The sequence below is a fragment of the Geothermobacter hydrogeniphilus genome (genome assembly GCF_002093115.1).
Taxonomy (GTDB): Bacteria; Desulfobacterota; Desulfuromonadia; order Desulfuromonadales; family Geothermobacteraceae; genus Geothermobacter_A; species Geothermobacter_A hydrogeniphilus.
Genome location: NZ_NAAD01000011.1, coordinates 56,708 through 139,760, shown reverse-complemented (window position 1 = coordinate 139,760; position 83,053 = coordinate 56,708). Strand labels below are relative to the sequence as shown.

The following is an 83,053-nucleotide window of genomic DNA, read 5'->3' as shown; positions in this document are numbered from 1 at the left end:
GAACCTCGAACCTCGAACCTCGAACCTCGAACCTCGAACCTCGAACCTCGAACCTTTCTCACGAACTTCTCAGCCGGAAATGAACCGGCACCGTCACCTCCCCGGCAATGTTTGTCTCTCCCCTGCTGGCCGGGCGAAACCGCCATCGGCGGATCTGTTTTAACGCTGAGCGATCAAGAACCCGGTGTCCGGATGACCGTTCCAGCCGGGTTTTGACCACCCGGCCGGAAGGATCAACCGACACCCGGACCAGGACATCTCCCTGCCAGCCCCGTTGCCGGGCGAGGGGGGGGTAGCGTGGGCGTGGATTGTCGAGGTACGTCGGCGCGATGACGGCGGCCTGTGGTTGAGATGCCGTCGTAGAAGCGGTTTCCGGCGGGGATGCGGGAGACGGCCCCCGGCTTTCGCTTATCTTCACTTGTGCGGTCGATGGCCTTTCATCGCCGTGGTTGGATGGTGCCGGCCGGGTTGTTGCCTGCAGCCGGGGAACCTGTTGTTCGACCATCCTGGGGGGCTCAGACGGCTGCCGGGTGACGACCGGGTCCGGAGTCGTGTCAGCAGTTCTTTTTTCGACGGGCCCGTTTGTTTTGGCTGCACTTTTTTCTGTCGGGGACTTCCGGTCGTTCTCTTTGGCCGAAGGCTGCGTCGCCGCGACTTTGGTGCGGGGTTGAGGCGGGCGATGTGCGTTTTGAGCCGGTGTGCTGCGGCGACTGGTGGCGGGGCGCGGCAATATTTTCCGCAGGCCGACCCGGATAGTCTGCTCCTGTGGACGGGGGTTCGGCACCTTGACCCCGGGCAGGGAGAGAAACAGCAGATGCCCGGCAATGGAAAGCAGCAACGCTATGGCCAGTCGGCGGCCCTGGGTGCCGTTGTCGGTGTAAGAACTCATTTGCCGCATGTCCCGCCTTGACAGAGTCTCTACTGAATGCGTGGGTTGTTTATAGGGCAATTCCCTTTCCAGGGTCAAGTTTCTCACCATCCCGGGGAATTTGATAATGCTAACTGTCTGGAATGTGTGCAGAATTTTGCACACCTGTCGGATATGAGGATTTTAAGTTGCCTCTTCTGATGGCTGTCTGGTACATTTCGCATTTAATATTGAGTAGTTAGATTTCCTGTTGAATTTTCCGGATCTTTTTCCCGGTGTCTCCTGTTGGTTGTTGCGACATGGCGTTGTCCCTTTTTCGTAAATCCGGTTGGTGGTGGCTGGGCGGCCTTTTGCTGTTCGGGCTCTTCGGCTGTGGGGGAACCGGCAGCAGCAGTGATCAACCGGCGGCAACGGCGGTGCCGACTCAACTGGTGGCCGGGTTTGTCGAGGATGGGCCGATTGTTGATGCCCGCATTTATCTTGCCGACGCGGTTGATGGCAGCGTTGTTCCGTTCTGTGGTCCAAGTGGGCAGGGCCGATGTGAAACCCGCAGTGACGATGCCGGTCATTTCTCCCTGCTGCTTGCCCGAAGGGTCGATCCGGGGACGCTGCTGCTTGTCGCCAGAGGGGGCAGTGATGGTGGAACCGGATTCGACTTTTCCGCCATGGAGCAATGTTCCGCTCTTGATTTCTATGCTTCTTCCCTGGGGCGGGTTGTTGTCTCTCCGCTGACCACGCTGGTGACCCGCGGTTGGCAGTCTGGTCTCTCTCTCGCCGATTCCCTGCAGGTGGTAGCAGACAATCTGCAGTTGAGCGGCTCTCCCTCGAAACTGTTGTCACGCCCCGCTGAAGATGCCCAACTGTTGAACCGGACCCTGCTTCTGAGCAAGATCGCCGCAGAGCTGGTTCTGCAGGATCCCGCGCAGGAGCCGTTTGCCCGACTCGCCGCGCAGCTTGTCGCGCCACCGGCGAGCGTGTTCAGTAGCGGGTTTCCCGATTCCGGCCTGTTGAATGACCTCGGCTTCGTCGGCGATGCCCGGCAGCGGATCGAGGATATGCGGCTGGCCCTGGCCGGCAACGGGGATCAGCGGCAGTCTTTCATTGTCGAGGAACTTTTTCAGGGTATCCGCACCATCGTCGAGCGAAGCCTTGGCAGTGGTTTTGATCCCCTCGATCCGGCTTTCATCGCCAACGGACATACCCTGGCCATGCAGGTGGCACAGGCGGTTGCCCCGGCCCTGGTTCCTTTGAACCGCGTGGCTCCGCAGCGTCTGGCGCGTTACCTGCTGCATGCCTATGGACTGAATGACGCTGTCTCCCTGTCGTTGCCCGGCAACGAGTTCAATGTGAAGCTGCAGGGAGGCAGCAGCAGTGGTCTTTCTGCGGTGACCGTCAATCCCCTTTTGCGGGAATTGGCCTCCCTGACTTCCGCCTACAGTATCCAGGTGCCGTTGCTGGCTGACGAGATGCCGGGTGACGACAGTGCCCGGCGGGCCGCCTATTATTACCGTTCCGATCTCTCCCACCTGCATCAGGCGGAAAAACTGGTCGGCCTGGTTTCCGATGACGCGGTCAATGATCCGCTGATGGTCGAGATCGTTGACGGCAAGGCCGCCGCCGGTCTTTTTGCCGAGGCGGAAAAGATTGTTCAGACCCAGATTTACCAGTCGGCGGAGCAGGCCGATGCCTGGCTTGAGCTGGGGCGCTCCGAGGTTGACTTCGGACGCTATGCTGCCGCCCTGCCGCATCTCGATGCCGCCTATGCAGCCATTCGCCGGGTTGTCGACAGCAAGGGGGCTGCTTTGCTGTCGAGCCACGACAGCGCCGTCCTCGCATCAATTGCCGCTAATTATCGAAAAATCGGGGACCTGGATGATGCAGCCCGGGTGCTGGATTATCTCCAGCAACTGGCGACTGCGGTTGCGTCGACGTCGACCTACGGCAAGTTTTTCATCGGTGTGCGCAATATTGCCGAGGATGCTCTGGCCGCAGATGAAATTGCACAGGCGACTGCCATGGTGAACGACCTGCTGCCCCTGGCCCGACTGACTCCCGCAAATAAAAAGGTCAGGTCAGGAGTGACCTACATGTATTATCGCTCGCGCATATTCAATCTCAGCGAGGTTCTGCGTCTCAATGCCGATCTCGGCCGCAGTGCCGAGGTCTGGCAAATTTACCAGGAGATTGAGAGCCTGAGAGCCAATGACGGGCTGCAGAACCTGACCCTGAACGAGACCTGGTACTATGCTTCGCAGATCGTTGAGGATCTTTACCGCAGCGGTTTTGCCATTGAGGCTTTGAATCTGGCCAACAGCATTCCGGTGAGCTACAAAAACTATTACGGCGCGACCCGGTCCGGCGTTTATTATCAGAATGCCGCCTTCATGTCCGTGGCGACCTGGGAGGCCCTCAACAATGGTTATGCCAGTGGCTTGCAGGTTCTGAACGACCATTTCAGTGCCGCCAGTGACCTGATTGAAGGTCTGACCTACTACGCCCTGAACAGAAAGAACGAAAGAATCGGTCTGTCCCTGATCAATGTCGGCCGTCTCGGCGAAGCCGTGCAGGCGTTGGACGAGGCAGCCCGTCTGCTCGGTGGTCTGACGGAGACCAGCGACCGCAACATTTACCGCAACCTGATCGAACGTGGCTACGTCAAGGTGGCGGACCTCTATGCTGACGTCGGTGATTTTGCCACGGCGGCAACCTTGCTGGGGCGCGCCGAAGGAGCTCTGCAGCCCGTGGTTGGGGTCAGCTACCGGATTGACGGCCTGGTTTCCATTGCCCTCGGTTATCATCGCCTGGGCATGGTGACCGCTCGAGACGGACAGTTTTCTCAAGCCTACGACGAAATACGGGTTGCACAGTCGCTGGTCAGCCGGACCGAGGAGACGCAGCTGTACGAAACCCTTGCCGACGGGATCATCGAGAGTGGTCAGAGAGGTGGGGTGCTGCAGCAGGTCGCGGACGCCATGTCGGCAGCGGCAGCGGACATTCACGATCCGGTCAGGGATGCCGGTCTGTCCAATTATGACAGCCTGGCCAGGACCGAGATCAAGTACCTGCTGAAAACTGCCGGTTATTACAGCTTGATGAAAAATTCGGCCGATGCCTTGCTGACCCTGCAACTGGCTGAGCAGACAGCGGGAAGCATTCAGGTTGATACCACCAGGATGAAGCAACTGGTGGCCATCGCCGGAGCGCTGGCCGGCGCCGGTTTTTCGGATCAGGCCATCGCCCTTGCTGAGAGCCTGTCTTTTGTCAGCAGTCGCAACGACGCCTTGCAGGCCATCGCTGAGTCCTTTTCGCGACGTGACGATTTTCCTGGAACGAAAGTTGCCGCGATCGACACCGATGGTGACGGTCTGCCGAATTTCTGGTCACCGCTGGCCAGTGCCGCGGATATTGCCGCCAGTGGCCTAATGCTTGATCCCGACTGCGATAATGACGGCATTCCGGATATCTCCGACCATCGTCCACTGTACGTTGACCCCTGAACCGAAAGACTCTGCCGGGCATGTTTTTCCTTCGTTACCGATCCTGCGTCCCGGGCATTTTCAGTGCTGTGCTGTTGATGCTTGTTCCCGTTTTTTCGTGGGCAGCGGCCACGGCGGGATCCCCGGCCGCTGTCCCGGTCCTGGAACCGGTGACGATCATCGGCTCCCTCGATGTCAGGGCGAACGGCGTGTCGCGGCTGTCGCGGGAGATGATTGACCGATTGCCGCAGGGCAACGGTACTATCAATGAGCTGCTCGACGTCTTGCCCGATGTCCAGTTCAGTGAAACGTTCAAATCATCCCTGACAGCCGGAGAGATTCTGCCGCCCGATGTTTCCATCTCCGGCGGCAAGGTGTTTCAGAACCTGTTCCTGATCGACGGTCTTGACAACAACAGCCTGCTGGATCCGACCGCCCGCAATCCCAACGATTTTGCCGATGTCCCGGGGCATCCGCAGAAACTCTTCCTGGACAGCTCCCTGGCCGAAGAGGTGGTTCTTTACGACAGCAATATCCCGGTTCGTTACGGACAGTTCAGTGGCGGTGTCATCGATGTCGTTACCCGTCATCCGGCTGAGCGTTTCAGCGTCAACCTCGATTATCGGCACACGCGGGATGAATGGACCGAATTCCACCTCAATGAGGCTGACAGAGCCGGATTCACGCAGTCGGGCAGTGCTTCGGCCCAGCCGGAGTTTTCAAAACATCAGGGTGGGGTGAGTGTGGATCTTCCGGTCAGCGACCGGGTCGGCCTGCTGCTCGACTACCATCAGCTCTATTCCGATATTCCGCTGCTGCACCTGGGTGAGCGCAAAAGCCAGAATCGCCGCAATGAGAACTTTTTTCTCAAAGGCGTTTTCGATCAGGATGCTGATCACAGTTGGGATTTCACCCTGCTTTACGCTCCCTACAAGGCCGATTATTTTGTGCAGGATGCCGCTGACAGCGGTTTTGTGATCAACGGCGGCGGCCTGACGACGACACTGAATCACTATCGTTTTTTTGAACAGGGGAGCATCCAGTTCCAGGCCGCCTTCAGCGACAGCGAAAACAGTCGTGATGCACCGCAGAACTGGCGACTCTGGGCCGCGACAGACAGTCGTCCCTGGGGGCGCCTGGTGGGTTCGGATTACAGCCGCGAGGGTGGGTTCGGCAACCTGGACAAGGAGCAGCAGGATGTTCATGTCAATGTCGATGTCAATTGGGATCTGGAGCCGCGCGGCGACCTGGAGCAGCATCTCAATGGTGGTCTGCAGGCCTCGTGGACCCGTGGCCGTTACCAACGTTCGCAGCAGGCGGTTGCCTACAAGGAGTCGCGCCTGACACCGGATGTTATCTGCGGCGCCGACCTGTTCGCCTGTATCGACGGGGAACAGTTCCTGACCCGGCGCAACGTCTACCGGGCTTCGCGCACCGTTGAAGAAATCAACGCCATCGGGATCTATTTCGAGGATCAGCTGAGGTATCGTCAGCTCAGCGTGCGTCCCGGATTGCGGGCCGATTACGATGATTATCTGGAGAACCTCAACCTGGCACCGCGGCTGGCCCTTGAATATGACCTTTTCGGAGATGGTCGGACGGTTCTGACCGGCGGGGTCAATCGCTATTACGGGCGCAGCTTTCTAACCTTCAAACTGCGTGAAGGGAAGCTGCCGCCGAACGCCGAATACCGCAGCACGGTTCACAATCAGGTGATGGCCTGGCAACCCTATCCCGATACCCTGCAATCCGTTGCCCGCTTTTCACGGCTGGACACCCCGTACAACGATGAAGTGGTGCTCGGTTTTGACCAGGCGCTGCTGGGAGGACAACTCAGCGGCAAGTATGTCTATCGCCGCGGGCGCGACGAGTTTGCCCGTCAGTACGGCCCGGTCGAAGCTGATGGGCTGCGCTATTATACGGTCAACAACAATGGTTACAGTCGACATGAAAGCTACCGCGTTTCCTGGGAAAAGGCCTGGCGGAAACAGTATCTGCTGCTGACCTGGACCTGGCAGGAAAGCTCCTCAAGTAATGACAATTACGATACCGTCCTGGATGACGAAGAATTGCAGGATCGGGTCTGGTACCGGAACCGGATTGTCTACAAGGCCGAACTGCCGCGGCGCGATTACAACCGCCCCCACACTCTCGAAATGCTCTGGACCACGCAGCTTCCGGCCGGATTCAGTTTTACCAATTTCACCCGTTACCTGAGCAGCTATCACAGCCTTGAGAACACCTGGCAGGAAAAGGCGATTCCCGGTGCCGAGCAGCGTTTTGACTTCTTCAAGGGAGAACCGGTGGCCGAAAGCCTTTATGTCTACGATGATGTCAAACGGGGGGATGTGGTGCTTTTTGACTGGAAGCTGGCCTGGCAGGGGACCCTGCTGGGGGTGCCCGGGGTCGGTTTCAGATTCGATATCTTCAATGTCTTCAACCGCAAGGTCGAGTCGGGGTTGAGCCCGGGCGAATACCAACTCGGCCGTCAGGTCTGGGCGGGGCTGAATTTTAAATATTGACCGATGGCGTAGAAGACGTTCCAATAGCAGCCTGATTGCGGACCATGGGGGATGTCTCGCGTGAACTTCCACAATGCATCCATACGACAGAAACTGATTCTGGTGATCGTGCTGGTCAGTGTCGTGGTGATGTTGCTGGTCGCGGGCGCTCTGCTGGCGGTTGAGGTCGTTTCCTTTCGCCAGTCGCTGGTTGACAAAACCGCCGCGCTGGCCCAGGTGCTCGCCGTCAACAGCAGGCAGGGCCTGATGTTGAATCAGAAGTCCCAGGTGGAAGATGTTCTGGCGTCGCTTGCCTCCGAGCCTCATGTCCGCGCCGCTTTTGTTTTTCGTTCCGGAAAACCGTTCGCTTATTATCTCAATGCCAATGGGTCCTTTCAGGATCGTGTTACGGCCCTGTCCTACAGCCCCTGCAAGTTGCTTGACCAGGCTCCCCTGGCAACCCGGGTCAGTTACCATTTCAGCAGCTCACACCTCGCTTATCTTCTGCCGATTTTTCTTGATCAGCAGTTGCTCGGACAACTCTACATCCAGTTCGACCTGGGAGAGTTGAATACCCGCCTGGCCCAGTTCGGCAGTGCCCTGCTGGTTTTGCTGCTGCTGTCGGGGCTGCTGTCCGTCCTGCTTGCGTCGCGCCTGCAGCGGGTGGTGACCGAGCCCCTGATCGATCTTTCGGAGGTGATGGAGCGGGTTGCCGACCGGGGAGACTTCCGGTTGCGGGCCCGGCCGCGACATCCGGATGAGATCGGCATGCTGGTCCGACGTTTCAATACCATGCTGGAGCAACTGGAAGAGCGTGACCGGCAGCTGCAGGGGTATCACCAGAACCTTGAACAGCTGGTCAGACAGCGTACCCTGGAGTTGAGCGAGACCAACGACCGGTTGCAGCAGTCGGTGGCCGATCTGGCCGAGGCGCGTGACCGTGCCGAAGCGGCGAACCGGGCCAAGTCGCAGTTTCTGGCCAATATGAGCCATGAAATCCGAACCCCGATGATCGGCGTGCTGGGGATGACGGAGCTGCTCTTCAATACCGGCCTCAACGAAAAGCAGCAACAGTTGGCGCAGACGGTGTTCAACTCGGGAGAAGCCTTGCTTGAAATCCTCAACGACTTGCTTGATCTTTCCAAGATTGAAGCCGGTAAACTGGTTCTGACGGAAGAAGATTTCGATCTCGGCGAGAGCCTGGAAGAAGTTGTTGAGCTGTTCAGCGAAACGGCGGCGAGAAAAGGCCTGCACCTCGGCTGTGAACTCCCTCCCGAACTGCCGGTTCTGCTGCGTGGTGACGCCGGTCGGTTGCGGCAGATTCTGCTCAACCTGGTCGGGAATGCAGTCAAGTTCACCGAACGTGGTGACGTGCGTATCCGGGTTGCGGCCCTGGAGCAGGATTCTTCTTCCGTATACCTGCGTTTCGAGGTCGAGGATACCGGGATCGGGATCGACCCGCTCCTGCAGGGCAGGATTTTCGACAGTTTTGCCCAGGCCAGCGAAGCGATGAACCGGAAGTTTGTCGGGACCGGCCTCGGCCTGGCTATTGTTCGGCAACTGGTCGGTCTGATGGCCGGTGAGGTTGGGGTTGAGAGTACTCCCGGGGTTGGATCGTGCTTCTGGTTTGAAATTTCGTTGCGGCGACAACCGCGGCAGTCGGTGAAACCGAGCTTGATCACGGAACAACTGCGTGGTGGAAGGCTGTTGATCGTGGATGATGATCAGCATGCCGTCGACATTCTGACCGACAAACTGGCCGCCTGCGGCTTCGAAGTCGAGCATGCCGTCAACGGTCGTCAGGCCCTGGCGATGCTGGCTGAGGCTGCTGATCAGAATCCGTTTGTCGCCGCTTTTCTCGATGCCGACATGGCCGGACTGGGAGGTAAACGCCTGGCGGCGGCGATTTCCTCCCAGGCTCGGTTCCGGGAAACCCGGCTGGTGATGATGTGCGAACAGGGGAACCTGTCGCTGGCAGATGATGGCTGTGGTCCGAATATTCACTGGCTCTACAAACCGATCCGGTCGGTGCAGCTGGTCAAAACCCTGAACGAACTGTTGCAGATTCAGTCCCAGCCGCCGGAAACGGCGCTCTCCCCGGATTCACCCCAAATGCAGTTGCCGCCGGGATGGCGGGTGTTGCTGGTCGAAGACAATCCGACCACCCGTGATTTCGTGCAACGCATTCTTGCGGATGAAGAGGGGTGGCTGCTGATCGCCCACCAGGGCGAGGAAGCCTTGGAACTGCTGGAAGAACAGCGGGTCGACCTGGTGCTGATGGATTGTCAGATGCCGATTGTCGACGGTTATGAAGCCACGCGGCGGTTGCGGCAAAAAGGTCTTTCCATCCCGATCATCGCCCTGACCGCCAATGCCTTTCCTGAAGATATTGCCGCCTGTCATGACGCGGGGATGGATGACCATCTGTGCAAACCCTTTCGGCGTGAGGATCTGTTGCTGGTTCTTCAGCGCTGGCTCGGTGAAGCGGATGAAACATCAGCTGTCGAGGAGGGGGGATGAAGCTGCGGGTTGTGCTCCTGGTGGCCGGTTGCGCCCTGCTGTTGTCGTCCGGCCTCTGGTTCGCCAGGCCTCTTCCCGAGACGTCCCCCCTTTCGGTGCGGGCCCTGCTGTCGGTGGAAGATGCCCCGGATGGCCGGATCAGGGTTGCCCTGGCCGGGTCCGGGTTCGGTCGGCAGACCCACGTCAGCCTGTTGCCCGACATCGGTAATCAGCACATGGTGAGAGGAGAACTCCCTTTTTCCGGGATGATCAACGGGATGGCCCGCAAGGACAACCTGTTGTTGCTGGCGAATTCGCCTGACGGACTGATTCTCTGTGACATTTCACAGCCGTCCGCACCGTCGGTTCTTGCCAGTCTGCCGCTGCCGGGGACCGAATGGAATGTGGCGGTGGTCGGTTCACTGGCGCTGATCACCAGCGTTAAGAGTGGTTTACAGCTGGTGGACATAAGCGACCCTTCCTCACCGCAACTGCTCGGCACCCTGGCTTTTGACGGGCCGGTGCATGGTCTGGCCTGTCGTCGGGACAAAGCTTACGTTGCCGTTGGAGAACGGGATTTTCTGATCATCGATTTCTCAGATCCGAAATCCCCGGAGGTCCTGCGCAAAGTGTCGACACCCGATCGGGTCGTCGATCTGGCGATCAGTGGCGACCGGCTGCTGGTGGCCGATGACCATTACGGCCTGCTTATTTTTCCGATCAGACAGAATGGGGATGTCGGCTCGTTCAGCCACATCAAGGTGCCGGGTCAGACCAGGCAGGTTCGGGGCTGGAAGGGGGGGGCTCTGGCCATGACCCGAACCAACCTTTATTACGTTCCCGACGGTGGCGGAGAAACTCCCAGGGCGCTGTTCACGACGGAACACGACAAACTCATCAGCCTTGAAGTTGGAGACGATACGGTTTATCTCGGCACCAATCATGGTGTGTTGCTGGTACGTCCCGATTCCTCCTTCCGTTCTGGTCAGCAGGGTTTTATCGCCACCACTGGCAGTGTCCGCGCGGTTTCTGCTGCCGCCGGGATGTTGTACATCGGTGATGCCCGTACCGGTCTGAAGTATCTTCCCCTGCCGGATTTCGACAAGATCCCGGTTGTTGAAGGTTTTTCCTTGTTGGGGAGTCCCGCGTTTTTTACCGTGACCGGAAATCGTCTGCTGGTGGCGACACAACCCTATGGTCTGGTGAGCTATCGGCTTGATGGCCGTCGGGAACCGATACTGGACGGCCGGCTTTATCAGAACTGGTCGATTGTCTGTATCGGTCAAGGGGCCGGACGATTCTTTCTCGGCAGTAATGCCGGTGAGCTGATTGTTGTCGCTCGCGTCGGCCCGCGACTCGAGGTCCGGAATCGTCTGTCTTTGCCGGGACAGCCAAGGGCGATCGTCGTCCGGGACGGTATACTGCTGGTCGCCGATGACTTGGGCGGCATTCTCTGCTTCAGCCTGGCGGACCCGGATCATCCGCGTCCCCTCGGCGGTTTATCGACAACCGGTCGTCCCCACGGGATGGCCTTCAGTGGACGAACCCTGCTGGTCGCTGAGGGAGAAGCAGGGATCAGGACCGTCGAGATGTCTCCAGACGGCCAACTGCGATCCCTGCAGCTGCGGCCAATGGATCAGAGCGTCGTGGCGCTGGCGGTGAGTGAAGACCGCGTCCTTGCCCTGCTCAGGTCAGGACAGTTGGCCTTGTTTCGACTGCGGCCCGGGGGGCGGCTGATACTGCTCCGCGGCAATCTCGACCTGCCGCGTGTCACCGCCATAGCTGCCGGGGCCGGATGTTTTTATGTCCGTCTCGGCCGGTCAGGTCTTGGTGTTCTGCGTCCGACGTCACGGGGAAGAAAGGGAGTTGAACTGGTTTGGAACATTCCCCTGACCAACTCGGTGGGAGCTTTGCGGACCGTCGGCGGAACGCTGCTGGTGGCGGACGGTTTCTCCGGAGTTCGGTTTTTTTCCCTGGCTGTTCCGGCTCGACCGGAACAGGTTCAGGTTCTTTCTGCTCCGAAGGGAGCAGTGGATATGCTGCTCGACAACGAGTCGCTCCTGGTTCTTAATGACAAATATTATCTTTCTCTGCACTCGCTTGCCTGGCCGGAAAGAGCACCTGTTCTGCTCGGGGATGGCGGTCTGGGATTCGACCTGATCGGTGACCTGGTTGTTCTGTTGAGCGGGGACCGGTTGCAGGTGATTGATCTGAGTACCCCGGGATCGATGAGAGTCCTCGGGTCATTGCCTCTGCCGGCCCAGCCTGGAGGAATCAAGGTCCGCGGGAACCTTGCCTATGTCGCCTGCGGTCGAGCCGGCCTGGTGGTGGTAGATCTCGGCAACCCGCGCCTGCCGCTGATGGTTGGTCGGTTATCGCTCGCCGGGATGGCACGCAGTGTGGTTGTCGAGGGCTCCTATGCGCTGGTCGCTTCCGGCAGGGCGGGGCTTGCGGTGGTCAATATCAGTCGCCCGCGAGAACCGAAACTGGTGCGCCGCCTGCAATTGGCGGCGCCGTTGAAAGATATGAGTGATTTCTATGATGTCAGGACGGATGGCCGCTATGTCTATATTGCCGACCTGGAGAATGGACTGGTTGTTGCCGCGCTGCGAAAGGATGGTACAATCCGAACCGTTGGACATCTGCAGACTTACGGCCGTGCCCGGTCCCTGAGCCTGAGGGAAGGGCGGGTCTATATCGCCGACCTTTCCGGAGGCGTTCAGGCGATCGACGTCTCCCGGCCTTCCCATCCGCGGTTGATCGGACGTATCGTTGTGCCGGGGATGGCCAAACAGGTTCTGCCCGGGCCGGATTTTTTGTGGTTGCGGGCCGCCGGGAGCAGATTGTTCCAGCTTCCGGACGTCGTCGAAGCCGGTTCCGTCAGTCTGACCACGCGCGGGCGGCTTGAAGCAGTCCTGTCTCGGCCTGCGGCCGATGGTTATTATACCCTGCGTATCTCAGGTCCCAACGGTGAACAGGAAATTCCCGGCGCGATTCATGTCGGATCGTCGCCATCCCATCGTTCAGGGGCGGGAACCAGCGAGGAAAGGCCATGACTCAACAAGATTATCAATTGCTGCTGGTGGATGACAATCCGACCAACCTGACCCTGCTTCAGGAGCTGATACAGCAGAATTTGCCCGACTGTCGTCTGCAGATCGCCTCAAACGGCCTGGATGCTCTTGAATTGGCCTTTCAGAGTCCCCCGGATGGGGCCTTTATCGATATGCAGATGCCCGGGATGGACGGCATCGAAGTTTGTCGTCGGCTGAAGAGTGACCATCGCACCCATGACGTTTCGGTGGTGTTGATCACGGCCCATCAGTCGACCCCCGAATTGAGGGCGGAAGGGCTTGAGGCCGGTGCCCAGGATTTTATTTCGCAGCCGATCCGCAATGTTGAATTGCTGGCGCGGATTCGGGCCTTGCTGCGCATCAAGTCCCTGGAAAGAGAATTGCGCAGTGCTAATCAGGGATTACGCAAACAGGTGGTGCAGAAGACCGCCGCCCTGCGCTGGGTGACCGGTCTGATAAGTGCCGGAGAGGCGGTGGATACCCGGTCCGGGTCAGAAATCCTGCAGCAGCTCGCCACTCTGCTTCAGGACGATGGCGAACTGGATTTCAGCCGTTTTCGCGGTGAACTCTTTGCACGGTTCCCTGAAAACCTGCGTCATTCTCTGCTCAAGCTCGGGTTGCTCAACGTGATTCCGGGGGGACTGGCTGAAAAACTGGCGGATATCGAGGATATCCGGTCCGCCCTGGAATACCTGGTACGGCACAATTTTTTTGTCACCTGCCGGCGCGGGGAAGATCTGTACGTATTTCATGAACATTTTCTGGATTACCTTTCATCTCGTGCTCATCAGGAACTCGAACAGGCGGAAATAGAGCGGGTCTATCTCACCGCGGCTGATTGGCACCTCTCCCAGGAAGCCTTCGCCGAGGGGATCAACTACCTGTTGCTGGCTGGTGACAAAGACGCCGCGGAGCGGGTGACGGCGCAGATCGGTCCGATGCTTTACGGCCGGGGTGATGTCTGCAGTTTAATACCGCAGATCGATGTCCTCAAGAACCTCGATGGCGGGCGCTACCCATGGCTGAGCTGTCTGTTGGGCCTGGCTCTGCTGGAACACCAGCCACAGCAGGCCCGTCCTCATTTTGAAGTTGCCCTGAACAGTTTTCGACAGCGTGAAGACAATCTCGGCCAGCTTTATACAGCGGCGCAAATGGTTCATTACTGCTGTCTCGTCGATGGTGATTTCATTGCCGGCAGGTCATTTCTGGCTCTCGCTGACAGCCTGTTTTCAGCTCAGCAATCGGCAGCGGAGGATCATCTCCTGCTGCAGGTCTGTCTCTATCTGGCGTTTGGGCACCTGTTTTTCAACAGTGATTTCCAGGCCTCAGACCTTTACCTGGAGATTGCCGTTGCGAATCCCGTTCAGCAGAGCAGGCTTGAATACCAGGTGCTGATACGCATGGTAAGGGGATTTGAGCAACTCTGTCATGGTAATTGGCGCGCTACCATCCGCGAGTTTGAACTGACGTCAAGGCACCTGAACAATTCCGGCGAGGTCAATCCCTCGACGCGACTCGCTCTGCTCAAATTTCGCGCTCTGCTGCTGGAGAACATGGGAGATGTTCTCGGCAGCAGGCGACAGAAAAATCTTGCCCGACGGTTGGCGTCGCTGAGCGTGTTTGAACAATGCCTGGTTCAGTCGCAGCTGATGCTCCTCGATGCGCAGAGCGAACTGGCGCACGGGCATTACCAGCAGGCGGATGAACTGCTGGGGGTTGCCCTTTCCCTGCCGGGCGGGCAGACGCCTCACCTGAAGAGCCAGTTGCTGCAGTTTCGTTCCTGCCTGGCGGTTCTGCTCGGCAGGAGAGAGCAGGGGCTTGAATACGGACGGTTGGCTGAGGAATCCCGACGATTGCTGGGGGGACCTTTCTTTGTGGTCCGAACCGAGCTTTGCCTGGGGCTGATGCGGCTTGAAACGGACGATCTCTCTCGTGCCCTGGCGCATTTCGACCGTGCCGTCGCCCTGGCCGGGGACCTGGATGACCGTTTCCTGCTCTGTTCGGCTCTTGCCTACCGTGGCCTGGTTCATTATCAGCGGGATGCGGCGACAGCGGTCGAAGATTTAAGTCGCTGGGCCGAGATGATGGAACAGCAATCCTACAGCAACCTTTATGGGTGGTATCCCGATGTCGCGGTCCGTCTGGTGAAAGCGGCGATTGAACTGGACATCGGTGGTGAGATGCCCTTGTCTCTGGCCCGGCGGCGAACCTACGTCAGTTTTACCAGGGATGGTCGGCAGCTGCCGTTACTGCGGTTTCGGGTGTTGGGTGAATTTTCCCTTGCCGTCGGCGGTCGTACCCTGCAGTTGCGGCAGGAACTGAGTTCGGCGTTGCGGCAATTGCTCGGTATGCTGTTGACGGCGCCCAACCTGCAGTTGCGGCAGGAGGATATTCAACACCAGTTCTGGCCCGACAGTTCAGCGGACAAGGCTCGTTCCAAGTTTGATTCGTTGCTGTCACGCCTTCGCAAAGCTTTCGACGGGATTCTCGACGGGGGAACAGCAAGAGATTTTTTCTACCTGCAGAAGGGGACGTTGTGCCTTGATCACAGCTGGGTTGATGCCGCCGAGTTCGAAATTCTCGTCCGGCAGGGTATCCGCCATGCCAAGCGGCGGGAGACCTGGCAGGCTGACCAGGCTTTCCGTCGCGCTCATCGTCTCTGGCGGGGAGAGTTGAATCTGGCCCTGCCGCTGGATGAAAATCGCGAGTATTACCGACAGGACCTGTTGCTTCTTTTTCTTGAAAGTTCACAGGTCTGGATCGACCTGCTGCTGGATCAGAAGCTTTTCAGCGAAGCGGCCCAGGTCGGACACAAGGCCCTGCAGTTCGACCCGATCAATGACCTCCTGGTTCGCCAGCTTTATGAAACCTACACCAGTGAGGGGAAAACAGTTCCCGCCAACCAGGTTCTGGAAAACTATGTGGCGGCACTGCGGGCAGAAGGCTACGAAGGCCGCGAAATAGATGAGGCCGTCAGCGCGCTCATGCCCTGAGTCGTCAACGGTCAGCAACGGGCCGCTGCCGGCTTACCCCGGGTCGGAGAACTCAAGAAACGGCTCGAATTTTTTTCGTGCCTCGTTGATCGGCAGGGCCAGAGTTGTCCCCTTCTTGTCGGACTGCTGCTGTTTGCGGAAGGTGATGCCGATGACTCTTCCCTGATTGTTGACCAGTGGTCCCCCCGAATTTCCCGGTGGCACCAGGGTATCGATGTAGATCAGCGGCAGGCCGCGGTACTTTTTAAGTGCTGCGATCGTTGCCGGGGTGATGGACAGACCGACATCGAGCGGATAGCCGATGGCGATGACCTTGTCGCCGGGTACGCTCTTCAGGGAATCGCCCAGCGGGATGGCGCGAGCGGACTCTGCCCTGAAGGAGAGAATGGCCAGGTCGAGATCCGGGTGGCGCGCGACAACCCGGGCCGGTTGCTCCTTGCCGCTGTGGAAGCGGATGCGCAGTTTGCCGGCCTTGTCGACCACGTGCAGGCTGGTCACGCCGAAACCGCGGCTGGAGATGGCAAAACCGCTGCCGGTGCCGCGTTCGGTGATGACCTTGAAAATCGAAGGACTGACCTTGCGCAGGATCTGCTGCAGGTTGAGGGATGCCTGCGGGGCGGCGGACCCGGGTCTGTGCCCGGTCTCCGTTTCCGACAGCTTGATTCTGGTTCGGGCCAGGCGGGGGACGGGCGGCAGACCGGGACGGGCGGTTTCGCCGGCCGGCGGCCGGTTGAGGTCGTCGGCCGCTTTTCGCCATGAACGGGAGACCAGGTCGGTCGGGACCTCGGCGAGAATCTGGCGCTTGAGATCATCGATGGCGCGCCGGGTCAGCTCAGTGATCCACTCCAGTTCCTGCGACATGTTCATGGCATCGTAGAAGTCGCCCGACATCTGGCCTTCGGAGGTGAAGTGGTCCTGAACCAGTCGCAGCCGTTTTCCCGCCGGAGTGAAATAGAAGGCGGTGACATTGGCCTCGGTTTTTGATTCATAGGTGAACATATTAATCGGTGACAGCAGGAAACAGCTGATCCCGGAAAGGCAGGCCGCCGCCGGACTGCTTTTGGTCAGCCCGTAACGGGAGCGGATATCAACAGTGATCAGGAACGTGTCAGGGGATCCATTGGTGCGGAACTCCTCCTGCTCGTCGGCCTTGTAGCCGGGCAATACCCGCAATTGGCCGCGGAAGGCGGTTTTTTCCAGCCCTTCGGCCAGGGCTTCTCCGAGATCAGCGGCTTCGGCGGTGAAAAATTTATCGAGAGTGATTCGGTGCGAGGTTTCCCAGAGATTGGATTCATAGAGAATCGGATCGATGCTGATGGCAATATAACCGCTGCGGTTGATGCGGGAGCCGGCCAGGCCCGCCGTTGCCGTTGCCAGCAGTATCAGCAGGGCGCAAACCAGGCTCCTGAAGAACAGGTGTGGCATGTGAATCTCCATCCATGGCAGGTCCCCGGTCGCGGGCGGGGGATTGCACAGTCCGGGCAGCCGAACTCAGTCGGGCAGACGGGTCCGGCTGAGCAGTTGTGACAACCGGTCCCGTTCCTGTATAAGTCTGTCGGTATCGGCCTGGTCACGGGCTGCTGTTTCGATCGATTGCAGAATATCGTCAAGACTAGCAAACTTTTCCCGATAGTGCATCTTCATCTCCTCCAGCAGGGAAATCAACTGGGTAATTTCCTGAAACCGGCTTGGTGCCTGCGGGGGCTGGCTGAAATCCCCCTTAGCCATCTGGTTCAGGGTTGTGCCCATGCGTTGAAAATGAAGGTTGAGCCGATTGACGATGACCATCGAAATAAGAATGACCAGGCCGAGGATGGCGAGGATGCCGATAACATTGGTTTCCATCAGCAGGCCGAACATGAAATCACCGGTCCGTTCCACCCGGAGATGCGATGAGTAGATCTGCCATTCCAGCGCGTTACGTATCTTGGTCGATAGAATCCAGGTGATCAGTGCGGCAAGACCGATCAGGGTCAGACCGTAAATGAGAATGAATTTTCCCTGAAACTCTTTTTTGATGAAAAAATTGCGACGACGGAAAGGGTAGCGCATGTCAGCCTCCTATTTGATATGGCACTCGAGACAGAGGGCGCTGCGTCGATTGTTGAAAACCAGCATTTCCTCTTCGTGGGAGAACGGGTTGTGACAGGAAGCGCAGCCGACCTTGCCTTCGTAAAGGGAAATCATCGGCGAAAGGTCATCCACTGATCGCAGTTCGCGATTGCTGGAAGCCGCCTGCGCGTAGTCCATGCCGATCGGATGACTGAAGTTCGTGCCCCTGAAGGTCAGGTTTCTCTCGTTCGGCAATGAGAATTTGGCGGCCGGTCCCACGCTCCCCTCGTGGCAGGTGAGGCAGTCCAGGGAAACCTGGTCCAGAGCCTTGTCGAGCGTGTCCCGGGTCGGCGGTGTCCAGCTCTTGGTGTGAGCAATGCGGGACGCCGAAAGATGTTTCTTCGGGTTTTTGAACAGATCTTTATGGCAGGAAACACAGAACTGCTTGCCCCGCTTGGATGATCGCAACATGAAGGGATTGTCGGCGACATTGTCGGGGTGCGGATTATGACAGGTTGTGCAGGTGATTCGCCCCTGCCAGTCGACAGTAAAACCCTTGGGCAGTTTCATGCTCGGTGCAACTTTGGATGGGTGGGAATTGCTTTCAACGATCTGGTGGCAGGATTCGCAGAGAGAGTCGATATCCTGGACAAAAATCCCGGGCTGTCCCTTCTGCGGCGCCACCAGGTGGCATTGTTCGCACTTGCCGGTAAAATCATGAGGGCCGTTGTCACGGCCGAAGCCGATAAAAGCCGAACTGCCGATCCCAACCAGAATGCAGCTGAATATGAGCAGTTTTTTCATGATTCAGCCCCTCCGTTGTTCCTGGAATCAGCGGCGAGCTGCAGTCGCATTTGTCTGGCCGCAGCGGCCACCTTCTCGAAATCGGGCGAATCGTGTTTCAATTCTTCGTCAAGCAGTTCATGCAGATTGTGAACCTCGGTGAAGATGTCCCGCATGGAATCGATGAACCCATTGAGTGCATGGACCATTGATTTGAGCTGATCTCCCTGGCGGGTGCGCACATCGTAACGCAGGTCATCCTTGAGGATGCTGGTCAGGGCGAGTTCGTAACGGTAGACCGGGCCGGCTATCTTGTGTGAAACAAAGAGGTGGATGACGATGGTAATCAGGATGATCAGAACCAGCTGGACGCTGAAGGATATGATCAGGTAGGAGGGAACCGTCGCCTCGAGATTGCTCAGGGTGACCAGTGATTCAAAATAGCCGTTGCCCAGGCCCTGATCGAGATAGAAGAAGAGGACCAGGCTGGTGAGGATCGACCCGGCGACCATGGCCAGGCAGTATTTGAGTTGAAAGCGCAGGCTGAAAACAGGTTCGATCGGTTTTTCTTTGTGCATATCCGCCTCCTGAAGAGTCGCAGAGGCCGTCGGTCCGGAATGGTCCGGCCGTGCGGATTGTGAAGTCTTCGGCCCGAAGCCGTGAGAACACGAATTCGGGGTTAAATGTTCGCTATCTCCCTTATCGACCCATCGGGGTGAAAAGTTTATGAACAATCTGCCGTGAGGCATGGGAGATTGACAGTGGGGTGTTTTGCGCTAGATATTAAACACACTGATGAACGAGACTGGTTGTCGCTTTTGAGGCGGGAACCTGAAATTCACCTGCGATGGAGGTTTGAAGATGGGACGATTGACAGTATTGGCAGCTCTGGCGGCGATATTGCTGGTTGGTTGTACGGCGCAGCTTTCACCGTCTGACCGGGCTCTGCTCGAAAAGGCGACTGCGGCGGGTCAGCAGGCGGCCCAATATGCCCAGAAGGCGGATGATGCTGCCGGGCGGGCGACCGTTGCCGCTCAGCGGGCCGATGCCGCCGCGAACCGGGCGGAGAACGCCGCTCGTCGTGCCGAAGCTTCGGCGGGCGAGGCGGCGCAAAGTGCCGACGAGGCAAAAAAAGCATTCGAATTGAGTTTGAAAAAGTAACAGGATCAGTTCTCAGTTCTGGATTGAAAACCGCAACGGGATGCCGCGAGCAGCCAGAATCGCCCGGTGGATATCCATCCGGTCCATCGGAACTGTTGCCGGCAGCGGCTCCGGGTTGAGGGGGGGCGCGTGGCTTTCCAGGTAGAGGTTGGAAGCTCTGACTGAGATTTTCACCGGCTGGTTGAGGATGCGAAGCGGCATCCCCGGTTTGACCCGGGTGACGAGATCACGGATATCGCGCGGGTAGAGGCGCAGGCAGCCGTGGCTGACCCGGCGACCGACGCCGAACGGTTGATTGGTGCCGTGCAACCCGATTCCCGGGGCGCTGGTGCCGATCCAGAACTCTCCCAGGGGATTGTCCGGACCGGGCGGGATCACCGCCGGCAGGTCCGGTTTTTCTTTGCGCAGCGACGGCGGAGGTGTCCAGGATGGATGGCGCAGGATGCGGGTGACGCGGAAATCACCCGGCGGCGTTTCCCAGCCGTCCCTGCCGATGCCGAGCGGGTAGGCGCGTATCCGGCGTTGCCCATCCTCTGACCAGACCAGGTAGAGTCTCATCTCCGCCAGATTGATGGTGATCCCCGTAATCAGGTCGTCCGGGGGCAGAAACGCCAGGGGAAGGATCAGGCGGGAGCCGACCTGCGGATGCCAGGGGTCACTGTCCGGGTTGGCCCGGCACAGGTTGTCAAAGCCGACGCCGGTCTTGACGGCAATTTCCATCAGGGTCTCATTGGACCCGACCACATAATCCCGGTTGTGGCCGATGACGGCGGGACTGCCGTCCGTAAGCAACGATTCTGCATAGCGCACCGGGCTCCATGCCGAGGCGGTTGAGACCCCGGCGAGGATCAGGAACAGGGCGGGAAGAAGTCGACGCAGGCAACGTGAGGCTGCTTGACTTTTTCCCCGGGCAGTGCTAAAAGGTCGCGTCTTTTTACGCACGAGAACTCATCCTGAGGGAGGTTATAAAAGAACTATGGAACAGACGTTCGCAATTATCAAGCCCGATGCATTCGCCGCCGGTCATGCCGGGAAAATTCTCGCCCGCATCTATGCCGAGGGATTCAAGGTTGTCGGTCTGAAAAAACTCTACCTGAGCAAGGTTGAGGCCGAGGGTTTTTATTATGTCCATAAGGAACGTCCCTTTTTTGGTGAACTGACCGACTTCATGAGCAGCGGGCCCTGCGTGGTCATGGTGCTTGAAGCCGAGGGCGCGATTAAAAAATGGCGAGACCTGATGGGAGCCACCAATCCCGCCGAAGCTGCCGAAGGGACCCTGCGCAAGGAATTCGGCACCTCGATCGGTGAAAATGCCACTCATGGTTCCGACGCTCCTGAAACCGCGGCCTTTGAGATCGGTTACTTCTTTTCCGGGCTGGAACTGCTTTAAACGAGTTGAAAACTTGCATCTTGAAGGCCTTGCGGGTACCATCCGCAAGGCCTTTTTTGCGTAGGGCGTCGGCTTTTTCATCAACTCTGCGTTGCAGGCCCGCTTCGCTTGTGCGACGTAGCTGTCGCTACCCTGCATCGGTGAGTTCCTGTTGGGTGGAGAGTGCAAGTGCTTGACCTGAACGAGATTTTCAAAAATCTGAAGCGCACCCATAGGTTCGCTGGTGATTTTTGGGAAGCTCAGGCAGATCAATGACTTGTGCTATCCGCCGACATGGGGCTCACTGATTCAGGGCTACGCCTCCGCGCTCATCGGGCTGCGCCTTGATTTGATAAAAAATCCGATACCTTGACGCCTCGATGCATTGACGCTGTGGTGTGCTGTTGGCCGATGGTGTGTAACGACCCGATCCCCGGATATTTCTATGTCGCCAGTTGACCTGAAAAATTTAACTCCTGAACAGTTGACCGAATTTCTCCAGGGACTCGGCAAGGAAGCCTTTCGCGCCCGCCAGCTGCTGCGCTGGATCTACAAGCGCGGGGTCTGCGACCTGGCCGCCATGACCGACCTTTCCAAGGTCCTGCGCGAAGATCTCGCCGGGCGTGCAATGATCTCCAACTGGGAGCCGGAGACGGTGCAGGTCAGCCGTGACGGCACCCGCAAGTATCTGTTCCGCCTTGCTGACGGTGAAACCGTGGAGACGGTACGTATCCCCATGGAGGGGGGGCGTTCGACGCTCTGTATTTCCAGCCAGGTCGGTTGCGCCATGCAGTGTTCTTTCTGTCTTACCGGTTCTTTCGGCCTGACCCGCAACCTGACGATCGCAGAAATTGTCAACCAGGTCTGTGCCGCCCGCAAGGACGGTCCGGTCAACAATATCGTCCTGATGGGGATGGGGGAGCCGCTGCATAATCTGGATAATGTCATCGGCGCCCTGAAGATCCTCTATGCCCCCGAGGGTTTTGATTACAGCCCGCGCCGGGTGACCCTGTCGACCTCCGGGCTGGTGCCGCAGATGGAGGAGTTGGGGTGCCGCGTCCGGGTCGGACTGGCGGTTTCTCTGACTGCCGCCAACGATGCCCTGCGTGACCGGCTGATGCCGATCAATCGACGTTATCCCCTCGATCAGCTGATGACGGCGTGCCGCAATTATCCGCTGAAGCCGGGAGAGCGGATCACCTTCGAATATATCCTCCTGCGGGGAGTGAATGACGCGGTGGCCGATGCCAGGGAGCTGGTTCGGTTGCTGCACGGCGTGAAGGCCAAGGTCAACCTGATCGCCTTCAACGAATACGCGGGGTCTCCTTTTCAGACCCCGGATGACCGGACCATCCGTCGGTTCCAGACTTTCCTGCTGGACCATGGCCTGGTGGCGGTGCGTCGCGCGAGCAAGGGCAGGGATATCCTGGCCGCCTGCGGACAACTCAAGGGTGAACTGGAAAACTGTACCTGCCCCGGGCAGGAAAAAGAGGGAGATGTCTGATGAAGGAAATGACGATTGGAGTGATTGGAGGCAGTGGTCTTTACGCCATGGAAGGCCTCGAAGATGTCCGTGAGGAAAAGGTCGGCACCCCCTATGGCGATCCATCGGATCTGCTGGTCACCGGTCGACTCGGCGATGTCCGCATGGTCTTTCTGCCCCGTCATGGCCGCGGCCATCGGCTGCTGCCGTCCGAGGTGAATTTTCGCGCCAACATCTACGCCCTGAAAAAACTCGGTGTCGACCAGGTCATCTCGGTGTCGGCGGTCGGCAGCATGAAGGAAGAGATCGTTCCCGGCCATATTGTCATCCCCGACCAGTTCTTTGATCGGACGGTTGCCCGTAACAGTACCTTCTTCGGTGAAGGCATCGTCGGCCATGTCCAGTTTGCCGACCCGGTCTGCGGTCGTCTGGCCGCCATCCTTGCACAATCGGCACGTGAGGTGGGGGCGACGGTTCACGAAGGCGGGACTTACCTCTGCATGGAGGGGCCGCAGTTTTCGACCCGCGCCGAGTCGCGTATCTATCGCGGTTGGGGCGTTGACGTCATCGGCATGACCAACAGTACCGAGGCCAAGCTGGCCCGCGAGGCCGAGCTCTGTTACAGCACCATCGCCCTGGCGACCGATTACGACTGCTGGTATGAGGGGCATGAGGATGTTTCGGTCGAGGCGGTGGTCGCCCTGATTCAGCAGAATGTCGCCATGGCGAAAGATATTATCGCCGCGGCCGTGAAATGTCTGGCCGGCGAGCGGACCTGCAGCTGCGGGATGGCGCTGCAGTACGCCATCATGACCGACCGCGCGTTGATACCGGCGGCAACCAGGGAAAAACTGGCCGTGATCATGGGAAAATATCTCTCCTGAATGGAGCTTGCGGTCGTCAGATTAAAACGGTATATATGAACTTTGTAATCCGGTGACTGACCATCGGACGATTTTTCCGTTTCAGGAGCAGGTGATGAGTATTCTGGTGGTCGGTTCTGTGGCCTTCGATTCGGTACAGACCCCGTTCGGCAGGGTTGAGGAGGTCCTCGGCGGTTCGGGAACCTATTTTTCAACCTCAGCCAGTTTTTTTGCCGACATCAACCTGGTTGCGGTGGTCGGCGAGGATTTTCCGCAGCGACATCTCGATTTTCTGCGGGCCCGCAATGTGAATCTCGAAGGCGTCAAGGTTGTCCCCGGAGAAACTTTCCGCTGGAAGGGGGAGTACGGCTATGATCTGAATGAGGCCAAGACTCTCGACACCCGCCTGAATGTCTTCGAGAACTTCAAGCCGATTCTGCCGGAGTCCTATCGGGACGCCGATTTTGTTTTCCTCGGCAATATCGACCCCGAACTTCAGTCCCAGGTTCTGGACCAGGTGCGTCATCCGGAACTGGTGGTTTGTGACACCATGAATTTCTGGATTTCGGGCCGGCGCGAGGCGTTGTTGAAAACCCTGACCAGGGTCGATATCCTGATGATCAACGAGGCCGAAGCCAGGCAACTGGCTGAAGAGGCCAACCTGGTCAAGGCCGCTCAGTCCATTCTTTCCATGGGACCGAAAACGGTGGTCATCAAGCGGGGTGAGTATGGTGCGCTGATGTTCAGTGAGCATACGATTTTTGCCGCTCCCGCCTATCCGCTGGAAACGGTATTCGATCCGACCGGCGCCGGTGATACTTTTGCCGGAGGCTTTATGGGCTACCTGGCCGCCAACCGGAATTTTGGTGACGGGAGCATTCGCCAGGCCATTATTTTCGGCAGCGTCATGGCCTCCTTTGTTGTGGAAAATTTCAGTCTCGATCGGCTCCGGGATCTTGAGTACCGTGATATCGAAGAGCGTTTTCGGCGCTTCAAACTGCTCACCGAATTTGAAGGACTCTGACCAGGGTGATGTTTCAGTGGGATGAAAAACGACTGAGGTTGAATATTCCCGCCCGCCAGGTTCTCAGGCTGGAACGTTCCCTGAGCGATGTTCAGGTCAGCCTGCCGGGGCTTGAGCCTCAACTTGCGACCGCCTACATTTGTGTTTTTCAGGTTACCGGCGGGCTCCGGGTGGCGATTATTCTGCATCTGCATGAAGCCTGCCGGTTGGCGATTTACCTCAACCGGGAGGGCCCGCTCGGCAAGGACGAGGCCTGTCGTGTTCTCGGGGAGGCCAACCATTTTGCCGAGACGCTCGGGTTCATGCTCGGCAATCTTGATTTTGTCCGCATGCCGGAGCCGGATCGGGACCGGTTCTGGCAATCTCTCCCGCTCATGCGGGGAGTGCCGACTCCGACGGGGATGGCATCTGACGTCGATGGGAAAGCAGCTGATTCCGGGGGGGCTCCGGGTACGCCATTGCAAAAAGGTTGGACAGTTGCTGAAATGAAGATCAAACGTCGTAACTTCATCGAGAATCTCGGGCGCCTTCTGGGCATGCTCTAGGGGGTGATGCCATGGTGCTCCGTCTTCTGATTGTTCTGGCGCTGTTGCTGCCGGTGGCCTGTACCCCGGTTGCCGACGTGAAGAAAGATGCCAGTGTCCACGAAACCCTCGGGTTCTCTTACCTGCAGGAGGGGAACCCGACCAAGGCCCTGAAAGAATTCCTGCTGGCCGTCGAAGATGATCCCGAGAACCCGGACATCCGTTCCGGACTGGCCCAGGCCTATCACCGAAAAAAGGCCTATGAACTGGCCGAGGGGCAGTATCTCAAGGCTCTTGAATATTCCCATGGCGACCCGAAGATCCGCAACAACCTCGGGGCGCTCTATCTTGATATGCAACGCTGGGAGGATGCTTTGCGGCATTTCCGCCTGGCGGCCGACAACCTGCTGTTCGGCTCCCCCGAGGTCGCCCGGACCGGTATGGCGGTTGCGCAGATCAAGCTGGGAAAATATATTGACGCCGTTGAATCCTGCCAGCGCGCATTGCAGATCAATCCTCAGTATCCGCAGGCCCGTCTTTACCTCGGTGAGGCCTACGACGCGCTTGACAAGCCCGATCTCGCAATCGTCGAATACCGGAAAGCCGTGGTTTTCGTGCCGAATTATCTTGAGGCGCACTACCGCCTCGGCATGTCCTACATGCGGCAGAAAAAGATGAAAGAGGCCCGGGATGAGTTTTCCCGGGTCATCGATATCGCCCCGGAATCGGATCGGGGACGCCTCGCCAGCCAGTATCTGAAACTGTTGAAGTGAGGATCGCCCCGCTGTTGTCAGCAGAAAATGCTGATGCAGGTTGGAAGTGGTCACCAGGTTCTGCTAAACTCTTATCCCCGTCGGCCGATACTGTTTCATGGACCGTTTCCGTAATGCCCCGGTTGAGTGAGGCTTGCGCGTCATGATCATCCAATGTCCCAATTGTTCCGCCAGGTATCGCATTGACGCCTCGAAAATCAATCGCGAGGTGGCGCGAGTCAAGTGCCCGAAATGCCAGTCCGGTTTTGAGGTCCGCCTCAGGGCACGGCAATCGGCGGATCAGAAATCGGGAACCCATGGCAGTTGCGGGCGCCGCAGCAAGGTGGTGGTGGTCGATGATGCGCGTTTCTTCCGCGAAGTGGTGCTTGATATTCTGCAGCCGCTTGATATCGAAATTTTCAAGGCCGGAGATGGCGCGGAAGCTCTTGAAGTGATTCGGCGGGAAGTGCCCGACCTGGTGATTCTTGACCTGAAATTGCCCAGGATGGACGGTTACCAGCTGATCCGGGCGATCCGTTCCGATCCGGCGATCAGAAATACCCGCCTGCTGGCCATGAGCAGCGTGTTCCGTGGTGAAGAAGAGGCGCGCAAGGTCACCCTGGCCGGCGCCGACGATTTCCTCAACAAGTCATTCCGGCCCGAACACCTCCTGCAACGGGTCAATCGACTCCTGGACTCCTGAAAATGCCTCAGATACAAGCCGCTGCCGACCTGGTGCGCAGCCGGTTCGGCAGCATAGACTATGACCTGGCCGTTATTCTCGGCTCCGGTTTTGATGCCGCTTCCTCCGGTGAAGTTCTTGGCGAGTTGCCCTTCGGTGATCTTCCGGGTGTCCCGGCCGCACCTGTACCCGGTCACTCCGGCCGCCTTCTCTGCCTGCGGGTTCGCGATCGTCGCGTTCTGGCTTTTGCCGGCCGTTTTCACTGCTACCAGGGGTTGAGTGCGCGTCAGGCCGCCTTTCCCGTCCGTCTCGCTAAAGCCCTTGCGGTTGACCGGTTGCTGATTACTAGTGCCGTCGGGGGGATTTCGCGGGAGATGACGCCGGGGACGTTTGTCCTGCTCCGTGATCATCTCAACCTGCTTGGCGACAACCCTCTTGCCGGTGAGGTTCCCCCGCGGTTTGTCGATTTAAGCCGTCTTTATCGACAGGATGTTTTTGACTGCCTGGCTGCCGTCGCCGGACCGGCGGGGATCAACCTGCAGCGGGGAGTTCTGGCCGCCCTGCCGGGGCCGAGCTATGAAACACCCGCAGAAATTGAAATGCTGCGTAGGCTCGGTGCCGATGTGGTTTCCATGTCGATGGTGCCGGAGGCCATTATGGCGGCAGCCTGTGGCCTGCAGGTTGTCGGTCTGGCGCTGGTGACCAACCTTGCCGCCGGACTGACGGCCGCCAGCCTCGACCACCGGGAGGTGCTGGCGGCCGGCGCCTCCGCGTCCGGGCCGTTCGGGCAGTTGTTTGAAGCCTTGCTGGAAAACTGGTGTTCTTTTCGTTGAATGTATCCAACATGTTGAAAAATAAATGGAAAATGTTGTCGTGATCGCGTTGGCGCGTGATTGACATCGGCCCGTGTCGTGCTAGGGTTGTTAAAGAAGAGTCTAACCGGGAGATTGTCATTGGGAGAGGAAATCAAAACAGTTCTCATCGTTGATGATGAGGAAAATGCGCGTATCGGTCTGAGCAAACTGCTCAGTCAGGAAGGTTACCAGGTCAGCAGTGCCGCCAATGCCGGGGAAGCACTTGAATACCTCAGCCGGGAACCGGTCAGCCTGGTCATCAGTGATATCAACATGCCGGAGATGAATGGTCTGAGCTTTCTTCGTGAAATTCACAATCATCACCCGGGAACCCATGTCATCATGATTACCGCGTATGGCGGCGTCGAATCCTATCTGGAAGCCATGAACCTGGGGGCGTTTGAATATATCCATAAGCCGGTCAAGCTCGACGAGTTGAAGTCAGTCATGCGCAAGATCGCCAACTGAATTCCCCGTCGTTGTTTCGGGGGAGAAGGGGGAAGAGCCATGGAAGATTTCAGGAACATTCTCTACGCTACGGATTTCTCCGACAGTTCGGACTTCGCCTTTGGCCATGCCCTGTTGCTGGCGCGGAAGTTCAACGCGCAACTGGGAATTATTCATGTGATCAACGAACCGGTTGATCTTCGCGGTTTCTACGTTCCCCACATTACCTTCGAAAAACTCGAAGAGGAAATCGAGCAGGGCGCGCAGAAGATGATGGAGCGATTCTGTCGAACGCATGTTGGTGATTACGAAGCGGTTTCGACCTTTGTCGTTCCGGGTATTCCCTATGATGAGATCATCAAGAAGGCCGTTGAAATATCCGCCGACCTGATCGTCATGGGTACCCACGGTCGAACCGGTCTTGACCATGTCCTGTTCGGCAGCACCGCCGAAAAGGTGGTTCGAAAGTCGCCAGTTCCGGTCATGACGGTTCACTGCCGGGGTGATGACTGATGGTGCCGCCCGCCTGATGAAAACCGCCTCCCGCCTTTCCTGATCGACCCAACCCCCTGTTTCCACTTGTCAGAATGCTGAAACAGGGGGTATCTTGTGTCTTTATCCAGAATCAGCGATTATACCCTGTAGGTTCGGGTTCTCTTGGATGGGGAGGGTGGACAGCGAGATGAAAGATTGCATTGTCGTCGTCGATGATGAGCGCATCATTCTCGAACTGACATCGATGATTCTGACCAGCCGTGGTTACGAAGTTCACACCGCCGAAGATGGTGTTGCCGGGGTTGAGCTGGTGCGTCGGCATCAGCCGAGTGTTGTTCTGCTCGACTACATGATGCCGAAAATGGATGGTCTGACAGCTCTCAAGTTGATCCGTGAGGAGTACCCCTCCAGTTACGTGGTGATGTTCACCGGCAAGGGCAGTGAGGAAATCGCTGTTGAACTGATGAAGGCCGGGGCTTCGGACTATATTCTCAAGCCCTTCTCCAATCACGACCTCATTGATCGTATTGAGCAGGTCTTGCGCCTGCGCCGCATCGAACTGAACAATCTTGAATTGCGTCGCGAGCGGGAGCGGTTGCTGCGCGAGGTCGAAGAGTGGAACCTTGAGCTGGAACACCGGGTCGAAGAGAAAAGCCGGGAACTGGAACGGGCCCACGCGGAAATTCTGCAGGCCGAGAAGCTGGCGGCCCTGGGCCATGTCTCGGCCGGCATGGCTCATGAAATCCGCAACCCGCTTAATTCGATCAGCCTGTTTGCCCAGGTGCTGCGCGGTGCGGTGCAGAACGACTCTGAACTGGTGACCTACGCCGACAAGATCATCAACGAGGTTGATCGCATCGACGAGCTGCTGGTCAAACTGCTGGCGACCAGCAACCAGCCGCTCGGACCGCGGTCTGAGGTGAATCTGCCGGATCTGATCCGTTCGGTCCTGGAATCTTTCAGCGATCAGCTGCGTGCCCAGAAAATCGAGCTGGATGTCGCCCTGGTCCCCGCCGAGCCGTTCATGGCCGATCCCGAAGAAGTGAAACAGATCTTCTCCAACCTGATCGCCAACGCTCTGCATGAAATGCCGGACGGCGGTCGGCTTAAAATTCATCTCGGTCGAGCCGATCAGGTGCTGCAGATTGAGGTCAGCGACACCGGCGCGGGGATTCCGGAGGAGCATCTCAGTCAGATCTTTGATCCCTTTTTCACCACCAAGAGCAAGGGAACCGGGTTCGGCCTTTCGGTGGTGTTGCGCATCGTCAAGACCCTTGGGGGGCGGATCCGGGTTGAAAACGCAGTCGATGCCGGCGCCCGGTTTCTGATCGAACTGCCGGTTGCCTGACGGCAGCCACGGGATACGACCTATGGCCCTTCTGTTGCGTGAAGTCGCGTTGCGGCTCGATCAGGATGAATCGGAGCTGCCGGTTGAGACGGCCCGCGCACTGGATCTTGATCCGGCAGAATTGTCTGGTTTCAGGGTTGTCAGGCGCTCCATTGATGCCCGCAAACGCCCACTGGTGCTGCGGGTTTTTACCGTTCGTTTCAGTGTGGCCGATGAGGATGCCCTGTTGCGGCGCCAACGGCGCAACAGGCGTCTTTCCAGGGAAGAAGAGATTGTTCCGGTCCCCGCCAAGCGTCTCGCTGTTCCGTTGCGGGTGCTGGTTGTCGGTATGGGGCCGGCAGGGCTTTTTGCCGCCTGGAATCTTGCCCGCCATGGCGTTGCGGTCACCCTGCTGGAACGGGGGCGGCCGGTGGAAGAGCGCCTCTCGGATGTCGAACGGTTCTGGACGGATGGTTGTCTTGATGAACGAAGCAATGTTCAGTTCGGGGAGGGTGGCGCCGGAACCTTTTCCGACGGTAAACTGACCACCCGCGTCAACCATCCCGGCATCCGTACCATCCTGCGGACCCTGGTTGACTGCGGCGCCCCCGAATCGATCCTGGTCGATGCCAAACCCCATGTCGGCACTGACCGCCTGCGCGGGGTCTTGGTCCGTTTTCGTGGAGAGTTGCAGCGCCTCGGTGTCGATGTCAGGTTCTCCAGTCGTCTCAGCGGGCTGCAGGTCTCCCGTGGCCGGGTTGTCGGCGGCCTGATCAATGATGCCGATGAAGTCTCCTGTGATGCCCTGGTTCTGGCGCCGGGGCACAGTGCCCGGGATACTTATGCTATGCTGTCGTCATCCGGTGTTCAGCTCGAAGCCAAGCCGTTTGCCCTCGGACTGCGGGTTGAGCATCCCGCCGTCCTGATAAATCGTATTCAGTACGGCCTCGATCGTCATCCGAAGCTGCCGGCCGCCGATTATCGGTTGGCATGGAACGACGCGAAGAGTGGTCGTGGGGTTTACAGTTTCTGTATGTGTCCCGGCGGCGAGGTGATCAATGCCTCCTCCGAGTCGGAACGCCTGGCGGTCAACGGCATGAGCCATTACCGACGTGACTCGGAGCGCTCCAACAGTGCCCTGGTGGTCAGTGTTGATCAACGCGATTACGGTTCCGGGGTTCTGGCCGGCATGTTTTACCAGCAGCGGCTGGAAGAGCGGGCCTTCAAGGCCGGTGGCGGCGGCTATCGGGCTCCGGCCCAGAACCTGATGGCTTTTCTTGGTCGCGGGCAGGGGCCGTTGTGTGGCGACTGCAGACCGGGGTTGACCTCGGCCGATCTGCGGGAATTGCTGCCGTCCGATCTGGTCGACGCCCTGCAGCAGGGAATTGTTCGTTTCGATCGACGGATGCGGGGGTTCATGACCGCCGAGGCGGTGTTGATCGGGATAGAGAGCCGGACCTCGGCCCCGCTGCGGATCGTAAGAGATGTTTCCGGAGAATCCCTTTCACATCCCGGTCTTTATCCGGCCGGTGAGGGCGCCGGTTATGCCGGAGGTATCATGAGCGCGGCCCTGGATGGACTTAAAGCCGCCGAACAGATTATCAAGCAGGTTGGAGACCGGGAGGTTTTGTGAAAAAGGTTTTTGTCAACACGATTCGTGAGCGGGACTGGGTTGAAAGCAGTTTCCTGGTTCGTGACAAGGTTACGGCCATGGCCAAGAACGGCAAACCCTACCTGACTCTGAAACTGATGGACCGGACCGGAGAAGTCGAAGGTCGAGTCTGGGACGGGGTCGATGAAATCGCCTCCCGGTTCGAAAAGGACGATGTCATCCAGGTTCAGGCCAAGGCCAGCGTCTATCTCGGGAAAATGCAGCTGGTGGTTCAGGATCTGCGCAAGCTTCCGGAAGCGGAGGTTGACCTGGGGGATTTTCTGCCGACATCCAGTCAATCGCCCGAACAGTTGATCGAACAGTTGCGGCAGTTGGTCGACGGGCTGCGGAATCCTCATCTGCGGGCTCTGATGGAACTGTTTCTCGCCGATGAGGATTTTTTGCGGGGCTACAGCAGCGCGCCGGCAGCCAAGTCGATGCACCATGTTTATCTCGGCGGCCTGCTGGAGCATTCCCTGTCGATTGCCGAGCTGATCGACAAGGTCGCCGGGCATTACCCCGAGCTGGATCGCGACCTGCTGGTGGTCGGTGCCCTGCTGCATGATGTCGGCAAAGTTGCCGAACTCAGTTATCGCCGCAGCTTTGATTACACCGATGAAGGCAAGTTGCTCGGACACATCATCATCGGTGTTGAAATGCTGGAACAACGGCTTGTCCGGCTGGATGATTTTCCCCGGCCGCTGGCGGTGCATCTGAAGCATCTGCTGCTTTCTCACCACGGCCAGTATGAATACGGATCCCCCAAACGCCCCAAGACCCTTGAGGCGGTGGTGCTGAATTTCATTGACGACCTCGATTCGAAGATGAACGGTATTCGCAGTCATATCGAAAAAGACAGCCATCGCGAGGGAAGCTGGACCAGTTACCATCGGCTCTATGACCGCTATTTTTTCAAGGGCGACACGACGTCCGATGAAGAAAACAGTGAACCTCCCGCCAGGGTTAAGCCGCTGCCGCTGATTCCGGGTACGCGTGAGGTGAAGAAAAACAGTCGGGAGAAGCACAGCGACCCTCTCAGTTTCTCCCTGGCCGAACAACTCAAGGGCAAAAGCCTCAACCTCTTTTCCAATGACGAGGATGAACCATGATTATCCATGCCTGGCCTGTCGGTCCCCTGCAGGTGAACTGTTTCCTGGTCGGTTGCGAAGAAACCCGGGAGGCGATGCTGGTTGACCCGGGAAGTGACGCGGAGCTTATCCTGAAAGGAATTTCCGACTCCGGACTGAAGGTACGGACGATCGTCAACACGCACGGCCATTTCGATCATATCGGCGCCAACTGCAAACTGGTCGAGGAGACCGGCGCCGAACTGTGCATGCATGCTGACGATGTGCCGCTGATTGAACTGGCCGTGAGTCAGGCGGCCCTTTACGGCCTGCAGACCACGGAGTCGCCGCAACCGACACGCCTGGTTGCCGAAGGAGACCGGATCGACGTCGGCAGGCTCCATTTTGACATTTCCCATGTTCCGGGGCATTCGGCCGGCAGCATCTGTCTTTACGGGGCGGGCCATCTGTTCGCCGGGGATGTGCTGTTTGCCGGTTCGGTGGGCCGAACCGACCTTCCGGGCGGTAACTTTGAACAGCTGATTTCCGGCATCCGCCGTAAACTGCTGGTTCTTCCGGATGACACCGTCGTTCATTGCGGGCATGGCCCCGACACCACCATCGGCCGGGAGAAACAGGTCAATCCGTTCATCGGCGGCTGAATTTACAGCCTGAATCAGGTTCAATAAAGGAGTTGGACATGTTTTCCGGAAAACAGGTCGTTATCGGGGTCTGCGGTGGCATCGCGGCCTACAAGGCTGCCGAACTGGTTCGCCTGTTCGTCAAGGCAGGTGCCGAGGTGCAGGTGGTGATGACCCGCAACGCCGCCGAGTTCGTCACCCCGCTGACCTTTCAGACCCTGAGCGGGAACCCGGTCCACTGCGAGCTGTTCAATCTGCTGCAGGAGCGTGAAATCGGCCATATTTCCCTTGCTGACCGGGCGGACCTGATGGTGATCGCTCCGGCTACCGCCAACCTGGTCGGCAAGGTCGCGTCCGGTCTTGCCGACGATCTGCTCAGTACGACCCTGATGGCGACCCGTGCTCCGGTTCTGTTCGCCCCGGCGATGAACGTCAACATGTATGAAAATCCCCTCTACCAGCGCAACCAGGCGACCCTGGTCGAACTGGGCTACCATTTTATCGAGCCGGTGGTCGGTGAACTGGCCTGCGGCTGGCAGGGGAAGGGCAAGCTGCCGGAACCGGAGGCGATTCTGGAGGCGGCCCGGGGTCTGTTGCGTCCGGCCGATCTTGCCGGTGAAACCGTGCTGGTCACGGCCGGTCCGACCCGCGAAGAGATCGATCCGGTGCGCTACATCAGCAATTATTCCTCCGGGAAGATGGGCTACGCGATTGCCGCCGCCGCGGCCCGGCGCGGCGCGCGGGTGTTGCTGGTCAGCGGTCCGACCTGTCTGCCGCGGCCGGCGGTGGCGGAATTTATTCCGGTGACCAGTGCTGTTGAGATGCGCGACGCGGTGATGAACCGCGTCGGTGAGGCCGGCATGGTTTTCAAGGCGGCCGCGGTGGCGGATTATCGGCCGATCAGGCGGGCCGAACGGAAGATCAAGAAGGGGGCCGGGGAGGCGCCGCTGCTGGAACTGGAGCGCAATCCGGATATTCTGGCGGAACTTGGAGAACTCAACGGTTCGCGGCTGTTGATCGGGTTTGCCGCCGAGACCGACCAGCTGGTGGCTCACGCCGCGGCCAAACTGAAGGCCAAGAATCTTGACCTGATTGTCGCCAACGATGTCACTCGCGAGGGGGCCGGGTTCGATGTCGAAACCAATATTGTCCGTCTGCTCTATCGTGACGGCCGCAACCTTGAACTGCCGCAGATGAGCAAGACCGCCCTGGCTGACCGGTTGCTTGATGAAGCCCTGGAAATCAAACGGCAGCGATCAGAAGGATGAGAGCATTTCCAGCAGTCGCTCCGGGCAGGTGATCCCCTCGCGAAACCGGGGTTTCAACTCCAGTAGCAGGCGTTCTGCTTCGGCTTCCGGCAATTTGCCGTCGAGCCACAGCAGGTTGAGGTTCTTGCGAATCATTCTGGCCGCGTTGAGAGCCCGTTCGCCGGCCGGGTCAGCCTTCCAGTAAGGGCTCAGTTCCATCTCGGCGAGTATGCTTTCAGTGACGACCCGGGCGAGAGTGAAATACTCCTCGCGATCGCTGTCGCTGATCTCCCAGCGGGAATTGCTGCCGAGTGAACGAATCATCTTCTGCCAATGCTGCAGACGGCTGAGCAGCAGCAGCGAATTGAAAATCCGCTTGTTGGTGCCGAAGGAAAAAATGGTGTCGGCAATGACGCTGCGCAGCAAGGCGTCGTTGTCGCTGAAGTTCTTGCGGGCGATGGTTCGCGCCAGGGACCAGGTTTCCGGATCGACACTTGCCTCGATGCGCATCTCCCAGTAGGTGTGCTTGAGCATCACGGTATTGAAGGTTCGTACCAGCTTGTAGGGAACAAAATAGGAATGGGCCACGGTGTCCATGGCCAGGTGGCTGAGGTAGCCGTAGGCACAGGCTCGCTGCGGGTCATTTTGCGCCGCGGCAAGCAGTTGTTTGGCGACGCGCCAGGAATGGCAGTGTCGCAGGTAATGGGTGAATTTCTTGCCCAGGGTTATATCGGCGCTGATGCAGCCGTAGAGGTAGTCGTTGGGATAGGCGGTCAGCAGCGCCTGCAGGTGAGGCGCCACCAGTCCGATGCGTTCCAGCACCAGGGAGCCGACCTGCAGGTGAAAACCGATTCCCCAGGCCCAGCAGGGGCTCGGGAAGGCCACCAGCAGCAGGGTCAGGCCGATAATCAGTGGTGCCATAGGGAGTCCCGGGGTGCGCTCCCGTTCGGCGGTCGCAGGTTTGAAGTGACAAGCCGGGACGGGGCGGAAAAGTGGTTTCAGACTGGTCTGGACCAGTGTTCGGAACCGGTTCAGGTCAAGCATAGACAAGCAGACGGGGTAAGTAAAGCCACCATGGGCGACAAGTTGCACAGGGAAATCTTTCAACTGGTACGGCAGACACGAAGTTTGATCGAGGATTTCGCCAACCTCGGCATCGAGCAGATCAGCCTGCCGTCGCAGGAGATGATGTCGAAGACTGCAGCCGATCATTCCCCCGTCCAGGCTGATGTCCGGGAAACACTGGACCAGATTCGCGCCGACCTCGGTGAGTGTCGTCGCTGCAAACTGTGCGAAAAACGGAATCACATCGTCTTCGGAGTCGGCAACCCCGATGCGCGCCTGGTACTGGTCGGCGAGGCCCCGGGCCGTGAGGAGGACCGTCGCGGTGAACCGTTCGTCGGCGAAGCCGGTCGGCTTCTCGACCGCATTCTCTTTGCCATGGGGCTGCAGCGTCCGGACGTTTACATCTGCAATGTCGAGAAATGTCGGCCGCCGGGAAATCGTGACCCGGAACCGGATGAGGTTGCCGCCTGTGAACCCTTTCTCAAACGGCAGCTGGCCGCCATCTCCCCGCAGGTCATCATCAGTCTCGGTCGTGTCGCCTCACAGGCTCTGCTGCGTGAGCAGACGGCGATCAGCCGGTTGCGCGGGCAGTGGCGCGAGTACCAGGGCATTCCCCTGATGCCGACCTTTCACCCTGCCTACCTGTTGCGCAATCCGACCGCCAAGCGGGAAGTCTGGGAGGATGTGAAGCAGGTCATGCGTCGTCTCGAAGGGCCCGGTGGCTGAGGGAGGGAGAATGACCGCCTTTGAATTGCAGCATGTCTGTCGGACTGTGCCCGGCGATGAAGGCCCCCAATCTCTGCTCGACGATGTCACCACTCATTTCGAAAAAGGGTTGCTGCATGCCCTGGTCGGTCCCTCAGGCGGCGGGAAAACCAGCCTGCTGCGTTTGTTGAACCGCCTCGATGCTCCTGACGCGGGTACGGTCAGCTATGCCGGTCTTGATCTCGGCTGCTGGGAACCGCGCCGACTGCGGCGCAAGGTCGCTTTTGTTCCCCAGCAACCCCATATTTTCCCCGGAACCGCCCGCGACAATCTGCTGTTCGGTCTGCGGTTTCATCCCGATATCGCTCCGATCGACAACCAACGGCTGAGCGAACTCTGCGCCTCGAGCCAGTTCCCGCCGGATCTTTTGTCAAAACCCGCCGAGAAGCTCTCCATCGGTCAGCAGCAGCGCCTGGCTCTGGCGCGCGCTCTCTGTCTTGATCCCGAGGTGCTGTTGCTTGATGAACCCGGCAGTGCTCTCGACCGCCCGACCGCCGAGGCCCTCGGTCGTTCCCTGCGGCACCTCTGCCGTCGAGCGATGACCATCGTTCTGGTCAGCCATGATCTCGAATGGGTGCGGAACCATGCTGACCGGGTGCTGTTCATGGAGGCGGGAAAACTGAAACTGCAGTGTCCGGTCGCGTCCTTTTTCAGTTATGGGGCGGAAAGCCGCGTCGGCCGTTTCATTGCCGGTCAAAAGGAGGGTCCGGAATCATGACGGACGATCTGCTGCAGCTTAATCTGGCTGATCTGGGACTCGCCTACGGCCTGGTACTGCTGAGCGCGGCGCTGATCCGCTGGCAGGGTTATGGGGGCAGTGGAGGCCTGCTTCGTGCCTCGTTGCGGATGGTGGTTCAGCTGCTGGCGGTCGGGTACCTGCTGGAAGGGGTCTTTGCCCTGCGCCATCCGCTGGCGGTGGTGGCGATATTGGCCGTCATGGGGCTTTTCGCCCTGCAGGTGATCGGTTCCCGGGTGCAGGACAAGATGCCGTATTTCTACCGGGTCATGGCCGGGGCGCTGCTGGTCGGCTGCGGCCTGGTGACCTGGTTCTTCTGTGTCGGCGTGGTGGGGGTGGAACCCTGGTACGAGCCGCGTTACCTGATTCCCCTGGCGGGGATGATCGTCGGCAATTCGATGAATGGGGCCGCACTTGCCGCCGAACGTCTCGCTGTTCAGGTTCGTCGGGGGCGAACCGAAATCGAGGCCGCTCTCTGTCTCGGCGCCAGCCCGCGGCAGGCGGTCGCGCCGCTGCTCGGCAGTTCCTTCAAGGCCGCCATGATTCCGGCCACCAACACCATGGCGGCGATGGGCATCGTCGCCCTGCCGGGAATGATGACCGGACAGATCCTCTCCGGCACCGCCCCGATTGTCGCGGTGCGCTACCAGATCGCCATCATGTGCGCCATCACCGGCGCCGTGGCGCTGACCACTTTGCTCATTCTGCATATCGGTTACCGGAATTATTTCACCGCTGATCAGCGGTTGAAATCCTGAATCAATCAAGATGGTGTCGCAAAAACTCATCAGCAACTGCGTTGCTGCGTTTGTCTCGCTGCTTCAACGTACGTAAGTACGTTTCATTGCTCGACAATCGCACGCCTTGCTGCTGGCGCTTTTTGCTTAGCCAACTCTCTTGATGCTTTTTGCGAAAGCATCAATCAAGATCAGGTCAATCCCCCGGTGTCACCAGCGCCAGGTAGATATCCATCACGTTGGTGCGGGTCGGCCCGGTGATCAGCAGGTCACCGGTGGCGCGGTGGAAGGGGTAGCTGTCGTTGTTGTCGAGGTGGGAGGTCGCGATCTGTCCAACTTCGCGTCCGCGGTCGACGCTGCCGCCGTCGACGATGGCACCGGCGGCGTCGGTCGGGCCGTCAGTGCCGTCGGTGCCGGCGGCCAGGATCACGATGTCGTCCCGGCCGTTGATGGCCAGCGCTGCGGCCAGGGCGAATTCCTGGTTGCGACCGCCCTTGCCGTTGCCGGTCAGGGTGACGGTGGTTTCCCCGCCGGCCAGCAGACAGGTCGGTCGGAGGACCGGTCGAGAGGCCGCCGCGGCCAGCTGCCGGGCCGCCTCCCGGGCTTCTCCACATAGTCGGTGATCGACAACCCGGCAATCATAGCCGAGGTCTTCGGCTTTCCGGCGCGCGGCCTGAAGCGCGGAAGTGTTGCCGGCAATGATCCGGGTTCGGCCGTTTGTCGGGAACTCATCCGGTTTCGGGGTTTCCTCCCGTTGCCCGATCCGACCGGCGCGCAGGTGGTCCCTGACGGCCCGGGGACAGCGGTGCAGAATTCTGCAGTCGCGAAGAATCTCTTCAGCTTCGCCGTAACGGGTCGGGTCGGGTACGGTCGGCCCCGAGGCGATGACATCGAGCGGGTCGCCGATGACATCCGAGATCACCAGGGTCAGCATCGCGGCCGGAGCTGCCCGCCGCGCCAGTTGCCCCCCCTTGACAGCGGAAAGGTGCTTGCGGACGCAGTTGATCGCGCCGATGTCCGCTCCGCTGGCGAGCAGCAGGTCGGTGGTGATGACCTTATCGGTCAGGCTCAGACCTTCCGCCGGGGCGGCCAGCAACGCCGAGCCGCCGCCTGACAGCAGGGTGATGACCAGGTCGTCGTCGGTCGCCTTGTCCACGAGTTCGAGAATCTGCCGGGTGGCCTGTTCGCCACGTCGGTCGGGGATGGGATGGGCGGCTTCCCGCAACTGGATATGCTCAAGGGGCAGCCCGTGGCCATCCTTGGTGACGATCAGTCCCTCGCTGATCCGTGATCCGAGGATCTCTTCCACGGCCCGGGCCATCGGTGCTGTCGCTTTGCCCGCGCCGATCACCAGGATGCGGCCGGAGGGGAGGGGAGTCTCCACGTCCAGCAGTCTGAGCCGGGTTCGATCAACCAGCCGCAGGCTGTTTCTGACCGCGACCGCCGGATCGACGGCGGCAACGGCGGCCCGGAAGATGGTTTCAGCATGGTCGCGCAGCTGCTTGTTTTTTGTCTTCAGATTCAAGGAAACACCAGCGGATTCAAAAACGAAATTGTCAAAATCGATGTCCGGTTCTTTCGGTGATCTATCTTCTTCGGCGCCCGCCTTAAAAGGTCTTTCTGGCATCCCCGGCCTCTTTGTGGCACATTGAGGCGACTGTATCAGTGGCTCCTGCCGGCCCGAGGTGTTTATCTGAGGATTGTTGCGCGATGGATATCAAGCGTCTGACCCTGTTCTGCAGGATTGTTGAACTGAAAAGCTTTACCCGTGCCGCCGAAGCGGTCCACCTGAGTCAGCCTTCGGTCAGTGAACAGTTGCGGCTGCTCGAAGAATCGGTCGGTGAACGGCTGCTCGACCGGATGGGGCGGGAGGTTGTCCCCACTCCGGCCGGTCGCAAACTCTACCCCTATGCCAGACAGATCCTGCAGTTGCGGGAAGAGGCCCGGCAGGCGATGGCCACCTTCCGGGGTGAGTTGGCCGGAACCTTGAGCATCGGTGCCAGCACCATTCCCGGCACCTATATCCTGCCCGGCGTGATTCAGCAGTTCCGCCAGCAGTACCCCGCCTGCCGGGTTTCGATCCGGACTGCCGGCAGCGGTGCGATTGTGCAGGGAGTGCTGGAGGGCGACTATGAATTCGGTCTGACCGGCAGTCGCTTTCGCGAGGCACGTTGCGCGTTCGAACCGCTGTGGGACGATCAGCTGGCTGTCATTCTGCCGGTCGGCCACCCGCTGGCGGGGTTGCCGGAATTGCCGCCGGAGCAGCTCGGGAATCTCCCGTTCGTGCAACGGGAGGTTGATTCCGGAACCCGAGTTTTTTCCGAGACCGCCCTGCGCGAGGCCGGTTGCGATCCCGGCAGTCTGCGGATCGTCGCTGAATTCGGCAGCAATGAAGCGGTTCGCCAGGCGGTGCTGGCCGGACTCGGCGCGGGGATTCTCAGTCTGCGGGCGGTGGCATCCGAGCTGGATCGCGGCGAGCTGGTCGCCCTGCCGATCCGTGGGACGCGCATGCGTCGTTCCTTTTACCTGGTCCTGCGTCGAAAACGCCAGCTTTCTCCCCTGGCCGAAGCTTTCCTGTCCCATATGCGGAAGGCGGCGAATTCAGCTCCGGAGATCTGACAACTCTTCCTGCATCCCGAGCCGCTTGATTTTCTCGACCAGGGTGGTGCGGTTGATGCCGAGCAGGGCGGCAGCCCTGGCCTTGACACCGTTGCCGATTCTGAGCGCGTCGCGAATCAGTTCCCGTTCCATCTCGGCGATAGTCGCCGGCATGTCGATCCCTTTTTCCGTGACCCTGGGAGCGATGCGGCCGTCGCCGGCATCCTCATCCAGCCCGCCGATATCGGGCGGCAGATCCGCTCTGCCGATACGGTCCCCGTCGGTCAGGGCGACGCTGCGTTCGATCACATTTTCCATCTCCCTGACATTGCCCGGCCAGTCATAACTCTCCAGGGCCTGCATGGCTTCGGGAGAGACCGACATCAGGTTGCGCTGCATCTCCTGGCAGCTCTTCTGCAGGAAATGTCTGACCAGCAGGGGGATGTCTTCGCGCCGTTCGCGCAGCGGCGGCAGCAGGATCGGGATGACGTTGAGTCGGTAGTAGAGGTCTTCCCGAAACCGCCCCGCCCTGACATCGGCTTCCAGGTCGGCGTTGGTCGCCGAAATGACCCGGACGTTGATCTTGATCGGCTTCCTGCCGCCGACCCGTTCGATTTCCTGTTCCTGCAGGACCCGCAGCAGTTTCATCTGCAGGGGAGGGGGCATGGTGCCGATTTCATCGAGAAAAACGGTGCCGCCATCGGCCAGCTCGAATTTACCCGGTTTGTCGGCAACGGCGCCGGTAAAAGCCCCCCGGACATGTCCGAACAGCTCGCTTTCGAGCAGCTCGGCCGGGATTGCTCCACAGTTGATGGCAATGATCGGCTTGTTGCGGCGGGTGCCGTTGAAGTGGATGGCGCGGGCGACCAGTTCCTTGCCGGTGCCGGATTCACCGAGAATGAGGATGGTTGAATCGGTGTGAACAATCTTCTCCAGCCGGGAAAAGACCCGCTGCATGGCCGGGCCGTGGCCGATGATGTTGTCGAAGGCGTATTTGCCGCGCAGTTGCTGTCGAAGATAGAGATTTTCCGCCACCAGCTGGCTTTTTTCCAGGGCCTTGGTGACGATAATCTTCAGTTTTTCGAAGTCTATCGGTTTGGTGATGTAGTCGAAGGCCCCTTCCTTCATCGATTCGACGGCTGTTTCCGCCGATGCGTTGCCGGTAATCAGGACCACATTGGTGTAGGGATAGTCGATCTTGACCCGTTTGAGGATATCGATGCCGCTGACGCCCGGCAAAAAAAGATCCGTGATCACAACGGCGTACGGGGTCTGCTGCAGGACTTTCAAGGCTTCTTCTCCGGTGCCGACCGCTTCAACCTGGAAGCCGCTGCCGGTCAGCAGCAGGGATAGAGCTTCCCGGTTGCGCGGTTCGTCATCGATGAGAAGAATCTGTGCCAGTTGTTTCATTACTCCCCCCTGGTCCGTCATTTCATTGACGGAGCCAGCTTAACATCAAAACTCCCGTTTCTGCAATCCCGAACAATCTTTCGACTGGGTTTGACTCCCCCTTCCGGGTTGTTACACTTTCACCATGAGGTTTTTCCTTGTTCTCACGGCCCTGTTGGCACCCCTGTTATGGGTTGCTTCACCGGCTGCCGCAGACAAGAGTATCCGCGCGGTACGTTGGAGCGGTGCCATCAACCCGGTCGCCGGGCAGTTTATCAGTGAACAGATTGCCGCGGCCAATCGTGAAAATGTCGCTTTTCTTCTCGAGCTGGATACCCCGGGCGGCCTTGATACCTCCATGCGCCAGATTATCCAGGCCCAGCTCGGCTCCCGGGTGCCGGTTATTGTCTATGTTTCTCCGTCCGGCGCCAGGGCGGCTTCCGCAGGCGCCCTGATAACCCTGGCGGCTGATTTTGCCGCCATGGCTCCAGGCACCAATATCGGTGCCGCGCATCCGGTCAGCATCGGTCCCGGAGTTGTTAATAAAAAAGATGACAAGGGCGGGGAAGACGTGATGACCACCAAGGTGGTCAACGATGCTGTCGCTTATGCCCGCAGCATTGCTGAACAGCGCGGCCGCGACCTGGATTGGGCGGAACAAATCGTCAGGAAAAGTATTTCCACGCCGGCCAGTGAGGCGGTCAAGCGGGGCGTTGTCGACCTGATGGCGGAGAGTACTCCGGAGTTGATTCAGGCCCTTGCGGGTCGTAGCTATCAGCGGTCGGGTGAGGAGCGGATTTTTGCTCCGGGTGATGCCGGCATCGACTACCGGCAGATGGATTGGCGGCAGGAGATTCTCAACACTCTCGGCAATCCGAACATCGCCTACATGCTGCTGATGCTCGGTATCCTCGGCATCTTTTTTGAGATTTCCCAGCCGGGGGTGATTTTTCCCGGCGCCATCGGCGCCATTGCCCTGCTGCTGGCCTTTTTTGGGCTGCAGACCCTGCCGGTCAACTACGTCGGCGTGCTGCTGATTCTGGTTGGCGTGGTGCTGTTCATCCTGGAAGTCAAGGTTGCTTCCTACGGCATGTTGACCGTCGGCGGCATCCTCGCCCTGACACTCGGTTCGTTAATGCTGATCGGGGGTGATGACCCCGCCCTGCAGATTTCCAGGGTGGTGATCGCCGCCTCGGTTGCTGTCTTCAGCAGTTTCTTCCTGCTGGCGATGTTTTTCGTCATGCGTACCCAGAAGAGGGTGTCCGTCGCCGGTCGGGAAGGGATGGTCGGGGATATCGGTGAAGCATTGACCCCCTTCCCCGGTGAAGGCCGGGTCTTTGTCCATGGAGAATATTGGGATGCCGTCGGTGATGATGAGATCAGTGCGGGAGAGAAGATCGTGGTCCAGGGCATGTTGCCCCATATGCGGCTCAGGATCGGTCGCGCAGATGAAAACAGAGATCCGGAAATAACCGAAAGGGGACCTGAATGATGATTCCAGTCGGATTGGTCGGATGGGCGGTCGCGTTCGCGATCTTGGTGATTCTGATCGGCAGCGCGGTCAGAATTCTGCTCGAATATGAACGTGGGGTCGTCTTTCGACTCGGGCGGTTCGCCGGGGTCAAGGGGCCGGGTCTGCGTTTTATCATCCCGGTGATTGATAAACTGGTAAAGGTCAGTCTGCGGACGGTGGCGATGGATGTGCCTCCGCAGGATGTCATTACCCGCGACAATGTTTCTGTGAAAGTGAATGCGGTACTCTATTTCCGGGTTATGGAACCGCAAAAATCGTTGATCGACGTGGAGAATTATCTTTACGCGACCAGTCAACTTGCCCAGACCACCCTGCGCAGCGTTCTCGGCCAGTCGGAGCTTGATGAGTTGCTCATTCACCGCGACAAGATCAATTCCGAACTGCAGAAAATTCTCGATCGGCAGACTGATGCCTGGGGGGTTAAGATCAGCAATGTCGAAGTCAAGCATATCGACCTGCCGGTCGAGATGCAGCGTGCCATGGCCCGCCAGGCCGAGGCGGAGCGTGAACGTCGGGCGAAGATCATTCATGCCGAGGGTGAATTGCAGGCTTCGGTCAAGCTTTCCGAAGCAGCCAAGATCATCAATCAGGAAAATGGCGCCCTGCAGTTGCGCTATCTCCAGACCCTGACTGAAATCGCCACCGAGAAGAATTCGACCATCCTCTTCCCATTGCCTATCGAACTGGTCAAACCCTTTATCGAGTTCGGCAAACATAATGTTGAACCGACCTCTGAATCGTGACCATTGAAATGCCCTGACCCTTTGACTTTTCTATTACCATTACTGGTAATATTCGAGATATGGAAGGAAAATTCGCTAAAGGGTATTATCTGAGAAAAGCGGTAATAAAAGCCTTTTGATATCAAAGACTTAGAATGTAAAACAGTTTTTTATATTGACAGTAACGGGGGGCTTTGTTTAGATGACCGCACTGTTGATACCGCTGTAAGTCTTTAACTTTACAGCAGAATTTTAGTTTCAGTAAAATATTTCGGGATTTGATTGGTTTCGTTTTAGCGAGGCAAAAATCAGTGGCCAGACTCTGGAGGAGGTTTCATGGCAGTAAAAAAATTCCGTCGTATCATGGCGGCCAACCGCGGGGAAATCGCAATCCGTATCTTTCGCGCCTGTACCGAACTGGGGATTGGTACGGTCGCGATCTATTCGGAGCAGGATCGCCTTTCGCTGCATCGCTACAAGGCTGACGAGGCGTACCTGGTCGGCAAGGGGAAGGGGCCGATCGACGCCTACCTCGACTACGAGGAGATCGTCGAACTGGCGCGCCGCAAGGAGGTTGATGCCATTCATCCCGGCTATGGTTTTCTGGCGGAGAATGCCGAGTTCGCGGAGGCCTGTGAACGGGCCGGTATCGCTTTTATCGGGCCGACGGCACAGATCATGCGTGATCTCGGGGACAAGGTCGCCGGGCGCGAGGTCGCGCAACAGGCCGGCGTCCCGTTGGTGCCGGGGACCGAAAAGCCGGTCCAGACCGAAGAAGAGGCGTTGCTGTTCGCCAGGAATGCCGGCTATCCGATCATCATCAAGGCTTCGGCCGGCGGCGGGGGCCGGGGGATGCGGGTCGTTCGCAACCAGACGGAATTGAAGGAAGGATTGCGTTCGGCGGCCAGTGAAGCCGAGGCCTCGTTCGGCAATGCGGCCGTGTTTCTCGAACGCTACATCGAGAATCCGAAGCATATCGAAGTCCAGTTGCTCGGCGACCAGCATGGCAACCTGGTTCATTTCTACGAGCGCGACTGCTCGATCCAGCGTCGTCACCAGAAGGTCATCGAAGTCGCCCCGGCCCTTTCGCTGACCGGGGATCAACGCGACCAGGTCTGTGACTATGCCCTGGCGATCGGCAACGCGGTCGGTTATTCCAATGCCGGGACCGTCGAGTTCCTAATGGATGGTGACGGCAAGTTCTATTTCATCGAGGTGAATCCGCGCATCCAGGTCGAACATACGGTTACCGAACTGGTCACCATGCGCAACCTGGTCCAGGCGCAGATCATGGTGGCTGCGGGCTGCAAACTTTCTGATCCCGAAATCGGTATCAGCAGCCAGCAGGACATCGAACTGCGCGGCGCGGCGATTCAGTGCCGGATCACCACCGAAGACCCGGCCAACAACTTCGCTCCCGATTTCGGCACCCTCAAAGTCTATCGCTCGGCGGCCGGTCTCGGGGTGCGGCTCGATGCCGGCAGTGCCTATGCCGGTGCTGAAATCACTCCCCATTACGATTCGATGCTGGTCAAGGTTTCAACGTTCGGTCGCGACCTCGTCCAGGCCTCCCGCACCATGAATCGGGCGCTTCAGGAATTCCGTATCCGCGGAGTGAAAACCAATATCGGGTTCCTGGAAAATGTCATCACCCATCCGGAATTTCTGGCCAGCAACTGCAACACCTCCTTCCTTGACAATCATCCCGAAGTTTTTGAACTGCCGGTCAAGAAGGATCGCGCCAACAAGATCCTCTCCTGGATCGGGCATACCACCGTCAATGGTTATCCCGGTATCGCGCCGGAAAAGAGGTTGCGGTTCAAGGATCTGCGCGAGCCCGAAGTCCCGGATATTCCTTACGGGAAACAGCTGCCTCGCGGCAGTCGCGATATCCTGCGTGAAAAGGGGCCCGAGGGCCTGGCCGCATGGGCTCGCGGCAACAAGAGCCTGCTGCTGACCGATACCACCATGCGCGATGCCCATCAGTCGTTGATGGCGACCCGTTTTCGGACCCGCGATCTCGATCGGATTGCCACCGCCACCGCGCATCTCGGCGGCGGACTGTTCTCGCTGGAAATGTGGGGCGGGGCAACCTTTGATGTCTCGATGCGCTTCCTCAATGAGGATCCCTGGGAAAGACTCGATCGACTGCGGGCCAAGATTCCCAATATCTGTTTCCAGATGTTGCTGCGCGGTTCCAACGCTGTCGGCTATACCAATTATCCGGACAACGTGGTGCAGGAATTCGTCAGGCAGGCGGCCCAAAGCGGGATTGATATCTTCCGCGTCTTTGATTCGCTGAACTGGACCAGGGGAATGCAGGTCGCCATGGAGGCGGTGTGCAAAGAAGGCGCTATCTGCGAGGCGGCGATCTGCTACACCGGCGATATCCTCGACCTGAAACGGGACAAGTATCCGTTGCAGTACTACGTCGACATGGCGAAGGAACTGGAGCGGATGGGTGCCCATATTCTCGCCATCAAGGATATGGCCGGTCTACTCAAGCCGTTTGCTGCTGAAAAACTGGTCAAGGCGCTGAAGAACGAGATCGGCATCCCGGTGCATCTTCACACTCACGATACGTCGAGCAATGGCGGCGCGATGCTGATGATGGCCGCCCAGGCCGGTGTTGATATCGTCGATGCGGCACTCTCTTCGGTCTCCGGTCTCACCGCACAGCCGAACATGAATGCCCTGTTGGCGGCACTCGAAGGGTCGATCTGGGACCCGCAGCTCGACCGCGATGGTCTGCAGCAGCTGGCCAACTACTGGGAGACGGTACGGACTTACTATGCGCCTTTCGAGTCCGAATTGCGCAGCGGCACCGCCCAGGTCTACGAACACGAGATTCCCGGTGGTCAGTATTCCAACTACAAGCCGCAGGTTGAAGGTCTCGGCCTCGGGCACCGCTGGGAAGAGTGCAAGCAGATGTACCGCAAGGTCAATGACATGTTCGGCGACCTGGTCAAGGTGACCCCGAGTTCCAAGATTGTCGGCGACATGGCGATGTTCATGATCCAGAACAATCTTGAACCCGAGGATGTCATGGAGCGCGGCCACGAACTGACCTTTCCTCAGGGGGTGATCGACTTCTTCAAGGGGATGATTGGCCAGCCCTACGGCGGCTTTCCGAAAGAATTGCAGAAGATCATTCTCAAGGACGAGGAGCCGCTCACCTGCCGCCCCGGTGAACTGTTGGAGCCGGTCGACCTTGCGGCCAAAAAGGTTGAACTGGAGAAAAAGCTCGGCCATCAGGTGTCGGACCGGGATGTCCTTTCCGCGGTTCTCTATCCCGGCGTTTTCGAGGAGTTCGATCGTCACCGGCAGACCTATTCCGATACCTCGGTGCTGCCGACCCCGGTCTTCTTCTACGGCCTGGAGGTCGGTGAGGAAGTCACCATCGACATCCAGGAGGGCAAGACCCTGATTATCAAGCTCAACGCCATCGGCCGCGTGCATGAAGACGGCACCCGCAATATCTATTATGAACTGAACGGCATGCCGCGTTCGGCCGTGGTGAAGGACCTGTCGGTCGAGACCGAGGGGACGGCCCATGTCAAGGCCGACCCGGATGATGAAAAACAGGTCGGGGCGCCGATGCCGGGCAAGATCTTCAAGCTGCTGGTTAATGTCGGCGACGAAGTCGCCGAAGGGGATACGCTGCTGGCCACCGAGGCGATGAAGATGGAAACCAACGTCAAGGCGAAGCTGGCCGGGACGGTCAAGGAGATCCTCTTTGCCGAAGGGGATCAGGTTGACCAGGATGATCTGCTGGTGGTACTCGCCTGACGCCGGAGGAATTTCCCTCCACGATCAGAATTTTCAACATCCCTCCCGGCCGGGTTGCAGAACCTGGCCGTTTTTTTGTTTTTGACCCAAATCCACCGGCTGTTTTGTGGACCGAGGGTGGCGGAACGGGTGGAGATGCGAGGCGCCGCGCCGATTCGGGCGCAGACGTAGCCGAGCTACGTTGAGCACCGAAGCGGTGAAGGCAACGAAACAGATTCAGCCGTAACGACAGCCGAATCCCGAAATTGCCGGTGGATTTGGGTTTGACCCGGTGTCGCCCGGTCTGGTTGCGGTGGAAAAATATCTGTTCTCTGGTAACGTTTTTAGACCAACCAATCTGACCGTTTCAAGGAGTGATTATGCGTATTGCCGCCATTGCTGTTGTTTTTATCGCCCTGATCGCCTTTGGAATCTATCTCACCGGTGGTTCCTCGCCGGAAGAGAATACGTCCTCCTCTCCGGTTGCAGCCATCGGAGCAGTGAAGACCTCCCCATCACCTGCGGCTGTTGTTGAAAGTCTTTCGCGAGAAAATTCATCCGCCAAAATGTCTGACGAACAGCAGGAACATGCCAAGCAGATGGCTCACGGCATGGCTGCCCAGCATGCCCGCCATGAGAACGCTATGCAGGGGGAAGGGCAGGAGCATACCGTTCACTGGGGTTATCGCGGACCCGGTGCCCCTGCCAACTGGAGTGCTCTTTCGGCTGACTATGCAATCTGCGGCAGCGGCAGGAACCAGTCTCCCGTTGATCTGCGGGGGTTCGTTGATGCCGAACTTCCCGTTCTCGATTTCAATTATTCGGGGATGGCGGTCGAAATTCTCAATAACGGTCATACTGTGCAGGCCAACTACGTCCCCGGAATCGTCCTGGTGATCGATGGCCGCGGCTTCGAACTCAAGCAGTTTCACTTCCATGCCCCGAGCGAAAATCTGATTGACGGCAAGTCCTACCCTCTCGAAGCCCACCTGGTCCATGCTGACAAGGACGGCAACCTGGCGGTCGTTTCAGTTCTTTATGAGCTGGGAGATGCCAACAACGCGCTGGCCAGGCTCTGGTCGCAGATGCCGGAGAAAAGCGGTGACAAGGCGATTCTGAATGCGCAGGTGAAGGCCGGTGACCTGTTGCCGAAAGACCGCGACTATTACCGTTTCAACGGCTCGCTGACCACGCCTCCCTGCAGCCAGGGGGTCATCTGGCTGGTGATGAAAGAACATCCCACGGTTTCCCGGCAACAGGTTGAACAGTTTTCCCGGATCCTCGGCGGCCCGAACAACCGTCCGGTCCAGCCGCTCAACGCCCGGCTGGTGCTGGAATAGTCTCCTCCTGTCGGGCTCCCGGATTCCGGTTCGGGGGAGCCCGACAGGAGGATCTGTCGTTTACCGGCTTTTCACGGTGCCGGAACCGTCATTACACTTCCGCCTGTTTGTCCCCTTTCTTTTGTTGTTTCCCGGTCTTTCTGATTCATGGTTTTAAAAATCCTTTTAGTGTCCAGTTTTTCACAGGTGATCATGGATTCAATTTTTATCACCTCTCTGCCTTCCCTCCGATTCCCAAGACTTAAAAGTGCTTAAGTGTTCTGTTTTTCACAGGTGGATCGTTATCCCTATTTTTTGGTAAAGAAAATGGGGGCTAGGTATGTAAAATGCATTTCATTCATGCCTGTAAATTAATTAAATAGTACAATTGGTCGTCAGGGGTTCGGATGGACGTTCAGATGATGCGGCAGAGGCCGTTTTTCAACGTAAGCTGTGAGCAGGTTTGTCGATTGTTGATCGGAGGCCTGCTTTTTCTAGTGCTGGCCATCCCTTCAGTGGCCTTTGCCACGCCGCAGAGCAGTGCCGATACCTGGCTGCTGACACCTGGCAACCGGTCGATCACGTTGTCCCTGGGGTACACCGGGGATGACAACGGCGACAACCAGGTTCTGATCGCGTGGATCGAGGAAGGGGGGGACTGGAGTACGCCCCTGGGCAGTGTCCAGCTCGCCCACCACGCGAGTCCCTATGGCTACACGATCACCGGGTTGAGCAATGACCTGAGCTATAGGGTGAGGGTCACTCTCAGTGATCCCGACAATGCCGATATCGTTCAGACCTACACGGGCCTTGCCCCCTACAACCCGCTGATCCATTCAAGTCGATCGACCGGTTCTTCCCGTTGGTCGGCGGCCGGCGGCTGGGGGGTGAAAGGCGGAAAATATGGACGCTATACCTGTGAAACCTGTCATTCCCGGCAGACGGTCAATATCAAGATGATCCGCGAGGATCTTCGGGTCAATGATCCTGATTCCACCGATCAACTGCCGATCGAGGCGGCCGGAATGCAGGTCAGTTTTTCCAGCACGGTCAATGGGTCGGCTGACTTCGGCGATGACAGCCGTGCTGACGGCAGCAGTTCCAATCGCATCTGCGAAGGTTGTCATACCCTGACCGATGTTCACCGTTTTGATCTGAGCGGACAGCCGGGGGGAACGGATCACCACAATCGCGAAGACTGCATCGGCTGCCACCAGCACAGCAATGCCTTCAAACCGGGCTGCACCGGTTGTCATGACATTCCGCCGCAATGGAACAGTCACCCGGCCCATGCCGGCAGCACCACCGTTATGGAACCGCTTGCCTGTTCGGCCTGCCATAAGACATCGGTCCACAACAATGGTCTTTCAGAAGTCCGGTTCGATCCCGGTGATTCCCGTCTGGATGGCGCAGTTTATGACGATGGCGATGAAACCAGTCGTTTCAGCGAACAGAACGGCTACCAGACCACACCCGCCTACAGCAGCTGCGACAACCTCTCCTGCCACAGCAACGCGTCACCTTTTGACGGCGTGACCGTCTATCGCAACCCGGTCTGGGGAGGTTCAGCTCAGAACTGCTCCTCCTGTCATGACGGCGGGGGACAGGGAACGACCTTGAGCGGCCGTCATGGCCGCCATACCGGAACGCCTTATGATTTTCAGTGCGCGTTGTGTCATGCCGCCACCGCCCAGACCGACAGCAGCATCGCCGACCCGGCGAAACATCTCAACGGCAGCAAGGATGTGGTCTTTGCAGCTTCCGTCGGCGGCAGTTACAATACGTCCGGGCGCGGTTGCGATCTGACCTATTGTCACAGTGATGGCCGTGGCGGCCCGCCGAACCGGGATGTCGCCTGGTCCGACAGCCAGCCGACGACCTGTTCCGACTGCCACAACGGCCGCATCGGGGATGCCGTCGAAATGCAGAGCAATGCCCATGACCGGTTGGCCAGCAGCAACTGGATCCGGCAGTACCCCTGCGAATACTGTCACGCCAATACGGTCGATGCCTCCGGTCAGATCCGCGACCTCGGCCGGCATGTCAATTTCAGCAAGGATGTGGTGTTTGACTCCCGCTGGGCGATCGACGGCCTGCAGAGTCCCGATTACGATTCCCAGAGCAAGGTCTGCAGCAATATCTACTGCCATTCCGACGGTACCACGGTGAATCCCGAGGTTCGCAATTTCGCCTGGGATCTCGGCAAACACGCCGACTGCAATACCTGTCACGGACATCCCGACGGCGAATGTTCCGCCTGCCACAGCGACGGGCGAACCGCCTTTCCTCCTGAAGAACAGTGGAAGTCGGCCATGCCGATGTATGCCAACGGCGGACCCGGCACCGCCCGCGCCAACTCTCACCTGCGCCACCTGCAGACCAATTTTTCCTGCGAGAACTGTCACGCCAATACCGTGGTCGGTTCCTGCCAGACAGCCGGTTGTCATGACGGCGGTATTCCGCAGGGGAGCATGACCGAGGTCGGTCACGTCAATGCCTCCTTTCATGTCAACAAGGTCAAGGATGTCGTCTTCAAGGACGGCGGCAGTTATGACCCGGCAACCAAGCGCTGTTCGAATACCGCCTGCCATACCGGGTCCGATCCCCAGTGGGGGGATTCGCGCGACAACGAAGTCCTTTGTTTCACCTGTCATGGAACCACGCTGGCGGATGTCGATGATTTCGGCAGCTTCAACGGGATCCGGGCGCGCATCAATATGGATGAATGGGTCACCAGCGGGCATGGGCGGCCGGCGGCCTCCGGTCCGTACCCGAGCGGCAACGCGGCGGCCGATTTTCCCGGCAATCCCTGCTGGTATTGTCACGATCAGGATGTGCTGCACAAGACGCCGGACAATCCGTTCCGGCTGAAACTGCATCAGCAGTTCGGTAAACGTTTTGAAAAGGAGTGTGTTTACTGTCACATGGAGGGCACCGACAATGAGTGCCTCGGCTGCCACAACGACGCCAACAGCCTGGCGCCGCAACTGGCGACCATTACCAGCCCGCCCTTCAGTCAGGATCATGCCGGTTTCACCGATGGCTCGACGTCCTGCGTGACCAGCCTCTGCCATCCTGACGACGCCTCCCGGCACAAGACCGGAGCCGGTCTCTGGACCCCGCAGCAGAAGGCCGATGTCCGCAGTCAGTACATCATGAATGGTGTCTGTCTGCAGTGTCATGATGATGACAGCAACAATCGCTGCAACGAGTGTCATACCTGGAACGGTGACCCGACGCAGAACCCCTACCGTATCGGTTATGATCCGGGGACCGGATTCATCGCCGGCTCGAGCAAGGCCGGGTCAACCCACTTCGGTCACAAGCATTATGACAAGTACACCTCGGAAGGTGTCTGGGGGGGCGGCAAGTTCTGCTGGGACTGCCATGACCCGCATGGAGACAAGAATCTCTACATGATTCAGAACAAGGTGGCGACGACCACCGACGGTGTGTACGGTATTCCCCAGACCCGGGCCGAGGTCAGTTTCACCCGTACCTTGAGCGGCAAGGATTTCGCTCGCAGCCTGCCGCCCTTCAACGGCATCTGCAATGTCTGTCACGACAGCACCGCCCATTACCAGAAAGATTTCGGTGATGATCACAATTCCGGGCGGCCCTGCACCAATTGCCACGAGCACAGTTTCCGGGACAATCACGCTTCCGGACAGGCCTGCAACAGTTGTCATCTGAACAAGCCCGAAATTGCTCACACTGCTTTCAGCCAGTCCCGTGACTGCACCAAGTGCCACGACGGGGTGATCAACGGACGGATGGACGTCATGCGTCAGTTCAACGGTCAGTCGCATCATGTCCAGGGCAGGCCGATCAGTAATCGTGACTGTTACGCCTGTCACTGGGAAGCAACGCCCGAGGGACTGATCAACCGCGATCATCACTCCGGTTACAACAACAAGACCTATACCTCGATCAGTAATGCACCGGTCGATCTGGTGATCTGGGGACCGGGAACCCGCCCGACCGATTACCAGGACGGCGTCACCGCTGTCCAGTTCTCCGCCACCGCCATCGGTACTGTCGACGAACGGCAGGAAATCGGTAAAGTCAGCCTGCACTGCCTCGGTTGTCACTCGGACCAGAACAATCTGACCGAGCCCTTCGGTGACTGCAAGACTCCCCGCCAGTATGCCTGGGACGGCACCAGCATTGCCGCCCGCTACCTGCAGACCGGCACCACCCTCTGGGGCAAGTACAGCGGTCCTGGACTGGCGGACAAACAGCTGACCAAGGCTTTTTCGGCCCATGGTAACGCCGTTGCCAACCAGGGGGGCTGGGATCCGGCCACCGGCGAGGATGAAGCCCTGCCCAATACCCGCGACGGCAGCCAGAATATTCAGTGCTTCGATTGTCACAGTTCGCACGGTTCCTACACCACCGGCATCACCAGCAGTTACGTGACTTTCGACGGCAGCCATGGCGGCGCCAATTTGAAGGAAACCCAGGCCGGCAAGGGAGGCTATTCGGTGACCTACCGGGCGCAGGCGGAAAGCAACGCTTTAAGTCAGCTCAACCCGGGAGCGAGCCAGTGCTTCGACTGCCACGAGACCCGTACCGCCGGTGAAAAGCCCTGGGGATTTGAATCGACCTTCGGTGCCAGTGAGCCGATCCGGGGATATCGGGACTCCTCCCGTTTCGACGGCGGTGACAACGGCGTCAAGGGCCGCTGGGCGTTCATGGCCGGCAAGACCGGCATCAGCGGACATTTCAGCAAGCTGTCGCCACCGCTGGACAATCCGGCCGGGCGACAGGTCAACGGTCTCTGCGCCGCCTGCCACGACCCGCACGGTGTCAGCCCGACCCTCGGCAGTGACCAGCAATACGGGGTCCCGCTGCTGAAGGGAACCTGGTTGACCGATCCCTACAAGGAAGATCATCCCCAGACCGATGTCAGGCCGCGTTCGGCCCAGCCGCAACTGACCAGCAGTCATGTTCAGATCGACCGCAAGGCCTTTGGCGACCTGACCAACCGTACCCATATCAGTGAGTCGCCGCAGCAGTTCGCCGGCCTCTGCCTCGGCTGTCATCCGCAGCAGAACCTGACCGCCGGCATGGACAAGAGCCAACCCTTCGGCAGCCGCGACCGGGTTCATCAGGCGGTCAAGGGGTGGGGCAGCAATGCTGAACACAGTTTCCCCTGCGCCAAATGCCATCAACCGCACAGCTCCGGTCTGCCCAGGTTGATGCGGACCAATTGCCTGGACTGGAAACATCGCGGTGAACTCGAAAGCGGTGGTGTCGAGCCGGGCTGGTACGATGAGCAGAGCCATTTCCCGCGCCTGCGCTACCGCTATCAGCCCTGTCACCAGTCACCCGGAGCCAAAGGGGGAACCGAGACCTACAGCAATTACAAGGATCAGCAATGGAACCAGGTGACGCCATGGTAGGGGGGGGAGTGTTGAAATCGGTCATGTTCCGCCGGCGGTTGTCGATTCTGCATGGTTTCGTCGTGCTGCTGATGGTTGTCGGAACCTGTTCCTCCGTCGTCGCGGCCGGCGGCGAACTGCGGCTCGGATGGCCCTGGATTGAATCTCTCGCCGCTGACCAGATGGCTGCAGATGCCGTGGTTGATGATGCCGGAGACCTGGTGCTGGTCGGCAGCAGCAACGCGGCCGGTCGGGATCTGGTTCTGCTCAAGGTCAAAGGGGATGGCAGCGGCGCGGCCTGGCCGATGGTCAGTTACGATTATGCCGGTGGCGAGGATGCGGCAACTGCTGTGGCGATCGCTCCCGGCGGTGATATTATCGTCACCGGTTATGTTCACAACGGCTCCGATTTTGACATTCTGACCGCCAGGTATCGCGGCACTGACGGGACCCTGATGTGGCGGCATATCTATGACGGCCCCTCCGGGGGAGACGATTATCCGACCGCGGTGGTTCTCGACGCGCTCGGCAATATCTACGTCGGCGGTTATGTCCAGGGCCAGGGAAACAAAGATGACGCCCTGATAATGAAGTTTTCACCCGATGGGCCCGAGGCCGACGGCAAGCCGCTCTGGACGTATCTCTACAATGGACCGGCCGGGGGACATGATCGGTTGACGGCTTTGGCCGCCGGGGTTGACGGACTGGCCCTGACCGGCGAGAGTGAAAGTGCCGTCGCCGGTGATTTCGATGTCTTCACCATGAAGGTCGATTATTCCGGCAGCCCGCTCTGGCCGCAGGCGCAGCGTTACACCGACAGCGGCAACGGACGCGGCAATGCCGTGGCCGTCGATGCCGATGGTGATGTCGTGATGCTCGGTCATGTGGCGGGCAGCAGCGATCCTTCCGGGCGGGATCTCTTTCTGATCAAATATCCGGCCGTCTACGGTCCGGCCGTCTGGGTGGATCATTATGATGGCGGGTTCGAGGATGAGGGCCTGGCCCTGGCGGTCACGGCTGCCGGGGACATCTTTATCGCCGGCCGGAGCTTTACCACCTCCACTGCCTTTGATATCTACCTGGCCCGTTATTCGGCCGCAGGAGTCATGCAGTGGTCCGATCTGCGCAACAGCAGCAACGGCAACAATGATGTTCCGGTCAGGGTGCTTGCCGGTTCGAACGGCGATCTCTATGTCCTCGGCTACAGCAATGACGCCCAGGGTGGTTTCGATGACATTACCCTGTACAAGTATCGGCAGAGCGGTGCCTTCCTCTGGCAGACGGTCTATGACGGCAATGGTCGCAACGACCGGCCGGTCGGTGTCGGCCTGGCTCCGGACGGCGATCTGCTGGTTGCCGGCTGGAGCGATCAGGGCAGCGCCGGGAATCCTGATATCGACCTGCTGGCGTTGCGTTACGATGCCGGTCGTGTTGATCCGCCGACCTCTCTTGCGGCGACCGTGGTCAGCAACAGCCAGATCCATCTCCAATGGCAGAACAATGATCCGTCGGCCGAAACCGTCAGTATCGAGGTACGTACCGCCACCGGCATTTACACGCCGGTGGCGAGTCTGCCGTCCTCGGTCAACAGCTATGAACATACCGGGTTGAATGGTGACACCCGTTATTTCTATCGGGTTCAGGCGATTCGCAGTGGGGTCGGCGCCTCGCCCTACAGCAACGAGGCGAGCGCCCGCACCACGCTGATCAGCTACGATCCACCAACCTGGCAGTACCGTTTCGCCGGTGCCGCCGGCGGTGATGATGAACCGGCGGCGATCGCCTGCGGACCCGATCTGCAGCCGGTGGTAACCGGGACCACCTTCAGTCCCCTGGAAGGCTACGATTACCTGACCATCAAACTTGACCGCGACAATCCCTCGGCTGAACTCTGGCAGGCCCGCTACAACGATGGCGACAACCAGGGAGATGCGGCGACCGCCATCGTTGTCGACAGCCGCAACCGACCGCTGGTGACCGGTTATGCCTCGCTCTGGGGTGGCGGGGCCAGCAACACCAATGATATCTATACACTTGGTTACCCCGCCGCCGGCGGCAGCCCCCTGTGGACCGACCAGTACAACGGGCCCGCCGGGGATGACGACAAGTCGCTGGCGATTGCCGTTGCCGGCAACCCGCTGGATGAGGCGGCTGTCATCGGCTATGGAAAGAATGCCGCCTGGAATGACGATGTCTACCTGCTCAAATATGATCCCGACGGCAATCGGGCCTGGGCCGCTCAGCCCTGGGATGGTGGGGGAGAAGATTTTCCGGCGGCGGTCGCCTTCGCGCCTGATGGCAGGATTTTCGTCGTCGGCCGAAGTTTCAACGGCAGCAGTGACGATCTGCTGCTGCTCTGTTATGACGGAACCGACGGGCGCCTGATCTGGCAGGCGGTTCTTGACGGCCCCGCCGCCGGCAGTGACCGGGTGGTGGATCTGGCGGTCGATGCCGCCGGTGATCTGTACGTCGCCGCGACCTCGGAACGCAATGCCGGTGACGGCGATATCTATCTGGCCAAGTTTTCCGGGGCAGGAGACGGACTGCCCGACGGCACCGGGGTCGCCGGTGCGCAACTGCTGTGGCAGCAGTGGTACGGGTCTGCCGCCGGTTATGATGCCGCCGTCGGAGTCGCCATCGACCCGGCCGATGGCGCGCTGCTGCTCGGGGGGACCGTACTGACCGCCCCCGGCAACCACGATCTGCTGCTGGTACGGCTCGATCCAGCGGGTGATGGTGCCGGCGGCGGCCGGGAGATCTGGCGTCACCGTCTCGATCTTCCCGATGACGAAATCGGGACCGCCATGAGTATCGACCGCAGCGGCATCCTCACCCTGATCGCCACTGTCAGCGGTGGCGGCGGGGATGATATGCTGGCGGTCCAGTGGAACCACCTGGGTGATGTTGTCGCCGCCACCCGTTATGACAGCCCCGATGGTCTGGATGATACCCCGGTTGCCGTGACCTCCAACCGGGTCGGGGAAACCTTTGTGGCCGGTTCAACCCTGAACGGCAACGGGGATCTCGACCTGCTGGTTTTTCGTCTTCCCAGTCCGGTGCTGCAGGCTCCGGATGACCTGCGGGCAACCCAGCTCTATTCCGAAGTTCAGCTCAACTGGTTCGATATCGTTACCGGCGAGGATGGTTTCCAGCTGCAGCGGGCCCTCGGTGATTGTGAATCTCCCGGCAGCTTTGTCGCACTGGCCGACCTGCCCGCGGGCAGTGAAAGCTATTTTGACAGTGGACTGAACATCGGCAGCAGCTACTGCTACCGGTTGCGCAGCACCACGACTTCGGGTGACGCTTCGCGCTGGGTCGATGTGTCGGTGCAGACCGCCGCCGCGGTTGCTCCCGGGCAGCTCACGGCCGTTCTGCAGAACGAATCGGATATCCTGTTGACCTGGGTCGACAACACCCCGGGGGCGAGCGGGTACGAGTTCGTGATCGAACGCTGCAGTGGCAGCGGTTGCGATTTCAGTACCGTGACCAGCTTTACCGTTGACGCCGCGACAGTTGTCGACAGCCTTACCGGACTGGGTCGTTATGTTGACAGCACCGCCTGTGCCGGTGATGTCTATCGTTACCGGGTGTTCGCCCGCAAACCGGGTCTCTGGTCGACCGCCTACAGCCAGCCGACCGGGACCGCCGGAGTCGCCCCGCAGCACCCTCAGGCGCCTTCGGCGCTGTCCGCCGACCGTGTCAGTGAGACTGGTGTCGCGTTTTCCTGGCAGGATAATACCGCCGCCGAAGAGCAATTCCTGATTGAACGCTGCGACGATATCGCCGCCAACTGCTCCGACACGTCCTTCACCCCCCTGGCCACTCTTCCGTCCCTGGCGGGCGTGCAGCTTCTTTACCGCATGGATGAGAGCGCCTGGAGCGGTCTTGCCGGCGAGGTGGTCGATTCCTCCGGCAACGGCAACCACGGCCGGTCCGTGGCCGCCGCCACAGTCCCCTACGGCCGCTACCGCCGGTCGGGGAATTTCGCCAATGACAGCCGGGTCAGTACACCGCTGACCATCGACCAGTCATCAGCATCCTCGGGTGCCGCCTTCGCCGCCTGGGTCAAACCGGATGCCGGCAGTGGCCAGTTTTTCCTGTTCGACAGCGATAACGGCGGTAATGACTGGAGCCTGCTGCATGATGGCACCACCTGGCAATTGAACACCGGGGCAGAATCCGGACCGATCGATACCGGGATCGCCGTTGATGTCGGTGCCTGGCAGCAGGTGGTGGCCAGTTTTGATCCGCAGGGCGGGGTCAGCTTCTTCAAGAACGGCAGTGACCAGTTCAGTGATCCCGGCATCGGTTTCGACACATCGAGCGCCCCGCTGCAGGTCGGGTATCAGGATAATCCCGCCGGGACGCTGCTGCAGCTGCACATGGACGAAGCCGGCTGGAGTGACGGCAGCGCCGGTGTCATCGACAGCTCCGGAGCAGGGCTTGACGGGACCTCCTATGGTGGGGCAGACACCACCGCCGGCCATTCCGGTCGGGCCGGGCAGTTCGACGGGGTCGATGATTACGTCTCCACGCCTTTGCTGATCGATCAGTCCGCCTCCTCCGCAGGGGTGACCATGGAGGCCTGGGTCTATCCGACCGATACTTCAAGCTACAGCTGGCGGCACCTGCTCAGCACGGACAACAACAGCAATGAATGGGGAATCCTGCAGTACCATGATCAGTGGCGGGTCGCCACCGGCAACAGCCTGATCTATGTCGGGACGGTCGATCTCAACCGCTGGCAGCACCTGGTCGCGGTTTTCGATCCCGACAAGGGGGTTATTTTCTACAAGAACGGCGTCCCTTCAACCCCGCAGTCCATCGGTTACGGCACTTCCAATTATTTCACCATCGGCAGGGATGCCGGCAGCAACAGTGCCTATTACAAGGGACTGGTTGACGAGGTGACGGTCTTTGACCGGCCCTTGACCGCTGCCGAGGTTCTGGATCGTTATCAGCGCCGGAGTTTCCTCGGGCAGGTCGACGAGGTGGCGGTCTTCAACCGGCCGCTCTCTCTTTCCGAGGCTGCAACCCTGTATCAGCACGGACTCGCCCGTTTCAATGATTCCGGCACCGACGTCAATCGCGATTACACCTACCGGGTGCGGGCCGACCGTGCCGGCAGCTGTGCCGCCGATTGGCCGACGGCGCCATCGTCGGGCCTTGAGGTTCGGACGGTGCCTCCGGCGCCCGATCTGCAGGTACAGGTCGAGGGGGACAGCCGGGTTCGGCTCAGCTGGGTCAGCCGGACGACAACCCAGACCGGTTTCAAGGTCGAGCGTTGTGAGGGGTCGGGATGCGGCAGTTTCATCACTCTCGACAACAGTCTCGGTCCGGCGGACGACACCTATCTCGATACCACGACCTGTTCCGGGCAGACCTATCGCTACCGGGTGACGGCACTGCAGACCCCCGGATGGGGAGAATCAGATCCGAGCGCGGCCGTGGAAGTTGACGTGCCGGCTCTGGCGGCCCCGTCATCCCTCTCGGTCACAGGCGTATCCGAGGGAGAGATCAGCCTGCAGTGGTCCTATCCGTGGGCCGATGCCGATCGTTTCGAGGTCGGCTGGTGCGCCACCGCGGGCGGCTGCAGCCAGCCGAGTGATTTCACCCTCAGCACCGTCAGCGGTCTGCCCGAAGGGGATCTGCTCTGGCTGCGGATGAACGAGGCCGGCTGGAACAACGGCACCGCCGATGTCCTCGATTCTTCGGGGCATGCCCGGAACGCGACTTCCTACAATGGTCTCAATGTTGCCGCCGGCGGGCATTCGGGCGGGGCAGGGGCTTTTGACGGCAATGATGATTACCTGCAGACACCGCTGCACCTCGATCAGAGTGCCTCCGGTCCCGGGGCCAGTTTCGAAGTCTGGGTCTATCCGACCCGGCGCGACAACAGCCAGCGCCATGTGATCAGTACCGAGAACGGCGGTTATGACTGGTCGCTGGTTCAATCCCTGAACAACTGGATGGTGTTTACCGGCAATAGCAGCTACAGCACCGGGCTGAAGGTCGATTTCGACCAGTGGCAGCAGCTGGTGGTCACCTTCGATCCGCAGAGCGGGGTACGGGTTTATAAAAACGGCGGTTTGAGTCCCGCGGATGTCTTCACCACCACCAATATCGGTTTTGACGCCAGCACCAGTGATCTGGTGATCGGACGGCGCGCGTCGAGTACCTACAGCGGTTATCATTTCGAGGGTCGCATTGACGAGGTCGTCGTTTATCAGCGCCCGCTCAGCGCGCAGGAGGTGCAGGATCGTTATCTCCATAACTATTCTCTGACTCTCGGCACCTTTGATCCGGCAAGTGAATACAGTTTCAATGTGCGGGCCCTGCGTAGTGACAGTTGCGCTTCGTCGGGCCCCCTGGTTGAAATTGCGACGCCGGTCAGCACTGATCCGGTGTCCGCTCCCGTCGGCTTGACAGCCAACTCGGTCGGAACCACCAGGGTCGATCTGAACTGGTCCCTGGCGACCACCACCGAGACGCTGCTGACCCTTGAACGCTGCAGCGGTCTCGGCAGCGCCTGTGACGAGGATGCAGAATTCTCCGATTTCAGTCCGTCGGTCACCCTGCCCGGGGGCAGTTTGAACTATTCCGATCTGACGGTCTGTGCCGAGAGCGCCTATACCTATCGCCTGCGTTCCGAACGGGACAGCGCCCCGATCTGGCAGAGCGGCTGGATGACGGCAGAGCGGCAGGCGTTGACGATCGCTCCCCCCTTGAATTTTGCCGCCGCCGGGCTTTCCGAATCGGAGATTTCACTGGCCTGGGATGGGGGCGAGGGTGATAGCGATGAATATCTGCTGCAACGCTGCGTCGGAACCGGTTTCAATTGTGCCTCTCCAACCGAGATCGGGCGTTTCAGCGGTGCCCGGTTGCTGCTTCACATGGATGAACCGGACTGGAACGGCAGTGCCGGAGAGATCCTCGACGCTTCCGGCAACGGCAATCACGGCAGCCGGGCCGGAACGGCAACCACTGTCGCCGGTCGCTTCGACCGGGCCGGCAGTTTCAACGGCAGCAGCAGCGTGCAGACACCGTTGCTGCTTGATCAGACCGCGACCGGCGGCGGAGCGACCGTCAGCGTCTGGGCCTATCCGACCGTCAGCGACAACTACTATCGATATCTGTTCAGCAGCGAGAACGGCGGTTATGACTGGGGGCTCAGCCATCGCAACGGTGTCTGGTACATCGACACCGGAGAAGGGCGACGTTCGACCGGGGTGGCGGTCGATCTCAACCAATGGCAACTGCTCAGTGTAACCTTCACGCCCGGTGTCGGTTGCACGCTGATGAAAAATGACGGGGTGGCGGCCGAAGATCAGTTCAGCACCACGCTGATCGGCTACGATGGATCCAGCGCGGCGCTGGTCATCGGCAAGCGCGCCAACGCGACCGGCACCTTTTTTGTCGGTCGGATCGATGAAGTCGCCATTTACGACCGGTCTCTGGATGCGGCTGAATTGCGCCAGTTTTTCAATCAGCCTCCCTACCGCTTCTTCGATACCGGGCTTGACCCGGCTACCGACTACGCCTACCGGTTGACGGCCGCCAAGAGCGTCGCCGGCGGCTGCGGCTGGAGCAAGGCGAGCGATGCGACAGCCGCAACCCTGGCCCCGCCGCTGCCGGACCAGTTTGCGGTCGCCGCCGGAGGAACCACCTGGGTCGATCTCACCTGGCAGGACAAGAGTGGTTCCGAAACTGAATACCAGTTGCAGCGCTGTGACGGCAGCCTGGCCGGCTGCGGATCGCTCGATGCCAATTTTACCGCCCTGGATGTCACCCTGGTGCCGGACAGCGAAGCGTACAGCGACGCGAGCCTCTGCCCCGGTCAAACCTACAGCTACCGGCTGCGGGCCCGGCGCAGCAGTGGGCAGCCGCTTTGGGATACCGGGTGGGTCTATCTTGAAACCACGACCGCGGCGGTTGCCGAGCTGACCGGTTTTTCCGCGGTCCGAATTTCTGAGGTGGAGGTCGATCTCGGCTGGAATGATACCAATCAGGATGAAGATAAATTTGTCATTGAACGATGCATCGGGGTGGGCTGCAGTAACTTCGCCCCCATCGCCGACCTGACCTCATCAGCGACGGTGCTCAGCTATCGGGACGATGAACTCGAACCCGGCAGCACCTACAACTACCGGGTCAAGGCGGTCAAGGCGGCCGTCTGCAACGGAGGCTGGCAGACCGGCTATCAGGGACCGATTGAAATTGCCGCGTCCATTCAGCCACCGAAGCTGGTCAGCGCAATCCCCATCAATACCACGCGGATCGACCTGGCCTGGGACAACAATGCTCCGACCGCTACCGGTACCCTGGTGGAGCGCTGCAGCGGCCATCCCTGCCAGGACAGCTTTGTTCCGGTTGGAACAGCGGTCATCGGCGCCACCGGTTTTACCGATGACACGGCCTGCGCCGGGGCGAGTTACAGTTATCGGCTCAAGTCTCTCGGCGAGGGGTTGTCAGCTGCCGCCGGGGGGTGTTGGAGTCGACGCGTCCCGCTCACGTTTGATGCCTTCGTCCCCGGTTCGGTGGTCGAGCTTGCGGTTCCCTACGACAGTGACATGCGCAGCGATTTTGCCGACCTGCGTTTTTATGACCGGACCGCGCGGCGGGAACTGGCCTACTGGATTGTCGAAGTTCTGCGGCCGGGGCAGACCGACGCGGTGGCCAGGGTGCTGCTTGAAACCGGCAACAATGCCGCTATCGACCTCTATTACGGGAATCCGAACGCCGTCGACGCCGGGCGCCGAGACCGATTCGTTTTCTATCGTGAGGATTTCACCGGGCAGCTTCTCAACCCCGCCGACTGGGTGGAACTCGATGCCAACAACTATCTTGAAGCTGACAACGGTCTGCATCTCTACGATCTGCAGGCGAGCTATGCCTGGTCGTCGGCCCTGATCTCCACGGCCACATTCCAGCGTTCGGCAGGGCTTGAACTCTATGCCGAACTGACTCTGCCGGGTGATAGTGACGGTCTCAACTACTTTGCCTTCGGCTGGGAGAAGGACCAGACCACCAGCTATTATTATTCCAGCCTGGCGAGCGGCTTTCATTTTAACAACGGACGGCTTGTTATTTACAACGGCAGCGGGATCAAATACCCCAACCCGCTCTTCAACTACGCCTATACCGATTACCAGTTGCGTATCGTGTTGAATCCGGCGGGCGGCAGTCGTTACCTGGTGCGCAACAGCTCCGACCAGGCATGGACACAGCTCATGGACACCTCGCTGGATGCCGTTCACAACCAGGATGCAACCCTGCGACTGGCTGTTCATCAGGCATCTCATGATGTGGTGATTCACAGTCTGCAGGTTCGTTCCGCGGTTGACGATGCCGTCGTCAGCCTCGGCACGGAAGAATCGACCGGCAGCTGCTACACGTTTACCACCCTTTGGCAGAGTGGTTACAGCAGCGAGGATGTCTGGGCCGCAACTCCGACTCCACAGGCACCTTCCGGTCTGAGTGCTGCGACAACGGCAGGGAGTGTGCAGTTGACATGGGACTGGAATGCCGACGAGGACGCGTCGTTCATCATCGAACGTTGCCTCGAATCCAGCTGCCCCTCATACAGTGTCGTTGCAACGGTTACGGCCGGTTCCCGGCAGTATCTTGACGGATCGGCAGCCGCGTCGCAGGACTATCGTTACCGGGTGCGGGCGACCAAACCGTCGACCTGCGGTGCCTGGCAGAGCGGACCGAGCGGGGAGGCCCTGGTGCGGACCGACCCCGGCGGGATCATGGACCTGTCGGCGACGCCGGTCAATTCCCGGATGATTCGTCTTGACTGGACGCCGCCGGGGGGAGACGAAGATGGTTTCCTGCTTTACAAGCAGAGTCTGACCGGCCGCTTCGTGCCGATCGCCGAACTGCCGGCGGGGGTCTCGAATTTCACCGATACGCTCGCGATTGAGCCGGAAAGCACCTACCGATACCAGTTGCGTGCCTGGCGCACTGATGATTCGGGACCTCCTGAAATCAGATCATTCGGTGAATTCAGCAACATTGCCGAAGCCACCACACCGGCATTCATCAACGGCGATGGGGTCTGTGCTGAATGATAACGAATCTGTCGGGGATGATTTCCTGGACCGATAGGGGGGCGATTCATGTTATGCTGAGCCGATAAAGAAGATCGGGCTGCCGGACGGCGCGCCGTATCGAGACTTATTCGGGCCTGGCGCCCCTTTTTTCGGAGTAAAGTTCCTTGAAAAAACTGATTATTTTCCTGCTTGTCTGGGTTGTCGCCGTTGTCAGCGGTATCGTTGGGGTCAAAGTCTACAAGCAGCATCAGGTCAGCAAGTATGCCGTCGAGGCTGTCCCTTACGTGAAAAAAGTTGTTCCCGAGATTTCGCAGTGGGATCCCGATACCATCCGCGGCCTGATGACCGAGCAGACCCTGGCGTCCCTCAGCCCGGAGAAGTTTTCCCGGATTATCGAGATTTTTTCCCAGATGGGCGAACTGCAGTCGATGGAAGAGCCGGTTTTTGTCCAGACTGATTCCCTGCCGACAGCCGGTGGGGGAAACCAGACCCAGGTAAGGTATACGGTGAAGGCCCGTTACCGTAAAGGGGATGCGATACTGACCCTGAATCTGGCCGATGAACCGGATGGATTCAAGGTCGCTTATTTCAATCTCAGCTCCGCGGTCCTGACGCAGAAGTGAGTTCTGTCGGCCACGCCGCGTGTTGCCCCCTGTCGCCTTGAATGTACGGCTTCAGGTTATTCAAACTGCCGGCGAAATGCCGTAAAATCATTCTTCAACTCATCCAGCTCCCGGCGCAGGTCGGCAAGTTGCTGCTCAAGGTTGTCGATCCGTTGCCGGCTGTCACGTGCCTGCAGAACGGCAGGCGCGTCGGTTGTCGGTTCGGCTTCGATGTCCGGCTTCCCCGCCAGCAGCTGCGTCAGTCGTTGTTCTTTTCGCCCCGGTTGTCGCGGCAGACGCGTCAGCAGGGGAGCTTCCCGATCGAGCAATTCGTTGATAACCACCTCGATTTCCGCCAGCGTGGTGAAAGAGTGCATGCGGCTCGCCCGTTGTCGCAGTTCGCCCGGCGTCTGGGCTCCGCGCAACAGCAGCTCTGTCAGGATGGCCAGTTCTGCCGGAACCAGGTTGAATTTGCCGTCCAGATTGTGGGCGTATTTGGCGACTCGGCCGCCGTCGCCTGAGAGAATCACCAGTCCGAGCGGACGCAGGGTTTCGATCGCTTCGGCGACATCCTCTTCGTTCAACTGCATGAGGGGATCGCGGTTTGATTTCTGGTTGCAGGCATTGACCAGAGCGTTGAGGCTCAAGGGATAGTAGTCGGGAGTGGCGAGTTCTTTTTCGGCCAGGCAGCCGAGAACGCGGATTTCAATCGGATTCAGTTGCCGAAGCATGGTGGTGCCTCCTGTCTGCGGATCGGTCGGAGTGGAGATTGTTCAGAATATCCAGACTATGCTAGCGAAAAGGACAGATGGTAGGGAAACTCTTTTTGCGGGACCATGCTTTTTTTGCTAATATCCGGAAGCCGTGGTTCACTGATTCCACAATATACAGGAACCGCGATGTCAGCTGGCCCCTGCCCGGAGTCCACGGGTGTCATTCGACCTGTCGCCGTCCCCGGTGCCGGAGGCAGGTTTTCGAAGTAGAGGGAATCCGTTGAGTTCGACTCCGCCGTCAGAGTCAGTTTCTCCCGACCTTCAGCAGCGGCTGCGGGAACTCGAAGAAAAAGAGCGTCGTTATCACGCTCTGTTCAACGGCACCTTTCAACTCTCCGGAACGATAAGTTGTGACGGTATTCTCACCGACGCCAATTCCTCGGCCTTGAGGCTTGTCGGTGCCGAACTTGCCGACGTGGTCGGTCTTCCTTTCGTTGAAACCCCCTGGTGGTCCCATTCCCCGGTAGAGCAGCATCGACTGCGGGAAGGAATCCGGGCTGCCTGCCAGGGGGAATTCGTTCGTTTTGAAACCAGTCATGTCGACGGTCAGGGGCAGCGTCATTACATCGATTTTTCCCTCAATCCGGTCTTCGATTCCAACGGCGAGGTCGGTTACCTGATTGCCGAAGGGCGGGATATCACCGCTCATGAGGAGGCCTCGCGTGAGCTGCTGCGGCTGAAGAATCTCTATGCCGTTCTGTCCCGTGTCAACCATGCCCTGCTGCACGCCCGTGATGAGGGTGCCCTGCTGCAGACGATCTGTGAAATCGCGGCCGGTCAGGAAGAGATCCCCCTGGCCTGGATCGGTTTCCGCCAGGACGGCTCAACCCGGATAGAACCTCTGGCCTGGGCGGGAGAGGCCCTGGCGGCCATCCATGATTTTTTTCTCGACATTGATTGTTCCGAGCCGGTCCCGGGCAGCCTGACATCGATTGAAAACCGTCCGCTGGTGATCGACAGCCTGCTCGATGAACCGGGATTTCTTCCCTGGCGGGACATCCTGAAACACTACCGACTTTTTTCCCTGGCGGCATTCCCCTTGTCGCGGCGTGGCGACGAGATGGAAGGGATTCTGGTTGTCTATGCCGGGACGCCCGGCTATTTTCACGGGGGCACGCTCGGACTGTTCGAGGAGATGGCTCAGAATACCTCCTATGCCCTCGGGGTTTTTGCCCGGGAGCAGGAGCGCAGGCGGGCTGAAGAGGCCCTGACCCGCAGTGAAAGCCGCTACCGGGAACTGGTTGAAAACGCCAACAGCGTGATCCTGCGCCTTGACCCGCAGGGACGGGTCACCTTTTTCAATGAATTTGCCGAACGGTTGCTCGGTTTCGACCGCCAGGAGGTTCTCGGTCGTCCGGCCTGGGAAACCTTCGTCCCGGTGACAGATGATTCGGGACGAAACCTCAAACGCATGCTGGAACAGCTGCTGCTGCGTCCCGAGGACTACCGCTATAACGTCAATCAGAATCTCTGTCGTGACGGCAGCAGGGTCTGGATCGCCTGGACCAACAAGGTCATCGAGGATGATACTGGACAGGTGCGGGAGATCCTCAGCATCGGTCATGATATCACCGCCGAACGACAACAGGCCGAATTGCTGGAACGCAAGGCGAGCGAAGAGGAAATTCGCAACGCTCTGCTGCGGCTGGCGCTGGAGCCGATCTCCCTGCAGGAGTTTCTGCAACAGTCCTTGCGGCAGATTGTCCTCGCGCCCTGGCTCGGACTGTTGCCTCAGGGGGGGATTTTTCTCTGTACCGGTGACGGTCGGGAAATGTTTTTGGCGGCTGATTATCATTTCACGGCGGAACAACGCGATGTCTGTACCCGGGTTCGGTTCGGCGAACATCTCTGCGGCAAGGTTGCCGCTGAATGCCGTGCCTATTTCGGCGAACAGCTTGAGGAACCCTTTGCCCGCCTGCTGAACAACCCGAAACAGGACCAGAATGTCCTGCCCCTGCTGGCCGGCGACGAACTGCTTGGAGTCCTGACGGTCTACCTGCCGACCGGTCGGCCGCGGGATGTGTTGTCAGAGGCCTTTCTCTCCGGCGCAGCCGATATCCTTGCCATCGGCATTTCCCGCCGCCAGACGGAGATGACCCTGCGCCAGCATGACGCGTTGATGCAGCGCCTGATCGACACGATTCCGATTCCCATCTACTACAAGGATACCGAGCTGATTTATCAGGGCTGCAATGATTACTTCGCCCGCGACATCCTTGCTCTGCCGAAATCGGCAATCGTCGGCAAGAACATGTACGACATCGCCCCGGAAGACCTGGCACGGGTCTATGAAGAGGCCGACCTGGAATTGCTGCGCTCCGGAGAGACCCAGGTCTACCACACCGAAGTCCGTTATGCCGACGGCTGTCGCCACGGAGTGATCATTCACAAAGCGGTCATTATGCGTGAGGATGGAACCCCCTACGGTATTGTCGGCGCGATTCTCGATATCACCGAGCACCAGAAACTGCAGGAACAGCTGCGTCATGCTCAGAAGGTCGAGGCCCTGGGGACCCTGACGGGGGGCATTGCCCATGATTTCAACAATATTCTTACCGCCATCATGGGGTATGCCAGCATTCTGCAGTTGAAGTTGGCCCGTGACAGCGAGATGGGCGTGATCGTCAACCAGATACTCGATACGACGGAGAAAGCCGCCAACCTGACCTATTCACTGTTGACCTACAGCCGCAAGCAGGTGGCCAAGCCGAAGGCGATCGATATCAACCAGGCGATTTGCGGCATCGAAACCATGCTCCGACGGGTGCTGCCCGAAACCATCGAGTTTGCCACGCGGCTCTGTGAAGAGACGCTGATGGTTCTTGCCGATCAGCCGCAACTGGAGCAGGTGCTGGTCAATATGGCGACCAATGCCAGGGATGCCATGCCGTCAGGCGGGCGATTGGAAATTCGCAGTGAAGCTCTTGTCATCGATGAGTCTTTTGTCCGGCAGCAGGGCTTCGGTGCGCCCAGCAATTATGTACGACTGACGGTTTCAGATAACGGAGAAGGGATTCCGGAAGAGATCGTTGATCGGATCTTCGACCCCTTTTTCACCACCAAGCAGGTGGGTCGCGGGACCGGTCTCGGGCTTTCCATCAGTTACGGGATTATCAAGCAGCATCACGGGCATATCCGGGTTGAAAGCAAGCCAGGCAAAGGAACGGTCTTCAGTATTTACCTGCCGTTGACCGAGCATGACGGGACGGCGGCGGAAGAGACGGCCCGGTTGCTGCCGGTCGGTGGTTCCGAGTTGATACTGGTGGTTGAAGATGACGATGCCGTGCGGCAGGTTTCCAGGGCGGTTCTGGAAGAGGTTGGGTACAAGGTTCTGGTTGCCGCGGATGGACAGGAAGCGCTGGATCTCTACCGGCAGCGGGGAAGTGAAATTGACCTGGTTTTGACCGATATCATCATGCCGCGGATGACGGGGCTGGAACTCTTTCAGGAAATTCGCAAACATGATCCCGCAGTCAGGATCCTCTTTACCAGTGGTTACACGTTCGACGCACTGGAGGATCACGGGATTGAAGAAGGGGAGGTTGATATTATTTTCAAGCCGGTTGCGCCCCTGGAACTTCTCGACGGTATCCGCAGGCTGCTCGATGGAAGCAAATCCGGCTAGCGGATCGTGACACCGGATTCTTCAGCCGGCTGTCAATCTCCGCGTTTCAGTCTCAGGGTGGAAAATTCTTTCAGCATCCTGTTTTCAACCAGTTCGCAGCCGAGTCGTTGATAGGCCTGGCGGACATCAAAGTTGTATTCCCAGAGGATTCCCGACAGCAGCAGGTGTCCTCCGGGCTTGACTCCTGCCACCAGTTGGTCGGCGAGATCGAGCAGCAGGTCGCCGTAGATATTGGCCACCACCAGGTCGAAAACTTCACCTTTGAGGCTTGCGAGCGTCCCGGTAACGAGGCGGACCCGTGTCCGCAGGTCGTTGAGGTCACAGTTATGCTCACAGGTCCGTATCGCCCCCGGACTGATGTCGACGCAGACCGCTTCGTCGGCACCGAGTTTCAGCGCGCCGATGGCCAGGATGCCGGTTCCGCTGCCGAGATCGAGCAGCCGACTGCCGTTGATTTCGGGCATCCTTTCCATCATTTCGAGGCAACTGGCCGTGGTTTCGTGTTCACCCGACCCGAAGGCCCCCTTGTCGATGATCAGCTTGATACGATGGTCAGCCGGGGTGGGAAGGCCGGGCTTGACAATGCGAAAAAGATTCCCGATTTCAAATTGATCGCTGGTCATGGTTGATCCTTTTTCGAGCTTCTGGCCGGGGATTGAAAACGTCGGGCTCCCCCGGCTGAGCCAAAATGTCCAGATGCAAGGACAACGCCGCAGATGGACGTTTTTCATCAGCCTGTTACTACAGGCCGCAGGCGTGCAGGATGATCAGCATCAGGGTGTAGCTGAACATCGACAGCAGGGTGGTGTGCATGACAATGGTGCCGGCCAGTTCCGCGTCTCCCTTCAACTCCGCGGCCATGATGAAGTTGGCGGTGGCGGCCGGGGCGCCCGCCAGGAGCAGGCCGACGGCCAGGTCAAGTCCGCGGATACCCAGGGAAATCAGCACCAGGGCGGTGAGTGCCGGCATCAGCAGCAACTTGACCAGGCCGGCCATGCTCGCCAGGCGGATGTCGCCGCGCAGGCGCCGCAGGGAAAAGGATCCGCCGATGGCCATCAGCGCCAGGGGCAGGGTCATGCCGGTCGCGATGTGCAGGGTGCTGACGAGCAGCCGCGGCAGGGGCAGTTCGGCCAGGCTCCAGAGAATACCGGCCGCGGAAGCGATAATCAACGGGTTGAGCAGGATCTGTTTCAGCCAGGATTTCAGGCTGAGTCCCCCGCCATTGTTGCGATGCGGCAGGGTGAGGACGGTGATGGAGCCGAGATTGTAAAGCGGGACCAGGAATCCCATCAGGATTCCGGCCCGGGTCAGACCGTTTTCACCATAGGCATTGAGGACCATCGCCAGTCCCATGTAGGCGAGATTGCCGCGGCAGGCCCCCTGGCTGAAAACACCACGGGCCGCCGCCGGCAGTCCGATGATGCCGCTGGCGAGATAAGTGACGCAAAACAGCACCACCGCCACCGCCATGCAACCGAGGACCAGGACCGGATTGAAGTTGGCGAAAAAGTCAGCCGTGCCGATTTTATAGAAGAGCAGCAGTGGCAGGCAGACATAATAGACCAGCCTATTGACGGTGGCGAGGAACGGCGCATCGATGAGTTCGATGCGCCGCAGGAAGAAACCGAGGGCAATAACCAGGAAGACCGGCAGGACAATATTTATGATATCGATAAACAGTTGCATGAGGCGCTCCGCGGCGCAATATAACTCGAACGCGGGTGGCAGGTCCACATCTTTTGCCCCCGTATTTTTGGCAAACGGGCCGAAAATACTTGCACTTTAGAGGTTCATCGGGAACAATCCGATCATGCGTGCCAATCATCTGTTGCGACTTTGCATCCTGGTTTCCCTGGTTGGGGCGGTCACTGCCCTGCATTACCTGACCACGACCAACCTGGACGAGTTTCACGACATCTATCGTCGGCTTTATTACCTGCCGATCGTGCTGGGTGGAATCTGGTATGCGATTCGCGGCGGGGTCGCCACCTCGCTGTTGATTTCCATTCTGTACGCCCCACACGTGATTTTCCAGTGGGGGCATCATCCGGCAACCAACCTGGAGCAGTACCTGGAAATCCTGCTCTATAATGCCATCGGCCTGTTGACCGGAGTTCTCAGTGCCCGTGAACAGGCCCAGTCGATGCGTTACCGCAAAACGGCTGAACGACTCGAAGAAAGCTATTCCCGGTTGCGTGAGCAGGCCGATCAACTGCTGGAGGTTGAAGAGCAGTTGCGTCGTGCCGACCGACTTTCGGCGTTGGGTGAACTGTCCGCCGGGCTGGCCCATGAAATCCGCAACCCCCTCGGATCGATTCGCGGCACGGCCGAAATTCTGCGCGATGGTATCCCGGATGACAGTCCCCATCAGGAATTTGCCGCTATCCTGATCAAGGAAGTTGACCGTTTGAACCAGGTGGTGCAGGATTTTCTCGATTTTGCCCGTCCGGGCAAAATCGAGGCGGGCCGGGTTGATCTGAACCAGATGGTTGACGAGGTTCTCGCCCTGTCCGGACGGATGCTGCAGAAAAGCCGAACCGAGCTGCAGGTGGACAAGGCGAGCATCCCCAGTTGCCGGGGGAATGCCGAACAGTTGAAGCAGGCGTTGCTCAACCTGGTCCTCAACGCGATGCAGGCGATGCCGGACGGCGGTATACTTCGGGTGACAACCGGGCAGAAGGGCAATCAGCTCTTTATCGCCGTCAGCGACAGTGGCCAGGGGATTTCCGCGGACATGCAGAACCGGATTTTCGATCCGTTTTTCACCACCCGGCGTGAAGGGACCGGTCTCGGCCTGGCGATTTCCGGCCGGATTGTCCGTGGTCATGGCGGCCGGATTGATGTCAACAGTGAACCGGGGCGGGGTGCGACTTTTACTCTTTCTCTGCCCTGTTCCGAATCGATGGAGTAGGTGATGTCACAGATCCTGGTTGTTGATGATGATGATTCCCTCCGGCGGGTCATTGAATTTCAGCTTTCCCAGGCCGGTTATCGGGTTGCCACCGCCGAGGACGGTCACCGCGGGCTGGAATTGTTTCGCCAGCTGCAGCCGACCCTGGTGATCAGTGATGTGCAGATGCCCGGCATCTCCGGCGATGATCTGCTGGCCGCGATCCGTGCCGAGGCTCCGGAAACCATGGTGATCATGGTGACCGCCTTCGGTACGGTGGAGAAGGCGGTGGAAGCGATGCGCGCCGGAGCGCATGACTATCTCACCAAGCCCTTCTCCCGTGACGCCCTGCTGCTCTGCGTGGAACGGGCGCTCACCTTCCGCGGCCTGGAAAAAGACAACCGCCGGTTGCGCGAAGAGTTGCGCGGCCAGCAGGCGCTGGACAGCCTGATCGGTGTTTCCGAGTCGATGCAGGAGGTCAAGCGGATGATTTCCCGGGTCGCCGCCAGTGAGGCGAGCGTCCTGCTGCTGGGCGAAAGCGGCACCGGCAAGGAACTGGTCGCCCGCGCCATCCACCAGGGGAGTGGTCGGGCTCATGAGCCTTTCATCCCGGTCAACTGCGCCGCCATTCCTTCTGAACTGCTGGAGAGTGAACTTTTCGGCCATCTCAAAGGGGCCTTTACCGGAGCGGTCAAGGATCGCCAGGGGAAATTCATCCAGGCCGACGGCGGGACCATCTTTCTGGATGAGGTTGGCGACCTGCCTCTTGATCTGCAGCCGAAGCTGCTGCGGGTGTTGCAGGAAATGGAAGTCGAACCGGTCGGCGGCGTGGCGCGCAAAATCGATGTGCGGGTGATCGCCGCCACCAATCTCGACCTGCAGACGGCTATCGCCGAAGGCCGTTTTCGGGAGGATCTCTATTACCGCCTGGCCGTGATTCCGATCCAGCTGCCCGCTCTGCGACGGCGTCCGGAAGATATCGCCCTGCTGGCAAGACACTTTGTCGCGCGCTATGCCGGCGGCCAGGAGGTTGATATCGATCCGGAAGTTCTCGATCGGTTCAGGGCGTACCGTTGGCCCGGCAATGTCAGGGAGCTTGAAAACAGCATCGAGCGGATGCTGGTCCTGCGACGTGGTGAGAGTCTCGGGGTCGATGATCTCCCTCCCGCCATTCTCCACCCTGACAGCCCTGTATCGGGAAACGTGCTGCAGTTGCCGGAGGAGGGCTATCCCCTCGAACAGCTGGAAAAGGAAGCAGTGATGCTGGCCCTTGAGCGATGCGGGGGAAACCAGTCGAGGGCGGCCCGATTCCTCAGTATCCCCCGGCATGTTCTTCTGTACCGGATGGAGAAGTTCGGGATTAAATAAGGATGGCGTCGCAAAAACTCACCAGCAACTGCGTTACTGCGCTTGTCTCGCTGCTTCGACGTACGTAAGTACGCCTCATTGCTCGATAAACGCGCGCCTTGCTGCCGGCGCTTTTTGCTTAGCCAACAACATGTTTGCTTTCTTGCGAAAGCATCAATAAGGATGTGAGATGGTGGTTGACTCCTGCCCCGGTGCGGGCGGCGGACAATCAGGTTTTCCGGAGTTTTTTCTCATGTATCGGTTTTGTTTGCTGCTGATTATCGTTCTGTCGGGGCTGTTGACCGTCCCGGTTTTCGCTTCGCAGGCCCAGCGTCGGACGCCGGTTGTGACGGCCGTTGAAAAGGCCGGACCGGCGGTGGTGAATATTCGTACCGAGCAGATTGTCGAGCGTCATCGCTCGCCGTTCTTCGGCTTTGGCGGTTCCCTGTTTGATGAGTTTTTCCGCGGGTTTGCCGTGCCGCGCAGTTATACCACCCAGGCGCTTGGTTCCGGGGTTCTGATCGATGGCAGCGGCCTGATTCTGACCAATGCCCATGTCATCAATCGGGCTTCGAGGATCTTTGTTGCCCTGCAGGGCAGGACCAAAGAGATCGAGGCCAAACTGGTCGGCAAGGATGAGCGCCTCGACCTGGCGCTGGTGCGGATTCCCCGGCAGGGGCGCAAGGCCTATCCTTTTCTGCCCCTCGGCACCTCGGATGATCTGATGGTCGGCGAGACGGTTATCGCCATCGGCAATCCTCTCGGTCTCGGCAGTTCCATCACCACCGGAGTCGTCAGCGGGCCCCTGCGGGCCCTGACCCTGAGCGAGGACTTCATGGCGGTCTTCATCCAGACCGATGCGTTGATCAATCCCGGGAATTCCGGTGGGCCGTTGATCAATCTCGACGGCAAGCTCATCGGCATCAATACCGCCATCGCCAAACAGGCCCAGGGGATAGGTTTTTCCATTCCCGTCGATATCATTCGCCGGGTACTGGGGGATTTGAAGACCTATGGCCGGGTGCGGCGCAGTTTTCTCGGCGTGATTCCCGGGCGGACTGGTGACCGGTTTGCCGCCGCTCGTGGTTACGGCGGGGTGCTGGTGACAGAAATTGTTCCCGGTTCCCCTGCCGACAAGGCAGGACTGGAATTGGCGGATGTGATTCTCTCTCTCGATGATGTTCCGGTCGAAACCCCGGGGGAACTGCTCAACATCCTCAGTTCGTATGCCCCCGGAAACCGCCTGGAGATGACCTATCTGCGTGGAATGAAAGAACACCTGCAGGACATTGAACTGACCGCCTTCCCGACGGGCTACGCGTTGCAGTATGCCTCGCAGACCTTCGGTTTCACGGTTGAAGAACGCAAGGGGCGGTTGCTGGTTGCCGATCTTGTCGATGACGGACCGGCGGACCGGGTCGGTATGCGGCATGGAGACCTGGTGGTCGAGGTCGCCGGAGAGAAAGTGAAAAATCTGGACGATTATGTGCGGGTGATGAAAGAACAGTTCGGGCGTCTGCCGGTGCAGTTTCTGGTCGTCCGCGGCAATCAGGGGTACTATATTGATCTGCCCTGACCCGACCGTCAGCCGCCTTGACTTTTGTTCGGGGCACGGCTAAAAAGGACCGGTTGTGTTCCTGTTGATTCGGAAAGGATTTTTCATGCCGCGCGTCTTGATTTCTTTTTTTCTGTGTATGGTTCTGGGCTTGCCCGCGGGGGCTCTGGCTGGAAGCTCTCGGCCGCAAAGCGCGCCGGGAGGAGCCGTCCTGGTCGGTCAGCAGGCGCCGGCGGTTGACCTTGAACGGGTCGGCGGCGGCCGTGTCCGCCTGGCCGACCTGCGCGGCAAGATCGTCCTGGTGAACTTCTGGGCGACCTGGTGTCCGCCCTGCAAGGCCGAGATGCCCTCCATGGAGCGGCTCTATGCGCGGCTGCACAAGAAGGGACTGGAAATCCTCGCCATCAATGTCGAGGCTGACGGCAAGGATATCCTGCCGAAGTTTCTGAAGAAGCACCCGCACACCTTTCCGGTGCTGATGGATCCCGAAGGGGATGTGCAGAGCAGCTACGGTGTTTTCCGTTTTCCGGAAACCTTCGTAGTCGGCAAGGACGGCAAGGTGCTGGAGCATATTATCGGCGGACGTGACTGGTCCGACAAGCAGACGCTGGAAAAATTTTCCAAGCTGATCGGGAACTGACCCATGACCTCCAGTGGCGACCTTACGATTTGGATTGCCTTTTCAGCGGGGATTTTGTCCTTCTTTTCCCCCTGCGTGCTGCCGCTGATTCCGTCCTATATCACGTATATTACCGGACTCTCCTTCGGCCAGATCCAGGAGGCTCATCCCAGCGCCAAGGTGCGGATGACGATTCTGCTGCATTCGCTGGTCTTTATTCTCGGTTTTTCGGCTGTTTTCATCAGTCTTGGCGCCATCGCCGGACTGGCGTCCAGTGCCTTTCAGAGCCATTTACGCGAAGGTCTTCTCTGGGTGCAGAAAATCGGCGGGGTGCTGATTTTCCTTTTCGGCATCCACCTGACCGGTCTGTTTCACTTCGGTATTCTGCTCGGGGAAAAACGGGTGCAGATCCAGCGCAAGCCGACCGGGTTTGTCGGCACCTTCCTGGTCGGCATCGCCTTCGCTGCCGGCTGGACGCCCTGCATCGGACCGATTCTCGGCGCTATTCTCGCCATGGCGGCAGGGACCACCGGTGGAACCGGACGGGGAGTTTTTCTGCTGACCATGTACTCCATGGGGCTCGGTGTGCCGTTTCTGATTTCCGGGCTGCTGTTTCACAGCTTCCTGTCTTTCTTCAACAAGTTCCGCAAGCATATTCGACTGGTGGAGATTGGGACCGGTCTGCTGCTGATGGTGGTCGGGGTGATGCTTTTCTTCGATCTTTTCAGCATGTTGACGGGGTTTATGTACCGCTATCTCCCCATGACCGGCTGATCGGCGCCCGCAAAGACGCCATCTGCTTCGTTCTGCTCGGCCCTCGTCGCTCGACGTAGCTTCCGCTACGCCTCGTTCCTTGAGTCTGTCGCACGCCTCGCATCTGACGCCTTTGCGGGCGCCGATACCAGTTGTTAAGGGTGCCGATCCGAGGTGGAGGGATCATGTTTACTGCAGGTCTGAAATGAAAAACGAGCCCGGCACTGCGGTGTCGGGCTCGTTTGACTGTGGTCGGGTTGTCGGGTCCGGTCAGGAGTCGCGGTTCTCTTCCGCGACCCGCTCGTGCGAACGGCCGTTCGGCAGGACCTGGTTGAGGATGACGCCGACGATGCCGGCCAGGCCGATGCCGCCGAGCTTGACGATGCTCAGGTCGAAGTTCATGCCGCCGATGCCGAAGACCAGGATAATGGCGACGATCGCCAGGTTGCGGGGTTCCATCAGGTCGGTGCCGGCCCGGACCAGGGTGTTGATGCCGATGACGGTGATGGCGCCGAACAGCAGCACCATGATGCCGCCCATGACCGGAACCGGAATCGAGGCGAGGAATCCGCCAAGTTTGCCGACGAAGGCGAGCAGGATGGCGCTGACCGCCGCCCAGGTCATGATGGCCGGGTTGAAGGAACGCGTCAGGGCGACCGCACCCGAGACCTCGGAATAGGTGGTGTTGGGCGGGCCGCCGAGCATAGCGGCGAGGCTGGTGGCGAGGCCGTCGCCGAGCAGGGTCTTGTGAATGCCGGGATCGTCGACATAGTCCTTGCCGGTGATGCCGCCGATGGCCAGAACATCGCCGAAGTGCTCAATGGCCGGGGCGATGGCGACCGGGACGATGAACAGGATCGCTTCCAGGTTCCAGGTCGGCAGGCTGAAGTTGGGGACCGCGAACCAGGGGGATGACGCGACCTTCTGCATCGACACCAGGGTCGGCGCGGTCCAGTTCTTCAGGGGCCCGGGGTCGAAGGATGCCTGGATGGAGGCTGAAATGCCGGCCATGTCGAGGACAACCGCGGTCAGGTAGCCGGCGGTAATCCCGCACAGGATGGGCACCAGTTTGAACATCCCCCGGCCCAGCAGCGAGACCATGATGGTGACCAGCAGGGCTGTCCCGGCGATAATGTAGGCGCTGGTCTGCGGTACCAGCCAGGCCGATCCGTCGCCGGTACGGCCGGAGGCCATGTGGACCGCCACCGGGGCGAGCACCAGGCCGATGACCATGATCACCGGTCCGGTGACGATCGGCGGCAGAATGCGGTGCAGGATGTCGGAGCCGAAAATGCGAATGGCGAGGGCGAAAATGGCATACAGCAAACCGGCGGCCAGCAGGCCGCACATGGTTCCCGGGATGCCCCACTTGTCGACGCCATAGATAATGGGCGCGATGAAAGCAAAGCTCGAGGCAAGAAAGACCGGGACCTTGCCGCGGGTGATGACCTGGAAGAGCAGGGTGCCGGCCCCGGCGGTGAAGAGTGCGACATTGGCGTTCAAACCGGTCAGCAGGGGAACCAGAACCAGTGCTCCGAAGGCGACGAACAGCATCTGCGCGCCGAGCAGGCTGTCACGGAGACGGAAATTGTAGGTAGTGGCCGATTTCTGTTCAGTCATGGGGCCCTCTTTGTTGGTATGGGGTCAAAAGCACAGCATGGTCACAAAAGGAGATTTACCCCTGAATCAGTGAACTCCTTGTCGGCGGATAGCACAGGTCATTGATCCGCTTGAGCTTCCCAAAAATCACCAGCGAACCTATGGGTGCGCTTCAGATTTTTGGAAACCTCATTCGGACCAAGCACTTGCACTCTCCATCCGACAGAAACTCACTGATTCAGGTTACCGATTCAGGAGACAGGTTACTTGGTGCCGAAGATCTTGTCGCCGGCATCCCCCAGTCCGGGCAGGATATAGCCGTTTTCATTGAGACGTTCATCGATGGCGGCAACGAAGATGTCGATATCGGGGTGGGTCGCCTGCAGCTTCTCGATCCCTTCCGGCGCGGCGACCAGGAACAGTCCCTTGATCTTTCTGCAGCCGGCTTTCTTGAGCATATCGGCGCAGGCGATCAGGCTGCCGCCGGTGGCCAGCATCGGGTCGAGAATCAGGGCGGTGCGGTCGGCCATGTTGCTGGTGAATTTCTGGAAATAGGGCACCGGCTGCAGGGTCTCTTCGTCCCGATAGAGGCCGACGACGCTGACCTTGGCGCCGGGGATGAGGTCGAGGACCCCGTCCATCATGCCGAGCCCGGCCCTCAGGATGGGTACGACAGTAACCTTTTTCCCCTTGATCTGCTCAACGCGGACCGGTCCGTTCCAGCCCTGGATGGTGTAGGCCTCGGTTTCCATGTCGGCGGTGGCTTCGTAGGTCAGCAGGCGCGCGACCTCGGACGCCAGTTCACGGAAATTCTTGGTACTGATGTCTTTTTCCCGCAGCAGGCCGAGTTTATGTTTGACAAGTGGGTGGTTGATTTCAACGATCGCCATGGTTCCTCCTGTTTTCATTCCGATATCTGGATCCGTGAGCTTGTCACCGGTATATGTCCAGGGATCCTCATTTATTCCGTCATAACCCTGATGACTCCGATATTTGATTGAGGGAAAATAGCCGGTGGGGCCCCCTGCGGTCAAGGGCCGCGAAACAATTGTTTGTTCTTTTCAATTGTCCCGCGTGGTTTTTCGCTTGACAGGCGGCCGTCATTTTTTTAAATTGAAATTCGTTTTCACTCAAACATAAACGAGCTTATCTATGCGCCAGAGCAAGCAGCAGTTCCGTGAATACCTGGTGCGCAAGGGGCTGAAGACCACGAAACAGCGGGAAATTATTCTCGATGCGTTTCTGCGTGCCTCTACGCATCCGTCCACCGAGGAACTCTTTCTGAAAATTCGCCGCAAGCATCCCACGGTCGGCTACGCGACCGTCTACCGAACTCTCAAGTTGTTTGCCGACTGCGGCATCGCCGAAGAGCGTAATTTCGGCGATGGTCAGACCCGCTATGAGTGGACCGGGGATGAAAGGCATCACGATCACCTGATCTGTACCCGTTGCGGCGCTATCCTCGAGTTCGAGGATGCCGATATTGAAAAGTTGCAGCAGCAGGTCGCGTTCCGTCACGGGTTCACGATCGCCAGTCACCGTCTTGAGCTCTACGGCACGTGTCGCCGATGTACCGGCAAATCCTGATTTTTTTGATTCCGTTGTGAAAATGGTTATCAAAACCACCACGTGTGTGAAAGTGTGCAAGAGATGAAGTGTTGTCCTGAAACACCTGTCGAGATCGGCCGGTCCGAACGTAAGCTGTTCCTGGTCGGCAATCCCAATGTCGGCAAGAGCGTCCTGTTCAATGCCCTGACCGGCGCTTACACGACCGTCTCCAATTATCCCGGAACGTCGGTTGAGATCTCACGCGGCGAATGCGAGCTGCACGGCGTTCGCTACGAAGTGCTTGATACTCCGGGCATGTATTCCCTGTTGCCGATTACCGAAGAGGAACGGGTCGCTCGCGATATCCTGCTTGAGGAGCGCCCCGACGTGGTGCTGCATGTCATCGACGCCCGCAATATCGAGCGGATGCTGCCGATGACCCTGCAGCTGATCGAATCGGGGCTGCCGCTGATCCTGGTGATCAACATCATGGACGAGGCCGAGCGCCTCGGCTTGAAATTTGATCTGCCGTTGCTGGAAGAGAAGCTCGGTATTCCCGTGGTCGGGGCGGCGGTAAGACGAAAACGGGGATTGAAAGAGATCCGGGCCGCCATTGTCGGCTTTGATCCGCAGCAACGGGCGGCTTTCAGTTATGCCGCTGATCTGGAGCGGGACATTTCGCGGGTGGCGAGTTGTCTGACCGGGGCCTACGCCATTGACTCCAGAGCGCTGTCGCTGCTGTTGCTGCAGCGTGATGAAAGTTTGTCGGAGATGGTGCGGAAAGTGGAAGGGGACAATTATGCCGCTGTGGAAGGAGCGGTCAACGAGATCGTTTTTGAACGGCGTGTCGACCTTCATCTGCGCATCAGCCTTGAACGCAAGCGGATCTGCAAGGGAGTTCTGGAAGGGGCTTTCAGCCAGTCGGAAGAGCAGTCGCCGAGTTGGGGGGATCGTCTGTCGGCGTTGACCATGAACCCCTGGACCGGGTTCCCGCTGTTGTTGGCGGTCCTCTACTTCGGTCTCTACCAGTTTGTCGGTCATTTCGGTGCCGGAACCATTGTGGATTTTCTCGAAGGTCACCTGTTCGGAGCTTATATCAATCCCTGGGTGATTGCCCTGGGTGATAAATACCTGACCTGGCCCTGGCTCTACGAGCTGATGGTCGGCGAGTACGGAGTCATCACCCTTGGGGTCCGCTACGCGGTCGCAATCGTGCTGCCGATTGTCGGCACTTTCTTCATCGCTTTTTCGATGATCGAGGATTCGGGTTATTTCCCCCGCCTGGCGATGCTTGTCGACCGGATTTTTAAACGTATCGGACTTAACGGCCGTGCCGTGATCCCGATCGTGCTGGGGTTCGGTTGCGACACCATGGCCACCATTGTGACCCGTACTCTCGAAACCCGCCGTGAACGGGTTATCGCCACCCTGCTGCTGGCGTTGGCCATCCCCTGCAGTGCCCAGCTCGGAGTGATTCTCGGGCTGCTGTCGGCGGCTCCCGGCGCTTTGCTGGTCTGGAGCCTCTGCCTGTTGGGCATCTTTTTGCTGATCGGTTTTCTTTCCGCCCGACTGGTTCCCGGCGAACGGCCGATGTTCTACATGGAAATCCCCCCTTTAAGGATGCCGCAGCCACGCAATGTACTGGTCAAGACCCTGACCCGCATGCAGTGGTATTTCATGGAAATTTTCCCGCTTTTCATTATCGCGTCAGTTCTGCTGGTGGTCGGCAAGTTGACCGGCGTCCTGGCCTGGCTGGTGTCCCTGCTGGAGCCGGTGATGCATCTGCTCGGGCTGCCCAGTGAAGTCGCCGCCGCCTTCATTTTCGGTTTTTTCCGTCGGGATTTCGGTGCTGCCGGCCTTTATGATCTGCAGACCAATGGCCTGCTCAACCCGGTTCAGCTGACTGTCGCCGCCGTGACCCTGACCCTGTTTGTTCCCTGTGTCGCCCAGTTTCTGGTGATGAAGAAAGAGCGCGGCTGGAGAACCTCGGTGGGAATCTTTGTCATTGTCACCCTGCTGGCGTTCACTGTCGGCTTCGGTCTCAATCGGCTGTTGCTGCTGACGGGGATCCTGTCATGATCTGCGGGTTCTGTCGCAAGGAGATTCCGGCCAAGACCCCGGAGCAGGGTTGCGGGCGTTGCGGGGGGGGATGCCGCAAGGTGCATTGTCCCTATTGTGGTTACGAAAACCCCCTGCCGTCGCCTCTGTTCGAGAAGCTGCTGGGGCAAAAAGGGAAGAAAAAACAGGAGTAAAGTTCATGAATGTTTCGGAAAAGGCCGAGGAAATACTTGAAGCCTTGTGGATTGTCATTGAAGAGGAAGGCGACAATGCCGCGCATTTCGAACGGTTGTCGGTCGATGCGGCGGATGCCGGACTGCAGGAACTGCAGCGCCTGGCCTACGTCGAGGTCAAGGGTGAGCGGGTTTACCTGCGTCCCGAAGGTCGTGAAGAAGCGCGCATGACCGTTCGTCGTCATCGCCTTGCTGAACGGTTGATGATGGATGTCCTCGACCTGAAAGGGGCGGAAGGGGATGCCCGGGCCTGTGAAATGGAGCACCTGCTGCACCGCGGTGTGGACACCAAGCTCTGCACGTTGCTCAACCATCCGACCACCTGTCCCCACGGCAAACCGATCCCTCCCGGAAGCTGCTGCGAGGAAGCTCGCCACGCCGGCGATACCGGGGTGGTCGCCTTGACCGAGTTGAAAGCCGGCGAGAGCGGCGAGATCGCCTACCTGTCAACCGGCAACGACAAAAAAATGCAGAAACTGATGAGCATGGGAGTGCTGCCCGGCAACCGGATTGTACTCAGCCGAACGTTTCCGAGTTACATTTTCAAGGTCGGGTTTTCAGAATTCGCGGTCGATGACGAACTGGCCCGGGAAATCTTTATCCGCCGCCAGGAGTGACAGGCGGAACCTGGCGCCTGCCGGCAGAGCGTTCCGGCTCTGATTCAGGTGAGATCCTTGAACTGGCACTGTGGGCAGTGTATGGTTGCTTTTTGTCAACCCGCTGAAGAAAGTTCCTTTGCGTGCCGATGAGTATCCTGCCCCTTTATCCTCTCGTTGAAGGCTCTCAGGTTATGCGCGCTGTCTCCGTCCGGCCATATTCAGGCTCTGCCCGCCTTGTCCTGCGCTTTCTCTGGCCGGCCCTCTTTTTTGTCCTGATCTTTTCATCCGTCTCTTTTGCGCGTGAACTTGTTCTCGGATTTGTCCCGGAAAAATGCCAGCTTCTGGCCGACGAACGGCAGGCTGAACTGCTGGCCGATTATCTTTCCCGCCATCTCGATCTGACCATCCGGGTGCGGGTTTTCACTGATGAGCGGAATCTCCAGCATTGGATGAACCGCTTCCGCGAGATCGATCTTGCCGTATTCAGCAGTGCCTACATCAAGAGGGACGGACAGGGGCGGTTTCTTCCTCTCGCCGAGTATATCGACGCGGGAACCCGTCGCCACGGGGGGGGGCTGGTGGTCGGTCGCAGAGGACTTTCCGGCAGCGATTTTGCCGGTATCAGGCGGGTGCTGCTCGGTGCCGACCGCGACCCGGCGGCACGTGAGCTTCTGGCGGGCCTGCGGGTCGTTCAATTTGTCATTCCGCGGCAGCCGAAGGTTTCGGAGAAACGATCCGGTCAGCGCCGGCAGTCACCGGTTCAGCCCGTTTCCACGGGGACGGCAAAACCCCTTCCCGGTCAGGCGTCAGTGCCTCGAGCCGCTATCCGGATCCTCAGTCCGCCGGCGGGAGGAACGACCGGGCCGCGGCCTTTGCTGTTGTTTGAAACCGAGGCGGAGGTGGTGCGCGTCAGTCTCGACGGGAAAGTGATTTCGTCTGCCGGCGGT

The 83,053-nt window shown here is 59.1% G+C and carries 57 protein-coding genes (1 of these 57 only partly in view); 43 read left to right on the top strand and 14 right to left on the bottom strand.

Features of this window, described 5'->3' with window-relative positions; genetic code table 11:
* Positions 1 to 58 precede the first annotated feature (58 nt).
* Complete coding sequence (locus tag B5V00_RS10015; RefSeq protein ID WP_172399701.1) at positions 59 to 889, bottom strand: energy transducer TonB; 831 nt, start codon at positions 887 to 889, stop codon at positions 59 to 61.
* Between the two features lie 278 nt (positions 890 to 1,167).
* On the opposite strand from B5V00_RS10015, the gene B5V00_RS10010 reads away from it, so the two are divergent.
* From B5V00_RS10010 to B5V00_RS09990, 5 genes are all read left to right on the top strand, one after another.
* Entirely contained in the window at positions 1,168 to 4,365 is a 3,198-nt protein-coding gene (locus B5V00_RS10010; RefSeq protein WP_085010650.1) for a tetratricopeptide repeat protein, read from the top strand.
* A 77-nt stretch (positions 4,366 to 4,442) separates the two neighbouring features.
* Positions 4,443 to 6,866, top strand: coding sequence for a TonB-dependent receptor plug domain-containing protein (locus B5V00_RS10005; protein ID WP_139800728.1), 2,424 nt, complete (start codon positions 4,443 to 4,445; stop codon positions 6,864 to 6,866).
* 60 nt (positions 6,867 to 6,926) lie between these two features.
* Positions 6,927 to 9,365: a response regulator gene (locus tag B5V00_RS10000; RefSeq protein WP_172399700.1), complete on the top strand. Its 2,439-nt coding sequence runs from the start codon at positions 6,927 to 6,929 to the stop codon at positions 9,363 to 9,365.
* The gene (locus B5V00_RS09995) at positions 9,362 to 12,400 is read left to right on the top strand and encodes an LVIVD repeat-containing protein (RefSeq protein WP_085010647.1); all 3,039 of its coding nucleotides are present in this window, start codon (positions 9,362 to 9,364) and stop codon (positions 12,398 to 12,400) included. The genes B5V00_RS10000 and B5V00_RS09995 overlap by 4 nt, the downstream gene beginning before the upstream one ends.
* On the top strand, positions 12,397 to 15,411 hold the full coding sequence (locus B5V00_RS09990; protein ID WP_085010646.1) for a response regulator: 3,015 nt from the start codon (positions 12,397 to 12,399) through the stop codon (positions 15,409 to 15,411). Before B5V00_RS09995 ends, B5V00_RS09990 begins: the two co-directional genes overlap by 4 nt.
* 33 nt (positions 15,412 to 15,444) lie before the next feature.
* On the opposite strand, the gene B5V00_RS09985 is transcribed toward B5V00_RS09990, so the two are convergent.
* The 4 genes from B5V00_RS09985 to B5V00_RS09970 all read right to left on the bottom strand — a co-directional run bounded on the left by B5V00_RS09985 (position 15,445) and on the right by B5V00_RS09970 (position 18,824).
* Positions 15,445 to 16,836, bottom strand: coding sequence for a S1C family serine protease (locus tag B5V00_RS09985; RefSeq protein WP_172399699.1), 1,392 nt, complete (start codon positions 16,834 to 16,836; stop codon positions 15,445 to 15,447).
* A 66-nt stretch (positions 16,837 to 16,902) separates the two neighbouring features.
* Complete coding sequence (locus B5V00_RS09980) at positions 16,903 to 17,463, bottom strand: methyl-accepting chemotaxis protein (RefSeq protein WP_085010644.1); 561 nt, start codon at positions 17,461 to 17,463, stop codon at positions 16,903 to 16,905.
* Between the two features lie 9 nt (positions 17,464 to 17,472).
* The gene (locus B5V00_RS09975) at positions 17,473 to 18,267 is read right to left on the bottom strand and encodes a cytochrome c3 family protein (protein ID WP_085010643.1); all 795 of its coding nucleotides are present in this window, start codon (positions 18,265 to 18,267) and stop codon (positions 17,473 to 17,475) included.
* Positions 18,264 to 18,824 (bottom strand): methyl-accepting chemotaxis protein, encoded by a 561-nt coding sequence (locus B5V00_RS09970; RefSeq protein WP_085010642.1) that lies wholly within the window; start codon positions 18,822 to 18,824, stop codon positions 18,264 to 18,266. Before B5V00_RS09970 ends, B5V00_RS09975 begins: the two co-directional genes overlap by 4 nt.
* A 283-nt stretch (positions 18,825 to 19,107) precedes the next feature.
* On the opposite strand from B5V00_RS09970, the gene B5V00_RS09965 reads away from it, so the two are divergent.
* Positions 19,108 to 19,407, top strand: coding sequence for a hypothetical protein (locus B5V00_RS09965; RefSeq protein ID WP_085010641.1), 300 nt, complete (start codon positions 19,108 to 19,110; stop codon positions 19,405 to 19,407).
* 12 nt (positions 19,408 to 19,419) lie between these two features.
* Here the strand turns inward: B5V00_RS09965 and B5V00_RS09960 are convergent, their stop codons facing one another.
* Positions 19,420 to 20,217, bottom strand: coding sequence for a L,D-transpeptidase family protein (locus B5V00_RS09960; protein WP_245803945.1), 798 nt, complete (start codon positions 20,215 to 20,217; stop codon positions 19,420 to 19,422).
* 166 nt (positions 20,218 to 20,383) lie between these two features.
* Between B5V00_RS09960 and ndk the strand changes: the two genes are divergently transcribed.
* From ndk to coaBC, 15 genes are all read left to right on the top strand, one after another.
* Positions 20,384 to 20,797: a nucleoside-diphosphate kinase gene (ndk, locus tag B5V00_RS09955; protein ID WP_085010640.1), complete on the top strand. Its 414-nt coding sequence runs from the start codon at positions 20,384 to 20,386 to the stop codon at positions 20,795 to 20,797.
* Between the two features lie 424 nt (positions 20,798 to 21,221).
* Complete coding sequence (rlmN, locus tag B5V00_RS09950) at positions 21,222 to 22,280, top strand: dual-specificity RNA methyltransferase RlmN (protein WP_085010639.1); 1,059 nt, start codon at positions 21,222 to 21,224, stop codon at positions 22,278 to 22,280.
* Entirely contained in the window at positions 22,280 to 23,143 is an 864-nt protein-coding gene (gene mtnP / locus B5V00_RS09945) for an S-methyl-5'-thioadenosine phosphorylase (RefSeq protein ID WP_085010638.1), read from the top strand. The genes rlmN and mtnP overlap by 1 nt, the downstream gene beginning before the upstream one ends.
* A 94-nt stretch (positions 23,144 to 23,237) precedes the next feature.
* Positions 23,238 to 24,146, top strand: a complete 909-nt coding sequence (locus B5V00_RS09940) for a PfkB family carbohydrate kinase (RefSeq protein ID WP_085010637.1) — start codon at positions 23,238 to 23,240, stop codon at positions 24,144 to 24,146.
* 5 nt (positions 24,147 to 24,151) lie between these two features.
* Positions 24,152 to 24,691 (top strand): hypothetical protein, encoded by a 540-nt coding sequence (locus tag B5V00_RS09935; protein ID WP_139800727.1) that lies wholly within the window; start codon positions 24,152 to 24,154, stop codon positions 24,689 to 24,691.
* An 11-nt stretch (positions 24,692 to 24,702) separates the two neighbouring features.
* A complete protein-coding gene (locus tag B5V00_RS09930) occupies positions 24,703 to 25,443 on the top strand; it encodes a tetratricopeptide repeat protein (protein WP_085010635.1) in 741 nt (246 codons plus the stop codon).
* Between the two features lie 142 nt (positions 25,444 to 25,585).
* Entirely contained in the window at positions 25,586 to 26,125 is a 540-nt protein-coding gene (locus B5V00_RS09925) for a response regulator (RefSeq protein ID WP_085010634.1), read from the top strand.
* Positions 26,126 to 26,127: 2 nt separating this feature from the next.
* Positions 26,128 to 26,937: a purine-nucleoside phosphorylase gene (locus B5V00_RS09920; protein ID WP_085010633.1), complete on the top strand. Its 810-nt coding sequence runs from the start codon at positions 26,128 to 26,130 to the stop codon at positions 26,935 to 26,937.
* Positions 26,938 to 27,057: 120 nt separating this feature from the next.
* Positions 27,058 to 27,426 carry a response regulator gene (locus B5V00_RS09915; protein ID WP_085010632.1) on the top strand — a complete coding sequence of 123 codons (369 nt, stop codon included), beginning with the start codon at positions 27,058 to 27,060 and terminating at the stop codon, positions 27,424 to 27,426.
* A gap of 39 nt (positions 27,427 to 27,465) precedes the next feature.
* Complete coding sequence (locus B5V00_RS09910; protein WP_085010631.1) at positions 27,466 to 27,918, top strand: universal stress protein; 453 nt, start codon at positions 27,466 to 27,468, stop codon at positions 27,916 to 27,918.
* 169 nt (positions 27,919 to 28,087) lie between these two features.
* Positions 28,088 to 29,248 carry a hybrid sensor histidine kinase/response regulator gene (locus B5V00_RS09905; protein ID WP_139800726.1) on the top strand — a complete coding sequence of 387 codons (1,161 nt, stop codon included), beginning with the start codon at positions 28,088 to 28,090 and terminating at the stop codon, positions 29,246 to 29,248.
* A gap of 22 nt (positions 29,249 to 29,270) precedes the next feature.
* The gene (locus B5V00_RS09900; protein WP_085010629.1) at positions 29,271 to 30,860 is read left to right on the top strand and encodes an NAD(P)/FAD-dependent oxidoreductase; all 1,590 of its coding nucleotides are present in this window, start codon (positions 29,271 to 29,273) and stop codon (positions 30,858 to 30,860) included.
* Entirely contained in the window at positions 30,857 to 31,987 is a 1,131-nt protein-coding gene (locus tag B5V00_RS09895) for a 3'-5' exoribonuclease YhaM family protein (RefSeq protein WP_085010628.1), read from the top strand. The genes B5V00_RS09900 and B5V00_RS09895 overlap by 4 nt, the downstream gene beginning before the upstream one ends.
* Entirely contained in the window at positions 31,984 to 32,607 is a 624-nt protein-coding gene (locus tag B5V00_RS09890) for an MBL fold metallo-hydrolase (protein WP_085010627.1), read from the top strand. The genes B5V00_RS09895 and B5V00_RS09890 overlap by 4 nt, the downstream gene beginning before the upstream one ends.
* Before the next feature lie 38 nt (positions 32,608 to 32,645).
* The gene (coaBC, locus tag B5V00_RS09885) at positions 32,646 to 33,854 is read left to right on the top strand and encodes a bifunctional phosphopantothenoylcysteine decarboxylase/phosphopantothenate--cysteine ligase CoaBC (RefSeq protein WP_085010626.1); all 1,209 of its coding nucleotides are present in this window, start codon (positions 32,646 to 32,648) and stop codon (positions 33,852 to 33,854) included.
* Here the strand turns inward: coaBC and B5V00_RS09880 are convergent.
* Positions 33,843 to 34,754 carry a zinc dependent phospholipase C family protein gene (locus B5V00_RS09880; protein ID WP_085010625.1) on the bottom strand — a complete coding sequence of 304 codons (912 nt, stop codon included), beginning with the start codon at positions 34,752 to 34,754 and terminating at the stop codon, positions 33,843 to 33,845. The two genes, coaBC and B5V00_RS09880, sit on opposite strands and share 12 nt — an antisense overlap.
* A 153-nt stretch (positions 34,755 to 34,907) precedes the next feature.
* Here B5V00_RS09880 and B5V00_RS09875 point away from each other — a divergent pair, with 153 nt between their 5' ends.
* The 3 genes from B5V00_RS09875 to B5V00_RS09865 are packed head-to-tail and all read left to right on the top strand — an operon-like array spanning position 34,908 to position 37,157.
* Positions 34,908 to 35,624, top strand: coding sequence for a uracil-DNA glycosylase (locus tag B5V00_RS09875; protein WP_085010624.1), 717 nt, complete (start codon positions 34,908 to 34,910; stop codon positions 35,622 to 35,624).
* 10 nt (positions 35,625 to 35,634) lie between these two features.
* Positions 35,635 to 36,381, top strand: a complete 747-nt coding sequence (locus B5V00_RS09870; protein WP_085010623.1) for an ABC transporter ATP-binding protein — start codon at positions 35,635 to 35,637, stop codon at positions 36,379 to 36,381.
* Positions 36,378 to 37,157 (top strand): ABC transporter permease, encoded by a 780-nt coding sequence (locus B5V00_RS09865; RefSeq protein ID WP_085010622.1) that lies wholly within the window; start codon positions 36,378 to 36,380, stop codon positions 37,155 to 37,157. The genes B5V00_RS09870 and B5V00_RS09865 overlap by 4 nt, the downstream gene beginning before the upstream one ends.
* A 175-nt stretch (positions 37,158 to 37,332) precedes the next feature.
* Here the strand turns inward: B5V00_RS09865 and B5V00_RS09860 are convergent, their stop codons facing one another.
* Positions 37,333 to 38,661, bottom strand: a complete 1,329-nt coding sequence (locus B5V00_RS09860) for a glycerate kinase type-2 family protein (RefSeq protein ID WP_216355478.1) — start codon at positions 38,659 to 38,661, stop codon at positions 37,333 to 37,335.
* A 185-nt stretch (positions 38,662 to 38,846) separates the two neighbouring features.
* Between B5V00_RS09860 and B5V00_RS09855 the strand changes: the two genes are divergently transcribed.
* The gene (locus tag B5V00_RS09855; RefSeq protein WP_085010620.1) at positions 38,847 to 39,755 is read left to right on the top strand and encodes a selenium metabolism-associated LysR family transcriptional regulator; all 909 of its coding nucleotides are present in this window, start codon (positions 38,847 to 38,849) and stop codon (positions 39,753 to 39,755) included.
* Here B5V00_RS09855 and B5V00_RS09850 read toward each other — a convergent pair.
* Positions 39,738 to 41,144 carry a sigma-54-dependent transcriptional regulator gene (locus tag B5V00_RS09850; RefSeq protein ID WP_085010619.1) on the bottom strand — a complete coding sequence of 469 codons (1,407 nt, stop codon included), beginning with the start codon at positions 41,142 to 41,144 and terminating at the stop codon, positions 39,738 to 39,740. The two genes, B5V00_RS09855 and B5V00_RS09850, sit on opposite strands and share 18 nt — an antisense overlap.
* A gap of 124 nt (positions 41,145 to 41,268) precedes the next feature.
* Here B5V00_RS09850 and B5V00_RS09845 point away from each other — a divergent pair, with 124 nt between their 5' ends.
* The 7 genes from B5V00_RS09845 to B5V00_RS09815 all read left to right on the top strand — a co-directional run bounded on the left by B5V00_RS09845 (position 41,269) and on the right by B5V00_RS09815 (position 64,528).
* Positions 41,269 to 42,615 carry an NfeD family protein gene (locus B5V00_RS09845; RefSeq protein ID WP_085010618.1) on the top strand — a complete coding sequence of 449 codons (1,347 nt, stop codon included), beginning with the start codon at positions 41,269 to 41,271 and terminating at the stop codon, positions 42,613 to 42,615.
* Positions 42,615 to 43,400, top strand: coding sequence for a slipin family protein (locus B5V00_RS09840; protein ID WP_085010655.1), 786 nt, complete (start codon positions 42,615 to 42,617; stop codon positions 43,398 to 43,400). The genes B5V00_RS09845 and B5V00_RS09840 overlap by 1 nt, the downstream gene beginning before the upstream one ends.
* 315 nt (positions 43,401 to 43,715) lie before the next feature.
* The gene (locus tag B5V00_RS09835) at positions 43,716 to 47,168 is read left to right on the top strand and encodes a pyruvate carboxylase (protein WP_085010617.1); all 3,453 of its coding nucleotides are present in this window, start codon (positions 43,716 to 43,718) and stop codon (positions 47,166 to 47,168) included.
* Between the two features lie 359 nt (positions 47,169 to 47,527).
* On the top strand, positions 47,528 to 48,487 hold the full coding sequence (locus B5V00_RS09830; RefSeq protein ID WP_216355477.1) for a carbonic anhydrase: 960 nt from the start codon (positions 47,528 to 47,530) through the stop codon (positions 48,485 to 48,487).
* A 386-nt stretch (positions 48,488 to 48,873) separates the two neighbouring features.
* On the top strand, positions 48,874 to 53,871 hold the full coding sequence (locus B5V00_RS09825; protein WP_085010616.1) for a CxxxxCH/CxxCH domain c-type cytochrome: 4,998 nt from the start codon (positions 48,874 to 48,876) through the stop codon (positions 53,869 to 53,871).
* Positions 53,847 to 63,923: a DUF2341 domain-containing protein gene (locus B5V00_RS09820; RefSeq protein WP_085010615.1), complete on the top strand. Its 10,077-nt coding sequence runs from the start codon at positions 53,847 to 53,849 to the stop codon at positions 63,921 to 63,923. The genes B5V00_RS09825 and B5V00_RS09820 overlap by 25 nt, the downstream gene beginning before the upstream one ends.
* 146 nt (positions 63,924 to 64,069) lie before the next feature.
* A complete protein-coding gene (locus B5V00_RS09815) occupies positions 64,070 to 64,528 on the top strand; it encodes a hypothetical protein (RefSeq protein ID WP_085010614.1) in 459 nt (152 codons plus the stop codon).
* Positions 64,529 to 64,584: 56 nt separating this feature from the next.
* On the opposite strand, the gene B5V00_RS09810 is transcribed toward B5V00_RS09815, so the two are convergent.
* Positions 64,585 to 65,238, bottom strand: coding sequence for a YceH family protein (locus B5V00_RS09810; protein ID WP_085010613.1), 654 nt, complete (start codon positions 65,236 to 65,238; stop codon positions 64,585 to 64,587).
* 262 nt (positions 65,239 to 65,500) lie between these two features.
* Here B5V00_RS09810 and B5V00_RS09805 point away from each other — a divergent pair, with 262 nt between their 5' ends.
* Entirely contained in the window at positions 65,501 to 68,905 is a 3,405-nt protein-coding gene (locus B5V00_RS09805) for a PAS domain S-box protein (protein WP_139800724.1), read from the top strand.
* Between the two features lie 32 nt (positions 68,906 to 68,937).
* On the opposite strand, the gene B5V00_RS09800 is transcribed toward B5V00_RS09805, so the two are convergent.
* Together B5V00_RS09800 and B5V00_RS09795 are read right to left on the bottom strand one after the other, a co-directional pair.
* On the bottom strand, positions 68,938 to 69,528 hold the full coding sequence (locus tag B5V00_RS09800) for a 50S ribosomal protein L11 methyltransferase (protein ID WP_085010611.1): 591 nt from the start codon (positions 69,526 to 69,528) through the stop codon (positions 68,938 to 68,940).
* Positions 69,529 to 69,646: 118 nt separating this feature from the next.
* On the bottom strand, positions 69,647 to 70,591 hold the full coding sequence (locus B5V00_RS09795; RefSeq protein ID WP_085010610.1) for an AEC family transporter: 945 nt from the start codon (positions 70,589 to 70,591) through the stop codon (positions 69,647 to 69,649).
* 124 nt (positions 70,592 to 70,715) lie between these two features.
* On the opposite strand from B5V00_RS09795, the gene B5V00_RS09790 reads away from it, so the two are divergent.
* The 5 genes from B5V00_RS09790 to B5V00_RS09770 all read left to right on the top strand — a co-directional run bounded on the left by B5V00_RS09790 (position 70,716) and on the right by B5V00_RS09770 (position 76,090).
* Positions 70,716 to 71,816: a two-component system sensor histidine kinase NtrB gene (locus B5V00_RS09790; RefSeq protein ID WP_085010609.1), complete on the top strand. Its 1,101-nt coding sequence runs from the start codon at positions 70,716 to 70,718 to the stop codon at positions 71,814 to 71,816.
* A complete protein-coding gene (locus tag B5V00_RS09785; protein ID WP_139800723.1) occupies positions 71,817 to 73,163 on the top strand; it encodes a sigma-54-dependent transcriptional regulator in 1,347 nt (448 codons plus the stop codon).
* A 232-nt stretch (positions 73,164 to 73,395) separates the two neighbouring features.
* On the top strand, positions 73,396 to 74,718 hold the full coding sequence (locus B5V00_RS09780; protein WP_172399698.1) for a trypsin-like peptidase domain-containing protein: 1,323 nt from the start codon (positions 73,396 to 73,398) through the stop codon (positions 74,716 to 74,718).
* A gap of 85 nt (positions 74,719 to 74,803) precedes the next feature.
* Positions 74,804 to 75,337, top strand: a complete 534-nt coding sequence (locus B5V00_RS09775; RefSeq protein ID WP_085010606.1) for a TlpA disulfide reductase family protein — start codon at positions 74,804 to 74,806, stop codon at positions 75,335 to 75,337.
* 3 nt (positions 75,338 to 75,340) lie between these two features.
* Positions 75,341 to 76,090, top strand: coding sequence for a cytochrome c biogenesis CcdA family protein (locus B5V00_RS09770; protein ID WP_085010605.1), 750 nt, complete (start codon positions 75,341 to 75,343; stop codon positions 76,088 to 76,090).
* A 249-nt stretch (positions 76,091 to 76,339) separates the two neighbouring features.
* Here B5V00_RS09770 and B5V00_RS09765 read toward each other — a convergent pair whose 3' ends face one another.
* Both B5V00_RS09765 and upp read right to left on the bottom strand, forming a co-directional pair.
* Positions 76,340 to 77,689 (bottom strand): uracil-xanthine permease family protein, encoded by a 1,350-nt coding sequence (locus B5V00_RS09765; RefSeq protein ID WP_085010604.1) that lies wholly within the window; start codon positions 77,687 to 77,689, stop codon positions 76,340 to 76,342.
* Between the two features lie 242 nt (positions 77,690 to 77,931).
* Complete coding sequence (gene upp / locus B5V00_RS09760) at positions 77,932 to 78,558, bottom strand: uracil phosphoribosyltransferase (protein ID WP_085010603.1); 627 nt, start codon at positions 78,556 to 78,558, stop codon at positions 77,932 to 77,934.
* Between the two features lie 262 nt (positions 78,559 to 78,820).
* Between upp and B5V00_RS09755 the strand changes: the two genes are divergently transcribed.
* The 5 genes from B5V00_RS09755 to B5V00_RS09740 all read left to right on the top strand — a co-directional run.
* Positions 78,821 to 79,255 carry a Fur family transcriptional regulator gene (locus tag B5V00_RS09755; protein ID WP_085010602.1) on the top strand — a complete coding sequence of 145 codons (435 nt, stop codon included), beginning with the start codon at positions 78,821 to 78,823 and terminating at the stop codon, positions 79,253 to 79,255.
* Between the two features lie 63 nt (positions 79,256 to 79,318).
* On the top strand, positions 79,319 to 81,295 hold the full coding sequence (gene feoB / locus B5V00_RS09750; RefSeq protein ID WP_085010601.1) for a ferrous iron transport protein B: 1,977 nt from the start codon (positions 79,319 to 79,321) through the stop codon (positions 81,293 to 81,295).
* Positions 81,292 to 81,468, top strand: a complete 177-nt coding sequence (locus tag B5V00_RS17185) for a hypothetical protein (protein WP_172399697.1) — start codon at positions 81,292 to 81,294, stop codon at positions 81,466 to 81,468. The genes feoB and B5V00_RS17185 overlap by 4 nt, the downstream gene beginning before the upstream one ends.
* A 5-nt stretch (positions 81,469 to 81,473) precedes the next feature.
* A complete protein-coding gene (locus B5V00_RS09745; RefSeq protein ID WP_085010600.1) occupies positions 81,474 to 82,124 on the top strand; it encodes a metal-dependent transcriptional regulator in 651 nt (216 codons plus the stop codon).
* A 173-nt stretch (positions 82,125 to 82,297) separates the two neighbouring features.
* Positions 82,298 to 83,053, top strand: the 5' end (the start) of a protein-coding gene (locus tag B5V00_RS09740; RefSeq protein WP_085010599.1) for an Ig-like domain-containing protein. It continues 2,139 nt past the right edge of the window; 756 of the gene's 2,895 nt are visible here — the first part of the coding sequence; the start codon lies at positions 82,298 to 82,300; the stop codon falls past the right edge of the window.

Bases quoted from the DNA above. Each gene is read 5' to 3' on its own strand.
- B5V00_RS09875 (WP_085010624.1), top strand. From the start codon at position 34,908: ATGGGCGACAAGTTGCACAGGGAAATCTTTCAACTGGTACGGCAGACA.
- B5V00_RS09745 (WP_085010600.1), top strand. From the start codon at position 81,474: ATGAATGTTTCGGAAAAGGCCGAGGAAATACTTGAAGCCTTGTGGATT.
- B5V00_RS09835 (WP_085010617.1), top strand. From the start codon at position 43,716: ATGGCAGTAAAAAAATTCCGTCGTATCATGGCGGCCAACCGCGGGGAA.
- B5V00_RS09810 (WP_085010613.1), bottom strand. From the start codon at position 65,238: ATGCTTCGGCAACTGAATCCGATTGAAATCCGCGTTCTCGGCTGCCTG.
- ndk (WP_085010640.1), top strand. From the start codon at position 20,384: ATGGAACAGACGTTCGCAATTATCAAGCCCGATGCATTCGCCGCCGGT.
- B5V00_RS17185 (WP_172399697.1), top strand. From the start codon at position 81,292: ATGATCTGCGGGTTCTGTCGCAAGGAGATTCCGGCCAAGACCCCGGAG.
- B5V00_RS09880 (WP_085010625.1), bottom strand. From the start codon at position 34,754: ATGGCACCACTGATTATCGGCCTGACCCTGCTGCTGGTGGCCTTCCCG.
- B5V00_RS09755 (WP_085010602.1), top strand. From the start codon at position 78,821: ATGCGCCAGAGCAAGCAGCAGTTCCGTGAATACCTGGTGCGCAAGGGG.
- B5V00_RS09845 (WP_085010618.1), top strand. From the start codon at position 41,269: ATGAGGTTTTTCCTTGTTCTCACGGCCCTGTTGGCACCCCTGTTATGG.
- B5V00_RS09855 (WP_085010620.1), top strand. From the start codon at position 38,847: ATGGATATCAAGCGTCTGACCCTGTTCTGCAGGATTGTTGAACTGAAA.
- B5V00_RS09850 (WP_085010619.1), bottom strand. From the start codon at position 41,144: ATGAAACAACTGGCACAGATTCTTCTCATCGATGACGAACCGCGCAAC.
- B5V00_RS09965 (WP_085010641.1), top strand. From the start codon at position 19,108: ATGGGACGATTGACAGTATTGGCAGCTCTGGCGGCGATATTGCTGGTT.
- B5V00_RS09990 (WP_085010646.1), top strand. From the start codon at position 12,397: ATGACTCAACAAGATTATCAATTGCTGCTGGTGGATGACAATCCGACC.
- B5V00_RS09830 (WP_216355477.1), top strand. From the start codon at position 47,528: ATGCGTATTGCCGCCATTGCTGTTGTTTTTATCGCCCTGATCGCCTTT.
- B5V00_RS09975 (WP_085010643.1), bottom strand. From the start codon at position 18,267: ATGAAAAAACTGCTCATATTCAGCTGCATTCTGGTTGGGATCGGCAGT.
- B5V00_RS09765 (WP_085010604.1), bottom strand. From the start codon at position 77,689: ATGACTGAACAGAAATCGGCCACTACCTACAATTTCCGTCTCCGTGAC.
- B5V00_RS09790 (WP_085010609.1), top strand. From the start codon at position 70,716: ATGCGTGCCAATCATCTGTTGCGACTTTGCATCCTGGTTTCCCTGGTT.
- B5V00_RS09840 (WP_085010655.1), top strand. From the start codon at position 42,615: ATGATTCCAGTCGGATTGGTCGGATGGGCGGTCGCGTTCGCGATCTTG.
- feoB (WP_085010601.1), top strand. From the start codon at position 79,319: ATGAAGTGTTGTCCTGAAACACCTGTCGAGATCGGCCGGTCCGAACGT.
- mtnP (WP_085010638.1), top strand. From the start codon at position 22,280: ATGAAGGAAATGACGATTGGAGTGATTGGAGGCAGTGGTCTTTACGCC.
- B5V00_RS10010 (WP_085010650.1), top strand. From the start codon at position 1,168: ATGGCGTTGTCCCTTTTTCGTAAATCCGGTTGGTGGTGGCTGGGCGGC.
- B5V00_RS09775 (WP_085010606.1), top strand. From the start codon at position 74,804: ATGCCGCGCGTCTTGATTTCTTTTTTTCTGTGTATGGTTCTGGGCTTG.
- B5V00_RS09970 (WP_085010642.1), bottom strand. From the start codon at position 18,824: ATGCACAAAGAAAAACCGATCGAACCTGTTTTCAGCCTGCGCTTTCAA.
- B5V00_RS09995 (WP_085010647.1), top strand. From the start codon at position 9,362: ATGAAGCTGCGGGTTGTGCTCCTGGTGGCCGGTTGCGCCCTGCTGTTG.
- B5V00_RS09900 (WP_085010629.1), top strand. From the start codon at position 29,271: ATGGCCCTTCTGTTGCGTGAAGTCGCGTTGCGGCTCGATCAGGATGAA.
- B5V00_RS09890 (WP_085010627.1), top strand. From the start codon at position 31,984: ATGATTATCCATGCCTGGCCTGTCGGTCCCCTGCAGGTGAACTGTTTC.
- B5V00_RS10015 (WP_172399701.1), bottom strand. From the start codon at position 889: ATGAGTTCTTACACCGACAACGGCACCCAGGGCCGCCGACTGGCCATA.
- B5V00_RS09795 (WP_085010610.1), bottom strand. From the start codon at position 70,591: ATGCAACTGTTTATCGATATCATAAATATTGTCCTGCCGGTCTTCCTG.
- B5V00_RS09870 (WP_085010623.1), top strand. From the start codon at position 35,635: ATGACCGCCTTTGAATTGCAGCATGTCTGTCGGACTGTGCCCGGCGAT.
- rlmN (WP_085010639.1), top strand. From the start codon at position 21,222: ATGTCGCCAGTTGACCTGAAAAATTTAACTCCTGAACAGTTGACCGAA.
- B5V00_RS09825 (WP_085010616.1), top strand. From the start codon at position 48,874: ATGGACGTTCAGATGATGCGGCAGAGGCCGTTTTTCAACGTAAGCTGT.
- B5V00_RS09770 (WP_085010605.1), top strand. From the start codon at position 75,341: ATGACCTCCAGTGGCGACCTTACGATTTGGATTGCCTTTTCAGCGGGG.
- B5V00_RS09820 (WP_085010615.1), top strand. From the start codon at position 53,847: ATGGAACCAGGTGACGCCATGGTAGGGGGGGGAGTGTTGAAATCGGTC.
- B5V00_RS09905 (WP_139800726.1), top strand. From the start codon at position 28,088: ATGAAAGATTGCATTGTCGTCGTCGATGATGAGCGCATCATTCTCGAA.
- B5V00_RS09920 (WP_085010633.1), top strand. From the start codon at position 26,128: ATGCCTCAGATACAAGCCGCTGCCGACCTGGTGCGCAGCCGGTTCGGC.
- B5V00_RS09800 (WP_085010611.1), bottom strand. From the start codon at position 69,528: ATGACCAGCGATCAATTTGAAATCGGGAATCTTTTTCGCATTGTCAAG.
- B5V00_RS09925 (WP_085010634.1), top strand. From the start codon at position 25,586: ATGATCATCCAATGTCCCAATTGTTCCGCCAGGTATCGCATTGACGCC.
- upp (WP_085010603.1), bottom strand. From the start codon at position 78,558: ATGGCGATCGTTGAAATCAACCACCCACTTGTCAAACATAAACTCGGC.
- B5V00_RS09930 (WP_085010635.1), top strand. From the start codon at position 24,703: ATGGTGCTCCGTCTTCTGATTGTTCTGGCGCTGTTGCTGCCGGTGGCC.
- B5V00_RS09940 (WP_085010637.1), top strand. From the start codon at position 23,238: ATGAGTATTCTGGTGGTCGGTTCTGTGGCCTTCGATTCGGTACAGACC.
- B5V00_RS09780 (WP_172399698.1), top strand. From the start codon at position 73,396: ATGTATCGGTTTTGTTTGCTGCTGATTATCGTTCTGTCGGGGCTGTTG.
- B5V00_RS10005 (WP_139800728.1), top strand. From the start codon at position 4,443: ATGCTTGTTCCCGTTTTTTCGTGGGCAGCGGCCACGGCGGGATCCCCG.
- B5V00_RS09865 (WP_085010622.1), top strand. From the start codon at position 36,378: ATGACGGACGATCTGCTGCAGCTTAATCTGGCTGATCTGGGACTCGCC.
- B5V00_RS09980 (WP_085010644.1), bottom strand. From the start codon at position 17,463: ATGCGCTACCCTTTCCGTCGTCGCAATTTTTTCATCAAAAAAGAGTTT.
- B5V00_RS09910 (WP_085010631.1), top strand. From the start codon at position 27,466: ATGGAAGATTTCAGGAACATTCTCTACGCTACGGATTTCTCCGACAGT.
- B5V00_RS09985 (WP_172399699.1), bottom strand. From the start codon at position 16,836: ATGCCACACCTGTTCTTCAGGAGCCTGGTTTGCGCCCTGCTGATACTG.
- coaBC (WP_085010626.1), top strand. From the start codon at position 32,646: ATGTTTTCCGGAAAACAGGTCGTTATCGGGGTCTGCGGTGGCATCGCG.